Here is a 115,343-nt window from a genome sequence, read left to right as displayed (position 1 = left end):
CAGGCGCTGAGCTGCTGCAGTCGGCTGAGCGGGACGGGGTGCCCGTTCTGATTTTGCTTGATTCGAAATCGTACGAGACGAGAGATGCCGCGGCTCTTGGAGCGGCTGAGCTCCTGGTCTGGCCGGCTAAGCCTGAAGAGGCGCTGCAGGTTATTAACCGCATGCTTCTGAATCGGCCTGCTTCCGCAGGAAGCCCGGCCGCCGATGACATGCGCTCCTTCAAGGATATTCAGATTAATTTGAAAAGGATGACGGTCGACCGCGGCGGCAAGCGCATCGACCTGACGAAAACCGAATACGATTTGCTGCTTCATTTCATCTCGTCGGACGGCTCTGTGCTTACGCGGGAATCGCTTCTCGATTCGGTATGGGGTCTGCAGTTTTACGGAGGGAGCAATCTGGTAGATGCCCATATTAAAAGCTTGCGCAAAAAACTCAAGGACAGCGCCGTTGCGCCCAAATATATAGTTACGGTACGAGGCGCAGGCTACCGACTGGCCGACGATCGGGATACGATGGATGAAAAAGCATCCATACCAGGAAAACGGGGGTAGCGCGCGATGCTGCTGTCTACTGAAATGATTCAGGTGGGTTCGATTATCGTATCGCTGCTAGCCTTTACTGCACTAATCCTACTTCGTCTGCGAGCGGGAAAACAACCGACCAATCTGCGGAAGCTCATCATTCCCCCCCTTGGGATGGCGACAGGCTTCATCATGTTCGCTTTCTCGGCAACGCACATCCCATGGGGATGGGGGCTTTGCGCTTTCGGGACGGGGTTGCTGATCTTCGCATTTCCGCTTATCGTCACGACAAGATTGGAGCGGGTGGCGTCCGAAATTTACGTTAGGCGCTCCAAAGCGTTTATTTTCATCATGATCACTTTGTTCGCGGTACGGCTATCCTTGCATGGGGTCGTCGAGCAATATATGTCGATTCCGCAGACGGGCGCTATCTTTTATCTGATTGCCTTCGGGATGATTATTCCATGGCGGCTTGCGATGGTGAGCGACTATATGAGATTGCAGAAGGAGCTAGGCGGATATCGAACGCTTGTTCCAACTCTTCCTCACTTAAGAAGGAAATAGATGCGGCTTCCGGGTGAAAAAAAGCCCATATAATGGCTATTTCCGTCATTTAGAGGGGAAGCTTGACGCTTTACGGCGGATCTAGACATGGTTTGATAGGGAAGGTTGACGAATGAGGGAGTCGACTTGTGCACTTTGTTGAAGGGGATAGGTGAAAAAGGATAGAAATGGTTTTCCGTTCTGTCCTTTTTTCTGCGTAATATGTAGGTTTTAAGTTGGGGTCCATCGTCCTGATTAGTCTTGAAATTGAAGGGTGATTATATGCATTTTATATTAGAGTATGTGACCGCAATTCGATGGATTATGGTTGTTCGTAATATAATAAACCTTTAATTATTAATACTTTCATCTACATTCGTGAATTATAGAAAATTGAAATTATCTATAAATAGTTAGGTGAAAATATGAAAATTTCGCAAAACGATGTAAGGGGATTCACATAGAAAAGAAGCATGATCAAGACGCTAGTATATGGTTTTTTTGTTTTGTGTGAAATATGCAAAGTTATTTAGGCTGGCTGTTTGGGGGGGGGTTCTTCGTACTGCTTGCATTCGCAGCATTAACGTCCGCCGTTTCCTTGCTTGAGGTGCCAGCGAGCAGAGATTTCTAGAAAGCCGAACGAGAAACGGGATTCCGATCCTCATTCTCCTCGGCTTTTTTTGCTTTTATTAGGATGGAGCATCAACTATTTAATAATGGCGTGAATGGGATCGTGTCAAACTTCTGGATGTATATGTTTACTTTGGAATTTGACGCTGCCTATAATGGCTTCAACGGGATCTGAAATTAACAAATGGCATAAATGCCAGGCGCAAAACTACGGTTGGGGGTTCCCGAAAATAAACAGGAGGTTATCAATGTGAAGAGACAGACCGATTCGCTGCAAGGTCGTAAAGCAATGAACCTGAAGAAATATTTTACTCCGGTGAAGCTTTTATTATTATCATTAATGATAGCGCTTACCGCCTGCGGTTCGCCGGCGAATAATGACGGCAGCAACGCCGCAAGCGGCAATAAAGCATCGGATAATGCTGCAGCGCCGGCAGCTTCGGGCAAGAAGGTTGAATTGACAATTGCAACCGTCAATAACCCGGATATGGTCGTCATGCAAAAGCTGGCCAAAGACTATGAGCAGGAAACAGGCGTCACTGTAAAATTTTCCGTCCTGCCTGAGAACGACCTTCGCAAGCAAGTCACGCTTGATGTGAGTACGGGCGGAGGCAAGTATGATATCGTAACGATCGGTAACTTCGACGCTTCGATCTGGGCGAAGAACGGATGGATCGAGACATTGGCGCCATTCTTCGATGCGATGTCTGCAGACGCCAAAGCGGCGTACGATTTGGATGACATGTTCCCTTCCATCCGCGATGGCGTTTCTTATGAAAATGAATTATATGCTCTTCCTTTTTATGGCGAAAGCAGCATGCTCTATTACAACAAAGAAATGCTGGAGAAGGCTGGCGTGACGATGCCGGATAACCCGACCTGGGAGGAAGTAGCCGATATTGCCAAGAAGCTGAAGGAAGCGAACAACGTGCCGGGCATTATCCTTCGCGGTCTGCCGGGCTGGGGCGAGATGTTCGCGCCGCTCAATACAGTCATTAACGCCTATGGCGGTTCCTGGTATGACATGAACTGGGATGCTCAGCTGAACAGCCCGGAAACGGTGAAAGCCGTTCAATTTTATGCGGATTTGATTAACGAGGCTGGTCAGCCTGGCGCGACAGCGACCGGATTTACGGAGGCCTTGACGCTGTTGTCCACGGGTAAGGCTGCAATGTGGTATGACGCGACAGTAGCCGCAGGCTTCTTGAACAATCCGAATTCCTCTCAAGTAGTAGGCAAAATCGGTTACGCCAAAGCGCCTACGGCTGTCAAGGAAAATACGGGCTGGTTGTGGTCGTGGAACCTTGCGATCGAAGCGGCAAGTAAAAATAAAGAGGAAGCATTCAAATTTATTACATGGGCAACAAGCAAAGAGTACATCGAGAAGGTCGGCGAGACCGAGGGCTGGGTTGTAGCTCCGCCAGGTACGCGCCAATCGACTTATGAGAATCCGAAGTACAAGGAAGCGGCTCCTTTTGCGGATATCGTGCTTGAATCGATGCTTGCCGCTGATTTTAAACAGCCTGCGGTAAATCCGGTTCCTTATCAAGGCATTCAGTTCGTGAACATTCCGGAGTTCCAGCAGCTCGGTACGGAAGTCAGTCAATTCATTGCCGGCGCTATTACGGGAGAAATCACGGTTGAGGAAGCGATGAATAAGGGTCAGGAATTGGCTCAGAAGGTTGCTGTAGATGGCGGCTATAAGAAATAAAACCGAATGGAGAAAAACCGATGAAAACGGATTCGAAATTAGCGCGTGGAGCGCTCGAACCTTCCTCCGGAGCGAGAGGGCTGCTCTGGCCCGGTATTATTATGGTCGGCATTATAACGCAATTGCCTTTTCTGTATACGATTTACCTCAGTCTTCATGATTGGAATCTGATGAGGCCGGACCTTGGCGTAACCTTTGCGGGATTATCTAATTTCGGCCAAATCCTTAGCGAACCCGCCTTCTGGGAAGTGTTGAAAAATACGTTTTTCCTTACCGTCTTTTGCCTGCTGCTTTGTCTTGCGGCCGGCATGGGGCTGGCGCTGCTGCTCAACCGCGATTTTTTCGGAAAAGGCATTATTCGTACGCTATTCGTATCTCCTTTCTTTATTATGCCGGCGGTGTCAGGGATCGTATGGAAAACAGTCATTCTTAATCCAAATTTCGGCTTTAGCGCTTATATTACCGGTAAGCTGGGACTGCCTGCGATCGATTGGCTGGGTAAATATCCGCTCGAAACTATTATTATCGTGGTAGCGTGGCAGTGGATCCCGTTCTTTATGCTGGTTCTGCTCGCTGGCTTGCAGTCGGTATCCCCCGACTTGATGGAGGCATCGATGCTTGACGGAGCAAACCGCTTCCAGCAATTTTTCAATGTGACCATTCCTCACTTGTTGAGATATATAGAGGTGGCTTTGCTGCTTGGGCTCATTTTTATTATGCAAACCTTTGGGGAGATTTACGTGACGACCTCCGGCGGACCGGGCTATTCATCTACGAACCTTCCGTTTTACCTTTACCGGCTGGGCTTCCAAAGCTGGGATGTCGGCGGCGCTTCAGCGCTCGGCGTGCTGATTGTTATTATCATGACGATCTTTATGACGATACTCTTCAAAATCATGCGCAAAACCTTCGGAGGTGAATTGTCATGAAGCGTACACTTCCGCTGCTGATTACTATAGCGACATATGCGCTTGCTTTTCTTTATTTTTCACCTGTGCTTTGGCTGCTCGTAACGGGCTTCAAGACCGAGGGCGAAGCGATCATTGTGCCTCCTTCAATCCTGTTTGAGCCAACGTTGGAAAACTTAAGGCTGGTATGGGATGCCGGCGCCAGTGCGTTTATAGGCCATTCCGCTATCGTGTCAATGACCTCTACGGTGCTTGCTTTGATACTCGGCGTGCCTGCCGCTTACGCGTTGGCGATGCTCAAGGTGAAGAAAGCCGATGACGTGCTGTTCTGGTTTATTTCGACGAAAATGCTTCCGGCTGTAGGAGTCATTATTCCCATCTATTTGGTGCTCAAGGAGCTCGGGCTTCTTGATTCTCTCATCGCTTTAGTCCTGCTTTATACGGCGATGAACGTACCTCTGGTGGTATGGATGATGCGCTCGTTCTTCAAAGACATTCCTTATGAAACGATTGAGGCTGGACGCGTCGATGGAGCAACAGGGCTGCAGGGCTTCTTTAAGATCACGCTGCCGCTCGTGCGGCCGGGTATTATTTCTACAGCTCTGCTTTGCTTCGTCTTCGCATGGAACGAGTTTTTCTTCGGCGTCAGCCTGACGTCGACCAATGCTGCAACCATGCCGGTCTTTATGTCGTCGTACATGACGCAGCAGGGATTGTTCTGGGCGAAAATGTCCTCTGTTGCAACGCTTGCTGTCCTGCCGGCGCTTGTGCTGGGCTGGTTCACGCAGCGTCAGCTGGTGCGCGGTTTGACGATGGGTGCGGTGAAAGGCTGAGTATAACTCATGTAAAACATCATAAGAGATTTTACCTTGATAAGGGAGATGTCGTATGGATAAGAAAACAATGAAAGCGGCCGTACTCGACCGCCCGCTGACGATTGCAGTGAAAGAGGTTCCGGTCCCGCAGCCCCGGCAAGGCGAAGCATTAGTCCAGGTGCATTGCATCGGAATTTGCGGCTCCGACGTGCACTATTATGAGCACGGCCGGATTGGGCGATACGAGGTGAAACAGCCCATCATTCTCGGTCATGAGCTCGCAGGCACGGTCGTACAGGTTGGTACCGATGTGACGAATGTAGCGGCGGGAGACAGAGTTGCGGTGGAGCCTGGCGTTGCTTGCGGACGCTGCGAATATTGCAAAGGGGGGCGTTATAATCTGTGTCCGGACGTCGTATTCATGGCGACGCCCCCGGTGGATGGCGCTTGGGCGGAATACGTTGCCGTTCGCAGCGACTTTCTCTTCAAGCTGCCGGATTCATTAAGTTTTGAAGAAGGTGCTTTGCTGGAGCCGTTGTCGGTAGGCATTCACGCTATGGCGCGGGGGAAAGCAAAGCCCTCCGACCGCGTTCTCGTAACCGGACTTGGCCCGATTGGCTTGCTTGCGATTGAGGCTGCTAAGCTGTATGGCGTAAATGAAATATACGGCAGCGATGTGCTGGCCGGCCGCAGAGACATGGCCGTGGATATGGGGGTTAACGGTGTGCTTGATCCCGCAGCGGACCTTCCGGTGAAGGAACAGCTCCATCAGCTTACGGGCGGAGCGGGCATTGATATCATTATCGAGACGTCCGGCAGCGGACGCGCAATAGCGGATAGCATCGGACTTGTCAAACGAGGCGGCCGCATCGTATTCGTAGGCTTGCCCGCAGCAGATGCCATTCCGATTAATATTTCGGCACTGGTGGATGCGGAGCTTGATGTCTATGGCGTGTTTCGTTACGCGAACACGTATCCGATGGCTATTCAAGCCTTAAGCGGGCGAAAGAATGGCGTGACCAAAGTGATTACGCACGCCTTCTCTCTCGATGAAATTGAACAAGCTGTAGAAACAGCAAGAACGCAAAAGGAAACGAGCACAAAAATCATGATATATCCGAATGGAGAGATAAAGCCGTGAAAGCATTAGTCATTGAAGGACCGCGTAAAGCCGTTATTAAAGAAGTACCGTACCCTGCGCCGAAGCGCGGAGAGGTTACGATCCAAGTGAAAAATGTCGGCATCTGCGGAACCGACTTTCATATTTTTGAAGGCGAATTTATATCCCCTTATCCGATTATTCCAGGCCATGAATTTTCCGGTGTTATTTATGAGGTGGGAGAAGACGTATCGGGCTTTCAAGCAGGCGATCGGGTGAGCGCTGATCCTTCGTTATTTTGCGGGAGCTGTCAATTTTGTCTGACTCACCGCGGCAACCAGTGCGAGAATTGGGGAGCGCTTGGCAATACTGTTAATGGAAGCATGGCGGAGTTCGTATCGGTGCCTGCCGGCAATGTTGTGAAGCTCCCGGATAAGATGTCGTTCGAGGAAGGCGCGTTTATCGAGCCGATGGCATGCGTCGTTCACGGGATGAATCGTTTGCAGTTGCAAGTGGGCAACCGGGTGCTGCTGTTCGGCGCAGGTGCGATGGGCCAGCAGCTGATTCAGTCGATTGCAAGAGCGGGAGCATCCGAGCTCGTAGTCGTTGATGTCGCGCAGGAGAAGCTTGACCTTGCCTTGCAGTATGGCGCGACCAAGGGCGTGCTGAGCCGGAATTTGGAAGCCGAGCTTAGCAAGGACAACTATCCGTACGGCTTTGACGCCGTCGTAGACGTGACCGGCATTCCGGCCGTGATCGAGAGAGCGCTGGACTTTGTCGGACCGGCGGGCAAATATTTGCAATTCGGAGTAACGGCAGATCATGCGAGTATTCGCATCAATCCGTTCAAGCTGTATAACAAGGATTGGACGCTGCTCGGCTCGATGGCTATCAATCATACGTTCATCCCTGCTTTTAACTGGATCAAGGAAGGCCGTATTAACTTGAATCCATTAATCTCCAAGACGATCAGTCTTGAAGAAACGATTGAATTTCTGGAGAAGCCGAAGGCTCCGGATTTGATGAAAGTACAAATTAAGCTGTAAGAAGCGAAGGACAGGCCGGTATCTAATGTAAACAGTAGTCAATAATGATTTGTGGATTTATAATAAAGCTAATTCAAGAAATGGCGGTGGTACGTCGTGGCGGGGCCGAGCTCAGCATTCAATTCCAGGCAGAAGCAAATCTTGGCGCTCCTCCTGCAGTCCGCATATCCGGTCACTTTAAAGGTAATGTCCGAAGAGATCGGGCTCAGTATACGTACCATTCAAAGGGAATTGGAAGGGATAAGCGAACAGCTTGTCCCTTTTGATCTGATTTTTGTCAAAAAAACCGGTGTCGGTTTAAGTATAGAAGGAAGCGAGACGGCGAAAAAACAGCTGCAGCATTTGCTGTCCGTCAGTACGTCTTCAAAAAATTTCTCCCAGGAGGAGCGCAGGCATCTGCTTATTCCCATGCTGCTCTACAAGCGGGAATGGACGAAGCTCTATTATTTCAGCAGCAAGCTGAAAGTGACGGAAGCGACGATCAGCAACGATTTGGACAAGCTGGAGCCTTGGTTCGAGAAGCATCGTATTCAATTGGTGAGAAAGCCGGGCATAGGCGTATGTATCGAAGCCGATGAGAAAAGCATTCGCGGCGCGATTATCGACCATTTGTACCAGCATGTCTCTCAGGAACAGCTGATGGATATTTTATCTTCCTACTCGTTTCGGGGCCAGAGCAAGCTGGAGCTTTCGATTCGCAATCAGCTGCTGCATTTTATCGACCCCGCAATTGTCAATGATATCGAACATATCGTGCAGCGCAGTGAAGCTCAGCGAGGATACGAAATGACTGACAGCGCTTATGTCGGCTTTGTCGTGCATATCGCGTTGGCCGTGCAGCGGATTAAGAGCGGGGAGCGCATCGCGATGGATGCCGAAGCGCTGCATAAGCTGCAGTCGACCCGTGAATTCAAATGGGCTCGGCAAATGGCGGAAGAGCTTAGCATTCAGCTGGATATTACAATTCCTGAGGATGAAATGGGATACATTACGATGCATCTTCTCGGTGCCAAAGGAAAACGGCTGCTTCTATCAGAGGATAAGCAGCGCGAATCGAGCGGGGAATTTTATGTCCATCGTCTCGTCCGCATAATGGAGAATGAGCTCAAGATAACGTTTGATAATGATCATTCCCTGAACGAGGCGCTTCTTGTTCATCTGGAAGCGGCGATTAACCGAATCCGTCTTCACATGGAAATCCGCAATCCGCTGCTGGACCATATCCGCGAGACGTATCCTGATATTTACCGGGCTGCACGCAAGGCGTCGCTTTTCTTGCAGGAAGAGCTTCAGGCAGAAGTGCCTGAAGAGGAAACCGGCTATTTGGCCATGCATTTCGGCGCGGCTATTATGCGTGCCAAAACGAATACGCCGCAGCGCTTTCAAGTGCTGCTGGCGTGCAGCAGCGGCATGGGAACCTCGAAGCTCCTTGCCGCGCAAATCGAACGGAATTTTCCGCATATTCACATTATAGATACGGTTTCCTTGCTTCAATTGGAGTCGGCGCTGCAGAGAGGGGGTCCGATCGATTTAATCATATCGACGGTGCAGTTCGAGCATGAGAAGCACCGCGTCGTGGTCGTCAATTCCTTTTTGAAGCAGGTGGATATTGATCTTATCAACATGCATTTGTATAGTTTGCCGCTTAGTAGCGGCTTGGTTCAGACAGAATACATCGAAATCGAGGACACCGTAATGACCGTGAACCGTTATGGCGAGGGCGTTGTACAGCTGACTAACCATATGTTTTTTGCCGACCGGCTTGAGGCTTCATCGAAGCTTGCGGTCATCAAGAAATCAGCGGCTTTGGCTGCGCTGAAGGTGCCTGCCATTCATGAGGACCAATTGGTACACGATCTGCTTCAAAGGGAAGAGCTTGGCGGTATTGTGCTGGAAGCAAGCGGACTGTCTATGCTGCATTGCAGGAGCGAAGCCGTGCCGGTACTGATGGTAGGGGTGCTGAGGTTTATGAAGGCCGTGCCTTGGAGCAGTGCCGGCAATGACTCTTTGGTGCAAACGGTGCTGCTGCTGCTGGCTCCGCGAACCGCCCCGAAAGAGCATATTGAGACCATTGGGGAGATTAGCGCTATGCTGATCGAGGATGATTTCGTTGATAAGCTAATAAGGCAGGAGTTCCCTTCCCTTCAGAAGGAATTAAAATCGGTCATCAGCAGGGGCTATATTAACAAGACGGGCTCCTTCTTCTGGGGGAAACGATGAATCGGATCAATCGTATCGGCCGATTTATGAGCAATCTCGTGTTTCAAAATATAGCGGGATTAATCGTACTGGGCTTGATACGCGTACTCTTCAGCGAGCGCGGCTGGTTTCCAGTACCTGCTATTGATCAAATTTTAGATCCGACCCTGAAATATTATTTGCCGATTCTGTTCGCCTTTACGGGAGGGCGAATGATCGGCGGGCATCGCGGCGGCGTCATCGCTTCTTTCGTGATGATGGGGATGATCGCGGGAAATACCTCAGATTATAGTATGCTGATGCCGGCCATGGCCATCGGTCCCTTAGCGGGCTTTATTATAGCGCGAACGGACCGGTGGCTTGCAGAACGCATTCCAGTCGGCCTTGAATTGTTATGCTATAACTTTGCTGCAGGCTTAATCGGCGCTTTGTTAGCGTTAACCTGTTTTTTCGTGGTGGCGGATTGGTTCGTAATTGGGATGCACATCATTCAAGTTGGCGCTGAGCTCGTGCTTGCTTCCAATTATTTGGCCTGGGTGGCTTTAGCTATCGAGCCGGGAAAAGTGTTATTCTTAAACAACATTATAAATCATGGAATTCTTGAGCCGCTTGGCATCCATCAAACGAAGGAAATCGGACATTCGATATTTTTCCTGCTGGAATCCAACCCGGGACCCGGTTTCGGTCTCCTGCTTGCCTACTTTTTGTTATTGAAAGGCAAAGAGAAGGATAATGCCCGATCTTCTCTGTTGATTCAAGGCATCGGCGGCATACATGAGGTGTACTTTCCTTATGCGCTGATGAAGCCGGTGCTTATTATGCCATTGATTGCGGCAGGACTGACGGGCAACTGGGTGTTCCAGCTGCTGCAAGCAAGTCTCGTCGCTACGCCTTCTCCAGGAAGCATAATCTTACTCATGATCATGGCGCCGAAGGGGATGCAAATACCGGTGTTAAGCGGCGTGCTGTCATCTGCGGTTATCAGCTTCTTTGGCTGCTATTTTATTTTAAGAAGACAGCAGAAGGCACCAGCGCCGGTCAGTGATGCCATCATTCTCAAAAATACGCCTGAAGGTGATATCCAATTGTCTGAACAGCCCCGATCGCAAACGATTCGAAAAATATATTTTGCCTGCGATGCGGGTATGGGGTCCAGCGCGATGGGCGCCGCTTTACTTCGCAAAAAACTGAAGCAGGCGGGACTTTCCGTCGAGGTTGGCAACTGCTCGGTCGATGAGATTCCGCAGGATTCCGATATGGTCATTTCGCAGGTGCAGCTGACTGATCGAGCAAGAAAGGCGACGCCGGGGCTGCAGCATTTATCGATCAATACCTTCATGGACGCCGGCTTCTATGATGAGCTTATTCTCCAATTGCAAGGGATGGCGCTGAGAAGAGGCCATGCGCCTCAGCCGGAGAGCGGCGGAAGCGGGGAACTGTTCACGGAGAAGCATGTTCTGATTGGAGCGCAAGCTGAGGATAAATGGCAGGCTGTGAGACAGGTTGGGGAATTGATGGTCGGCTTGGGCCTGGTTAAGCATGCTTATATTGCTTCGATGATCGAACGGGAGAAGATGCTGTCGACCTTAATCGGCAATGGAGTAGCCATTCCCCATGGAGTGGATGTCCCGGAGAATGCCATCGTTCGTACAGGCATCGTTATCGTTCAATATCCGGAAGGAGTGGATTTCGATAATGGGCAAAAGGCTTATTTGCTTATCTCGGTGGTAAGTGCCGATCAGCAGGGTGAGCTTATGTCCCGCGTCGCATTTATGATCGAGAATAAGGACATGGTGAAAGCGCTGGTGCAAAGCGAGTCAGAAGAAGAGGCCGTCCGGATCGTTCGTATATATTTACAGTAACAAAGGTAATGGCAGGAGGGATCGGTATGTTCATTTGTGAGGTTATCATAGAATGTCAGTCCGGTCTCCATGCCCGGCCCGCCAAGCTGCTGGCTCTTGCCGCGCAGCAGTTCAGCGCGGAGATCAAGATTCAGTTCGGCGAACGTCAGGCTTTAGGCAAAAGCATTATCAGTCTGCTGCAGCTGGGGGCTCCAAAAGGCGCCCTCCTGCGTATCAGCGCAGAGGGCGAAGATGAGATTGAAGCCGTCAAGTCGCTGGGCGATATGGTTAAAGCGTTCGAATAGAGGAGCAATGGTATAGACAGGATGATCCTAAACAGCAACCACTAGCGGGCTGCTGTGTTTCCGATAGTTAGTATTATATTTTCATGGGATTTTGTGTATTATAAGAGGATAACTATTTTCCGTGGGAAAGGGTGGTCGCAGATGGAGAACGCAGTAGAAAATAAGTCCTCATCCTCGAATTTTATTAAAAACATCGTTGTCGAAGATTTGAAGAGCGGCCATGTGCAGGAGGTTGTCACTCGCTTTCCGCCGGAGCCGAACGGCTATTTGCATATTGGTCACGCGAAGTCGATCTGTTTGAACTTTGAGCTCGCCGATGAGTTCAAGGGCAGAACGAACCTTCGGTTTGACGATACGAATCCGCTGAAAGAAGATACGGAGTACGTGGAATCCATTCAAGAGGATGTCCGCTGGCTCGGCTTCGAGTGGGACGAGCTTCGTTTTGCGTCGGATTACTTCGAAGAGCTCTATAACCGTGCCGTCTTGCTGATTAAGAAAGGCAAAGCCTATGTCTGCGATCTGAATGCCGAGCAAATGCGCGAATATCGCGGCACTCTGACCGAGCCGGGCAAGGAAAGTCCTCACCGCAGCCGCAGTGTGGAGGAAAACCTGGATCTGTTCGCACGCATGCGCGCGGGCGAGTTCAAGGACGGCGAGCGCGTGCTTCGCGCGAAGATCGATATGGCTTCGCCGAACATTACGCTGCGCGACCCTGTCTTATACCGTATCGCACATACGCATCATCACCGCACGGGAGACGCTTGGTGCATCTATCCGATGTATGATTACGCGCATCCGCTGAGCGATGCGATCGAAGGCGTCACGCATTCGATTTGCACGCTGGAATTCGAGGATCATCGTCCTCTATACGACTGGACGATTGCGGAATGCGAGATGGAAGCGACGCCTCGTCAGTACGAATTCGCTCGTCTGAATGTAACGAATACGGTCATGAGCAAACGCAAGCTGAAGCAATTGGTAGACGAAGCTGTCGTAGACGGCTGGGACGATCCGCGCATGCCGACGATCAGCGGACTCCGCCGCAAAGGCTATACGCCTGAGGCGATGCGCGCGTTCTGCCGCGAGATCGGCGTTTCGAAGAGCAACAGCCTCGTGGATGAGCGGAACCTGGAGCATTTTATAAGGGAAGATTTGAAGCTGAAGGCGCTGCGCACGATGGCGGTCATTCGTCCGCTGAAAGTTGTCATTACGAATTATCCGGAGGGTCAAACGGAGCTGCTGGATGCCGAGAATAACGCCGAGAACGAAGCGATGGGTACCCGTCAAATTCCGTTTTCACGCGAGCTTTACATCGAACAGGACGATTTCATGGAGAATCCTCCGAGCAAATACTTCCGCCTATTCCCGGGAAATGAGGTTCGCCTCAAGCATGCTTATTTTATCACTTGCCATGAGGTCATCAAGGATGCGGACGGAAACGTGGTTGAGCTGCATTGTACCTATGATCCGAAGACGAAGAGCGGCTCGGGCTTTAACGAGCGCAAAGTAAAAGGCACGATTCATTGGGTCGAGGCATCGCAAGCGGTTGCCGCGGATTTTCGGTTGTTCGAGCCGCTGATCACGAGTGAGGCGGAAGAGGAAGGCAAGCCGTTCCTTGAGTGCATCAATCCGAACTCGCTGGAGGTGCTGCAAGGTTTTGTCGAGCCTAACATGAAGGATGCCGCGGGCGGAGATAAGTTCCAATTTTTCCGTCACGGATACTTCAATGTCGATCCGAAGGACACGACGGCCGAGAAGCTGGCATTCAACCGGATCGTATCGCTGAAGAGCTCATTCGACCCTTCCAAAGCTTAATCAGCTGCCTGCCGGGCTTCATACACTCGGCAGGCTTTCTTTCTATATAAGAGGAGGCGGGATTACGGTGCAGCATAATGTTCATGGTTTGATTTTGGCTGGCGGCCAAAGCTCGCGGATGGGGTCAGACAAAGCGTTGCTGCCAGTGGGCGGGACAGCACTTCTATACCGGCTTGCTTCGCAGCTCTCTGAGCTGACCGATTCCGTCATCATTTCAGTCGGATCGCGAGAGCGTGAAGTTTTGTATCGTGAGGCATTGGGCAACTTGGCGGAGCAAATAAGCTTCGTTGCCGACCGATATCCCGGCTGCGGACCGCTTTCGGGCTTGCACGCGGGATTATCCGCTGCTCGCAATGGCTATGTTTTCGTCATTGCCTGCGATATGCCACAGCTGTCTGGGGCGCTGTTTGAGCAGCTTACGACGCATATCGAGAGCGGAGCCGATGTCATTCACTATGAGGGGCAGCCCTTTCACGCGCTATATCATAGCCGGACAGCGCCGGTCATTCAAATGTCGCTCGAGGAACAGGATTATCGTGTAATGGGCTTGCTTCGTCGGCTGCATACGGTCGAAGTCGAAGCTTTGGACGACGGCTTGTCCTCCATGTTTACGAACTTAAACACACCTGATGACTACATGAAGTACGTGGCCGAAAAAAAGTAAGCTGCTATATGATTATCGGTTTCCTCATGTATTATCCAGAATGAAAAGCTGCTTTTGCTATTCTTTGCTCCACTATCCCATCGGCTCAGGAACGATCCTAAAGAAAACTGAGCTAAGGGGATAGTGGAGCAAAGCAGAAGGAGCCCTATATGCAGCTTTCTTCGAAGCGATAAATCAGGTCAATGAAACAATCGAAGGCAATTATACGTTCAAGGCACAGAAAAGCAAGAGGTGACAAATATGCACAATAAGCAGCCTTATGATATCATCGACGCACAGCTTAGCGACCTGAATCATATCGTCGACATATACAACTCAACCATCGCGAGCCGGATGGTTACGGCGGACCTGGAGCCTGCGACAACGGAGAGCAAACGAGCGTGGTTCGACGGCCATTCACCGGATTTTCGTCCATTATGGGTGCTTCGAACGGAAGACGAGATTGCGGCTTGGTTTAGCTTTCAATCGTTTTACGGCCGTCCGGCTTATAACGCGACCGCGGAAATCAGCATTTATATAGCGGAGAAATATCGCTCTCGCGGACTCGGCTCCGTGCTGCTCGAGAAAGCGATCGGGGAGTGCCCCCGTCTTAAGCTGAATACGCTGCTCGGGTTTGTATTCGGGCATAACGAGCCTAGCTTGGCGCTGCTCCGCAAATTTGGCTTCGAGCAGTGGGGACATTTGCCGAAGGTAGCGGTGCTTGACGGCGTGGAACGGGATTTGATCATCGCGGGGAGGCGCGTATGAAGCGAACGCAGCTTTAAAACCTATACCGTTCCTTTTGTGTTAAAATAGATGCAATTCGTGCAATGGTGAAAAGGAAAGGAAGATGAATATTGAGTAAGTTTTGGAGTCCGCTGACTGCATCGCTGGTGCCCTATGTGCCTGGCGAGCAGCCGAAGGATAAAACGTATATCAAGCTGAATACGAACGAAAATCCTTATCCGCCTTCCCCGAAGGTTATTGACGCAATTAAAGCCGCTGCAAACGCCGATTTGCGCCTTTATCCCGATCCTACCTGCGAGGGACTTATACAAGCTGCGGCCGCTTATTACGGTTTGCCTGCGCAGCAGGTGTTCGCAGGCAACGGTTCGGACGAAATATTGGCGTTCGCTTTCGCAGCCTTCTTCGACCCGGCCAAGAAGCTGCTGTTCCCGGACATTACATACAGCTTCTACAAAGTGTACGCGAAGCTTTACGGTCTCCAAACGGAGCTCATACCGCTGGACGAGCAGTTCAACGTGCAGGTAGACCGGTTCCATTCCGATAATGGAGGCGTCATTATTCCGAATCCGAATGCGCCGACGGCGCAGTTGCTCCCGCTTGACGAAATTCGCGCTCTGCTCGAAAATAATCCGAATCAAGCGGTCGTTATTGACGAGGCTTATATTGATTTCGGCGGGGAATCCGCGGTGCAGCTCATAAGTGAATATCCGAATCTGCTTGTCGTGCAGACGCTCTCGAAATCGCGTTCCTTGGCCGGTTTGCGCGTCGGATTTGCATTCGGCAGCGAGGAGCTGATCGAGGGGCTCAATCGGATTAAGAATTCATTTAACTCCTATACGCTGGACCGTCTAGCTCTGGCTGGAGCGGTCGCTTCCTTCGAGGATGAGGCTTACTTCCGGGAAACAACCGCGAAGGTAATCGCAACTCGCGAACGTGTCACGGAGCAAGTCATTAGCCTAGGCTTCAAAGCAACGGAGTCGAAAGCGAACTTCGTGTTTATCTCGCATCCGTCCATTGCGGCAAAAGGGATTTTCCAGCAGCTGCGCGACAGAGGGGTGCTCGTTCGCTACTTCGACCAGCCGCGAATCAATGAATATTTGCGCGTCAGCATCGGTACGGATGAGGAAATGGATGCCTTAATCGCGGCGCTGCGAGAAATTGCAGGGTCGTAATGGAGGAATCGGGGACTGTTCTCTTAAGGCTTACGCCATAGAGGATGGTCCTTTTTGGTGTTGACATTTTGGTCGATTCGTCCTAAAATAACGTTTAACTAATGTTCGTTAGTCAAGGGAACGGAACGGATGAAGCTTCACGGAGGTGACGATCATGAATGCAAAAAATTCCACGGCGGATCGGATCAAGCAGGCCGCGCTTAAGATGTTCGCCGAATCGGGCTATGAAGGTGCCTCGCTGTCGGAGATCGCAAAGGAGGTAGGCATTAAGACGCCCTCGATCTACGCTCATTATAAGTCGAAGGAGCAGCTGTTCCTGCAGCTTATCAATGAAGTGATAGCTGAGGAAAGACAACAATATACAGCGATGCTTGAAGCGGTCAGGGAAGAGCCTGCTCACCGCCAGCTCTACCGATTATTTGATTTTTTCACCGATCTTAGTCATTTAACGACGGGACAGGCGTTCTTGAAGCGTACGATTCTTGTGCCTCCGCGGCATTTGCGCGATCGGCTGAGGCAGGATTTTTTGCGGTATGAGCATGAGCTCTCGGACGGTTTGCTGAAAGTATGGCGCAAGGGAGCGGCAGAGGGGATCTTTCATTCGCAGGACGAAGAGCGAATGTTAGCGGCTTTTTACGTGTGCGTGGATGGTTTGCTAGTGGAAAATCAATTATATGAAGAAGAGCTGTACGGCAGCAGAAAGCAAATGGTTTGGTTATCATTATGGCAGCTTTGGACGTTGACAGCGAGAGAGGATTGAATAGCGATGCAGTGGGTATATTTGCTGTTAGCCGGCTTCCTGGAGATCGGCTGGACATTTGGACTGAAATATTCGGAGGGCTTCACGCAGCTGGTGCCAAGTCTTATTACGGTCGTATTGCTAACCGCCAGCTTCATGCTGTTCGCGCGGGCGATACGGACGATCGAGATTGGAGTCGCGTACGCGATGTTCACGGGAATCGGTACGGCAGGTACGGTCATTGCCGGTATATTCGTGCTGAACGAGCCGGCCGATTTTTGGAGGTTATTTTTCATTACGCTGCTAGTAGGCGGTATCGTCGGCCTGAAGCTGGTATCCAAGGAAAAGTCGGCTGACGATAGTATGGGCATTCAAGAAGTCGAAAAGGCAGGTTCTTAATCATGGCGTGGATTTTCTTAATCATATCGGGCTTGGGCGAGGTAGGCGGCATAACGTTTATCAAGCTGTCCGACGGCTTCAAACGGTGGAAGGGGACGGTTGGCGCAATCGTCGCCGGCTTCATAAGCTTCTATTTTTTATCGAAGGCGCTGCAGACGATACCGATAAGCACGGCTTACGGGATATGGACGGGAATCGGTTCAATCGGCAGCGTCGTGCTGGGGATGCTCGTGTTCGGGGAATCGCGGGATTGGCGCAAAATGCTGTTTCTGTCGATGATTATTGCAGGCGTCATCGGACTTAAGGTAGTGAGCGGCGGTCATTAAGGATGATTTAAGCATGCGGACTGAGGGAGAGGGGCGCAAGGCCGTTCGTCTTAATCGTGAAGCCAAAAGCAGCGGCTCCCGCCAAGGGGGCCGCTGCTTTGCATTGCCATGCTCTGGTGAAACCGTTGCGGACTCGCATTAATGCTCCTCGTCGAAAGCGTCCAGCAGCACTTTTGCCTGGTCGGCGTCCTTCTTAAGCACATGAATCCGTTTTAAGGAATTGCCCTCAATGGTAATCTTGGTTTTTAAGCCGTTTGCTTTAAAATGCGCCTCCAGACGGTCTATAAGCTCCAATCTAGAGCCGCCCTCCGTGCGAACAGCAACCCAACGATTCCAAAATAGCGCCATTTTCACTCACCTCCTAAAGTTTTACAAAGTAAAACTCGCTTCGAAAGCAAGAGCTTCCTTTACAAAGTAAAACGGGATTCAGAAGTACGCTATATGTTTATTCAGCAGGTAGGCCCAAACATGACAAACAAAACGAATTCTGTGAATATGACAGGCCATCGCGGTTGAAGCTGCATAGGCAGCGGGAAGGATCGCTAAACCAAAACAACGAACCGGCCAAGGATAGTCCCTTGACCGGTTCATTGTTTTGGTTTGAGATGGCCTCTTCCGTTATTTTACTCGTAAACAGTCATGGCATAATACTCGACTACATCTCTAATCAGCATAAACGATTCGCCATTCGTAATGGCCGACTGGTCTGTAATGGCGTCGATTGTTTCCTGCATGATCCAGCCGCGGCCCAGCATCTCGTCAAGCGTTAGTGCGCCGACGTTCGCGGTATCGATCGCATAGGCGATGGTTAGAATCGCTTGTGACAGTGTTAAAGGCTGATCGATTGCATTTGGGATATTCGTAATAGCTGCGTCAGGATCCCCTGGGAAATAATCCGGATGCAGCTTCATCACATTGAGCAATTTGAAAACGTAGCGCTCTGCGTTCGATGCGGCGTCCAGTTCAAAGTTGCTGTTGTCATAGGCGCCGCTCGTATTCATCATGCTCACAGCGGCAATCAGCGCTTTGTAAGCTTTGTGCTTCGTATAGGCCAGCGGTTCGAAATCATTCATCTTAAGATCCATGCCCTGCTCCTCCAGATGGGAACGAAGGCGGACAATAAGCTCTTCGGATTTTGACAGCTCTCTCACCGTAATGCCGTTATCGATGGCAAGCTTCACGGCTGCTCCTGCCGCTTCTGCGGTTGCCATTCCAAGCGGGATAACCCGCGCGCTGCCGTGCGGCATAGAATCGAAGCTGGCCGCTCTACCGACGATAAGCAAATCATCGACCTTCAGCGGTACGAGCGTCCGGAATGGAACGCCATATTGCAAAGGGGACATCATAATAATGCCCTCGTCCTTATAATGCGCGCTTTGAATGTCGACATCGTAGGAGCCGTAAGCAATCGCATCCCAGTGATCGCGATTATCCATCACGTCGGCCATCGTCAGACGATATTCCCCTTGGAAGTGACGCGATTCCCTGATATACAGCTCATCCGCCGTGCCTGCAAATTCAAGATCCTTGAATTCGGCGAATGTTTTCTTTAAATAATCAACGATTCGCGGGGCTTCAGCGCGTCCAACCTCCAATGCCGCTTCGACTGATTTCGGATCAAGCGGATCGACATTGAAAATATGCATCGCATTAATCAGAATCGTATTGTCGTTTTGCCTGCCGATATTGAGGCCGCGCATCTTGACGCGCTCCGGATCGGACGAGACGTAATCCTTGGCATCCGGGAAGCCCCAGCCGCTCATGGAATCTACGCCGGATAACTTGTGCTGTCCGAAGGAATTCCAAATTTGCTGAGTGACGCCGCTCAGCTTGAAGACGAGCGTTGCAGCCATTTGCGCCTCGGGCCTGTTTAGATCCTCGCGTCCGATCGTGAAAGGCGCTCCGGCAGCAGCGGCAATATCGCCGTCCTGCGTTGCATCGATGACAGCCTGTGCCAGTATGCTTTGCTCCGTTCCGTCTTCCTTCACGATACGAAGACCGTCAATCGACGCGCCTCCGCTGCTGCTTGAACCCATGATCGGCGCCATGCTTTGCACCTTCATGACCAAATCGATATTAGGTTCGTTGGAGACTAATTTATAAAATGCGTTAGCAGCTGTATTCGTATCGAAAGAGGTACCCTCTATATGATCGTACAATTCCTGAAATATGCCTTTGTTCAAAAAAATGTGCTTGCCGGGAATTGCTGATTTTATCGGCGAATTATTATTATCGAGTGTATTGAGTCCGCCGACGGTCATAAGCCCACCGAGTATTTCCCGGTTTTTGCCGTCAACAAGAAGTACCTTTAATCCATTGCGGGCTGCGGATACGGCGGCTGCTATGCCTTCAGGATCCGTTCCTGCAACGATGACATCATAAGTTTCATTAACCGTTTCTTCGGAAACCACCTCGATTAAAGGCTGCCGCTCATGTGTATTTTCCGTTTCGGCCGATTTGATCCATACGCCGATCACGACGGAAGAAGCGAGAATGACGATAGCGGCGCCTGCGGTAATCATTTTCTTTTTGGTGATGTGCAGCTTATTTTTAGCCCCTGGCACATTGCCGAACACGATCCAGGAGAAAGGAATGAATCTCGCCGTTAATGCGACCGCAGCCCATGATGCGATAAGCATAAACAGCCAGCTTCCTAAATAACTGAAATGGGCCACCCACGATATGCCGAATTGCGGCATGTATCGATCGTATATAAAGGACAGGAAAAATAAATGGATGAGATAAATGCCGAATGACAATTGGCCCAGCCGGTATAACGGTTTAGCAACGAAAGACGGAAAGCTGCGGTAGATCAGGAAAGCAGCCTGTATAAGAACCAAAGCGGAAAAGATGGAATGAAAATTCCATAAGAATTCAAATAAAAGCGAATTGTATTTTATTTCAAAGGAACGGTTATTGTAATAAATGGTGACATGAGCCAAAGCGAGTCCCAGCCAAGCCAGCCATACAAAGGTCCAAGCCGTGATGCGGTAGCCGTTGGCGTTTTGCTTATTAATGATCAGCCAGTTTTTAATCTTCGGGTAATAAATGCCTAATGCGGCCCCTAAGAAAAAGAAGGAGAAATAGGACAGCGACCAGCTTCCCTTATTCGCAACCTGCCAATAGTATTTATTCATTAATACGAAGCCCCATTGAAGAGCGAAACCTATCGGAATCAACCAATGAACGAGCGGGCGCCATTTTTTTGCAAGCCAAAGCACGATTGGAAACAATAGATAGAATTGAATGCTAATATAAACAAAATATAGATGCGCGAAAGCTTTGCCTGTGCTCAGCCTCTCCCAATAATTGCTTAAAGAATCGTAGGATAAAAGCGGAAGGTCTGCTAGAAAGCGTCCTAAAACAAAATAAAAGGTTGAGAACACAATATATGGAATAATAATATAAAGAAGCCGTTTCTTATAAAAACCCGTAATCAGCTTGCGGTCAACCGGACGGGAATAGTAGCTGTAAAATAAGACAAAACTGCTTAATAATATAAAGGTAGGCGTTCCGAACTTCATGAAAATATTTACAAAATTATAAAAGAAATAATAGCCTGATTCTTTCATGGAACCAATAGCAGAGGCGCTTGCGTGAACAGAAAGAACGCCAATAATAGCCAAAACTCTAACGAGCTGAAGCTCTGGAATGTGCTCATTTTTTTTAGTCGTGCTCGTATTCATAATCAAACCTTTCCTCAACAGTTATAGTGTTGAACAACATTTCGATGTTAGCATTATAAAGGAGGGTTTGCAACAATTTGAGCGCAATCTATTATGTCCATTTTTAGCGGGTTATATACATGCGCGAACGAAAGACATTGAAAGAAGAAGAAACTATTAATTTCAATAACTTCTTGGTTATACCAATATGAATTTATATATAATAGAATATTTTTGAAAATAAACCGGGATTGATGCAGATGAATAAGGTCATGGGACTTGTCGCAAGCTAGATATGGGATTTGACTGCCTGACTGTTGACAAACGTAACTGTAACTGATAAAATTACAGTACCAGACAGGGAGGCCGTATACAGTGAACAGCGAATTTACAATTGCCGTACACAGTCTCGTTTACTTGGCTTATTTGCCGGAGAGAATGGCGAGCAGCGACATGATTGCCGAGAACGTAGGCACTCACTCCGCACGCGTTCGGAAGGTGATGAGCGGTTTGCGCCGCAGCGGTTTTGTGGATACGCGCGAAGGCTCAGGCGGCGGCTACAGGCTGACAATTGATCCGAGCGTGGTGACGCTGGCCGATATTTACCGCGTAATGGCGCAGGGCTCGCTTATCCCGAGCTGGTGCTCGGGCAATCCGGAGATGGATTGCTTAGTAGGATCGAATATGAATCAGGTGATGTTCGGTATATTCTGCACAGCGGAGAAGCAGCTGGAAAGCCATTTTAGCGCGATAACGATTGAGGATGTATTGCAGCAGATTCACGCATGCGGTTAGCAATTGATGTTTCAACGAACGGTGAGACGGGTATTCCCTTAATCATACACATTGTTTGGAGAGGATGATTGTAATGGCAGTAGCATTGACGAAAGATAACTTTGCACAAAGCGTTGAAAACGGCGTTGCTCTTGTAGACTTCTGGGCACCTTGGTGCGGACCTTGCAAAATGCAGCTTCCAATCGTGGAGGAACTCTCCACTGAGCTTGCAGGCCAAGCGGTAATCGCGAAAATTAACGTCGACGAAGAGCCTGAATTAGCATCTCAGTTCGGCGTTATGAGTATCCCGACGCTAATTTTGTTCAAAGACGGCCAACCCGTTGACAAGATGGTCGGCGTTCAAAGCAAGGATGCTTTGAAATCGAAAATCTCCGGTCAGATGTAAGCTATACCGCTTTTGGCATAATCGTAAAATATCGTCTGCCGCTCAGCAAAGGCTGAGTGGCAGGCGATATTTTTTTTGCTTATTGTGCAACTTCGCAACTTTAATGCGCGTCTAATTCATGTATATATTGGAAAAGCATTGGAGGGTGAAGCGGTGAAGAAGAATAATCGAACGAAGCTTGCGGTTATGCTTTCTGCAGCTATGCTGATGAGTGCCTTGCCGGCTGCGGCATTTGCTGAAAGCGCCAACAAATCTATCAGGACGGGCGATGCGGGACAAACGTTATTTTCATTGGAAGGAGACGCTATGGCAGATCCGTCTGGAGTAATGGCCGATGCGGACGTAACGAAGGAACAGGCAGAGGCGCTCGCAAGAAAGTATGTCAGCATTCCGAAGGAATTTACGCTCCAGGGAGCCAACTTCTCGATGGATGTGCTGGCTGGAGGCAAACGTAACGTTTGGGGCCTTGATTTCGTAAAGAAGGCGAACGGCAAACATGTCGGCAGCATTTACGTGCGCATTCATGCTGACAGCGGGCAGCTTCTTGAATTTAATTCTTACATGGATAACCCTTCGGCAAAGCCTGCATATCCGCTAAAGGTCGAGCGTGAAGCGGCAGGGCAAATCGCTCTGGATTTCATTGGCACGGTGGCAGGCGGCTATAAGAATCAGATTCAATATAATCCGGATTACGGGGTACAGCTGCTCCCGCCGCTGACAGGCGAGGTGCGGCACCTGCTTCGGTACGATCGTTTGGTCCATGAAATTCCGTACGTCGATAATTTCATCGAGCTTGAGGTCGATAGCGAGGGCCATATTACAAGATATTCCTTCCGGTGGGACGATACGGTGAAATTCCCGAAGGTAGATTCGAAGCTGACGCCCGAACAAGCCAATGAGAAGCTGCGCGCGACGGCGTCTCCGGAGCTGTCTTATCTTTTGCCGTACAAAACGCAAGGGAAACGCGAGCCTTTGCTCAGTTACGGCCTGCAGCCGATTGCCATCGATGCGGCTACTGGAGAGGTGAAGGACCAGTCGAAAGAGAGCTATTTCAGAGGCGGAACCGTATCGGAAAAACCGGTTACGGATAAGCCGATAGGTGAAGAGCCGAAAGCGGGCAAAGTAACCGAGAAGCAGGCAGCCGACGCCGTGAAGACTGCGTTCAAGCTGCCTGCAGAAGCGGAGCTGAACAGCTCGAACTACAGCGAGAGCCATAATGAGGGCAGCGGCGGGACGGAAGCCTATTGGTATTTGAATTGGAGCATCAAGAAGGACGGGAAGGATGCAGGAGGTGCTTCCGCTTCCGTTGACGGCCGTACGGGTGCCGTTCGCAGCTTCTATATTTACAATTATAATAACCCGCCGCAGACAAGCGGCCAGAATATGACGCTCGAACAAGCTTCGACGCTCGCCGTCGATGCGGTGAAGAAGCAATTGCCTTGGCTGACGCATGAGCTTTATTTCTTCAAGCCGGATCCGAAGCAATACGAGGATATGAACGGCGGCGAGAGCCGGCAGTACTATTTCAGCTTCGTGCATAAGGTGCATGGCGCTGCGGTACAGTACGACAGCATCAACGTTTCGATAGATTCAAGTACGGGAGATGTGGTCAATTACGACGCTTATATTTCGGATTTTGCCTATCCTGAGAAGGCGCCGAAGCTTATTTCGAAGGACAAAGCGGTGGACAGCTGGTTAACGTATTACCGCACACAGCTAACCTACCGCCTTGTTCAGCAGTTCTCATGGAACGGACAGCCGATCCCGATCGAGAAATATAAGCTTATGGTGGCGTCAGGTGAAATCGAAGCGGACAATGTGAAGACGATTACGGAAGCGGAGCTGGTCTATCGCCTGGTGCCGCGCCTTATCGATGAATCGGTAGTGCTTGACGCGGTGACGGGAGAATGGCGCAATGAACGCACGGGCGAAGTCACGCAGCTGGAGAAGCCGAAGGCGATGGACATCGAGGGACATTGGGCGCAGCGTCAGCTGGAGCTGATGGTCGCTTACAAAGCGCTTGATATCAAGGACGACAAGGTTCGGCCGAATGAAAAGGTAACGCGCGGAGAGCTGATCAAGATGCTCGTTCTTGCGAGAAACAGCGGACAAACGTACGGTCTATTATCCATGGCGGATCAATCGCAAATGAAAGCTTCCTTTAACGATGTCTCTGCGGATTCCAGCTATTTCGTCTATGTGGAAAGCGCCTTGGAGCAGAATCTGATTGATGTAGGCGACGGCTCCTTCAATCCCGAGGGCAAGGTATCCCGTGACGAAATGGCCGAGCTGATCGTGCGGGCGCTTGGGTACAACGCGTTGGCCAATTACGATGATATTTTTAAATCCTCATTTGATGATTCGGCACAAATTACGAACAAAGGACAGGCAGCGATCGTCGTCGGCTTGAAAATCATGACCTTATCGAACGGCAAGTTTCTGCCGGCGAAGGAAGTGACACGCGCCGAAGCGTCCGTCGCGTTCTTCCGCTATCTGCAGTCGCGGGCCGAGCTTCAGGAAGCCCCGATCCGGATGTAGTACTCAGGGACCTTACCGCGCACTCTGCGGAGAGAGCGCATATATATAGTAAGAAGAGTTTGGCAAGAGCGTAAAAGTTGCTGAAATACACGGCAGCGGTCCGGGCAAGCCAGTTCAGAAGCTGGCAGCACCCGGACCGTTTATTTGTTGGTTATAAGGGACAGAGGAGAGTTATTTTATAAAAAGATACTCTCTCGTCCCTTTTAATGCTCGGTTCTTCCGCGCACATGCGGTTTTCTTAGACAGGAAGACTAATCGGTTTTTTTCTTCTTTGTGGAAAAGTTCGTAACGGATTTGGCATCCTCCAAGTTGTCGTTAACGAAGGCCATATCCTGATTCTTTGCTTTCATGTTCGTTGTGCCTTTGTAGTTGCCTTTGTGCGTTTGATTTTCCATGAGGTCACTCCTTAAAAGTTTTGTGAGAAACAAACGTATTTCCAAAGCATTGGCTTAAGCTTTGTGCAGCATGCTTCGGCAGCGTATGCCTCGGTAGTATTTCCCCGTCCGCGCTAACCATTCCGAACCGCGGCACTTTCAATGTGGGGGGCACTGGGGTATAATAGCTGGAGCTATTTATTTTCGGGAAAATAGGGGTGTCTTATAGCATGGCATTGAAAGCTGGTATCGTAGGTTTGCCGAACGTGGGCAAATCTACATTGTTTAACGCAATTACACAAGCAGGCGCGGAATCCGCAAATTATCCATTTTGTACGATAGATCCGAACGTTGGCGTTGTTGAGGTGCCGGACGAGCGTCTGGACAAGCTGGTTGAACTGGTCGTTCCGAAAAGTATCGTTCCGACGGCGTTTGAGTTTGTCGATATTGCCGGTTTGGTAGCTGGCGCGAGCAAGGGCGAAGGACTTGGCAACAAGTTTTTGGCGCATATCCGTGAGGTTGACGCGATCGTGCACGTGGTTCGCTGCTTCAAGGATGACAATATTACGCATGTATCCGGCAAAGTAGATCCGATCAGCGATATCCAAACGATTAATTTGGAACTGATTTTGGCCGATATCGATTCCGTTGACAAGAAGATCGAACGCTCCCGCAAAAACCTGAAGGGCGGCGACAAGAAGGTTGCTCAGGAAATCGAAGTGCTTGAACGTATCAAAGAAACATTGTACAACGATCAGCCTGCCCGCAGCGTGGAACTGAGCGATGACGAGAAGCTGCTCGTTCGCGATCTGCATCTGCTGACGATGAAGCCGGTTCTGTATGCGGCGAACGTGAGCGAGTCGGAGGTGGCAGACACAGACGGCAATGAGTACGTGCAAAAGGTGCGCGAATTCGCCGCTTTGGAAAATGCGGAAGTAGTGCCGATCAGCGCGAAGGTGGAATCCGAAATTGCCGAGCTTGAGGGCGAGGACAAGGATATGTTCCTGGAGGAGCTCGGCATGTCGGAATCAGGCCTTAACCGCTTGATTCGCGCGGCATATAAGCTGCTTGGCTTATATACTTACTTCACGGCCGGCGTACAGGAGGTTCGCGCTTGGACGATTCGTAACGGCACGAAGGCGCCTCAGGCTGCCGGCGTCATTCATACCGATTTCGAGCGCGGCTTCATTCGTGCCGAAGTCGTAGCCTACACCGACCTCTTAGCGGCCGGCTCGATGGTAGCGGCACGCGAGAAGGGGCAGGTTAGGCTTGAGGGCAAGGAATATGTCGTGCGCGACGGCGACGTTATCCATTTCCGTTTTAACGTATAAAATAATTCGAGACAGTTATGGCCCTGTGAACGCAGCTATGCGATTGCGGGGCTTTGTTGCTGAGGCTTCACGAAGGGGGCGGCCTTTCCGCCCCTGGTGTCACCATTCGCGATTGACGGGCATATGAAGTGGATAACGGGTAACGATTGGTTGTCGATACGAAGGCCTTGATATGGTATAATGAGCATTATTCTAATGGAATAGACAGAGGTGAATGATTGTGTTTGACCGTTTACAAGCACTCGCAGACCGGTATGAGAAGCTGAGCGAGCTTTTGTGCGATCCGGATGTATCCAGCGATCCCAAGCGGCTTAGAGAGCTATCCAAGGAGCAGTCGGATTTACAAGAGGCTTATGATGCCTTTACCGAATATAAACAAGTGTCGGAACAGCTCGAGGATGCCAAGCTGATGCAAGGCGAGAAGCTCGACGACGAAATGCGCGAAATGGTGAAGATGGAGATCGACGAATTGAGCGGGCGCAAGGCTCAGCTTGATGAGAAAATCAAAATCGTTCTGCTGCCGAAAGACCCGAATGACGATAAGAATGTCATCGTGGAAATTCGCGGCGCCGCCGGCGGAGACGAAGCGGCATTGTTCGCTTATGAGCTGTACCGCATGTATACGAAGTTCGCGGATACGCAAGGCTGGCGCGTCGAGCTGATGGACTTCAGCGAGAATGACCTCGGGGGCTTTAAAGAGGTTATTTTCATGATTACGGGCAAAGGGGCATACAGCAAGCTGAAGTTTGAGAGCGGCGCACACCGCGTCCAGCGTATTCCGGTAACGGAATCCGGCGGCCGGATCCATACCTCGACTTCGACGGTTGCGGTTATGCCTGAGGTTGAAGACGTAGAGGTTGAAATTTTAGACAAGGATATCCGGATCGACACGTTCTGCTCCAGCGGAGCGGGCGGCCAGTCGGTTAATACGACAAAATCCGCAGTTCGCGTGCTTCATGTACCGACCGGGATCATGGCGACCTGTCAGGATGGCAAATCTCAGAACGAGAACAAGGCGAAAGCTCTGGCCGTGCTTCGCGCCCGCATTTCGGATGTCCGCCGGCAAGAGGAAGAAGCGAAATATGCAGGCGAGCGGAAGAGCAAGGTTGGTACGGGCGACCGCAGCGAACGTATTCGCACATACAATTTTCCGCAAAGCCGCGTAACGGATCATCGGATCGGATTGACGCTGCACAAGCTGGATGCGGTTATGAACGGTGATCTGTCGGAAGTGATTGCATCGCTTACGATTGCGGAGCAAGCCGATTTGATGGAACGTGAAATGGTTTAAGTTTTAAGCTGTGCTGGGCCGCCGAATGCTTGCTGGATGCAAGCGGCGGTCCGGTTTTTTTGTCGTGAGGCGGCGCATGGAAGGAAGGGGCGTTCGGTATGAGTTATATAACAGATGGGCCGCGGTTTTCGGAGCCGATTACGATTCGCGAGGCGCTTATAAGGGCAACTGCCTTGCTAAAGTTGGAGGCAGTGTTGGAGCCGCGCAATAATGCAGAGCTGCTGCTCATGCATTTGCTCGGCATGGATCGCGCGGCGCTGCTGCGGGATAGCGGAGAGCTGTTCCCGGCTTCACGCTTAGCGGAGTGGGAGCAGCTCGTGCGGCGTAAGGCTGGGGGTGAGCCGGTTCAATATATGATCGGCGAGCAATGGTTTTACGGCCGGCCCTTTACTGTAACACCGGCCGTACTGATCCCGCGCCCCGAGACGGAGCTGCTCGTCGAGGCGGTGCTGGAAGCAGGCGACCGCCTATGGCCGCAGGCGGTCGACGGACTGGACGCTGCAAGCGGGGCTGAGCCCGGCAGCAGTGCGAGCGCCGCTGTGCCGACAGTCATCGACGTCGGCACGGGCAGCGGCGCCATCGCCGTGACGCTGGCTTCGCAGCGTCACGCTTGGCGCGTAAGCGCGTCCGATCTTTCGCCGGACGCGCTGGCTGTCGCCCGCACGAACGCGGCCCGCCATGAGGCGGCGGACCGAATGGCGTTCGTGCAGGGCGACCTGCTCGCGCCCTTCATACCTGGGCGCGAGCAGCCCCCGGGCAGCTCCGCTGCCCCGCACGCCGGGCTGCGCATCGACGTGCTCGTATCCAATCCGCCATATATCCCGGCGGCGGATTTGCAAAGCTTGCAGCGCGAGGTGCGCGACTATGAGCCGCACCTCGCGCTGGATGGCGGGGCGGACGGGCTGGACCCTTACCGCCGCATGCTGGAGCAGCTTCCGCTGCTCGCGGCGATGCCTCGCATCGTCGCCTTCGAGCTCGGCCTGGGCCAGCCTCGCATCGTCGCCGACATCATGCGCAGCATGGGCGCATGGGACGAAATCCGCATCATCAGCGACTATGCGGGTATTGAGCGCCATGTCATCGCGATCCAGACGCAGCCGTGCTAATCGGTAGCACACAGCACGGCGCTGCGACAAAATATGCAAAGTTACCGGATAAATCCAACATACAGCGCCACCAGAGTCAGAAAGCGGCAAAGTTACTGGATTTATCCAACATACAGCACCGCCCAAGACCGAAATCCGCGAAGTTACTGGATAAATCCAACATACGCGAGATTGGCCTAGGTCTTATAGCAGAAACGAGCGGCGCGGCTTTGTTCGAATTCACGGGCAGGTCAGCCCGTTCCTTTTTCATTGTGAATTTCCAACGCTTCGAGCCGGATAAAATCCGCAAATACTTCCTGCACCAAATCCTCGGCCTGGCCAAAAGAGCCGGTCATCCGATATCGAATAAAGCAGCGGCTTGTAGGTCTCATAGCTTTGCTGAATCTCCATCGTTCTCACCGTCCTTATTCCCCATTTTATCCATCTGTTTATATCTTCCATCCGGACCCTTAAAAAAGCGGGCATTCCGAACGCACCGCCGGCCGGAACCTGAGCTGAGGGGATAGTGGAGCAAAGCTTCGCCGACCATCCGCGCCATTTTTCCAAAAAGCTAGATTACTAGGTTTATATATTCCTAATCCCGGACATACTGACGGATAGATACGTTCCGGAACGCAAGCAGACGCACCGACGGGGGCGACGAGAGGAGCTTGTGTGTATGTCCAGCCTTCATACCTATAAATCGATTTCCGATTCTGCTCATTCAGCTAGCCCTTATAAATTTCCTTACCGCAAATCCTATGGTTTTATCGTTTTTGTACTTATACTCTTAATGATGAGCTGGGAAGCCCAGCAGATGGATGCGGCGGTCGCAGGCGGCCAAATTCCGCAGGAAGCGATTCGCCTTCGTATTTTAGCAAACTCCGATCGTCCCGAAGACCAAATTGTGAAGCGTCTGGTTCGGGATGAAATCGTTAAAGCGATGAACGGCTGGGTGACGGCCCCTCAAACGATTGAGGAGGCTCGCAGGACGATCATAGCCAATATGCCGGAAATTGAACGAATTACCGCAGAGGTGCTGCAAAGCCGCGGCTTTTCATACAGCTCGTCGGCTGAGCTCAGCACCGTCTCCTTCCCTACGAAAATGTACGGCAATCAGGTATACCCGGCAGGCGAGTACGAAGCGGTCCGGATTACGCTTGGCGAGGGCGGCGGCGAAAATTGGTGGTGCGTGCTGTTTCCGCCGCTATGCTTCATCGACGCTGTGTCCGGCGAGGCATCGGCTGCCTCTGCCGAAACTTCCGCCGCGGCCGAGACGGCTCTTGCGGCGCCGCAGCAAGAAACAGTCCAAACAGCCGCCGCTGCTGAAGCTTCTTCGGAAGGGGAAGCGCCGGAAGCGAAGTTCTTCCTATGGGAGATGATCACATCGTTAATCGACTGGATCAAGTCCTTATTCTCTTAATTCAGCCTAAATCAAACGGCAGTCTCGTCTTTTTTAACAGGACGAAGCTGCCGTTTCCGTTCATACACGGATGCTTATGTTATAATAGTTGAAATGTAAATCACTTCATTTAAGAGCAAGGATTGAAGCATAGACATGACGATAACTAACGTGTGGCACGTCCAACAGGCAGCCGATGACCAGCTCCGCGAGGAGCTGAAGGAAGCGGCCGGATCTCTAAAAGAGGGAGGGCTGGTCGCTTTTCCAACCGAGACTGTATACGGGCTCGGCGCGGACGCGCGCAGCACTGCGGCCGTGGAAAAAATCTTCACCGCAAAAGGGCGGCCTTCAGATAATCCGCTCATCGTGCATATCGCAGACCGTACGCAATTGGACGAGCTGGTTCTGCCGTATCCGCAGCTGGCGAAGGCGCTTATGGACCGCTTTTGGCCGGGTCCGCTGACCATCGTGCTGCCCGTACGAGCGTCGGCGCTGTCCCCGCTTGTTACGGCAGGGCTGGCTACGGTAGGCATTCGTATGCCTGACCACCGAACGGCATTGGCGCTTCTAAGAGAAGCTGGCTGCCCGGTAGCCGCACCGAGTGCCAATCGGTCCGGAAGGCCGAGCCCGACGACGGCCAGGCATGTGCTCGAAGATCTGGAAGGCCGGATCGACGGTATCGTCGACGACGGTGCGACCGGCGTTGGACTCGAATCGACGGTCATTGAGCTGATCGGAGAGCATGCGATCCGGATTCTGCGTCCGGGCGGCGTGACACGAGAAGCTCTACAGCAAGCCGCCCCGCGAGCAAGCATAGACAGCGCGTCGGCAGCGGAGTTGGAAGCGGTCCCGCGCTCTCCGGGCATGAAATATACGCATTATGCGCCGCAAGGGGAGCTTGAGCTCGTTCAAGGCGAGCCTGAAGCCGTCACGGCCTATATCCATAGGCAGACGAGAGCGGCGCGGCAGAGAGGCGAGTTGACGGGCGTTCTGGCCTTCGAGGAGAGGCTCGCCGGCTACGAGGCCGACTGCTTGTTGTCTCTAGGCAGCGAAGACGGGTTGGAAGAAGCAGCCCACCTTTTGTATGCCGCCCTTCGTGATTTCGATGCGGCGGGCGTCCAGCGAATATGGGCGGAATGCTGCAGCGAGCAAGGCATCGGAGCCGCGCTTATGAATCGGATGGCGAAGGCGGCAGGCGACCGCATTGTAAGGTTATAGTTTCGAAGATTAGAAAGACAAAGAACGGCAAATAGTATGTTTGTCCCCATGTCCGCATATGTTTGGTATAGAAAACAAGCGGACATGGGGGAGATAGGCTGTGATCGAAGCACAATTACAGGCTGGGCAGCTTCTGACGCTTCTCATCATAGCGTTGGCGCTTGGGCTGGACGCTTTCTCGCTGGGACTCGGGATCGGCCTCAAAGGAATCCGTCTGCGGGATATTTTGAAGCTGGGCGCCGTAGTTGCTATATTCCATGTTATGATGCCATTAGCGGGCATGTATACCGGACATTACGTTAGCAGCTTGCTGGGAAATGTAGCAACGACGGCGGCTGGTATTTTGCTCGTGCTGCTTGGTGGACATATGATATACAGCTCTCTGCGGGGAGATGAGGTGCAGTCCTTTGATTACCGCTCTTCGTGGGGATTGCTGTTGCTCGCGCTTAGCGTAAGCGTGGACTCCTTCTCGGTCGGCATAACGCTGGGGATGTTTGCGGCGAACATTTTGATTACGGTACTGCTGTTCGGTTTTTTTGGCGGCTTGATGTCTGTGCTTGGCTTAATGCTCGGGCGCAAAGTAAGCGGCAATCTGGGCGAATACGGCGAGGCATGCGGAGGAGCGATCTTGTTTGTATTCGGAATCTTGTTTATATTTTAAGCAGGGGAATACGTTCCAGCACGAGTGGAAGGGGTTGGAAGTGTGAAACGTATATTATTCATTTGTACAGGCAATACATGCCGTTCGCCGATGGCGGAGGCTTTGCTGCGCCGGATGGCTGCTCAGAGAGGCATTACGGTTGCGGTCCGCTCGGCTGGGGTATCAACCGTGGACGGGCTTCCCGTATCCGCTCATGCCGTCGAGACGCTGCGGCGGCGGGATATCGATCATACGGGCTCTTCCCGGGCGATGACGAGCGAAGCGGTGAAGTGGGCCGATATTATTTTGACCATGACCTCAAGCCACAAACGGGGCCTGCTGCAATGGCATCCCGACGCGATCGACAAAACCTATACGCTGAAGGAATATGCGCTTCAGGATGATCGCATGCTGGCGGATATCGAAGAGCTGGAGGCGCTTTATACGGAGCTGCATATGAAGCAGGCGCTCGGTCAGCAGCTGTCGGCATCCGAGAGGAACCGGCTTCTGGAGCTGGAGCGGCGTATTCCAAGCTTCGATATTGTCGATCCCTTTGGCGGATCGCTGTCGAACTACGATAGCTGCGCGATGGAGATCGAAGCGGCGCTTTCGAAGCTGCTGGACAAGCTGACGAAACGATAATTCCGCGTTTAACCCGTTTGGAATAGATTGATTTTTTGAATGGTTTCGGCTATTATAAGAGAACAATATACGGTTTCCGATGTAACTGGCGACGGAAGTGGGCTAACCACGGTGGAGCATCGGAATATACGGCCGGTCGCCTGGGCAAAGAGCAGCATGCTAATAAGCATGTCTTGCTCTTTTTTCGTCTTTTTTCGTAAAAATAGGTATACTAGCACTGTGATGTTCCATTTCGAAGGAGGTCTTTTACGTTGAAAATTGCTATTGGTGCTGATCATGGAGGCTACAGCTTGAAGGAAGTGGTTGTGCCGTTTCTTCAATCTCTTGGACATGAGGTTGTAGACGTCGGCTGCAGCTGCGAGCAATCCGTTGATTATCCGGACTATGCATTGCCCGTATGCGACCTTGTTACGAGCGGCCAAGCAGAACGCGGTATACTGATTTGCGGCACGGGTATCGGCATGTCGATCGCTGCAAACAAGGTACGGGGCATCCGCTGCGCGTTGGTGCATGACCTGTTCTCGGCTCAAGCCACGCGTGACCACAATGACTCGAATGTGCTCGCGATGGGCGAACGCGTTATCGGTCCCGGAGTAGCCCAAGAAATCATTCGCATTTGGATTGAAACGCCGTTCTCGGGCGGCGAGCGTCATGCGGGCCGAATCAATAAAGTGAAACAAATTGAAGAAAAATATGCCGGACAGTCCTCATAAGGGGGCGATGGCGATGACCAAACATAACGATTTACAGCAGAGCGAAACGGCCGTTCAAGTGGAAACCATCATTCGCGAGCTTGCTTTCGCAGGCAAACTTTCCATGGATCAATTACTTGTCATTGGTGTAAGTACTAGTGAAGTGCTGGGCCGGCGCATCGGTACGGCGGGAACAGTGGAAACGGCGGCCCGGATTTATGCGGGAGTCGATAAGGTTCGCGGGGAAATCGGCTTTATTCCGGTATTCCAATGCTGCGAGCATTTGAACCGGGCGCTCGTGATGGAGCGTGCTGCCGCCGAGCGTTACGGACTGGAAATCGTCGGCGCGGTACCCGTTCCGAAAGCAGGCGGCTCGATGGCAGCTTACGCGTATCGTCAGCTCGCGGATCCTTGCCTGGTCGAAGCCGTACAAGCGCATGCCGGAATCGATATCGGCGATACGTTCATCGGCATGCACCTGAAGCGGGTTGCTGTTCCGGTTCGTCCGAGTATTCGCTGCATTGGCGAGGCGCATGTAACGATGGCGGTCACGAGACCGAAGCTTATTGGCGGCGCCCGTGCCGTATATGAGCTCGAGACCGGCATGACGTCTGAACAGTCTGCAGGAACATGTGAATAATATGGCTTGGCCATTATCCTGTTTGGAATTCATGATCTAACAAATATGTGCATAACTACCTTGAGGAGGATTATAATAATGGAAAATTTGCGTAAACAAGATCCGGAAGTTTTGAAGGCATTGGGCCTTGAGCTGCAGCGTCAACGCGACAACATCGAGCTTATCGCTTCGGAAAACATCGTCAGTGAAGCGGTATTGGAAGCAATGGGCAGCGTGCTTACGAACAAATATGCGGAAGGCTACCCGAGCAAACGTTTCTATGGCGGCTGCGAGCATGTCGATATCGTGGAGGACATCGCCCGGAGCCGTGCGAAAGAGCTGTTCGGTGCCGAGCACGCGAACGTTCAACCGCACTCCGGAGCGCAAGCGAACATGGCGGTTTATCTTGCAGCCTTGCAGCCTGGCGACACGGTTTTAGGCATGAACCTGGCGCATGGCGGCCACTTGACGCACGGAAGTCCGGTTAACGCATCCGGCTTGCTTTATAACTTCGTTGCATACGGCGTGCAAGAGGATTCCTTCACGATCGATTATGAAGAGGTTCGCAAGCTTGCATTTAAGCACCGCCCGCGTTTGATCGTGGCTGGCGCGAGCGCGTATCCGCGCACGATCGATTTCGAGAAGCTCGGCAAAATCGCTGTCGACGTAGGCGCGTTGTTTATGGTTGATATGGCGCATATCGCGGGTCTGGTAGCAGCCGGCTTGCACCCGAACCCGGTGCCGCACGCGCATTTCGTAACGACAACAACCCACAAAACGCTTCGCGGTCCTCGCGGCGGTATGATTCTTTGCCGTCAGCCTTGGGCAGCGGCGATTGATAAAGCGGTATTCCCCGGCTCCCAAGGCGGACCGTTGATGCACATTATTGCGGCCAAAGCCGTTGCTTTCGGTGAAGCGCTTCAGCCTGAATTCAAGCAATACGCGACACAGGTCGTCAAAAACGCGAAAGTTCTTTCCGAAGAGCTGCTTGCTAAAGGCTTCAACATCGTATCCGGCGGCACAGACAACCACTTGATGCTGCTTGATACGCGCAGCCTTAACATTACAGGCAAAGCTGCTGAGCATGTGCTTGACGAAGTGGGTATCACGGTTAACAAAAACGCGATTCCGTTCGACCCGACAAGTCCGTTCGTAACCTCCGGCATTCGTATCGGTACGCCTGCTGCGACGGCCCGCGGCATGAAAGAGGAAGCAATGAAGGTTATCGCGGAAGTTATCACGCTTGTGTTGAACAGCCCGCAGGACCAAGAGGTGCTTGCGAAGGCTCGCGGCATGGTGCGTGATCTTACTGCTCAATATCCGCTTTACCCAAGCATGACTTACTAAGAAATAAGGGACGGTTCGAGATGTCCCTGCAATAAAAGAGAAGAGGCAAGTCGGGGTGTTATTCTCGGCTTGTCTATTTTTTTCGAGAAGAGATCGGGATCGCCTGCGCTTCATTAATGAGCATCTACGATAATCTATTACGTAATCTATTACGTAATATTTTACGGAGCATATTGGATAAATGTATGGTATACTTGGATCATAATCCGGAATAATATAACGTAACAAAGGAGAAGATGGAGATGATATTAGCGATGTCTAAACCGACATTTGACGTTGACCAGTTAGTGACCTCTTCCGATGCTTCCAAAAAATTTGGAGAGTTGCGAAGAAAGGCCAAAGAGCTTCCGCAGTATATTACGGATAATGGCACTGTCGATACTGTTCTGATCGGATACGATTTGTTTGAGCAGATCTACGATCGGTTGACTCGGCTCGAGGAAGAAGAAGAGCAGCGTATCCTCTTGCAACGGCTCGAACGAATTGAACGGGACCCGGAATCCGCGAAGTCTTGGAAAAGTGTACGTCGTAACACAGAGGCCTAAATGTTAGAAGAACGATTTGATGTTCGTCTCGATGCGGATGCTGAAAAAGAGTACAGCCGGCTGGACGGTTCTGTTCTAGGCATGGTTAATGCTGCAATCGATGAACTTATTTTTCGAGCGGATGAAGTAGGGAAGCCACTCAGCAATTATTCAGAAACCAAGCTTGCTGGGTGTAAAGAAATAAAGCTTCGTGACGCCGGAATACGAATTGTGTTTCGGGTTACCAATGAAGTGGTAGATATACTGAGGATCGTTTATGTTCTTACCATTGAGCGACGTGCGCGAGATATGGCTTTTAAAATCGCCCATGGAAGATTAAAGGCTTATCGGAAGCTTACTAAGGAGCAAACGCGGCTTCTTCATGAGAAGCAAAAAAAGTGGTCCATCGAATGAACACCTAATTATATGCGTTTAAAAGAAAAAGTCCAAAGTTTGAAAAAAGACGAAGGAGCTGCCTAAACTGCTCCTATCCACATGCTAAATGCAGCTGAATGCGCTTTTTTGTCCAAATAGTCACACAATTATACACGGGTTGTGGATAACATTGTGGATAAGCTGTTTGTCGATTGTGAATTATTAACAATCATGTTGATATCTTGTGTATAAAAGGAGTCGTAATGTGTGCAACTTGTGTATAATCTTCTTAGAAGATAGCCGTTTCCAAGTGCCAGGGCATTAGGATATATGTTAATATATAGGTATCATGAAACACTAGGGAGGGCCCTATGTCTGAATTCGCGGCCGTATCGCTTATAGCTGTTATTGTCGTTATTATTGCAGCTGTCCTATTGAAATCTAAAAATAAGGGAAGTTCTTCTAATTCCGGCGGAAGAGGCGGGGGCTCCATTGGCAGGACAAATGCATTCGCTCCTTGGCCGTCAGCGGAGCTGCCATCAGCACTGGGCGTTCCTTACGGGCACCCGGCCCGAACGGCAGCGGAGCGGCTCGAGTCAACGCTTGGCCTCGATTTCGAGAGCCGGGTGAAGGATCGGGTATTGAAGGAGTTTCCGCGATTGTCAGACCGGGAGTGGGACTGGACCTGGTTCGAGCTGAAAAGGTATTTCCTGATGTGCGGAATACTCCGTAGTGTGCCTATGTACAGCAGGCAGGTGGATGCGGTTTGGCACGAGATGCTGATGTTCACGAGGGAGTATGAGCAATTATGCATACGCTACTGCGGCGAGATGATCCATCATGCTCCGCATGCACCGGGCGTTCAGCCGCCGCCGGATGAGCGGGCATGGTTCGACTGGGTGTACGGCGAGCTGTTCACGGCAGCGCCGGCGAGCGGCAGAGTATGGGGAGCTTTTTATCGCACCCGTTTATCGGAGACGAAGCTGGCGGAGCTTGCCGAACGGAACGGAGCGGATCTGCGGGAGCATTGGTTTAACGTGAAGGCAGCGGCGAAGCATTCGGATTTGAGCGTGACGGCCGAATATTTAATCGACCGCGCCAAATCGCAGCTTGCGGCGGCTCGCCGGAATGATAAGCCTGGCAAGAAGGGGACAGCTCCTGAGTACCATAAAGGCTATGATCCAGCTTTAGGCGGAGTCGGTCTGCTGTCGGGATTGCTCATCTTTCATTCAATTTCCAATCCGGATGCTTTCGCTCAGCAAATGGACCGCGAGCAAATGGAGGAGGAGCGCCAGGCGAACGGAAGCGGCAGCTCAACCTCTGCGTGCAGCGGGTCATCGGACGATGGAAAAGATCATTCAGGCGGCTATGAAGGCGGCTCCGGCGGAGACAGCGGAAGCGGAGGCAGCGATGGCGGAGGCGGGGGTTCCTCCTGCGGCGGTGGATGCAGCAGTTAATGCGGAGTCGGTATAGAAGGGGCAGCGTTATAATGGCGCTGTCCCTATTTTTTATGGTGAGCAAGCGACAGGCGAGAGCAAAGTTACTGTAAAAATCCAACATAGCGGGCCAAAAGCGGTTGAAGGCGTTCGAAATACGGGATGAGGGGGAGGCGATCGATTTTGCATATAGCATCAAATAGTAAGGGGAATTAACATTTACATGATAATGAGTAAAACTCAAGATGCAACGGTCAGTTTACAATGCTATAATATACGGGATTGTGTCTGGGCCTACAACTATATACGGGAGGAATACCGCTCCATGAGCAAATTAGTCATTTGCGATCATCCGTTAATTCAGCATAAGCTGACTTTTATCCGGAATAAAGAGACGAATACGAAAGATTTTCGGGAATTGGTTGATGAAGTCGCTACATTAATGTCATATGAAATTACGAGGGAAATCCCGCTCGACACGATTAAGGTGCAGACGCCGGTCGCTGAGATGGATTCGAAGGTTGTATCCGGAAGAATGCTCGGCCTTGTTCCGATTTTGCGTGCAGGACTTGGCATGGTAGATGGAATTCTGAAGCTGATTCCGTCAGCCAAGGTTGGTCATATCGGACTTGCACGCGACCATGAAACGCTGCAGCCGAAGGAGTATTACATAAATCTTCCAACGGATGCGCCTAATCGGATGCTGATCGTGATCGATCCAATGCTTGCTACGGGCGGCTCGGCCATCGCGGCCATAAATTCTTTAAAAGATCATAAGTGCGATCAAATCAAGCTGATGTGTCTCATCGCGGCTCCGGAAGGCGTGAAAGCGGTGCAGGATGCGCACCCTGACGTCGATATTTATATCGCGGCATTGGATGAGCGCCTGAACGAGAAGGGCTATATCGTGCCTGGTTTGGGCGATGCAGGCGACCGCATGTTCGGAACGAATTAGCACATGGGGCGAGAATTTATAATAGGAGTGGAATGTTTTGTCTAAACTTAAGGTAATGACTATTTTCGGCACGCGGCCTGAAGCGGTAAAAATGGCGCCGCTTGTGCTCGAGCTGCAAAAGCGCGAGGATGAAATCGAGTCGATCGTCTGCGTAACCGCGCAGCATCGCCAAATGCTGGACCAAGTGCTTGATTTTTTCGAGATTCATCCGAATTATGATTTGAACGTAATGAAGGAACGTCAGACATTGACGGAAACGACTGTACGGGTGCTGGAAGGTCTTGATCCGGTGCTTGCGGCGGCGAAGCCGGATATCGTGCTCGTTCACGGGGATACGCAGACGACCTTCCTCGCGAGCTATGCGGCGTTCTTGAAGCAAATCCAAGTCGGCCACGTGGAGGCGGGTCTCCGTACCTGGAATAAGCTCTCCCCGTATCCGGAGGAAATGAACAGGCAGCTTGCCGGCGTGCTCTCTGATGTGCATTTCGCGCCGACGGAATGGTCGGCGAACAATTTACGCAAGGAGAACAAGCCGGATGCTGCCATTTATGTGACCGGGAATACGGCGACTGACGTGTTCCAATATACGGTAGACGAGTCGTTCTCGCATCCGGTGCTCGACTTTGCGAAGGGCAAGCGGATGATTCTCATGACGGCGCATCGCCGCGAAGCGCTTGGCGAGCCGCATCGGAATATTTTCCGCGCGGTGAAGAGGATCGCTGACGAGCATGATGATGTCGTTGTCATTTATGCGGTACATCCGAATCCGGCAGTCAGAGAGCCTGCGAACGAAATATTGGGCAACCATCCGCGCGTACGCTTGATCGATCCGCTCGACGTATTCGAGTTCCACAACTTTTATCCGCATGCTTACATGATTATGACCGATTCCGGCGGCCTGCAGGAGGAGGCTCCTTCCTTCGGAGTGCCAACGCTGGTGCTGCGCGATACGACCGAGCGCCCGGAAGGCATCGAAGCGGGTACGCTTGAGCTGGTCGGGACCGATGAGGAGCGGGTATACAACCGCGCGAAGGCATTACTGAACGATTCTCAGCTGTATGGACGCATGAGCCAGGCGGCAAATCCTTACGGCGACGGACGCGCTTCGGAGCGCATTGTGGATGCGATCTTGCATCATTTTGGGAAAGTGAAGCAGCGGCCAGATTCGTTCACACAACGTTCATAGTTTGGAAGCGGACCACTGCCTGCGCCTCGAATGTACAGCATACAGTAGTACTGTACGGTTTTCGCGGCTCGGAACACCATATAAATCAAGGGTTTTGGTCGATCTGTTCACGGAAAGTTTGCAGGATTATCAATTGACAAACCTTGCTTCGCTTCGATAAAATAAATGAGGATTGACAGGGGTATAAGCCTATGAGCAAAAAGAACAGAAGAGACAATCCGCTGCTCGCTGCCGGCCTTGTCGGCGCACTCGGAATACAAGTCGCAATTTGTATCTTTTTAGGTTATTGGATCGGTTCCTATCTGGATGGCCGCTTAGGCGGCGGGAAGGGCTGGACGGTCGGAGGCATACTGGTCGGTCTGGCTGTCGGTCTGCTCTCAGCCATTCTGCTTGTGAAGAAGGTTATGGAGGATTCCGATGGATAAAATAATGAGGTCGGCCATACGTACAATCATCTACATGATGTCGGCTTGTCTCATTTTGTGGGCTGTTCTTCCGGAATGGAAGACGGTGACACTCGGCCTAATGGTAGGCTTGGCGGCAAGTTCAATGAATGCGTTTTTATTGAAGCGCAGAGTGAATATGCTCGCACAAGCAACATTGGAAGAAGGTTCCCGGAGGCGCGGACTGGGATTTGGCAGCCGCATAGCGACGGTTTTGCTGGTAGCGATGCTTGCTTACCGTTATCCGGAGACTCTAAATATGCCTGCTGCATTAATTGGCAGTATGGTCATGCCGTTTGTGATTTTAGTAGCGGGAATTATTCACAATGTGAAAGAAGATAATAGCGGAAAGGGGTGAAATAGTTATATGCATTTATTTCCCATCGCGGAGTGGAATGGCATGCGTTTCGATATCGCTGCGATTATTGCGATTCTCGTTTCCGTCATTATCACGATCGTAGTGGCACGATTGGCCGTTCGCAACTTGTCGGTGGACAACCCGTCGAAGATGCAAAATTTTATGGAATGGGCTGTCGATTTCATGCACTCGACCATCGCAAGTTCAATGCCGGTCCACAAAGTCAGACCATATCTGGCGCTAGGGATGACACTCATTATGTTCATCTTTATCTCAAACCTGCTGGGCCTGCCTTTGCTGATTATTACTGATGCGCATGAAGCATTTCCGGCTATTGGCATCACGCAGGAATACCTTGACTCTCATGGCGGTGTTGCGCATCTTGCCTGGTGGAAATCCCCTACTGCGGACTTAGCCGTAACAGCGGGTCTTGCACTCGTCGTATTCGTTCTGGTTCATTATCTGGGGATGAAACTGAACAGAAAGCATTACTTAAAGCATTATTTGCATCCGTACCCAGTGTTCTTGCCGGTCAATCTCATCGAGACGGTTGCAAAGCCGGTTACGCTTGCTCTTCGTCTATATGCTAACATTTTTGCAGGTGAGGTTCTAATCAGCACGATTCTAATGTTAAGCTGGGGCGGCATACCGTTCATGATTGCATGGCAAGGCTTCAGTATTTTCATCGGGGCCATACAAGCCTTTTTATTCACAGTACTCACCATGGTATACATCTCGCAGGCAACTGTGCATGATGAGGAGCATTAAAATGAAGGTACGCTTTACCTCCGGCTCGACGGCATGGGCATTATCACGTTGATTTGGAGCTAGAACGAATAGATAACACCAAAAAACAATGAATTCTGAGGAGGATTTTTCAAATGGAAGTATTGGCAGCAGCTATTGCAGTAGGTTTAGGCGCGATTGGCGCAGGTATTGGTAACGGTATGATCGTAAGTAAAACGGTTGAAGGTATCGCTCGTCAGCCGGAACAGAAAGCCGCTCTTCAAACAACAATGTTTATCGGTGCGGGTATCGTCGAGGTTGTGCCTATCATCGGCGTTGTTATCGGTTTCTTGGCGTTCTTCAGCTAATAGGCAATATACACGATTGGCGGGGAAGGCCTAGCCCTCTTCGCCTTTGTTTTGATTAAAAGTCATATTCGGTCAAGAAAGGAGTGGCAGCTATGGATTTTTTGTGGACATCGACCCTGATTACGATCCTTGCATTCCTGCTTTTATACTGGGGTTTGAATAAATGGGCATTCGGACCGCTGTTTGGCGTGATGGAGAAGCGTAGACAACTGGTGCTCGAGCAAATGAATACGGCGGAATCCAGCCGTAAGCAAGCTGAGCAGGCTATGTCGGAGCAGAAGGCTGCACTCGAGCAAGCTCGCAGAGAAGCTTACGAAATCATTGAGCAAGCGAGAACGACAAGCACGAAGCAAGCGGATGACATCGTTCAATCGGCTAAGAGTGAAGCAACGCGTCTGAAGGACGACGCTGTCAAGGACATTGAGACTGAGAAGAACAAAGCAATCTCAGCTCTCCGTACAGAGGTCGGCAATATTTCGGTCCAAATTGCTTCGAAGATTATCGAGAAGCAGGTTGACGAGAAGGCTCAAGAGCAGCTTGTTGATCAATACCTGAAAGAAGTTGGAAGCAAATGAGCCGCGATACGGTCGTAGCGAAGCGCTACGCTAAAGCGTTGTTTGAGCTTGCTTCGCAGGAGCAGGCTGTTGCCGAGGTTGAGGCTCAGCTGAAGCTGATCGCTCAAACACTGGAACGGGACCAAGACATTCAGAAGTTTCTGTCCCTGCCAAGCATCGATCCGAGCAAAAAAGTCGAATTGCTGAAATCGGCATTCGGCGATCAAGTTTCCGTGCTCGTGTTAAATACGGTAGAACTGCTTATTACCCGCAGGCGTCATGGCGTGATCAGCGAAGTTTACGAAGCCTTCACGAGAATAGCGGGAGAAACGCTTGGTCAAGCGCATGCGACGGTTTATTCCGCCAAAGCGCTGTCTGAGGAGGAGCTTGCCGGTGTAGCAGCTCAATTCGGACAAATGATCGGCAAAACGATTATCGCGCAGCAAGTCGTTAACGCTTCATTGCTAGGCGGCGTACAAGTGCGCATCGGCGACCGTCTGTATGACGGAAGCTTGTCCGGCAAGCTGGATCGTTTACAAAAATCGTTTAAAATCTAATGCACTGTAGATAGGGGTGAACGAATTGAGTATCAGACCTGATGAAATCAGCACGCTGATTAAACAACAGATCGAACAATATAAATCCGAAATTCAAGTCGTAGACGTCGGCACTGTAATCAATGTCGGTGACGGTATCGCTCGGGTACACGGCCTTGAGAATGCGATGCAGGGCGAATTGCTCGAATTCGCTAACGGTGTCGTAGGTATGGCTTTGAACCTTGAGGAAAGCAACGTTGGTGTCGTTATCCTTGGACCGTACACGGACATCCGCGAAGGCGACCAAGTGAAACGTACAGGTCGTATTATGGAAGTACCTGTCGGCGAAGAGCTTCTTGGCCGCGTAGTAAACCCGCTTGGTCAGCCGCTTGATGGCAAAGGACCAATCAACACTACTCAAACCCGTGCGATTGAATCCCAGGCACCAGGCGTTATCGACCGTAAATCGGTTCATGAGCCAATGCAAACGGGAATCAAAGCAATCGACGCGATGGTACCGGTAGGCCGCGGACAACGTGAGCTTATCATCGGTGACCGTCAAACCGGTAAAACAGCGATTGCCATCGATGCGATCATTAACCAAAAAGGCAACGGCGTGAAATGTATTTACGTTGCGGTTGGTCAAAAGCAATCCACAGTTGCGAACGTGGTAGAAACGCTTCGCCGCCACGGCGCGCTTGATTACACAATCGTAGTAACGGCTGGCGCATCTGAGCCTGCTCCATTGCTCTTCCTGGCTCCTTACGCTGGCTGCACAATGGGCGAATACTTCATGTATAAAGGGGAGCACGTGCTCGTTATCTATGATGACTTATCGAAACAAGCGGCAGCTTACCGTGAGCTTTCACTCTTGCTTCGCCGTCCACCGGGCCGGGAAGCTTACCCAGGTGACGTATTCTACTTGCACTCCCGTTTGCTTGAGCGTGCTGCGAAGCTTAGCGATGCAAGAGGAGGCGGTTCAATGACGGCATTGCCATTCATTGAGACGCAAGCATCCGACGTATCGGCATACATTCCAACGAATGTTATTTCGATCACAGACGGTCAAATCTTCCTGGAAGCCGATCTTTTCTACTCGGGTCAACGTCCGGCCGTTAACGTCGGTATTTCTGTATCCCGTGTAGGCGGATCCGCACAAATCAAAGCAATGAAGAAGGTAGCCGGTACGCTCCGTCTAGACCTTGCGGCTTACCGCGAGCTTCAAGCGTTCTCGCAATTCGGATCCGACCTTGATAAATCGACGCTAGCCCGCCTAAACCGCGGTGCGCGCACGATGGAAATTCTTAAGCAAGACGTTAACCAGCCGATGCCGGTTGAGAAGCAAGTCATCTCGATCTATTCAGCGGTTAAAGGCCACTTGGATGAGATTCCGGTTTCGGATATTCTTCGCTTTGAGAAAGAGTTCCACGCATACCTGGATTCGAACAGTCCGGAAATCGGCCAATCGATCCGTGATACAAAGGATATCGTAGCGGATAACGAGAAAGCTCTCGTTGATGCAATCAATAAATTCAAGAAAAGCTTCGCCGTATCGGCTTAATTTAATATGCGCCTAAGCGAGTTCAATCAACTCCGAGCTTAGGCACCCTGCTCCTACCAACACCAGGCGTGAACAGCTCTGCACCTAGCTTCCATTGAAGTGTGGACGGAGAGAAAGGCTGTTGCCGGAGAGTTTACGAGCCGCTTTTTGAAGTTGAATATTACCCTTATAATCTAATCGTAAAAAATTCAACTTCAACAGCGGCCGCAGGCAATAGCCATTCTCGCAGTCCATGCCTTAAATTAAGCTACAGCAAGCTGGAACGCAACAAAGGCGGGTGAAACCAAATGGCAAAAGGTATGCGCGATATTAAACGCGAAATCAAGAGTAAACAAAATACGAAGCAGATCACAAAAGCAATGGAGATGGTTGCCGCTTCCCGCTTAAGAAAAGCGCAGGAAGCAGCGCAAGCAGCGCGTCCATACGCAGAGAAGCTGAAGGAAGTTGTAGCAAGCATCGCATCCGGCACAAAGGATGTGAAGCATCCGATGCTGGAGACGCGTCCGGTGAAGAAGACGGGTTATCTCGTTATTACTTCCGATCGCGGTCTTGCAGGCGGCTACAACGCGAACATTCTTCGTAAAGTAACGCAAACGATTCGTGAAAAGCATAAGTCGAGTGATGATTACGTGCTGTTCGTTATCGGACGGAAGGGCCGCGATTATTTCCGCCGCCGCAACATGCCGATCGTTGAGGAAGTGACTGGCTTGCCGGATGCTCCTACATTCGCTGATATTAAATCGGTTGCTTATTCTGCGGTTAAGAAGTTCTCTGAAGGCGCTTATGATGAGCTTTACTTGTACTATAACGAGTTCGTAAATGCAATTACTCAAGTGCCGACAGCACTGCGTTTATTGCCGCTTGAAGAAGTGGGCGGAAAGGCGTCTGTCACATCGTACGAATACGAGCCGTCTCCGGAGGGCGTGCTTGAAGTACTGCTTCCAAAATATGCGGAAACGCTCATTTACAGCGCAGTTCTAGACGGTAAAGCAAGTGAGTTCGGAGCACGTATGACTGCCATGGGAAGCGCAACGAAAAATGCTTCGAAGATCATCAACCAATTGACGCTCACTTACAATAGAGCGCGTCAAGCGGCGATTACACAGGAAATTTCCGAAATCGTTGCAGGGGCAAACGCCCAATCGTAACCTATAAACTGCAAGGGCTAGGCGCTTGTGATAAGCTGACCGGCGTGCAGTAACAAGAAGGAACCAGGAGGGAAAACCATGAAAAAAGGACATGTTGTATCCGTCATGGGTCCGGTCGTAGACTTAGAGTTCGAACGCGGCAATTTGCCGGAAATTTTGAACGCTGTCAAAATCGAGCAAAAGGGCGAAGCAGGCGGCATTGATATTAACTTGACGCTTGAAGTAGCCGTTCACCTCGGTGACAATAAGGTACGTGCCGTAGCTATGAGTACGACAGACGGTCTTGTGCGCGGTATGACCGCTGTAGATACAGGCGCACCAATTACGATTCCGGTTGGAGCTCCAACGCTCGGTCGTGTATTTAACGTACTTGGCCAACCAATCGACGAAGCCGGCGATGCTACATCGGCAATTAACCTTCCGATTCACCGCCAAGCACCTGCTTTCGACGAATTGTCGACGCAAGCGGAAATTCTTGAAACGGGCATTAAAGTAATCGACCTTCTCGCACCATACGCAAAAGGCGGTAAGATCGGCCTTTTCGGCGGCGCGGGCGTAGGTAAAACGGTTACGATTCAAGAGCTTATCAACAACATCGCACAAGAGCACGGCGGTATTTCCGTATTCGCCGGCGTAGGCGAGCGTACTCGTGAAGGTAATGACCTTTACCACGAGATGAAGGATTCCGGCGTACTTAGCAAAACAGCGATGGTATTCGGACAAATGAACGAGCCGCCGGGCGCGCGTCAGCGCGTAGCTTTGACGGGCCTGACTATGGCTGAATATTTCCGTGACGAAGAAGGCAAGGACGTACTATTGTTCGTCGATAACATCTTCCGTTTCACGCAAGCGGGATCCGAGGTTTCGGCCCTTCTAGGCCGTATGCCTTCCGCTGTAGGTTACCAGCCGACGCTGGCAACTGAAATGGGTCAATTGCAAGAGCGTATCACGTCGACGAAAAAAGGCTCGGTTACGTCGATTCAAGCGATCTACGTTCCTGCCGATGACTACACGGATCCGGCTCCTGCAACGACGTTCGCCCACTTGGACGCTACGACGAACCTCGAGCGTAAAATTTCCGAGATGGGTATTTTCCCTGCGGTTGATCCGCTCGCGTCGTCTTCCCGTATCCTAAGCCCTGCCGTTCTGGGCGAAGAGCATTATAACGTAGCTCAAGGCGTTAAGAAAATTCTTCAGCGCTACAAAGAGCTTCAAGATATTATCGCAATCCTTGGTATGGACGAGCTCAGCGAAGAAGATAAATTGACCGTGTCGCGTGCACGTAAAATTCAACTCTTCCTGTCCCAACCGTTCCACGTTGCTGAACCGTTCACAGGCATCAAAGGTAAATATGTGCCTGTTAAAGAATCCGTTCGCAGCTTCAAAGAAATTCTCGAGGGCAAACATGACGACCTTCCGGAAGAAGCTTTCCGGTATGTAGGTGTGATTGAAGAGGCCGTGGAGAAAGCCAAAGCGCTGCAATAGCGAAAGGCGGGAGGAATCCACATGAGTACCTTTTTGGTAGAAATCGTAACTCCTGAGCGTAAAGTATACGCGGAGACTGCGAACATGGTTAGCGTTACAGGCGTTGAAGGTGAGCTCGGCATATTGCCGAACCATATTCCGCTCGTAACTCCGCTGCGCATTGCTCCGGTTACCATCAAACGCAACGGAAAAGTAGATATCGTAGCGGTAAACGGCGGCTTCATCGAAGTACGCAAGGATAAGATCGTTATTCTTGCCGAGAGCGCGGAGCTTGCGACCGACATTAATGTTGAGCGAGCGGAAGCCGCTAAGCAGCGTGCCCAGCAGCGTCTGGCCGCGAAGCGTGACGAGGTTGATTACCGCCGCGCGGAGCTTGCTCTGCAGCGTGCCATGAATCGTCTGAATACGAAACAGAAATAGGGTTTACCTGTAGGCACCATTCTCGCGAATATCGTGAGAATGGTGCTTTTTACATATATTATCCATTGACAATGATAATGATAATTCCTATCATAGAGAAAGATTAAGTGAGAAAGATTATCATATGGGGGTTTGGAGAAATGAAACGTTCGAAATTAATTACCATCTTGCTTGCGGTCATGGTTGTATTCCTGGCTGCATGCGGCGGTACAACAAATGAAGGCAACAACACGAACACAAACAATCAAGGTACAGCGAATGCTGGGCAAACGAATAATGCCGGCGGCGAAAGCAATGGGACTGGCGAGGAAGCGAGCCGCATGATTAAGCATGCCATGGGCGAGGCGGAAATCACGGGTACACCGAAGAAGATCGTCGTTCTGGAGTGGACCTATGCCGAGGATCTGCTTGCACTTGGCGTGCAGCCGGCCGGCGTGACCGATATTGAAAACTACAATGTATGGTACGGCTTTCTGGAAGAAAAGCTTGACGCTGCTGTCGTAGAGCTCGGAACGCGTCAAGAGCCGAGTATCGAAACGATTACGAGCCTTGCTCCGGATCTGATCATCGGCGTTAAGTTCCGTCACGAGGCAATCTATGACCAGCTGAATGCGATCGCGCCAACGTTGATTTTTAATCCGTATCCGGAAGAAGGCGGCCTCGATCAATATTCGGAAATGGAAGAAACGTTCCGTGCGATCGCGGATGCCTTGAATAAGAAAGATGAAGGCGAGAAGGTGCTGGCTGATCTGCAAGCCGTCTACGACGATGCGAAAGGGAAGCTGAGCGCAGCAGGTAAAGAGGGGCATGAGGTTGTTATGACGCAGGCTTGGAGCACGGACGGTGTCGTTGATTTCCGCTTATTCACGGATAACTCGATGGCTATGGCAATTCTAGCTAAAATCGGCTTGAAAAATGCGCACCAAGACTCAGCTTTCCAAATGTATGGCTACACGCAAACGACGCTGGAAGCACTGACGAAAACTCAGCAGGCAAGCCTGCTTTATACGGTGAGTCCGACTGATCCTGTATTCAGCGATATGCTGCCGAAGAACAAGGTGTATAACGAGCTTCAATTCGTCAAAGAAAACCGTCTGTACGATCTAGCAGGCATTTGGCCTTTCGGCGGTCCAAAGTCGGCAGAGCTGCTTGCGAACAAAGTAACTGAACTGCTCGCTAAATGACGGCAGCGAAGCTTCATATCGTGAAAGAAAAACAAACCATGAAGAGCCCTCTGCTGTTATCGGCAGCGGGGCTCCTTCTGCTTATTGTACTTTCAGCGGTTCATCTTACGCAGGGAGAAGCCGATCTTCCGTTAAGCACGGTAATTAATGCTTTGTTTTCCTCCAATCAAGTGATGGAGCATCAAATTTTATACTCGCTCAGGCTGCCGAGAACGGTTATTGGCATCCTGGTCGGCGGCGCTCTAGCCGTAGCGGGGGCGCTCCTGCAGAATGCGACCCGCAATCCGCTTGCTTCTGCCGCCACCTTAGGCATAAATGCCGGCGCTTTTTTTGCATTGACGGTTTGTACGGTCTTCGCACCTGTTCTGGCCAAACAATATCCGCTTATTCTAACATGTCTCGGGGGTGCCTTAGCGGCTATGCTTGCCTTTACGATGGCTGGCGGAGCGAAGGCTTCTCCGGTACGGCTCGCATTATCGGGCATGATCGTGACGATGGCGCTTAGCTCCTTCGTGGCCGCCATTCAATTGTTCTTCGAGCAGGAGACAATGGGATTGTTCGTGTGGGGCTCGGGCTCGCTCGCTCAAAATGGCTGGGACGGCGTCGCCCATGCCTGGCCATGGATTGTTGGCGGCTTGCTCGCTGCTTGCCTGCTGTCCGGCAAGTGGGACCTGATGGAGATGGATGAAGAGACGGTTACCTCGCTCGGTCAGAAAGCATGGCAGCTCAGAATTGCGGGGTTAGCCATCGCGGTGCTTCTGGCGGCGGCAGCGGTCAGCGTAGTCGGGCCTATCGGTTTTGTTGGCCTTATTGCGCCGCATTTGATGCGGATGCTGGGCGCGAAGCGGCATATTGCGCTGCTGCCGACCTCGTTCATATATGGCTCGGTCATCGTTATAGCTGCCGATATCTTGGCGATGCAACTCAAGAGCTCGCTTGGAGCGCTGCCTGCAGGCGCGGTTACGGCATTAATCGGCGGGCCTTGGCTTATCTGGCTTGTGCTGCGAACGGTGAAAGCAAGGCGTGAAGGGACGCCGCAAATGTCCTCCGCCTCCTCAAATACCTTATCTAAGGTTCCTTATCCGGTTTTGGTAACGGGAGCGCTGGTTCTATTGCTCATCGGAATTATTGTCAGCTTAGCCTTCGGCAGCCTTCGGCTTCCGATTGGAGATGTAATGGCGGCCTTATTCGGCGATGGCGAAGCGAATGTCAAACGGATGGTGCTGGACATGCGTTTGCCGCGTACGCTTGTTGCCGCACTAGCCGGTGCTGCGCTTGCGGTGAGCGGCTTGCTGCTGCAAGGCGTCGTCCGCAACCCGCTCGCGGATCCTTCCGTGATCGGTGTAACGGCGGGGGCCAGCGTTGGCGCTATGCTAATTATGGCGGTATTTACCGGCTTATCGGTACAGTGGCTGCCGGCAGGCGCCTTTATCGGAGCGGTGCTGGTGTCGGCCATCGTGTTCTGGCTGGGGAGGAAAAGCGGCTTTCAGCCCGCCGTCGTCGCTCTGCTTGGGCTCGGCGTGTCTGCGGTAGGCGGCGCGATCGTGCAAATACTTGTGATTCGGATGAAAATGACGGTGGCAACGGCGCTTGTTTGGCTCGCAGGCACGACTTACGCGCGGACTTGGGATGATTTCCGGCAGCTGGTTTACTGGCCGATTATATTGCTGCCGATTGCCTGGTATCTAGCGCGGCGGATCGACGTACTGCAGTTTGCGGATGCGACCGTTACGAATCTGGGGCTGAAGGTTGACCGCACAAGGTTATGGATAGGAGGGCTCGGCGTCGCGCTTGCTGCTGCCGCGGTATCCGTTGTCGGGTCGATCGGTTTCGTGGGGCTTATCGCGCCTCATATGACGAGAATGCTCGTAGGTCCGCATTATCGGAAGCTCGTCCCGCTGTCCGCATTGCTGGGAGCGCTGCTGCTCGTACTGGCCGATTTGATCGGACGCTCGTTGTTTGCGCCTAAAGAAATTCCTTCCGGGCTGGTAGCGGCTTTAATAGGAGCGCCGTATTTCATGTGGCTTATGCATCAAGCAAGCAGCAAGAAGAGAGGATAGCTGTCAGCTAAGCGTCTGAACTCCGACATAGACGGCAGTGGTAGCATTTGTTATAATTGTGAGGAAAAAATTGACCAAGCGCCATTGATTCGTACCAATCCAATTGACGGAGGCGATTGTGTGGAAAACTACGCCAATAACTATGTCGTCGTGGCTATTTTTATCGTGCTTGGCATCCTGCTGCCGGTTATTGCATTGACGGTTGGGCGATTGCTCAGGCCGAATAAGCCGACAGAGCTCAAGCAGACCACTTATGAGAGCGGCAATGAGCCGATAGGTGAAGGACAGGTCCGTTTTAATATCCGGTATTATTTGTTTGCGTTAATGTTCGTTATCTTTGATGTAGAAACCGTTTTCTTATATCCGTGGGCCGTTGCGTACAATAAGCTCGGCTTATTTGTGCTCGTTGAGATGCTGATCTTTGCGGGGATGCTGCTTATTGGTCTTCTATATGCCTGGAAGAAGAAGGTGCTCAAATGGAATTCAGTCTAGAGTCGATTTCGATTGAAGAACGCAAAGAACTGGAACGCAACGTATTTATGGGGACGTTGGAGCAATTGAAGGCTTGGGCAAGAAGCAACTCGTTATGGCCGTTAACCTTCGGCCTCGCCTGCTGCGCCATCGAGATGATGGGGACGGGAGCATCGCATTATGATTTGGACCGCTTCGGCGTCATGTTCCGCACCTCGCCGCGTCAGTCCGACGTGATGATCGTGGCCGGTACGGTGACCAAGAAGATGGGGCCGCTTCTGCGCCGGCTGTATGATCAAATGCCGGAGCCGAAATGGGTCATTGCAATGGGGTCTTGCGCCACGGCGGGAGGGCCCTATATTAAATCATACGCGGTTATTAAAGGCGTAGATCAAATTGTGCCTGTAGATGTGTACATTCCAGGCTGTCCCCCTAATCCGGCTGCGCTTATCTACGGTATTAATAAGCTGCAGGAAAAGATCCGCTACGAGGCGAAGACCGGAAAGCGGGTGACCGGCCGATGAGCGAGGAGCGGAAGGAAGAAGGGAAAGCGCTTACGGATGAAGAGGTGGAGGCCGCTCCGCCAGCAGATGCGGAGCGCGAGGCGAAGCTGAAGGCAGCGGCGGAGGCGAGAGCAGCCCGGGCGGCCGCGAAGGAGAAGGCGGATGCTGAGGCGGCGGAAGCTGAACCGCCCAAGCCGAAGCCGCCTTCTCCGAAGCAGCCGGAGCTGGATGCAATCATTGCGCTGCTGAAGCGGGAGGTCGCGGACGAAGCCGTCGAGGATGCGTACGTGAACGAATTGAACGGCGATATGCCGACCGTTATCGTGAATAATACTCATTGGCGCGCCGCTGCTGAGCTGCTGAAGCGGCATAAGCAGCTGCAATTTGATTACTTGCGCAATGTGTCCGGCGTTGATTACGAGACGCATATGGAAGTCGTTTATCATATGGTTTCGCTCAGCAGCAAGCGGGAGGCCGCCGTTAAGGTGAAGACGGAGCGGGAGGACTCCTCGGTCTATTCCGCGACGCCGGTCTGGGCGACCGCCAATTGGAATGAACGCGAAATTTACGACCTGCTGGGTATCGATTTTCCCGGTCATCCCGATTTGCGCCGCATTATGATGCCGGACGATTGGGTCGGCCATCCGCTCCGCAAGGATTATGAACCGTTAGACTCGGAGGTGTAAGCAGCACTTGATCCGTACAGAAGAGCTTCTCTTAAACGTTGGTCCCCAGCATCCGAGCACGCACGGCGTATTTCGAATCGTAGTCAAGCTCGATGGGGAAGTCATCACCGAGGCGACGCCGGTCATGGGTTATTTGCACCGGGGCACCGAGAAGATTGCAGAAAATTTGAATTTTACGCAAATCATTCCTTATACGGACCGTATGGATTATGTCTCGGCCATGACGAACAATTACGTGCTCGTGCATGCGGTTGAAACGATGATGGGACTTGAAGTGCCGCTTAGGGCGGAGTTTCTAAGGCTGATCGTCATGGAGCTTCAGCGTGTTGCCAGCCATCTCGTCTGGTGGGGGACGTATCTGCTCGATATCGGGGCGATGAGCCCGTTTCTGTATGCATTCCGAGACCGGGAGATCATTATCGATTTGTTCAACGAGCTGTGCGGCGCCCGGTTGACCTATAACTACATGCGGGTTGGCGGCGTGAAGTGGGACGCACCCCCGGGCTGGATGGATAAGGTGCGCGATTTCATTCCGTATATGGAGAACAAGCTGCAGGAATACGATAATTTGGTCAGCGGAAACGAGATTTTTCTGGCCCGGATCAAAGGAATCGGTCAGTACGATGCGGCAACGGCGATCGATTACGGCTTGTCGGGTGCGAACCTGCGCTGTACGGGCGTGGATTGGGATTTACGAAAGGCGGAGCCTTACAGCTTATACAACCAATTTGAGTTTGACGTTCCGCTCGGTAAGAAGGGCGATTGCTATGACAGGTATCGAATTCGGATGGAGGAGATTCGCCAAAGCTTGCGAATTTTGAAGCAAGCGTTGCAGCAGTTCCCGGAAGGCGGGGAAACGATGGGCAAGGTGCCAAGAGTTATCCGTCCCCCGGCGGGCGAAGTCTATGTGAGGATCGAGTCGCCGCGCGGCGAGATCGGCTGCCATATCGTGTCCAAGGGGAAGGCGGAGCCGTACCGGCTCAAGTTCCGCAGGCCGTCCTTCGTCAACCTGCAAATTTTGCCGAAGCTGCTGGTCGGCGAAACGATGACGAACCTCATTACGATACTGGGCGGCATCGATATTGTCGTCGGGGAGGTCGATTGCTAATGCCTCCATGGCTCAATGAATCGCTCACATGGGGCAATGCGCTTGTCCTGTTCCTATGGGCGGTCGTCTTTTTGTTCATCGTGCTCGGCTTCGTTACCTATGCGATTTATTTCGAGCGGAAGGTGATCGGCTGGATGCAGCTGCGTATCGGTCCGAACAGGGTCGGTCCGCTGGGACTTTTTCAGACGGTGGCGGATATCCTCAAACTGCTCCTCAAGGAGGATACGATCCCGCGCAAGGCGGATCGGCTGTTGTTTGTGCTGGCTCCAGTGCTCGCCTACATACCGGCCTTCTCCGTGCTGGCGGTGCTTCCTTACACGCAAAAGCTGTATTTTGCCGATTTGAACGTCGGTTTGCTCTATTATGTAGCTCTGTCAGGCATCTCGACACTTGCGATCGTGCTCGGGGGATGGGCGTCCAATAACAAGTACGCGCTTCTTGGCGGTATGCGCTCGGCTGCGCAGATGATCAGCTATGAGGTGCCGCTTGTCATTTCGGTCGTTGGCGTTATTTTGCTGAGCGGCAGCTTGAATTTGAGAGATATCGTTATGGCCCAGGACGGCGGCTGGTTCTGGAACTGGAACTTCCTGCCGCAGATTGTCGGCTTCGCGGTATTCGTCATTGCGGCAGTGTCGGAGCTTAACCGTACGCCCTTCGATCTTCCCGAGGCGGAATCCGAGCTGGTCGCCGGTTATCATGTCGAGTACAGCGGCTTCCGCTTCGCCTTCTTCATGCTGTCGGAATACGTGTACGTGTATGCCATTGCGGCGCTAACGACCGTGCTGTTCCTTGGAGGCTGGCATGCGCCGGCTCCGTTTCTCGATTTTGTGCCGGGGATCATCTGGTTTCTGCTGAAGTTTGCGTTTATCGTATTTTTCTTGTTCTGGATTCGGGCAACCTTTCCGCGCATACGGGTGGACCAGCTCATGAGTCTTGGCTGGAAGGTGCTGCTTCCGGTATCGCTGCTTAACGTATTTTTGACCGCTGCCTATTTGGAGCTGTTTATCAAAAGATAGCAAAGGGGCGAGCTACATGAACGGATTGATAAAAGGACTAGGCGTTACGCTCAAATCGATGATAGAACCTAAAGTGACGACCTCCTATCCCGACGTGCCGTTTGTTATGCCGGACCGGTTCAGGGGCATTCAGCACTTTATTCCGGATTTGTGCATCGTCTGCAACCAATGCGCGCGCATTTGTCCGACCGATTGCATCACGCTGACAGGCAAGCCGAACCCCGACCCGGAGAAAAAAGGGAAGGTTATCGATACATTTGATATTAATTTCGAAATATGTATTTTGTGCGACCTGTGCACCGAGGTGTGTCCGACCGAAGCGATTGTCATGACGAACCATTTTGAGCTGTCGACATTCAGCCGGGATGATTTGTTCAAGGACGCAGAGTGGCTGACGGACAACAATACTCTCGTTCGCGAGGACAATAACAACATCGGGGCGCCGGTCAAAGGGGGCGGCAAGTAGTTGTTCAATATTGATTTTACGGGCGAGTTCGCTGCCTTCTTCGTTTTCTCGGCCATTATGATCAGCGGCGCCGTACTGATGATCAGCTTGGATAAGGTTGTCCATATGGTCATTTCAATGGCGGCCGTGTTTCTTGGCCTGGCGGGGATGTTCGTGCTGCTGGAGGCGGAGTTTGTTGCCTTCGTGCAGGTGCTCATTTATGCGGGAGCGGTATCGATTCTGATGATTTTCGGCATTATGATGACGAAGCATCATGGCGGGGGGCGCGAGCGTGCGAAGCCGCTGCATGAGACGCTCGCCGCCGTTTCGGCGCTAAGCTTGTTCGGCATATTATTTTATGCGATTCGTACGACTGCGTTTCCCGAGCCGCAGCCCTTTCAGGCCGGCGAGGATAATACGATGGCAATCGGAGAGCTGCTGTATACGGGCTATGTCATTCCGTTTGAGCTGCTTTCGGTTCTTTTGACCGTAGCCTTCATAGGGGCAATCGTGCTGGCGAAGAAGGAGGCGGATTAGCGGATGCTTCCATCCTATTTGACTGTGGCGGCCATTTTATTTTGTATCGGGCTATATGGAGCGCTCGTGAAGCGAAACGCGATTATCGTACTGCTGTCGCTTGAGCTGATGCTGAATGCGGTCAATTTGAATTTGGTCGCTTTCTCGAAATACGGCGTTGTCCCGTCGCTGACCGGACAAATTTTCTCGTTATTCACGATAACGGTCGCCGCTGCCGAAGCGGCGATCGGGGTAGCGATTTTGTTTGCGTTGTTCCGCTTGCGCGGGACGGTTAATGTCGACGAATTTGACAAAATGAGGAGGTAGCGCGGCATATGGAAATGTACTCACAGGCGGCTTGGCTCATCCCGCTGTTCCCGCTGGCGGCATTCCTCGTTTTGACTGCGCTTGGCCGCAGCTTCCGCAGAGCGGGCGTCCTGATCGGAACGCTAGGCTCGCTCGCGGCCTTCGTGCTGTCGCTGTTCATTGTCATTGATCGGCTTGATGCCAATACCGTCGATTACAATTATGCCTTCGACTGGATGAAGATCGGCGATTATACGCTGCGGATCGGGTTTGAGGTTACGAATTTGACGGCTATGATGCTGGTCGTCGTAACGCTGGTCAGCTTTCTTGTCAACGTGTACTCTGCCGGCTACATGAAAAACGATGAACGCATTACCGTTTTCTACGGCTATGTATCCTTGTTTACATTCTCGATGCTCGGTCTCGTGCTCTCCGACAATTTATTGTCACTGTATATATTCTGGGAGCTTGTCGGCGTTTGCTCGTTCCTGCTCGTAGGGTTCTGGTACGCGAAGCCGAAGGCGAGGGCAGCCGCAAAAAAAGCGTTTATCGTCACACGCATCGGCGATGCCGGCTTGCTGCTCGGCATTCTGCTGCTGTTCTGGTATATGCCGGGACACGCGCTTGATTTCACGACGATTCAAAGTGTGTTCGACGGGCAATCGGGAGCGATTACGACCGGTATTACAACCTTGATCGCGCTGCTTATTTTTCTAGGCGCAGTCGGCAAATCGGGGCAGTTTCCGCTGCACGTCTGGCTGCCGGACGCGATGGAGGGCCCAACGCCGATAAGCGCGCTCATTCACGCGGCCACGATGGTCGCGGCAGGCGTGTTCCTGATAGCGAGGACGTATGATATTTTTCAAGATTCCGCGGCAGCGATGGAAACCGTCGCGTATATAGGCGGGTTTACGGCTATATTTGCGGCCACGATCGCGCTTGCGCAAAATGATATTAAACGCATTCTGGCCTATTCCACGGTCAGCCAGCTTGGGTATATGATGATGGCGCTTGGCCTCGGCTCGTTGACAGGCGGCGTTTTCCATCTGTTCACGCATGCTTTCTTCAAAGCGCTGCTGTTCCTAGGGGCAGGCAGCATCATCCATGCGGTACATACGCAAAACATTCATGAAATGGGCGGGCTCGGCGCGAAAATGAAGGTGACCGCCTGGACGTTCGCGATTGGCGCGCTTGCCTTGTCGGGCATTCCGCCGTTATCCGGCTTCTGGTCGAAGGATATGATTCTGACGGCCGCGTTTGAGACGAATCCGCTGTTGTTTTTCGTAGGCTTGGCGGCGGCCTTCTGCACGGCGCTGTATATGTCGAGGCTGTTCTTCCTCGTCTTTACGGGCAAGCCCGGCGCAGCCTCTTCCGGCGCGCAAGAGTCGCCGGTGACGATGACGCTGCCGCTGGTTGTGCTTGCGGTGCCGGCCGTTGCGGCGGGCTTCGTCGAGACGCCGTGGAACGGTTGGTTCGGCTCCTGGCTGAGCGGAGAAGCCGAAGCCGCTCACGGCAGCGGCGTCGCCATCGTCGCTTCGATTGCGGTCGGCCTGCTCGGCATCTATGTCGGCTGGCTTGTTTATGGAAAAGGGAGCGTTAGCCGAACGGCGCTTGCTGATCGGGTCCCATGGCTGGTGAAGCTGCTGGAGCGAAGCTATTATGTTGATGAGCTGTATGCTGTGTTCGTCGTGAAGCCGCTTAAGCTGCTGGGCGCTATATTAATCGTTATAGACGAGTACGTCATTGGCGGTCTCGTTAGGTTAACGGGGATTGCGACGGTGTCTGCCGGAAGGCTGGCGGCCAGACTGCAGAACGGTCAGGTGCAAACGTATAGTTTAGCAGCCGTTATCGGCTTTGTCATTATTGTAATCGCCCTTGTCGGAAGGAGGTTCCTGCCATGAGCATCCTGAATGGCCTCCCGATTTTGTCGTTTATTTTGTTATCGCCGCTGGTCGGCCTTCTCGTCATCCTCTTGCTCCCGAAGGAACGGAGCAGCTGGATGAAGACGGCTGCCATCCTAACGACGCTCGTACCGCTGGCCCTATCCTTATGGCTTTACGCCGGCTATGACAAGCAGCAGGGAGGAGCCGGCTACGAGGAGCAGCTTAGCTGGGTGGAAGTGCCGCTTAACAAGGAGTTCCAAAACGGCGTTGCCGAATTTGTATTCAAGTTCCAATACTCGCTTGGAATAGACGGAATTTCGCTGCCGCTCGTACTGCTGACGGCGCTTGTGACAGCGATGGCGGCGCTCGCCGCGTTCCATATCAAGAAACGCTGGAAGTCGTTTTTTGTTTGGTTTTTGTTATTAGAAGCGGGCATGCTTGGTGTATTTCTTGCCCAGGACGTGTTCCTGTTCTTTGTCTTCTTCGAAGTGACGCTGGTTGCGATGTATTTCCTGATTGGCATTTGGGGCTACTTCCATCGCGAGCGCGCGGCCAATCAGTTTTTGCTGTATAACGGGATAGGCTCGGCGATCATGCTGCTTGCCTTCGTCCTGCTGGTCAATACGGCAGGCTTCCGAATCGAGCAGGCCGGGGAGCAGGCCAGCTTTATTTACAGCGGGAGCTATGCGGATATTTTACGCAATATGACCGATCCTGCCGCATGGGTGAATATGTCACCCGAGCAGCTAGGGGGGATTAACCCGTTTCAAATGACGGAAACGATGCAATGGGTGCTCTTTATTATGCTGCTCGTTGCGTTCGGAATTAAACTGCCGATATTTCCCTTCCACACTTGGATGCTGAAGGTGCATACGGAAGCGCCGCCGGCAGTCGTGATGATCCATTCCGGCGTGCTGCTCAAGATGGGCGCTTACGGCTTGCTGCGGTTTGGCGTCCTGCTCTTTCCGGAGCAGGCGCGCGAATGGGCAGTCGTGCTGGCGGCGCTCGGCGTCATCAATATTTTGTACGGGGCGCTGCTTGCCTTCAGGCAGCAAGAGTTTAAGCTGGTGCTCGCGTACTCCTCAATAAGTCATATGGGCATCGTGCTGCTCGGTCTGGCTGCTTTTAACGAGCTTGGCATGCAGGGCGCGCTGTTCCAGCTCGTATCGCATGGTTTAATTTCCGCGCTCCTATTTTTAATCGTGGGCAGCATACACGAGCGGACGGGAACTACGGAGTTGTCCGAGCTCGGAGGCTTGGCTCGATCGATGCCGTTCATAAGCGGCGTGCTGCTGACCGCGGGCCTAGCTTCGTTAGGCCTGCCGGGCTTGTCCGGCTTCATCGGGGAGTTTCTCGCGTTTCTCGGTTTATTTGAATCCATGCGCTGGCTGACGGCGGCGGGCGTGCTCGGCATTATTTTGACGGCGGTCTATGTGCTGCGTGCGGTACTGAAGATTACATTCGGCACACAGCCGGAGAAGTACGGTGCGCTGAAGGATGCGAGACTCATCGAAGCAATTCCGATGATCGTGCTGCTGGCATTCATCCTGCTGCTCGGCTGTTACCCGTCGTTGCTGACGGATACGGTGCAAAATAGTGTCGGCACCCTATTCGAACCATTATTTGCAACAAGGGCGGGGGGATAGACCATGTACGAAGGCGTTTCGTTTATACCCATGACATGGACGGATATGCTTTACCTGGCCCCGGAGCTGTCACTTGCCGTTATTTTTCTGCTGCTGATCGTGCTGGATTTGTTTTTGCCCAAGCGTGTCAGCAGACTATCGATCGGTTGGTTGACGTTCGCAGGTCTGCTCGTATCGTTAGGGCTGGTCATATGGCGTATAGCGGATATGAATCAGGCCGGGGCTGAGGCGGAAGCGATTCATCTGCTCAGTAACAGCTATCGAATCGATGATTTTGGCAGCCTGCTGAAAATCGTATTTTTAACGGGTACGGCGCTGATCGTGCTGCTCGGACTTGGCTCGGTGCGTGAGGATGAGGCTATAACGGATAAGGGCGAGTTTTTTTACTTGCTGCTGCCTGCCGTTATTGGGGCGATGATCCTGTCCTCCTCCGGCAATTTGATTACATTGTACATCGGGCTCGAGCTGCTCAGCCTGACCAGCTATGTGCTCGTTGGCATGAGGCGCAAATCATCCTTATCCGCCGAAGCGGCATTTAAATATTTGGTGACAGGCGGCATATCCTCGGCATTTGTGCTGTTCGGAATGTCATATATCTACGGCGTGACGGGCTCGGTGGACCTTGCCGTTATTGCCGCGGCGCTCCCGGGAGCTATCGTAAATTTCAAAGCGCTGGTGTATGTCGGATACTTCTTCATGCTGGCAGGTTTCGGTATTAAAATCGCCGCGGCACCTTTTCACGCATGGGCGCCGGATGTGTATCAGGGAGCCCCTTCGCCAGTGTCCGCATTCCTCGCGGTCATCGCCAAGGGAGCTGCGCTTGCGGTCTTGTTCAGAGTCACTTTCAATACTTTGCTTATCGCCGCAAATGGCGGAGACGCAACCGTTTCGGACGATATCTTCTTTGCCTTGCTGGTGCTGGCTGCCGCAGCTATGCTAGCAGGTACGGCAACGGCGTTAAGACAGAAGAACGCTAAGCGCTTGCTTGCCTTGTCGGGCGTGGCGAACGCGGGTTATATGCTCGTACCGATCGGGATTTCCATAACGGTCGTCCATAGCAGCAACTTTTCGGAATTTGTTTATTATTTGGTCGCTTACTTATTCATGACGGTTGGGGCGTTCGCGGTGCTTACGGTTGTTAGCCGAGCAGCGGGGCATGAAGAGCTGAAGGCTTTCTCCGGCATGTATTACCGGGCGCCATGGACGGCCGCTGCGATGGTCGTGTTCGTCTTATCACTGGCGGGCTTGCCGGTTTCCGGCGGATTTTTCGGAAAGCTGTTTATATTGCTGGGAGCAGCGAACGCGAAGGCTTATTGGCTGGTCGCAATCATAGTCGTGAGCAGCGTCATCTCTTATTACTTCTACTTTGGCCTTGTGCGTCAAATGTTTATGCGAAGCGGAAGCGATGATCGCGAGCTTCGGGTATCCGGCGCTGCCGGGGTCGTCATCTGGTTATGCGCTATTGTAACCATTGCTCTCGGTCTATTCCCTGGCCCGCTCATGAGCGGGATCGATGCGGTCTTCTCGATACGTTACGATTTGCTGTTCGGGTAGAGTAAAGCTGAATTATAGTCATATAGATCAGAGCCGTTTTTTAAAAGAGAGTGCTGTTACTCTTGCTCCCGAAGCTCTTTTTTTCGGAGGTGAGAGTTTACGGCACTTTTTTGCGCGATTAGGGAATTCGTTGTTTCGTAATCGGTTTTTTTGGGTAAAAGTGCAGGGGGAGATAGGTCTTTCGTCCTTTTATGCTTGTAAAACAAGGGAATTGCTAGCTGCGGATCGAACATTACTAGATGATATTTTATGGTCTGCTGCTAGTTTTGTTGTTCTTTGCTTCACTATCCCTTTAGCTCAGGCGACGACACTTTACTCCATCTGAGCTTAGGGGATAGCGAATCAAAGGGGACTAGGGACCAAGAGAAGATTTATTTCGGAGTATACGCATGGGCATGGGTAATGAAAGTATAACCAATATGATATATAAAGGCAGAATGCGATGATAAATCGAAATGCGATGATAAATCGAAATGCGATGATAAATCGAATGCGAGTAAAAATGAATCAGCAGACGCAGGGGGATCGCCGGCAGACATCGCCGGCGAAAACGAGCAAGCGTATAACTGCCGCGCTGCTCGATAAAGCGAAGCGCCTGCTCGAGCAAGCTAGCGCGCCGATCCGCGCGCTTGCCGGCCGTCAGCAGCATCACCGCGCGCTGCTCGTGCTGCTGCTGGGGTGCGTCGCCCTGGCGGGCGTTAATCCCGCCGGGCTCGCGCCGGCAGCATCGCCTTCGGCGCCCGCGGCTGCGGCCGCCGCTGGCGAAGGGGTGGAGCAGCCGCAGAGCTGGCTGCTCAAGTGGCGTGACCCCGCGCTGGCAAGCGAGCTGCGCGGGACGGAAGTGCTCCGCCGCCAGGATGAGGCGGCGGTGCTGCTCGTGCGTCCGGCCGCTGCTGGCGCGGACGTGCAAGAGTGGCTGCGCCGGCTGCGAAGCATGCCGGGCGTGGAATATGTGCACCCGAATTACGGGGTGCACATCTTGGCTATGCCTGCCGGCGCGGACGAGACCGCTCCGGCAGGCGCAAAGCAGGGCGCTGCCGCGAACGGTACGCCGCAGCAAGCCCCATTCTCAGCCGAAGCTTCGCCTCTTCGGCAGGAAGCGGCTGTCGCAGCGGCAGCCGCGCCGGCGAAAGCCAATGATCCTGAGCTGCCGAAGCAGACGTACCTCAGCCAGATCGGCGCGCCCAAAGCATGGGAGACCGTCCGTGATCAAACGAAGCTTACGATCGCGATCGTAGATACGGGCGTCGACCTCGATCATCCGGATCTAAAGGCCAATCTCGTTCCCGGTATCAATCTGGTTAATCCGAATGAACCGCCCGATGATGACAACGGACATGGAACGAGCGTTGCGGGGGTTATAGGTGCGGTCGGCAACAACGGGTTAGGCGTATCGGGTATCGTATGGAATGCGAAAATCATGCCGATCAAAGCGCTTGATCATCGAGGGGACGGGACGGAGCAGGAACTTGGCGAAGCGATATTATACGCGGTTCGCAGCGGTGCAAACATTGTCGTGCTGTCCGTTGGCCTGCATCGTTATTCGCCCTATATGCTGGATATCGTCAAGTATGCAGAAAACAAGGGAGTGCTGCTCGTAGCTGCGGCTGGTAATGATGGCCTGACCTTAGGAGCGAAGGCGGCGGTGAAATATCCGGCTGCTTATCCGACCGTTCTTGCCGTCGGAGGCGTCAAGCCTAATAATACGGTTGATCCGCGCTCGAACCCGGGCAGCGAGCTTGATCTCATTGCCCCTTGGCATGTGTTTACAACGGCGATCGGCGGTTTATATAAGAAAGAAGAAGGAACCTCCATGGCTGCTCCTCAGGCAGCCGCGGCTGCGGCATTGGTATGGGCGCGGTACCCTGCGTTGAAGCCCTTTCAAATCCGTGAGCTGCTGCGTCAAACGGCCAAGGATATCGGCACAGCCGGAGCCGACAGCGACTCTGGCTATGGGGTGCTCCAGATTGATCAAGCTGTGAACACCAGCCTGAAGGCGGATGGCTTCGAGCCGAACAACAGCATGAAGACAGCGGTGCGCTTCCCTCTGAATACTCAGCTGTCAGCCATGCTGGATGGCACATCGGATCAGGATTGGTACCGAATTGATGTGCCGTATGATGGAACGCTTACGATTCACTATGAGGGACTTATAGCAAGCGGAAAGGTCGTTCCCCCAGTGAGGACGACGCTTTATACGAACGGCACTCGAAAAAGCTCAATCGACACGAAGCTCGCCAGCAGGTCTATCGATTTTAGCGTCAATAAGGGCCTGCATCTCATTAGACTGGAGCTCATCAACCAGAGCGGCGACGAACAACTTCCTTACAAGCTTACGTCGACTTTTACCATGAATGCGGATGAATACGAAAAAAACGATAAGTCCTACGAAGCGTTTACGCTCCAGCCCCGTTCACAGTCGATTACCGGGAACTTTCACCAAACGGCCGATCGGGATTGGTTCGCCGTTACGTTTAAGCAAAGCGGGAAGCTTAGTCTGTCTTTGAGCACGGATACGGCCCGCATCGATCCTGGTCTTGCCCTGCAAAAAGCAGGTCAGCAGCTTCTGGTGTATGATGACGAAGGAGAAGGGGAGACTGAGCAATCTCCAGTCATAACTGTGACTCCGGGGAAATATTATATTCGTGTTCATAATGCAATCTCCTCGGATGCTAGTCCGACAGCCGGCACCTATGTGCTTAAGATGGATTACACGCCAAAATATGATGACCCAAATGAACCGAACGATAAATCGTATGAGGCGTTCATGGTCAATCCGGGAACAGAGTATCTTGGCGTCATTGGAAGCTACAGCGACATCGATTGGTTTCAGTTTCGGCTCACGAGCCCGAGCATCGTCAGCGTAGCCGTGAACGGCGTTCCAACGGATCGTGATCTGAATTTAGCGGTGTATGATAAACGCATGAAACAGCTGACCAAATCGAATACAGGCTCCAGCGGAAAGCTGCAGTCGAAAGAGCAGCTGCTGCAGCCTGACGTGTATTACGTAAAACTGACGGCTGACGCTCCTTTCGACAAGCAATACTATCGTCTGAAAATAAAATCTGAGGAACTGGTAGCCGGCTTTCGTGATATTAAAAGCCATTGGGCAGAGCGTGAAATTGTAGATTTAAACAAAAGGGGCATTGTTAATGGAGCCGGCAGTTATCGTTTTGAGCCAAAGCGTGCCATTACACGAGCAGAAGCGGTTGCTATGGTCGTAAAAGCATTCAAGCCAATTTCTGAAAAGGGCCAAACGAAGAGCTTCAAGGATGTGCCGTCGACCCATTGGGCTTCTGATGCGGTCAAGAAGGCTGTCCGGCAAGGCTGGATCAAAGGGTTCCCGGACGGCACCTTCAAGCCGGATCAGCCGATTACGCGCACGGAGATGGCATTCATCATCGGCTATGCCGATGGCGTACAACCCAGAATGCCGGCTGTGGACCCGTTTGATGACGTATCTCGAGGGGACTGGTCTGCACCAATGCTGTTTGCGATGAAGCTAAGCGGTAAAATCGAAGGCGTACAATCCAACCTGTATATGCCGAAGCAGCCGGCAAGCCGAGCGGACTTCACTGTACTGCTGCATCGTATTCGTATTTGATAATGTTTTTGTAAAGAGTATGCGGAGGAGAATTCATGAGCATCGAAAATGAGTTATACAACAATCTTCAAAATTATACCGGAATGACCGGTCTGTTCTCCATTGTCATTGTCATTCTATGCATTATATTCGTCTGGGTAGTTTTGCAAGAGGTGAAATGGGATGCTTTTTTCCGTTTTCCGCGAAGCCCGAAGGCCCGTTTTTTTCAAGTTATTATCGCCATCATTTTAGGTCATTTGCTGGCCAAGTTTATGTTGGAATATTGGGGTTATACTTTACTTCTCAGAGGCTTTGTCGAATAACAAAAGCGAAATATGTCAACAATGGGTAATACATGACGGTACGAAAATGCAATAGGCTTACGAATAGGTATGTATTAGTGCCTATATTGAATTGGAAACGCAGTTTTATCCCGGAAAATTCTGTATTTTAGATGAAAAAGCATGAAAATGACGAATAAAGCGCATGCAAAAAGTGGAAACAATTTAACGCTTGTCGATTTGTGTAATTGAGTGATAAGATGAGTTTTGGGTAAAATGTTTGATTCCAGATTATTCACGAATAGGAAATAGAAATTGCAGTTCGCGGAGGGACCAAAAGATGACCAAAATTATCGTCCGCGGAGGCCAGCGTCTGAAGGGAACGGTCCGTGTCAGCGGAGCAAAAAATGCAGTACTCCCCATTCTAGCGGCCTCATTATTGGCGACAGAAGGAGACAGCGTCATCTGTGACGTACCCCTCCTCGACGACGTTATGACGATCCAGAAGGTGCTTGCCTCATTAGGCGCACAATTAACTTATAACAATGAAACGATGCGTATATCCGCTCCGGTTATTTCGTCTTACGAAGCACCTTACGAGCTCATTCGTAAAATGCGGGCATCCTTCCTCGTGATGGGACCGCTTCTGGCGCGCGTGGGCAGGGTCCGGATTTCATTACCGGGCGGCTGCGCAATCGGCACCAGGCCAATTGATCAGCATTTGAAGGGGTTCGAGGCGATGGGAGCGGAAATTACGCTTGGCCACGGATTCATCGAAGCAAGCGTAAAAACGCGTCTCAAGGGTGCAAAAATTTATTTGGATGTAGCGAGCGTCGGCGCGACGGAAAATATTATGATGGCAGCCGCTTTGGCGGATGGCACGACAATACTCGAGAATGCGGCTAAAGAGCCTGAAATTGTTGATTTAGCGAACTACATCAACGCAATGGGCGGCAAAGTTCGCGGCGCGGGTACGGGCGTCATTCGCATTGAAGGGGTTGACCGGATGCATGGTGCGGGGCATAATGTCATCCCGGATCGTGTTGAAGCCGGTACATATATGATTGCTGCTGCTATTACGGGCGGAGATGTATTTGTAGAAGGCGCCATTGCCGATCATTTGACCCCGGTAATTTCGAAGCTCCAAGAAATGGGCGTCGAGATTACGGAGAGCGACAACGGTCTTCGCGTACGCTCAAGCAGCGTTTTGAAATCGGTCGATGTCAAAACGCTTCCGCACCCAGGCTTTCCAACGGATATGCAGTCTCAAATGATGGCGCTGCTGCTCGTATCCGAGGGAACGAGCGTCGTTACCGAAACGGTGTTCGAGAACCGTTTCATGCATGTCGAAGAGTTTCAGAAAATGAATGCGCAAATCAAGGTCGATGGACGTACGGCGATTGTAAACGGTGGAATGCCGTTAACTGGAGCCAAAGTGTGCGCAACCGATTTGCGTGCAGGCGCGGCGCTTATTTGTGCGGCATTGCGTGCCGATGGCGAGACAGAAGTAACTGGCCTTCACCATGTTGATCGCGGCTACGTCGATATAACAGGAAAGTTGGCCTCGCTTGGCGCAATTATTCGTCGCGTCGAGACGGAAAGCGAGAATGCCCCTGCATTTCCTGCAGCTACGTCCGCAGTTATGCCGGCCGCAGCAACAGGCTTCGCGTCGCTTCCAGCACGTGAGATCACTCCTGTGGCAGCCATATCGGCAGCATCCTCTGAAGGTGAAGCGGCAGCATCCTTCAAGCGTGAGAAAGAGATAGCCGTATTAACGGTGCAGCCGACCTGGGCTTAATCGCCATACAATAGGATGAAGAAGCTGTTTCAAATAAGTCAAACTTGGCTTATCTGAAACAGCTTTTTTGGTTGCTCCTTGTTTATCTTGTGTTATGATGATAGGGATTTAGCTATAATAGATTGCAATACTGAATGAAAGCAAAGGGGCGGCCATGGCAACGATTCATGATGTGGCAAAAAAAGCGAAGGTTTCCGTAACGACGGTTTCCCGCGTTCTGAATAATAGGGGTTATATTAGCGAGGCGACTAGAACGAAGGTTTTTAAAGCGATGGAGCAGCTTCATTATCAGCCTAATGAAATTGCGCGATCGCTCCTTAGAAAACAGTCTAACGTCATTGGGCTTATTATTCCTAACGTTTCTCATCCCTTTTTTAGCGAGCTGGCAAACTATGTGGAAAACTATGCCTATGAGAAGGGCTTCAAAATGCTGCTGTGCAATTCACAGCTCGATCCGGTCAAGGAAAAGGATTATATCGAAATGCTGAAGCGCAATCGTGTCGACGGTATCATTATGGGCAGTCATACCCTCCAGGTCGAGGAGTATATAAACTTAAGCTCGCCTATCGTGACGATTGACCGCCAAATCAGCACGGAAATTCCTTATATTTCATCTGATAATTATATGGGCGGGAGCTTGGCGGCCAAGCTTTTGTTAGCTAAAGGCTGCATGAAAACCGCTCATATTTGCGGTAACCTGGAGCTTCAATTACTCGCGAACCAGCGAACAACAGCTTTTAAATCGGTCATGAATGAGAATGGCGTAGAGCCTATCATCGTTCAAACGGATATGGATGTCTTCAATCAAATCCAATATGCGCAAATGATACGACAGCTGTTCGAGGATCATCCCGATATTGACGGCGTATTTGCGACCAGCGATATTATTGCCGCATTTGCAGTTAAGGAATGCGCAGCTGTAGGCAAACGAATACCGGATGATGTAAAGATCATCGGCTATGACGATATCAATGCCGCAAGCTGGATGATGCCGGCGATTACAACGATCAAGCAGCCTATTTCACAAATGGCGCTAACGGCTGTCGACCTTATCCTCAAACAAATGAATGAAGAGGAGTTTCATCTCGAAAACATTCATCCGGTATCATTGGTCGAACGTGCTACAACCTGATATTGCAGATCGAAAAACCCTTGCTGCGCAAGGGTTTTTTTAATTTAGAATAATATGTCAATCGTTTGACATGTCAAACGATTGACATATGACATAAGCGACGATATAATACGATGTGAAAGCGGTTTATACGATCGATAAGCCGTATACATTATAGAGAATCGGGGGCAATTATATGAAAACGTTGAAGTGGATGCAGGTACTGGCATTGTCGCTTATAGTCGTTCTGTTTGTTGCAGCTTGCGGGAAGTCCGGCGAGTCGGAAAGTGAATCCGAAGTAAAAATAACGCTGCTTAATTCGAAGGGTGAAATCCAATCGCAGCTTGAAGCGGCAGCGAAAGCATTCAAGGAAGATAACCCGGGCATCACGCTCGAAATTATTCCGGTTCCTGCTGGTCAATCTCCATTTGAGAAAGCGTCAGCGCTTTACGCATCCGGTAATCCGGCAACGATTACGATGCTGGACACTGGCGACGTAGAGAAATTTAAGGATCGTGTCCTTGACCTGAGCGGCGAGAAATGGATGGCTGATGCGGTTGAGCGCAGTACTTCGCTGACGACGTTTGACAGTAAGAACTATGCATTCCCGCTAGCGATTGAAGGCTACGGCTTCATTTATAACAAAGCTGTCGTTGATCAGGCGGTAGGAGGAGCATTTGATCCGGCCGCGATTAATACGACTGAGGCGCTGGAAGAGCTTTTTCAAAAGATTGAAGCTTCCGGCAAAGCGCCGCTAATCGTTTCGCCGATGGACTGGTCGCTGGGCGCTCACTACTTGCCGCTGGCCTATGCGGGCCAATCTAGCGATCCGGCTGTGGTTGCGCAATTTGTAACCGATTTGAAGGCGGGTAAAGTCGATCTTGCTAGCAATAGCGTCTATAACGGCTTGCTCGATACATTTGACCTGATGGCGAAGTACAACATCGACAAAGCATCGCCGCTATCCGGCACCTATGAGAGAGGACCAGAGGTGCTTGGCAAAGGCGAAGTCGGCATCTGGTTCCAAGGCAACTGGGCTTGGCCGCAAATTAGCAGCTTTGATACCGCAAGCGGACAATACGGCTTCCTTCCTGTCCCAATCAGCAACAATGCCGATGACTTCGGCAATACGCAAATATCGTCCGCCGTATCGAAGCGCTTGGTGCTTGATAAAGAGAAGAACACAGCGGAGCAGCAAGCGGCTGCAAAAAAATGGCTGGAGTGGATGGTCTACAGTGAGAAAGGTCAGGATTTCCTAGTTAATCAAGCGAATATTATTCCAGCGTTTAACAATATCACGCTTGAAGCGAAGGATCCGCTTGCGAAGTCCATTTCCGACTACATCGCAAAAGGAAAGACACAGGATTCCATGAGCACGCTGCCGGCTGATCACTGGGCGAAGATCGGCGCTTCTATGCAAAAATATTTTGCAGGCGCCGCTGACCGTGCAACGCTGACGAAGGAAATTCAAGAATATTGGAAAACAGTAAAGTAATTTATAACGGATAGAGTTGGCTTACCCCGTCGCAGGATGGGGTAGGCCGTTTACGCTTCATTGCTGCCAAATTGGCAAAACTTACATGAATGAGAGGGATCTTGATGATAACGGAAAAAGGGCTGTGGAATCGTTTGCGATTGCGGCTGCTGTTTACCGGACCTACCTTGTTTGCTTTTCTTGCTGTAATGATAGTTCCATTCCTATACGGCATTTATTTAACCTTTACGAATTGGGACGGCATTTCGACGACGAGCAGCCTTGTCGGGTTTCAAAATTATGTATCCGTTTTTCAGGATACTGTATTTTGGCACTCCTTTTTATTGACTTTAGAATATGTATTTATCACAGTCATTCTTATTAATATCGTTGCGTTTTTGCTTGCCTTCGTATTAACGAGCGGACTCAAGGGGCAGAGCCTGTTTCGGGCAGGTTTTTTTGTTCCGAATCTTGTGGGCGGAATCGTACTCGGGTTCGTATGGCAATTTATATTTTCGAACGTTCTAGTTTACTTGGGAAAGGAAATGAGCCTTCCTTTATTCGACGCATCTTGGCTGGCCGATCCGAATAAAGCGTTTTGGGCGATGATTATCGTCACCGTATGGCAATATGCGGGCTACATGATGGTTATTTATGTGGCAGGACTGATGAACGTGCCGAAGGATATTTTGGAAGCAGCGAGCATCGACGGAGCAAATCTTCTGACTAAATTGCGCAAAATGGTGCTGCCGCTAATGGTTCCATCCTTTATTGTTTGTATTTTCTTGTCGCTGCAAAGAGGCTTCATGGTTTATGACTTGAACATTTCCTTAACGAAGGGCGGACCATACAAAAGCACGGAGATGGTATCCATGCATGTATATGAGAAAGCCTTTCTTTCGAGGGATTACGGAGTAGGCCAAGCGGAGGCGTTCGTACTGTTTTTGCTCGTGGCCATCATTACGATCGCACAGGTGTATTTCAGCAAGAAAATGGAGGTGGAGGCGTAATGAAAAATACGAATGCGACGCTCGACTGGACCAAATTCGGAGCCCTCTTTATTTGCTTGATGCTGTTCATATTTCCGTTTCTGCTCTTGCTAGTCAATTCGTTCAAAGAGAATAAGGAGATTACGTCAAGCCCGCTTTCGCTCCCTGAGGGCTTTAGCTTCTCCAACTACACGGATGCATTCGGCAAAATGGACTACGTCTCAGCGTTTTCGAATTCAATCATTGTAACGGTGTTCAGTGTATTGCTAATTTCACTTTTGGCCGCGATGACGGCTCATTATTTTGTCAGGCATCAAACGAAGTTAAATCAATATACATTTTTCTTAATGATAGCGGCGATGATTATTCCGTTCCAGGCCATTATGATACCTCTTGTCAAAATCTATGGCTCCATTGGTTTTCTGGACAGTAAATGGGCATTGATCTATATGTACATTGGTTTTGGCAGCCCTTTAGCCGTTTTTATTTATCACGGCTTTGTGAAGAGCGTCCCGGCGGAGCTTGAGGAAGCAGCGCTAATAGACGGATGCACAAGAACGCAAACCTTTTTCCGCATCGTACTTCCGGTACTGGTCCCGACTACGGTTACCATTGCCATTTTAAATGTCCTGTGGATATGGAATGACTTCCTTCTGCCATCCTTGGTGCTCATTGCGCCGGAAGAAAGAACGTTGCCGTTGTCAACCTTCTACTTTTTCGGTACGTATACGATCGACTATGGTCCATTAATGGCTGGGCTCATGCTTACTATATTGCCTGTGTTAATCGTATATTTGTTCGCGCAGAAATACATTATTCAAGGAGTTATGCAAGGCTCCATCAAATAAAGAGTAAAGGTAGGATGCTTTATTTTATACACACGAGAGAACGCCGACAAGTTTATTTCCGACAGAAAGTATTTGCTGAAAGAAGAGTACCGGCTTGCGTATCATTTGATGAGCGAATTTGGGTGGATGAACGATCCGAATGGATTTGTGTATTACAATGGACAGTATCATATGTTTTATCAGTACTACCCGTATCAGCCGGTATGGGGACCGATGCATTGGGGGCACGCGGTTAGTCATGATTTGATGGAGTGGAAGTATCTGCCGGTAGCGCTGGCGCCGGACCAAGGCTATGACCGCGACGGGTGTTTCTCTGGCAGTGCAATCGAACAAGACGGTAAGCTTTATTTAATGTATACAGGGCATTTGGTGACAGGACCTGATAAGGATCACGATTATACTCAAAATCAGAATATCGCCGTATCCAAGGACGGCATTCACTTTGAAAAGCTGGATTGCAACCCTGTGCTTGGCCCTGAGCAAATTCCAGCGGGCGTAAGTCAAAGGGACTTCCGCGATCCCAAGGTGTTCGTGCGAGACGGCATTTATTATGTAGTGCTAGGCTCTAATGATGGCCAAGGCAAAGGCTTAATATTATTGTACCGCTCTATTGACCTCGTAGAATGGGACTTCGTGGGTGAAATTGCGCGAAGTGATGGCGAGATGGGTGACAATTGGGAATGTCCGGATCTCTTCGAGCTGGAGGGACGCGATGTCCTTATACTGTCGCCGCAGCGAATGCCTGCTCAAGGCGATGACTATCAAAACCTTCATTCGACGGCGTATATGATTGGACGTCTGGATACGGAGCTAGGACGCTTTCACTATGATCATTACGAACAGGTCGATTGCGGCTTTGATTTTTATGCTCCCCAGACAGCTTTAGATGCTAAAGGAAGACGAATCGTCATAGGCTGGATGGAGACATGGGAGACGGAAATTCCAACACAGCTCGGACATTATTGGGCCGGTGCCATGACGCTGCCGCGCGAGATTGTTTTGCAAGGGGATAAATTGTTGTTTAAACCGCTGGAGGAAACCAAGTCCTATCGCCATAATGGCTATGAGGCTTCTAATATCAGGCTGGAAGGTATTCAAGATATGGAGGTTCACGGCGATTGTTATGAGCTTGAGGTCACATTCCGTGCAGAAGAAGCTAAAGAGTTCGGCTTGAAGCTTCGTGTCCATGACGAGGAAGCTACCGTTTTGTCCTATCGTCCAACGGACGGTCTATTGCGATTCAATCGAGACCATTCGGGAATCGGCTTGGGAGGCGAACGCCGAACGAAGGTCGAGCTGAAAGAAGGTCTCCTGAAGCTGCGAATATTCGTCGATAGATCATCAGTTGAAGTATTCATTCAGGATGGCGAGAAGGTCATGACCGGCCGCATCTACCCGGGCTCACAATCGCAAGGCATACAAGCCTATGCGCAAGGCAACTGCTCGGTAGTATCCTTCAAGAAATGGGACATTAGAACTTGACCATAATCTCTATTAATCACGCTACCCAAGCAAGCTAGCTTGCTTGCTATCCCTACAAGACTGTTGCAACCAACCCTAACCAAAAGAACGGCCACCCTACCACTTGAGCAGTGGCCACGCCGTTACTTGAAATGACGAGCCCATCACTTGGGATCGATGACTAAATCGTCACTTGTATCGGCAAAACCACTTTTTTTTTTCATTCCAAAGTGAAACCGTTCTTTTGGATTTTCCAGCCTGTCCTTGCTTTTTCCAGAGAGCTATATTCCTTTTCTTTTTTCTTTGCTCCACTATCCCCCCAGCTCAGGAAAATCTCATACCCAACCCAACCCAACCAAACCCAACCCAACCCAACCCAACCCAAATAGTAACTGTTTAATTTTGACCTGCCTGGAGACTGACCCTATTCAGCTCAAGCGATAAATGTGTTCTGGCAACCTGGCCGAGCGCTCTGATCCCGCGAGCAATGCTTCTCCTACATTGGAAGCGTATGAATCAGTATGTAAAAGCTAACTTGCTATATGTAGAGTCCTGAAATTAATACTACATCTGCGAAAGGATGTGCCTGACAAACATAGCTGAAGTAAAAATTCGAATGGGCAATGATTATGGTTGATGGCTTGGTTATAGCGGAAGCAGAATTCATCTAAATAGGACTGTGCATAAGCAAGGCCGAGTCCGTGAAAAGTATCGTTCATCCAATGAAAGGCTGACTTGGCTATGCCGGGCAATAGTGCTTGGCTTCCTGGAGGATTAATGTGTCTTCTGTTTATTTCGATATGAGACAAATCAGAACCAACATGAAGCTCCAAAAATTCGCGTTCTGCCTGCTTGGTCAAGAAGCCGCGAGGACTTTGTTCGCATGAAATGAGTTTTATTTTTAAATAGGGACTGTCAGTCGATGTAGTGGAACGCGCAATTATAGCGCCATGCTCTTTCTGGAGGGCTTCATAGGTAGGTATAGGCTGTTTCATATAGATTTCGAGTTTGGCTTCCACCACCCCGGATAAAAGGATGCTGCGGTCAGAATCCGAAATGACCAGTCTAATTTTTTTGAGCATTGTCCAGGCTGTTTTGTAGGTGACTTTAATGAGTTCGGCAAGCTGAACCGCGTTCGTGCCATTCTCGCAGGCGGCTACGATAAACAGGGTAAGCAACCACTTATGCAGAGGAGTTCTGCTTTTGTCCATGGCGGTGCCCGAGGTTAATGAAGCTTGGTGTTTGCAACTGCGACATTCATAGATAGGGAGTCTCCTCGTGGTGATGGTATATGCGGACCTATGCTGGCATCTTGGACAGCAGAACCCGGAGGGCCATTTAAGCTTATGAATGAGGGGAATACAGTCATTATCATTAGAATAGCTCTTTTGAAATTGTTGAATGATATCCATGACAGTACCTCCCTATTAAAAATCCTCCATAAAAAGAACGTATGTTCGTATAACTAGTGTATCAATTATTGGAGCGGAAATCAATTGTTAATTTGAAGTTAGCAAATTTTTGTGTGGATAGGGCCTGCTAAGCTCTATAAATATAGGTGAGGAAGAATGTATGGAATTCGGACTCCTGAGCCGAGGGGATAGTGGAACAAAGAATAGAGGAGGAGCAGCGAAACGTTTCCTGGAACTGAGCCGTGGGGATAGTGGAACAAAGAATAGAAGAGGAGCAGCGAAACGTTTCCTGGAACTGAGCCGAGGGGATAGTGGAACAAAGAATAGAAGAGGAGCAGCGAAACGTTTCCTGGAACTGAGCCGAGGGGATAGTGGAACAAAGAATAGAAGAGGAGGAACGAAACGTTTCCTGGAACTGAGCCGAGGGGATAGTGGAACAAAGAATAGAAGAGGAGGAACGAAACGTTTCCTGGAACTGAGCCGTGGGGATAGTGGAGCAAAGAGGAGAGAGGGGAAGTAACACGATTATCGGATGGGGGGATAAGATGGGCGGAGTGATCGAAAGAGGAGATCCGTATTCTAAAGTTGCTGGCACAGAGCGTTGTGGTTGCGGGCAAGGAGGATTACTAGGATACTGCTTGGTTATGCCGCTTCTATATTTTATTGAAAGATTGATGGATGCCCAAGCATCCGTATCGACGGAGGTGGTGCTTGCGGCGTTGTAATCGGTCATTTTCGAGTAAAGTAAGCGGCGGGATTGAAGTTGGCGGAGGCGCTTCGACACGATTGTTAAAGGTGCCGGTATCGTAAGCCGAGTTCTACCCTACTATTTTTGTTCATAGAATAAATCATCGAGCCGGATTAAGAGAGAGGCTTCGCACGCTCTGCGATTTGTGCTTACAGCTATCCGGTCAAGATGGGAAGGGGGAGGCATGAGGCGAAAAATAGGAAGGTTGGCAAGGCGCTGGGGGCCGTCGCGTACAAGCCGCACATGGCCTTTGTTCGGGATAGGTATTATGTTGGGAGCCGCTATCGTTTTTGTACGGTTGTCTGTTACCGAAATTGAGGCAAGCAGAGACGCGGCGGGACAAGCAGCGCTTGGAGCGAACACCATTGCAGTAACACGGAATGATGGCGATGAAGGTCGGTTGGCGGGTCAAGCAGAATCAGGATTGGAACAGGAAGCGGCTGCCTCTGACCCCGTCCAGTCATCCCCCGTTAAGAAGCCGGCGGCGGTGCCGAAGCCTGAGAAAGAGCAAACCGCAGCCGTGTCCCCGGGAGCTCTCGATAGACTCAGCATTCGCGTTTATTTAACAAAGGAAGAACGCATCGAAACGGTTCCGCTGGAAACGTATGTGCAGGGCGTCCTTGCAGGCGAAATGCCGATAGATTTCGAGCTGGAGGCGCTCAAGGCGCAGGCGATCGCGGCACGCACCTATATTGTTCGCAGAATCGGGCTGAAGGATAAAAGCGGGATGAAGGTGCAGCAGGCCGATGTGACGGATACGGTCGAGCACCAGGTGTATGTTCCGGTGACAGCTCTTTCGCGTAAGTGGACGGGTGACGTAAAGAAGACAAATCTAGCTAAGCTGAAGCAGGCAGTGGAGGAAACGAGAGGACTTGTCATTACATATGAGGGTGAACCGATACAAGCGACGTTCTTCTCTACCAGCAACGGATATACGGAAAATTCAGAAGATTACTGGGAACAGTCTCTTCCCTATTTGAGAAGCGTAGCAAGTCCGTGGGATGCAGATATCTCGCCCCGCTATAAAGAAACGACTACGTTGACGAAAACGGAATTTTACTTGAAGATGGGACTATCCGGGAAAAAAGCATCTGCGAAGCCATCTATTAAAGTAACCGGGAAAACGGACGGCAATCGCATCAAAACAGTTAAGATCAACGGAGCGTCCTTCAGCGGACGAGAGGTTCGCGAACGGCTGGGGCTCGCTTCATCGCAATTCTCTTGGACGATTAAGAAGGATAGCATTACGATAACGACGTTCGGATTCGGGCATGGCGTAGGCATGAGTCAATGGGGGGCCAACGGAATGGCCAAAGACGGCAGGCTGGCGGAGGATATTATCCGTCACTACTATACCGGCACGAAGGTGGAGCAAGCTTCAAAACTTCCAATCTAATCAGACTCTTAAAAATTACTATTCACCTCACGTATAAACCTAGCAGATCTGGCAACAATGGCTAGTGAGGTGATAGAAAATGAATGATCAAAACAAACCTAAGCAAAGACCAGAAGAAACTCCCAAAACCGTACTGGGAGGAACGTCTGCCGCAAAATCTAGCAGTGGATGGAAGAACCTTTTTGCAAAGCGATGGGTTTCTCCAGCAATCTTTATGGCCGCGGCAGCAATTATCGTAACCTTAATGTGGATCTATCAGGGAGCGGATCAAGCGAGTCCTACAACAGGAAAAACCGGCTCTAATGAAGTTTCACAAGGGGATGAAACGATTCCGCAAGGTCAGAACGATGAGACGATGGAAGTCGCAATAGGTGACGAGCTTATGCAGTGGCCGGTCGTTGACAAAACTTCGCTTAAAATTGAGCGTCCGTTCTTCGATGAAAATGCAAGCGAGGCCGAGCAAGAAGCGGCAGTGGTGCAGGTGGGTAATACATTCACGACAAACACAGGCATCGACTTTGTAAATCCGAATGGAGACACATTCGACGTGCTGGCCGCATTGTCCGGTAAAGTAACGCATGTGTCAAAGCATGCGACCAACGGCAACGTTATTGAGATCACGCATGCAGATGGTCTTGTGACCGTGTACCAAAGCGTAGCGGAAATTCAAGTGGCTGAAGGCGATGACGTTCGCCAGGGCACCAAAATCGCTATTGCGGGCCGCAGCGACGTTGGCCGTGATCTAGGTATCCACCTTCATTTTGAAACGATCAAAGACGGCAAGCCAGTAAATCCAAACTCGCTCATTACGGAGTAATGTCCGAAAGCAAATGCGGAAACGAAGTGGAAATAGGACTAAAGTCATACAGGCAGGGGTCATTCCCCTGCCTGTTTTACGTTTTTATGAAAATTTTTTCACATTCCGGCTTGTCAGGCTTGGCTATAACGAATATATACCCACTCCACTCATATAATGTACCAAACTATCTCGAGTAGGGAGGCGGGAACGTGCACGATTACATTAAGGAGCGAACCATTAAAATAGGCCGCTGCATCGTTGAAACGAAGCATACGGTGCGCACGATTGCCAAGGAGTTCGGTGTATCCAAAAGTACGGTGCACAAGGACCTCACTGAGCGGCTTCCTGAAATAAACCCCGATCTGGCCGATCAGGTTAAGCACATTCTCGAATACCACAAATCGATCAGGCACCTGAGGGGAGGAGAAGCGACCAAGATTAAATATAAGAAAACGAGTTCTAAGAAGCGGGAAGTGCTTGCAGCGGGGAAAGTATGAAGTTTTTTCTCGAATTATAGAGGAATTTTGTCCTTTTTGGCGAATAATGTACGTTAGCGGTTTCCGTGTCAAGGGAGCCAAATGTACGTTATGTAAACATTATTCGTTGGGGGACTTAAACCTTATGCTGAGCAAGGATATTGGAATCGATCTTGGTACAGCCAATGTATCCATTCATGTGAAAGGAAGAGGCGTCGTGCTCGATGAGCCTTCAGTCGTCGCGATTGAAAGCGATTCGAAGAAAGTGCTGGCCGTGGGCGAGGAAGCGCATAGAATGGTTGGACGTACGCCGGGTAATATTGTGGCGATCCGGCCGCTTCGGGATGGCGTCATTGCAGATTTTGAAATCACGGAAATTATGCTTAAGGCTTTCATTGATCGCGTTGAAGGAAGAAAATGGTTTAGTCAACCCCGTATTTTGATTTGCGCTCCAACGAATATTACGTCAGTTGAGCAGAAAGCGATTCGCGAAGCCGCGGAACGAAGCGGCGCGAAGAAAGTATTTCTTGAAGACGAGCCGAAGGCTGCCGCGATCGGGGCTGGAATGGACATTTTCCAGCCTAGCGGCAATATGGTCGTAGACATTGGCGGGGGCACAACGGATGTAGCCGTTCTTTCCATGGGCGACGTTGTGACCTCCTCTTCCATTAAGGTCGCCGGGGACAAGTTCGACGACGCGATCATGAAGTTTATCAAAAATAAGTACAAGCTTATGATCGGCGAAAGAACAAGCGAGGACATTAAAATCAAGATAGGTACCGTGGTAGAGTTCGGACGTCAGGAAGAGATCGATATTCGCGGACGGGATATGGTTTCGGGACTGCCGCTTACGATTACGATTCGATCGGGCGAAGTTCGCGAAGCGCTTTGGGATCCGGTTATGTCGATTGTATCGGCTGCCAAAGCGGTTCTTGAACGAACGCCGCCGGAGCTGTCCGCGGACATTATTGACCGCGGCGTTATTTTGACGGGCGGAGGGGCGCTGCTCGGAGGACTTGATGCCCTTCTGGCGGAGGAGCTGAAGGTGCCGGTATTGATTGCGGAGGATCCTATGCACTGCGTGGTAAAAGGAACCGGTATTCTGCTCGATAACTTGGACAAGCTCGGGAAGAAGTAAAGACGGCAGCGGCCTAGGAGGTAACAGCTATGTTAAGAGGATTATATACCGCAGCATCAGGTATGGTTGCCCAGCAGCGCAGGCATGATACGGTTACGAACAATATCTCTAATATAAATACGCCCGGATATAAACAAACCAACGCGGTGACGCGTTCTTTTCCTGAGATGCTTCTGTCCTTGACCGGAGCGGGACCGGAGCATACAACCACGGTTGGAAGGCTGACGAGCGGCGTGTTTGCCGAAGAAAGCTTGTCTATCCACCTGCAAGGGGATTTGATGCAGACGAATAACTCGTCTGACTTCGCGCTTATTTCTAACATTGATTTGGACGGGATTGCGTTCGATGCATCGGGCAAATTTATCGGTACCGACGGCGAGGTTACGTTCCAGCCTCAAGCATTCTTCACCCTACAGGATCAGAATGGCGAGGTTCGCTATACAAGAGGCGGTAAATTTTCGTTAACGGAGCAAGGTTTTCTTATGTCCAGCGACGGATCGAGCGTGCTTGGAACAGACGGGCAGCCTATTCAAATGCCGGCGGGGATCGGTCTTGACCGTCTTCTGCTTACGGGCGATCAACGTTTTGTTGACGTAGACGGTGAGGATATCGGCGTTCAGCTGCTTATTAGCCGCTTGGACAATCCGAACCTGCTCGTAAGGGAAGGAAATGGTAACTTCCGCTTTGCAACCGAGGCCGGAGAAGCGGAAGCTATTGCTCCCGATGAGCGGGTCGAAGTAAGACAGGGCTACGTGGAGCGTTCCAATGTGGATGCCGCTCAAGCCGCTGTCGACCTTATGTCAGCGCTCCGCGCTTATGAAGCGAACCAGAAAGTCATCCAATTCTATGATCAAAGCTTGAACAAAGCTGTAAACGACGTGGGGCGCGTATAATATATAGGAATGAGTAGAGGAGGTGCTGCGTAAGCATGAACAGTTCGATGATTAACGCGATGGTATCAATGAACGGGCTTCAGCAGAAGCTTGATTTACTTGCAGATAACATTGCAAACGTGAACACCGTAGGCTACAAGCGCAAGGAAGCGACCTTCGAGGATTTGCTCAACAATGTAAGAAGCCAGCCGGATGAGTTCGGTCGGCCTGGCCGGCGTACGCCGATGGACTTTATGCAGGGCTGGGGCGCCAAGATGACGATGGTGCAGCCGAATTTGTCTCAAGGTCCTTTGCAGGGCACGGATAAAGCGACCGATATTGCCATCGAAGGCAATGCCTTGTTCGAGGTTGAAGTGGATACGGCCGGCAATCGCGGTTACACGCGCAACGGGGCGTTCCAGTTGACGGTGGGGGAAAACGGTGATACGATTTTGGCAACAGAGGACGGTTATCCGATCGTTGCCAATGTGACGGATGTCACGACCGGTAATATCGTGGAGGGAAACATTGTCGTACCGCATGGCTATGACCTTCGCGTTAATCCGGATGGAACCGTGCTTGGTGTATCCTCTGAACGAACAATTGAGCTTGGCAGCATAAAGCTCCTGCAAGCTTCACGTCCAGCTGCCTTAACGGCAGTTTCCGATAATTTGTTTGTTATTGCGAATGGGATCAATGTTGGCGATGTCGTTCAACAAATCGTACCGGATTCGGAAAATCTTATTTCGCTGCGTCAAGGATACTTGGAGCAATCGAACGTCGTTCTGACGGATGAGATGACCGAGCTTATTAATGTGCAGCGCGCTTATCAATTGGCAGCAAGAGCATTATCTTCTAGCGACACGATGATGAGCCTGGCAAACGGATTGCGCGCGTAAGGATAGGATGATGTAGATGAGTATGGCCGATGAACGAATCGACCGCGAAGCAAGCGGAATCGGTAGTCAAGCTGAAGAGGGCGGTACCGAGGGGAAGAAGCGCGGCAAACGCGTGAAAGCTAACGGGAGCCCGAAGAAGAAGCAACGGCCCGAAGGGGTAAAGATGCTGCTGTGGTTTTTACGCAAAAGCATCGTGCCGCTCATAATGTTAATTATGCTTATAACGGGATTATACGTTGGTTATGTCGTTGTGGGGAAGGGACCGGAGGATGATGTGTTCAGCTGGTCAACCTGGCAGCATCTCTATGACTTAGTTTTCGCGGAATCCTGATAGGCTCATCAATAATTTTGAATTTAAAATAAGCAGAACCAAGGGCGGTTCTGCTTATTTGTGCATAACCGTTACGGTGCCATACGAGAGTTTTATTTTTGAGGGAGGTAGTTGTATAATAGTTGGGAACCATGATGGACAGTCAGCAATAGGTAGAGGAGCGTGAAAGGTTGAATCTGCCGAATCTCTTAACAACATTGCGTTTTGTACTGATTCCTGTCTACATAACGGTTTTCGTAAAGGGACACATGATTCCGGCCTTCTTGATTATGGTTGCCGCCGGCATAACCGATGTACTCGATGGCTATATCGCACGCCGGAACGGCCAAGTTACGACGATAGGCATGATGCTCGATCCGTTGGCTGACAAGCTTATGCTTATTACGGTAATTGTTTCGTTGCTCATATCCGGTCATATATCCTGGGCGGCTGCGGCAGTGATGTTTTTACGCGATCTCAGCATGATAGCTGGAGGGCTGTATTTCCACTTCCGTGGGAAAAAGACGGTGCCTGCAAACTGGATGGGGAAGCTGACAACGGTTCTGTTTTATGCGGCGATTATGCTTATTTTTTTCGAGGCTCCGCATGCTCATTCGTATTTGTGGGCGGCTATTGCGTTTTCGTTTGTTACTTTCATTATGTATATCGCCATGTTTAAGGCGATCAATAAGCCTCTGACGGAAACGCCGCCAGGTCCCTTATAACCGAAGTCTCAGTTGAGATGAACAAAGAGGCTTGGCATAGGACGCTTCGGGTCCGAGCTGCCAAGCCCCTTATCTTAACCTCCACAAACTGCAGTTTCATGAAGGATAAATATAGTTTCGTACATATGAACGCTTTTTATACCATTAAACTTTGGAAAAGGAGTTTTTTTCTCATGTTGGATATTAATCAAATTCAAGAGATCATTCCGCACCGTCCGCCGTTTCTGCTCATCGATCGTATTTTGGAGGTAGAACCGGGTGTAAAGGCCGTCGGCCTCAAAAATGTAACGATGAATGAGCCCTTCTTCGTCGGTCACTTTCCCGGCTATCCGGTCATGCCCGGCGTGCTTATCGTAGAAGCGCTGGCGCAGGTTGGATCGGTGGCGATGCTTATGCTCGAGGCGAACCGCGGCAAGCTGGGCTTCTTTGCCGGCATTGACGGCTTCCGCTTCCGCGGACAAGTAAAGCCGGGCGATGCACTGACGCTGGAGGTCCAAATCACCCGGCTGAAAGGATCTATCGGCAAGGGGCAAGCAACCGCGAAGGTTGGTGATCAAGTCGTTGCCGAAGGCGAGCTCATGTTTGCATTGTCTGACCCTTCATAAAATTTATAATTATCATAAATAATGAAAGAGGCTGATGAATATGACGAATCTAATGAATGATACGGTTTTTGCAAAATACGAGGCATGGCTAAATGATCCGCTGATCGATGCCTCAACGAAGGAAGAGCTTCGCGACATTGCGGGGCAGGAGAAGGAAATTACCGATCGCTTCTATCGAGATCTTGAATTCGGTACGGGCGGCCTCCGCGGCGTGATGGGCGCAGGCACAAATCGCTTGAACGCCTATACGGTAGGCAAAGCGACGCAAGGGCTTGCTAATTGGATTCTAGCCGGGGCTGAAGAGGGGGACAAGCCTTCTGTTGTCATTGCTCATGATTCGCGTAACTACTCGCCTGAATTTGCGCTTGACGCAGCGCTTGTGCTTGCGGGCAACGGCATAACGACTTATTTATTCGAAGGTTTGCGTGCAACGCCGCAGCTTTCTTTTGCGGTACGCGAGCTGAAGGCTTCAAGCGGCATTGTCATAACGGCTAGCCATAACCCGCCGGAGTACAACGGCTACAAGGCATATGGCGCAGACGGCTGCCAACTGATCCCGGAGGATGCGGAGCAGGTTATCGCAGCGATTGGCCGAATCAGCGGCTTCGCTGAAGTGAAAAGACTTAGCCGCGAGGAAGCGGAGTCGCAGGGGCTGTTGGTTTGGCTGGGCGAGGAAGCGGATCAGCAATACATCGATACGGTAGTCGAGCAGAGCTTGAATTCGGAGCTGATCAAGGGCGGCATCGGCGAGAAATTCAGCGTTGTCTACACGCCGCTTCACGGTACGGGCAACATGCCGGTGCGCGAGGTGCTGAAGAAGGTTGGCTTCAGCAACGTTCATATCGTTCCGGAGCAGGAAAAGCCGGACGGCTATTTTAGTACGGTAAAGTCTCCTAACCCGGAAGAGCGCGAAGCGTTCACGCTCGCAATCAATCTGGCGCAGCAGGTAGGCGCCGACATTATTATCGGTACGGACCCGGATGCCGACCGAATGGGTGCCGTCGTGAAGAACAATGATGGTGAGTATGTCGTTCTTTCAGGGAATCAGTCCGGTGCCTTGATGGTACATTACGTGCTTAGCCAATTGAAGGAGCGCGGCGAGCTGCCATCTAACGGCGTGGTCATTAAGACGATCGTGACGAGCGAGCTAGGCGCGGTTATTGCCCATTCGTTTGGCGCTGAAGTGGAAAATACGCTGACAGGCTTTAAATATATCGGGGAGAAAATGACTCAATACGAACAAACGGGCGAGCGCTCCTTCCTATTCGGTTATGAAGAGAGCTACGGTTATTTGACGGGAACCTATGCCCGCGATAAGGATGCAATCGTTGCTTCGCTATTGATTTGCGAGGCTGCGGCATACTACAGCAGTCAAGGAAAGACATTGTATGACGTGTTGCTGGAGCTTTATGCGCAGTTCGGCTTCTATTTGGAAGGCCTCGAATCGCGTACGCTTAAAGGCTTCGACGGCGTGCAGAAGATCGGCGCGATCATGGACGACTGGCGTCAAAATCCGCCAGCGGAGATCGGCGGCATTAAAGTAGAAAACGTGCTTGATTATGCCGGCGGCCATGATGGCCTGCGCCCGGAAAATGTGCTGAAGTATTTGCGCGCGGACGGCTCTTGGTTCTGCTTGCGTCCTTCGGGCACGGAGCCGAAGATCAAGGTTTATTTTGCGGTTAAGGGTGAGAACAAAGAGGCTGCCGCTTCGGCGCTGCAAACGTTAATAACGGCCGTTATGGAACGGGTAGACCGCAGCGAGTAAAGGAAAACGAACCTGTTTGGAACGGAGGAATGACGTGTTTTTACGTTGGCAGCAATGGAATCGGCGAGCAAGATTTGCCCTTTGGGTCATCGCCTTAATGGGCGTCGCGGCGGCATTGCCGCTTGGAGCCGTTCGAATGGATATAGAAAAAACCTCGAAGCAGGTTGAATATGTTTTTGATTACCGCGACATTGTCGAGGTATCCGAGCTCCAAGCGAAGCCGCAGCAATTTCTGGCGGAGCGCCTTGCGAAGATGAAGGAGTCCGGCATCACGACAATGGCGGTTTACGAGAGCACGCTCAAAGAGCTTGTACAGGCGGGCAGACTGACCTATTACAGCTCGAAAGATGCATCGCTCCTGCAGGGGAAGCTGGAGCCGGCCGGCCAAAACTTTACTTATATTTTATTTAATGGCCCTCAAGAGGAAGAGCAGGTTGGAGCCATCGTGCGAGCGGCGCTTGACCGCGCAGAAGCTGTATATCGGGAATGGTCATTTGACGGCCGTAACGGAATCGTCGCAGAGATGACGACGGCTGAAGCGGTTGTCCTAACGATGGATTTTGATCCGATGTCGTTGCAGACGATTAAGGACGCCGGCTTCGGCATATTGGCCAGATTCTCTGACCGCGTGCAGCCCTTCGACCGGGAAGCAACGGATGCGCAGCTTGCGGGCTTGAAGAAGCTTGGCGTTAACCGTGTGCTGTTTGAAGGCGATAAGGTTAAGGGTGCTTCTGATAAAGATAGCTTGGATGAGTTTGGAAAATTGCTCGATCAGCATCAAATCGGAATTGCAGCGATAGAAAATTTGAAAAAACCTCAACAAGGTATAAATAATTTAGCATATTCTACAAATTATAATGTTGTAAGGCTTTATTCTTTGTCTGAGGCTGACGGAATTGAAATGACACCCGGAGGCATTACGGATCGTTTTCTTTTAGCGGCGAAAGACCGGAATATTCGCATGTTCTTCTTGAACGGAACGATTCAAATGAATCCGGATAAGGTAAAGCTTGAACATTCTTTGGACAAGCTTAGTGAAACGATGGCTGGCGAGAATGGCGTTGCCGCCAAGCTTGCGGATGCTGGCTATGAGCCGGGCACGGCGCAGCCGCTGAAATATGAGCAGCTGTCATGGTCAAAGCCGCTGCGCGGCGTCGTGGCCGTAGGCGCGGTTGCTTTGATTACTCTGCTCGCAGGCGCATACATTCCGGGCGTTTACATTCCTGTATTTCTCTTGGGAATTGTGGGTAGCGCCGGATTATATGTACTCAACAGCTCGATCATGGAGCAGGCGCTTGCGCTTGGAGCCGCGATTAGCGCTCCAACGCTTGGACTAGTTTGGGTCATGAACCGTATTTACTCCCGAACCATTGGCGATCGCCGCATTATCGGCGGTACCGATTGGTCGGTTGCCCGCAGCCAATCGAATCAGCCGCAGCGTCAGCCGGGAGTCGTAATGAATAATGATGACCAAGTGAAATGGGTTTTCCCGTCTTTGTCGATGGGACGCCGCTTGGGCATTGCGCTTAACTGGTTTTTAGTCGCAACGCTAATATCGCTTACGGCCGTTCCTATCGTGTTCGGGCTTCTGAACAACATCACTTATTATTATGTGTTGGAGCAGTTCCGTGGTGTGAGTCTGCTCCATCTGGCTCCGATCGCACTCGTTGCGATTTATGTATTTTTGTATAGCAGTCCGTTGACCGCCCGCAAGGTGCGCGCCATTCTTGCTCAGCCAATCACAGTTATGTGGATTATTTTGGCTGCGGTCATCGGAGCTGTTGGTTTCTATTACTTGTCGCGGACAGGCAATGAGGGACAGGTATCCTCCATTGAATTAATCATCCGCCGCTTTCTGGAATCTACCTTCGGCGTGCGGCCGCGCTTTAAAGAGTTTATGCTTGGTCATCCGCTGCTGCTGCTTGGATTGTTCTTGGCGCTTCGCTACCGTGCAGCATGGCTGCTTGTGATCATCGGATCAATCGGACAGTTAACGATGGTCGATACTTTCGCCCATCTTCATACGCCGCTGTACATTTCGGTGATTCGAGTACTGCTGGGATTGGGTACAGGTATTATGATAGGCTGTATTTTGATTCTGGTTTGGCAGCTTGTGGAAGGAGCATTACGTAAATGGGCACCGGCAATCAAACGCAAATTCGTCGAATCGTAATTTCCGGCTACTACGGCTTTCGCAACAGCGGCGACGAGGCGGTGCTAAGATCGATCCTGCTTGCGCTTGATGAGCAGGGCAAAGCGCAGGGCGTGCAGGTCCAGCCGATCGTGCTTTCGGCTGATCCCGCTTGGACAAGCCGCATGTACGGCGTTGAGTCGGTCCGGCGAATGCACCCCGGCGACTTATGGAACGCGCTGCGCCGCAGCGACGGACTTATCAGCGGAGGCGGCAGCCTGCTGCAGGACGCAACGAGCGCGAAGACGATCCCGTATTACACGGGCGTCATGAAGCTCGCCCAACTGCTCGGCAAGCCAACCTTCGCCTATTCGCAGGGTATTGGCCCCGTGAATAGGCGCTGGATGGATCCGCTGATCCGCGGCGTTATGAAGCGCAGCGCCTATGTGTCGGTGCGCGATGCCGAATCCGCCGCTTTGCTCGCGCGGATCGGAGTGCCTTCGGACCGGATCGAGGTTGTACCCGATCCGGTCATGGGCCTGCCGCTGCCGGCTGGCGCAGCAGCCGCTGCAAGCGTGTCCGCGCTCCGCGCGGACGAGCCGCCGCTGGTCGGCGTCTCGCTGCGCCGCTGGCGCAGCGACGGCGCCGACCTCGCCCGCGCCGCCGAAGCGCTGGTCGCGCTGTCGAAGCGCATGCCTGTCCGGCTGCGCTTCCTGCCGTTCCACACGCCCTCCGATCGCGGGGCGTCGGAGCAGGTGCTGGAACGGCTGAGCGGCCGGCTCGGCGTCGGTTCCTCCGCCGAGCTGGCCGCCCCCGGCGACGACCCCCAGCAAATGCTGCTGGAGGTCAGCCGGTGCGACGCTTTGTTCGGCATGCGCCTCCATGCGCTCATTTATGCTGCGGGCCAAATGGTGCCCATGCTTGGCTTGTCCTACGACCCGAAGATCGATCAGTTTCTCCATCGGCTGGGCATACAAGCGATCGGCACGACGGATCGTCTCGATGCCGAAGCCTTCGCGGACGCAGCGTCCGCGCTGCTCGTTAATCGGGCGGGCTGGCAGGCTGAGCATAAGCCGGCAATCGACCTTTTAAAACAACAATCGCAAAAACCGGCGCAACAAATCGTTCAATTGCTGCGTCATACATTATCGAGGTGACTTCCTCATGTCGAAGCTAATACCAACAGTGCCGATATACGGCATACCGTTCTCCAAATTGAACATGGAGGAAACGGTACAGCATTTAACAACAGCCATTGAAGAAAGAAGGCCGACGCATGTCATTACCGCTAATCCGATCATGATCATGTCCGCGGTTGACGATGCGAAATACAAGGCGATGATCAAGCGGGCGGATCTCATTGTCCCGGACGGCGCGGGAGTCGTGTGGGCGGCCAAGTACGTCGGGCAGCCGGTTGCGGAGCGCGTGACGGGGTTTGACCTCATGCACCGCCTGCTCCAGGAAGGCGAGAAGCGCAGGTGGAAGGCCTATCTGCTCGGCACCTCGCAGGAGGTCATTGAAGCGGCGGCCGAGAAGCTGCAGCTGCAATATCCTCAGGTGCGAATCGTCGGCTTTCGCAACGGATTTTTTGGACCGGAGCAGGACGGGGAAGTGGTTGAAGCGATCCGGCAGGCTGCGCCCGATTTGTTGTTCGTGGCGCGCGGCGCGGATACGCAGGAGCCGTGGATCGTCAAGTTCAAGCAGAAGCTCGGGGTGCCGCTTATTATGGGCGTAGGCGGCAGCTTTGACGTCGTCTCGGGCAAGCTGAAGCGGGCTCCTGTTATTTTCCAAAAACTGCGGCTTGAATGGTTTTACCGGCTTCTTCAGGAGCCGAAACGGTACAAAAGAATGCTTGTTTTGCCGAAATTCGTCGTGAAAGTGGTTCGCGACAAAGAAAACGTAACAAAACCTCGGGCTACACCGTAAAAATCTCGCGAAAATCGTGAAAATCGGTTGAAAACGGGATTGGAGTTTCTTTTTCAATCGGAGTATAATTCACTTCGGTAGAAAGAAAAGGGGAGTTGCACACATGCCTGTTGGCTTGCTGTATACTATTGGATTTATTATCGCTCTTATATTAGCGCTGGCAATGACGCCGCTTGTTAAGAAGTTTGCATTTAAGGTCGGCGCCATAGACAAACCAAATCACCGCAAGGTACACACGCGCATTATGCCGCGTCTTGGCGGTCTCGCTATTTATATTGCATTCGTAGGAGCGTTCTTCCTCCTGTCGCCGTTTATTCCGGACGGCCTGCTCCGCGCCCGGGATACGAACATGATCAACGCGCTGCTTGTCGGCGGAACGATGATCATCATATTGGGCGCTTTGGACGACCGCTTCGAGCTGTCGGCCAAGGTGAAGCTGCTCGGTCAAATCGCGGCGGCATGCGTGGTCGTATTCGGCTTTGACGTGAAGATCGACCTGCTGAACATCCCGTTCGGCGAAACGATGCAGCCCATCGCCGGCTGGATCAGCATTCCGCTCACGATTCTATGGATCGTAGGCGTGACGAACGCGATTAACTTGATCGACGGGCTGGACGGGCTGGCTGCCGGCGTATCCGGCATCGCGATCGCGACGATTGTCGTGATGGCTTCGCTGATGGGCTTCCAGCCGGTAATTCTGCTTAGCACCCTGCTGCTGGGCGGAATCGTCGGGTTTCTCGTCTTCAATTTCCATCCGGCAAAAATTTTCATGGGCGACTCCGGCTCGCTGTTCCTGGGCTTCAGCCTGGCGACGCTGTCGATGCTTGGCTTCAAGCAAGTAACGATCGTCTCGTTCGTGACGCCGCTGCTCATTATCGGCGTACCGCTGTCGGACACGTTCTTTGCAATCGTTCGCCGCTGGGTGAACAAGCGGCCGATCTTCGCACCGGACAAAGGCCATTTGCATCACCGCCTGCGCGATCTTGGCTTCAGCCATCGCCGCACCGTCCTCATCATTTGGGGCGTTGCAGCCATATTCGGCGCGCTGGCGATCATTCAATCGGCTGTCGTGCAGTCGAGCGCAGCCAACTGGATTACCTTTGCCGTAATTTGCATGCTCATGTTCTTCCTGCAGATCGGCGCCGAGATTACGGGCATCGTAGACAAAACCCGCAGACCGCTCATTAACTTCTTAAGCCGCATGAGACTTCGACTCAAGGTAGATGCGGAAACGCGATCCAAATAAGGAAAAGCTCCTTTTCCCGCGCAGGCGGGAGGAGGAGCTTTTTTGTACGCTTTTAAATAGCGGTCTAGTTCAATATTGCTGGATATGCGGCGGTTCCGGTTTTTTGCTTACCCCCTCTGTGCCTCGCTCTTACCGCTCTTTGCTCCACTATCCCCCCAGCTCAGGAACAAATCGAATTTCAACTCTTCATCCGAATAAATGTCCGTTTCACTAAAAAATGGGGAGCTCCCAGCCGATAAAACAAGTACAGAACTTTTCTGCGGCAAGCTCGTCTAATAAATGGGCGCCCATGCTGGCTAAAGATGATAAGGGAGGAAGGTTTATACAACATTTTGCCGCACTGTCGCCGGATCATCTCTCATTCAAATACCCATGCTCGTTATATACATAAAGGAGGAACATCGTTTTGAAAAAAATGGTTTCATTCGTTCTAACGCTGGCCCTGTTGATTACATTGCTGTCTCCGTTCGGTTCTTCGCAGGTCGCAACAGCCGCAACCGGAAGCTTCAGCTTTCCAACAGAGCAGGATCTAGCCACCAAAGCAAGAGTAACGACGGACCCGCGCCTGACGCTGACGGGCTCGATTACGGGCGTAGACCCGGCATCGGTTTCCTATAGTGTCGTACAGGTTATCAATCACAAGGGCACTGACGATCCATCCGACGACCAGCTCGGCTCCAAGCGGGAGAACATTACGAGCAATATTTTTATCAATGGCTTTAACATGCAAGTATTTAACGTTGAACTATTCCCCGGGTTGAACCGCATTACGTTCAGAGGCATTCAGGGCGGCGGCGAAGTGACAAACTCGATCTATATCGAATATCATAACGGACCTGTTTTCTATGATTTGGTCGCCCAGCTGGATGGGAATACCTTTGCTATTGAAGAAGCAGGCACAACCGTCGTCTATTCTAACGCAACTGCAGGCAGGCAGTCCGCTGATATCAGCATTACGGGCTTCGCGCCCAATGCCCAGCAGGTTACGATAGACGTGAACGGCAGCAGCAGGACCTATTCCGTAAACAGCTCGAACAATTATCAGTTTGCGGCTGCTCCGATCACATTGAATAAAGGTAAAAACCTGGTCACGATAAAGGTGAAAAATGCCAACCAAACGGTGGAAACGACCCGCGAGGTCGCCTTCTATAATGGAGAGGTTACGTTCTACGATGTGAATTTAAATGGAACAGCCGGAGCGGCTCCAACGAGCGAAGCTCTGGAGTACAATCCGAACCTGCTCGTTTCAAACCCGAATTCAACGACGGTAACGGGTAAAATCATCGTTCCTAACTTCTTGAAGGACGACAGCAATCCATTGGACGGCATTCTTGAGCCGCATCCCGATCCAACGCGAAGCATTCCCATTAAATATAAAATTACGGGAAGCGGCGTTAATCTAGAGCAGCCGGCTGGCGCGGGCGCATCCGTTGCTGCTCCGGTAGGAACCTATACGGGCCAGGAAGCCTTCTTCATCTATGAATTCACAAGTCCTATCGGAACCAATCATCTAAATGTACTTCAATTCGATCGGGCCTATAACATTCAGCTGACCGCTGCCAATGCGAGAAAAGCATCATTAGGCCAACCCTCGGATGAGGGTACCGGCTTGATGGGCTTCTCCCTGCGGGACGCCGACGCCCGTTATATCGATACGATTAATTACTTGAACGGCTACCGTTCCGGAACAGGCGAAGCCTTAACCGGCACGGCGCTTGAGGGCGCAAACATGTACAGCGTTCCATTCGCCATGGAAGTGCTGGTCGGCAACCCGGATTTAAGCAATCTTTCACCTAATGTAGTCAAGGTAACAGCTATAAAAAATGTATCGAATACAAACGCGCCGGCGAGCTATAATTTTAATTCGGAAGCTAATATCGAGAACAAATCGGATGAACTGGTGAATAAGCTGGTTACGGTCAACGGCAAACTTTATAAACGCGAAATATTAATTTTCAAAAAGCTTCCTTTCGAGGGCACCCAGAAGATTACACTGGATGTTGGCGGCTCGGCCAAGGATGTCAAATTCACGATGCTGTTTGGTCCTTATGTAGGTTATACGAGCATTTTTGACAATATGACTGTCTATGACGATACGAATAAGCTGAAAAGCGATCGGATCGCCGATGTTATAACGACAGCTCTAAGCAATTTCAAAGGTACCGTTAACAACATCAACAACACGTCGGAAATTCGTTATGATTTCGACAGTAATACGAAATCGGCGCAAACCGTATTTTTCTATATCAATAATACGCCAATCAAGCTGCAGAAGCAGAACACCGCGGCGGCAGGTGCGGTAACCGATTTTATGGTTCTTGACACGGTTGCGGAACGCACGAAGGCATTTGACGCTTTGTTCAGTGGAGAGAATGAAATCAAGTTCGTCTTCCAAGGCAGCAAAAACTCTTACGAGAAAGCAGTCAAGCTGTTTCTGGTGCCTACGAATTTACCTGTTATACCGGTAGACGGCACAACGATTTATCCTTACGGCAGCAAATATACGGAGCCGCTTCCGAATGATCCGAATTTCGTGAATCGCGGCGGCATTTATACGACCAATGAAGCGAATATGAATGTATTCGGAACGTTTGATTTTATTGATTTTGTTGCTGCGGGTCTCACGGATGCGGACATCGTCAACAATATTCAAGCGAAAATCACTCAAATGGGAGTGCCGGCCAACAACTTAACGGCGCCGAATAAATATATTCTCAAAATCGAAAGCAGCATGCTCGCGAACCCGATCGTCTGGGATTTAACGAAGCAGCTCATCATTATGAGAGGCCCTGCCGTACTCGGGACCGTCAATAATACGGCAAATAATAATGTAGCTAATCTCGCCGTAAGATACGATATCGTTACGAAAACCTTCTCCTTTATTTTGGGGGCGCAATCATTAAACCCGGACGGCAGCTCGAGCGTATACTCGTTCACCGTATTCAACAACGGGGAGAATGGACCTAAAGGATCTTATCGTCTGGAGGTTGATCCAACGTCGTTGCCGTACACGCTCCTTCGTCCGATTTTGCCGAACAAATCGATCGTGAATCAAAACTTCATTGAGGTCATCATTGACGCTCCCGGAGCGAATGCCATTACGATCAACGATCAGGTCGCCGAAAAAATCGACTATGATTCGGATAACAATCCGGCCACGATCGAACAATTATACAAAAACACTTATCGCGTATTCGTGGATAAGCTAAAGGTCGGCAGAAATGAAATCGAATTCGTAATCTCAAGCGCGAACGACAAGGTGGAAAGCAGCTTTGAAATCACGTATGCGCCAACGAACATTCCAGGCGCGCAATACTTGGAACCGATGGCGAGCAATCATAAAGTATTCGAAAATGCGCTCAATTTGAAATTCGAGAAAGGTACGACGCTTATCCGAACGGACTTCAACGTACCAGCGAATTTGAAAAATCAAGTATTCAGCGGTCACAATGTGTTGTTCTCGATCGCCAACCCGGAGGACGGCGTCGTTGACCGCCGCGAGCTGGAAGCATGGCCGCCGAATTTCAACATCGTCATGGAGAGCTTTGGAACGAGATTCAGATTGTCCTATCCGACACGTTTCACCAAAGCCAGCCCCGTATACTGGATTGATGCCGGCATGGCGGATGATCCGGGGACGACGGCGTACGATCCGTTAACGAGGGGTGTGGATCCTTATCAGTTCCCGAATGCGACTGGGACAGGCGGCACGAAAATTCCGACCTACGACGAACGCCCGGATAACCGCGAGCTGATTACGTCGAAGACGGGGGAATTGACGCTTTCCTTCGACCCGAATATGAGGGACAGCGTAGGAACCGTTATTACGGTTTACCGCTATGACGTGAAAGCGAAGTATTGGGAAAATCTCGGCGGAGAAGTGGATGTGAAGAAGAACACGATCACGGTTCCGTTCAATAAGTTCGGTTACTATGTAGTCGGCAAAATGGTCTACTCGTTCACGGACATGACTACGCATCCTTATGCGAGAAACTTCCTCGAGGCGATTTATGCGAAAGGAATCATGAACGCCGCAGGCTTTGATGATTTTGGCTCCAACATGTTCGTTTCACGGGGCGAATTTGCGAAAATGATGGTTAAAGCGCTGGATATCCCGCTCAATTACGAGCTTAGCAAACCTCATTTCGACGATGTGCCGGCCATTATCAACCCCGATGCTCTATGGGATTATCGGTATGTTGAGACAGCGGCGCGCGAGGGCATTATTCGCGGCACCGGCCCGCGTACGTTCCAGCCAAGCTCGAATCTTACGCGTGAAGAAGCGTCCGTTATTATCTCAAGAGCGCTGGACTTGAAGCTGGCTACGGATGCCGACAAAATCAACAAGGATCTCGAGAAGACGTTTAAAGATGCAGGCAGCGTACATTTCTACGCGAAAAGCTCGGTATTGGCGATTGCGAAGAAAAAATATATTTTAGGCTCTTTCGTGGATCCAAGCAATCCGAAAGCAGGCTCCGTGTTCGAGCCGCGTTCTAACCTGCTTCGTTCCGACGCGGCGATCATCGTCGCCCGTATATTAGCCGATTTGAAGAAGCTGCCTGACATCGGCTGACAGCCGTACATGCAGCATAGGAACGGACCGCAGAGCGATTCTGTGGTCCGTTTTTTGGGGCTCACAGAGCCATGTATCGCGGTCATGTGAAACATTATCCATGGAAAATGTTACGCATATACGTAATCTATGAAAACGAGCTATACTAAACCACGTAGGAAGCGATACATAACGCGAGCGACAAGCTAGCAATGAATTTAAAATGAGAATTTTAAAAAGTTTTTTTGAAACATCGCAACTTTTTGAAATGGCGTGCGTTTAAATACATGACGTCGTTGCAAACGGGCGCGAAGATGTAAGAGACCTCCTTTCGTTGGAAGGAAATTGGAATGAATTCTCAACTTCCTCTTTACGGTAGGGAATGCCCATTGTATAATGTTAAAGTGGTGCAGGCACTCTATCATTTTTCACAGTTTGTTTACAAGTTTCTACCGCATGATCTGACAAAGGGTTTATCATGTATGTAGACACTATTTATATTACTTTATGCTCAAACTCTGGAAAGGGGGTGAATCGGCTATGAGGGAAAAGAGCAATTCATTTTTAACTAAAGAGATTAAACAAAACTCTCAACAACCGAAGGAAATTAGAGGAGGAGTAACAAAGGTTATGAAGAAAAAATTAGCAGCATTCGTATTGTCATCATCCATGGTACTTTCACTTACAGTTCCAGCATTCGCAGCAGCGACTGAAACTGATCCAGGTAAATACTTACAAGATTTGAACATCATCGCAGGCGACCAAAACGGCGACTTGATGGAAGATTCCACTTGGAAACGCCAAGACGTTGCAGTATTGGTTTCCCGTTTGCTTGATGCAGAAGCAGAAGCAAAAGCAACTGCAAAATCCCATACTTACGCAGATGTACGCGGTACTTACTATGACGGCTTCTTGTCATGGGCTAAAGCTGAAGGCCTTCTTGAAGGTCACTCCGCTACTGATTTTGGTTTTGACGAAGAGTTGACATACCAACAATTCGCAGCTGTAGTACTTCGCGCTCTTGGCGTTGACACAACTGGCGCAAACTACGCTAACGTTCCTGCGCTTGCTGTAGAAGCTGGAATCGTACCTGCAGGTACTGACTTCACTGCTAAAGCAACTCGCGGTGAAACTTATGCAGTTCTCGTTACAGCATTGAACACTGAAGTTCCTGGCACAGGCAAAACTTTGGGTCAAATTCTTGAGCTTGAAGGTTTTGACGTGGAATTTGCTGTTTCCAAAGCTGAACAAACTGGCGCTAAAACGCTTAGCGTAGAGTTTGCTACTGCAGCTGCTGCTGATGCAACTGTTGTTGTGAAAAATGGTTTCTTGACTGTTGACGGCGAAGTCAAATTTGCTGAGAACCGTAAATCCGCAACATTCGTAGGCGCTCTTGATTTCGTTGCAGGAACTTACACAATAGAAGTAACTGGCACTAACAAGAAAGAAGTTAAAGTTGAAGCGGCAGCAGTGTCTTCCGTAGAACTTCTGAACACGAATTTGCAAGCTAAAGCTACAACTCAAGATGTTCTTTACAAAGCAGTTAACCAGTTCGGAGAAGTAATGACAGTTAGCCCGACCGCATTTACTGCTACTGCTTTCAACATCACTAAAAATCGTTCTTATGCTTTGACTCCAGATGCAGTTAACAATAAATTCACTATTACTGCTGGTGCTACTGGTGAAGCAGCAAACATTGCAAAAGATGATAGCGTGTTGATCAACTTGATTCACAACACATCTACAAAATCCGCTCAAAAAACAGTAACAGTTGTGCCTCAATCTTCTGTTGCTAAAGTTGAACTTGGTGCGGTTGCAGCATTGAAAGACACTGCACGTATTACTGTTGGTGACAAAGGTCTTGTTCTTCCAATTAAACTTTATGACCAATACAATCAAGAGTTGCCTCTGAGCGCTGAAAACTTGGCGAACGTTGTATTTGTAACAAACAACCCTGCAGTTGTTCGTGTAAGTGACGATGCTGCTACTGCCACTGTGAACGAGTGGGGCTTGGTCACTGTAGACGGCAAACAGCAATTGCAATTTGCTGCACTTAACACTGCTGGTACAGTTACAGTTACTGCATTTATTCCGGCATCTGCTTCGCAATCATCGACTTCGGTTACAGTTAATGCTGCTGCAGCACTGAAAACAGTGACAATTCAGCAACCAGCTGGTTTGATCGTTGCAGGTGAGAAAGTTGAAGTTGCATACCAAGCAATCGATCAATACGATGCAAGTGTTAAATTGACAAATGCAAACCAACTAGTTTGGTTCTCCAACAATACAACTGCTGTTCCAGTAGCTAACATTGTAGTTGATGGAGACAAGAAGCTTCAAATCACTCCTGCTGCTGAAGGTGTAACAACAATCAACGGTTACCTTAACGGCCAGCTTCAAGGTACTATCGTACTTGATGTTAAAGCAACTGCAGTACCATCCAAAATCACTGGCTTGAAGGCAACTACTGTTGCTCAGTTCGTAAACACAGGTGCTCACACTTATGCTGCAACTGACTTCGCAATCGTTGACCAATACAACCGTGTGATTAAAGATGAAGCATTGACTGGCGCTTTGACAATTGCGAAAAAAGACGCTGCAGCTAACAAAGTAACAGTTGATGGTACAAAAGTTACTGGTTCTGTTAACCTTGGCGAAGAAACATTGACTGCAACTTACGCTGGTAAAACGCTTGACTTTAAAGTTAACGTTGTTGCTGAAAGCGCAGTTGTTGATTATGATGTAACAAAACCTGTTAACACTACATTGTACAGCGGTACTGTATTTACTACTGGTAAAACTGCAGCTGACTATGTTGGTACATTCGTACTGAAAAGTGGTTTGGATGTAAACGGCAAGAAAGTAGCTGTTGCTGCAGGATTCGATCAAATCATATCTTCTAATGCAGATGTTGTTGTTGTTGATACTGCTACTTACAAAGTAAATGCATTTGCAGGCAGCAATGATAAAGAAGCTGTTGTAACAGTTGTTAAAAAAGGTAAGATTGTTGCCCAAGTAACTTTCAAAACATCTAATGTTGCTCCTGCTGCTACAACTGTTAGCTTCAAAAACGACGTAGCAAAAGAAATTACTGCTGCATACAACTTTGCTGCTCAAGTAAAAGTAGTAGACCAATACGGTGTTGACATTACTGCTGGAACTACTGGTGCTTGGTACTCCTCTGATAGCTCGATTCTTGCTATCGTTGATGGTGCTGCAACAATCCCAGCTGCATTCACTGGCGAAAAAGAAGTAACAGTAACTTATGTAACTAGCAATGCTAAAGTTGCAGCTGTAACTGTTAAAGTTAAGAAATAATTATAGTTTTTACGAAAGAAGCCGAGATAATATCTCGGCTTCTTTTTTTTGAACTGTTGCATCTGGAATCGCAACAAAAGAATCTCCTATAACGTCTAATTATTATACATAATTACAGGGGGGGATCACTTTGAAAGCTTACATATTTTCAGTGCGTCGATTATTGTTATCTATTATAGCGGTATTGCTATGCTGTTCGATGATACTGCAAACGAACATAATGATGCCTGCCGCAGCTTCAAGTCAGAAGAAACATGCAGTAAAGCTAAATTCAAATGCTTATGTAACGATGCGAGATGTTCAATTTCTTGTTCAAGAAAAAGGAAAGGTTGCTTCTTTAACGATTGCAATTACGAATAATGCTTCTAATGAGATCCGTTTGTTTGATTATTGGGTGAAGATCAAAAACAAATCAGGTAAAACATTTAAAACAAATTTGAAAGAAACGGATAAGGCGAAAGTTAAAGTACAACCAAATAGCTCGATTTATTTAACATATTACGCTTTTGTTGACGATCAGACCAAACTGTCAGATTTGATATTTGATATTATTCAATGGGATTTATCAACTGCAAACTATGAAAGAAAATTAGGTAGTTTAAGCACATCTGTTGTTTCCTTTGAAGAGACTGCAGCTTTCAAGGCAAAAGTAATGCTGTTTGGAAGTACAAAAATTCGCGGCGCATTGAAGCAGTATACGCTTTATAAAGATCAAAACTATGGATATTTAACGCTGAACTTCCTCCTGGAAAATGTGGGATCTTATACAACTGATTTAACGAATCTCCACTTTGTTGTTCAATCGGAGGGATCAAGTGTCTATAACTTGGATTCAGGTACTATCACACAACAAAAATTGCAGCCTAAGGAAAGGAAAATCATATCGCTTCAAGCGGCTATTCCTTTGTCACTTTTAGGAAAAAAGCTTTCACTGGCCGTGGCAACAACGGAAGATGTAAATAAAATTAGTCTGCCCATTGGTGTTTTCGCACTTCCACAATTAAAGCCAAGCGTTGCTGCTATGCCAAGGAAACCGAGATTCATGTATCTTAACGGACAGCCGGTAAATGCAGTCATTGGCGATGGCTATGTGCCTTTTAATAAGGATAAAGAAGAGATTTCAATACCAATTACATTCGAGAATACAAGTCAATCTATGATTGCAATGCCGAGTATGGAGTATTATGTGAAGACGAAAGACGGATTATTATATCCATTAATTGCTGAAGCGGAAACAGAGCTGAAACTGTTACCTAAAATTAAACAAACGATTCATGTTTCAGGACAAATTCCGAATCAAAATATTTTAAAAAATAGTGAAATTATAGTACTAACGAAGACAGCCGAAAGCAATAAAAGTCATTTCCTAGGCAACTTCTCGATAGTAATTAATAATCAAGAAGATCTTGGGGGTACCATTGGTAAGTATGAAGGATTTGAGATCAAATTAAATTCAATTCAAAGAACACCTTTTGATAAATCAGATTTAATTGTGGCTCAATTTAATATTATGAATAAGAGTGAACAGTCTAAATCAAAGCCAGATATATCTGGATACTTTGTCATTAATGGCGTAAAGATCGATCCATCTAAATCAAGTACTGTAATATTAGATGATTTAATCACTGTAGGACCTAATCAAACTTATAGTTTACTAACCTATACTGAAGTCCCTTTTACTGCAAACATAAGTCGAATTGATTATGTGATGGCTGAAGAGGAAAATCAAAAAATCGGAAGTCCTATAAATAAATTTTCTCAAGATAAACTGTCAGTAGTACCGATGTTAGCACCTAAAGAAACCTATGACATTACTAATATAGGATATAAGTCTGGGGTTCGTTTTTTGAAATCCGGTATTTATGAAGGCCTCACTAATGATTTCTTTTACGCTGAGTTAGAATATACAAATAAAGAGTTGAGAGCGATGGATCCTTCACAGCTCGCTGGATATATTCAGAATCAATCGGGATCGGTAATTGGAGTCACCTTCTCGGAGTACAAACAGAGAGTGATGCCGAATGGTAAAGTCGTTCTATCTGCCTGGACCCAAATACCTCAAGATTTTGAGAAAGAAAAGATTTCTTTTTATTTTGGTCGAGCATTTAACGTTTTTCAGGATCAAGGAATGTCAGTTGTGAAGCCTGTATTCACAACAATTAATGTTAAGGATGTTGGAACTAAACAAGATCTAATCAACTTATCGTTTATGAATTATTCTCTTAATATGCGAAAATTATATGCGACTCTAAGCGTATCTGATGGATTTAATGTTGATGGAATTAATCTTTCTTTTCAGTATGATTTAATAAAAGATCTACAATATCAAGAAAATGCCGAAAGTCATAAGTTGTTAATCGAATTTATTGATCAAGGTGCGAATAAAGTAACATATTCCAAAGAATTTACGGTTGGGAACGATGTAGGTAAAGACGATTCACTCATAGAAGGAAAAGATATAACAAAAATGATAAAGTTCAACGATTCCGATGTTCACTTCAAGGTTGAGTATAAACAGTATAAAATTAATATTTATGATGTATTTCACGAAAATAAAATGCTTATAGCAACTAAAGAATTTAATTGGTTCAGACAAGAATGAACTTAGAATACGAACCAATTATAAAGTAAAACTGGTTTCTCCTACTTAAATCTAGTATCTTTATAGGAGATGCGAGAGTGAGAGGAGACTAACCAGTGAAACAAAATGTAGTACGCGGATTGGTAGCTGCTGTATTAATAGGTGCAGGTGTGTGGGTTGGCGTTAACTTTGCTTCGCCTATAGAGGCGGAATCGAATACGCTCACCCCAGGCTCCATTGAGGACCCGGTCGTGACTAAGAGCTATGTGGATGAGCAGTTTGCGAAGCTGTCAGGGGGCTCTGACGGCGGCGGTACGGGGACCGGACAGGATGTTGCCTTAGAGGTTGTTTCCGTTCCAGCCGGCAAGACGTTAATGGCTGGTCAAGGTACGGAAGTTATTGTGCGTGTAGGACAGGCAATAGCGTATAGCTCAGATTCAAACGGTATATCGGATCTGACGGCAGGCGCGGATTTAAAGAGCGGCACGGTCGTGCCGAAAAATCATTTGATGTTGTTCCCGCGTGAAGGCCGGGGTGTTTTGCCGGATCCAGCGCAACCGAACGGCTTGACGGTACTGGTAAGAGGCAGCTATTCCATCCAGTAATATCGATTGTTTAGAACATTTTACCCGAACTGACAATAGATTATACGCTTCAAAAAGAATGTAAGGATGCACAATACAAATGTGTTCCTATATTCTTTGGAGGTGTCATTCAATGAGTCGTTCGAATAAGGTGGTAGTGCCGACATGTAAAGCGGCTTTAAATCAAATGAAGTATGAAATCGCTGCAGAATTTGGATTAATGTCAGGCGGCTATGCCGGCGGCGTTCAGGATACGGAATTTGCGGGTGAGCTCGGAGCAACGGCAGGCGCTGCAGGCGGACAAAGCGTACACTGGTCTTCCCTGTCGACACGTCAAGCGGGATCGGTCGGCGGAGAGATCACGAGAAGGCTTGTTTCGCAAGCGGAGAGTGTGCTGGGCGGATACCAATTATAGCCTAAAAAACCCGGCGTCCATTGACACAAAGCGACATTTTCGGTATCATACTGTTTTAGAAGAGTTGTCTAACAACCTTTTCCTTCGGGGAAAGGTTCATTTTTTGTGTAGAATGTTTGCACTTATATCATACTAAGGTTGTAGGAGGTTGATACGGATGTCGGTCAAAGGACGCCACTTGTTCACATCGGAATCAGTTACAGAAGGCCATCCCGATAAAATTTGCGATCAAATTTCAGATGCTGTCCTGGATGCATTCCTTGAAGCAGATCCATATGCGCGTGTCGCTTGTGAAGTTTCTGTAGCAACAGGTCTTGTTTTGGTTATTGGTGAAATTAGCAGCAGCGCGGATTATGTGGATATTTCCGCAATTGCTCGTCGTACGATCAAGGAAATTGGTTATACGCGTGCAAAATACGGCTTTGACTCCAGCACATGCGCAGTACTTACGTCGCTAAATGAGCAGTCGGCAGACATCGCGCAAGGCGTTAACGCTGCGCTTGAAACTCGCGATGGCAAAGATATGAAGCAAGAGAACGAAGATATCGGTGCAGGCGACCAAGGATTGATGTTCGGTTTTGCAACGAACGAGACGCCTGAGCTTATGCCGCTTCCAATCGCATTGTCGCACCGCATCGCGCGCCGCTTGTCGGAAGTGCGTAAGAACGAAACTTTGGGTTACCTTCGTCCGGACGGCAAGACGCAAGTTACGGTCGAATATGTTGACGGCAAGCCCGTTCGCGTAGACACTATCGTTGTATCGACGCAGCACGCTGAGGAAATTTCGCTGGAGCAAATACAAGCGGATATCCTTGAGCAAGTCATTAAACCAGCGGTTCCTGCGGAATGGCTCGATGCGGAAACGAAATATTTCATTAATCCGACAGGCCGTTTCGTTATTGGCGGACCTCAAGGCGATGCCGGCTTGACTGGCCGCAAAATCATCGTTGACACGTATGGCGGCTACGCTCGTCATGGCGGCGGCGCATTTTCCGGCAAGGATCCTACAAAGGTTGACCGTTCGGCGGCGTATGCCGCTCGTTATGTAGCGAAGAATATCGTCGCAGCAGGACTTGCGGACAAATGCGAAATCCAATTGGCATACGCAATCGGCGTAGCTAAACCGGTATCGATCAGCGTCGACACATACGATACAGGCAAAATCGACGAAGATAAGCTCGTTGAGCTGATTACAAGCAACTTTGACCTTCGTCCGGCAGGCATTATCAAAATGCTTGACCTTCGCCGTCCGATCTACGCGCAAACAGCTGCATACGGACACTTCGGCCGTACGGATGTTGATCTTCCTTGGGAGCGCGTCGACAAAGCAGAAAAGCTTAAAGCAGACGCTGGCGTTAAAAGCGGCGTTTAATCGATGAGATCGCAATTTGTTTAAGAACAAGTTGCTTTTAGAATAAATTTCAAAAAAATAAGCATATTGACATATCCCTTTGCATAAAATAAAATGATCTTAAGTGATCAGGCCCATGTTCCTTACGAGGACTGGGCTATTTTTATTTTAGGAAGGTTATTATGAAACCATTCAAAACGTTTAGACAACAATTAAAAATATTAAGGGCAAGAGGACTAGTCATTAACAACGGAGCCAGAGCAATAAGAATACTGGAAACCGAAAATTACTATTCCTTGATCAACGGGTATAAGGACATATTTCTCCAATTGGACAATACCAAGAAATTGGTTTCTCCGGAACATTTCAAAATCGGTGTTACATTTGAGGAGATTCATCACTTATTCTGTTTTGATCGTGAGTTGCGAAACATACTCATTGAATATTTATTAAAATTTGAGAGTAGTGTGAAGTCAAAGATATCCTATCGCTTTTCAGAAAAATATGAAGATCCTAATGCCTATTTGCAAATGGCCAGCTACTCAAGGAATTCTGATAAACTAAAGAAGATACTACAACTAATTGCTACCATCTCGAACCTTATTTCAAAAAATGCTGATCGAAATGGTCCGATTAAGCACTATTTGGACTGTCATAAGGGAGTACCAATCTGGGTTTTGGTAAACTATTTAACAGTTGGGAATATTCAATATTTTTATGATTGTTTAGACCCTTCTTTACAAAACAGTATTGCTAAGGATTTCGCAGTGCCATTTAATAGAACTTATAAACTCAGAGTCCAATTCACTGCTGATGATTTGATGAATGTATTAAAAACAGTCACATATTTCAGAAATGTTTGTGCGCATGAGGAACGCTTATATAGCTACAACATTCATAAGCCAGCAAAAAGTGCACAATTATCGAACCATTTAAACATAAATAATTCATATTTGCTCAAAGGCAATGTATTCACAGTGGTTTCTTTTCTAAAGCTAGTAATTAGTAAAGAAGATCATAAGTCGCTCGTAAGACGTCTAAGAAAATTGTTCGAAACTTATAAGTCTAGAATCACATCGGTAAATGTGACAGATGTGTTGAATAAAATGGGGTTTCCAAGTAACTGGGATAGTTACTATTAAATATGGCAATGACTGAGTCTGATTGTTATATTTATATTAGGAGGTTGAAAGATGCGCGAGGAGAAGATAGATTTACTACTACAAAAATTCGAAGGCTTTGAATTAGGTTTAAAGGAAATAGCAGCTAATATTGGTGGGCTAGAATCAGGATTGAGTGAGATCAAACAGATTGCTACGGCAATTCGAGATCGACAGGAAGAAACGATCACACAGCCGGAGGTTTTAGACCATGATTTTCATAGGATTATAGAAGAAATCTCAGAATTGAAGAGAGGCCTAGCACGCCAAGAAAAGATAGTAGGAGCTCTAGCGGTTCGTTCATTGGAGCAAGAGAGTCATATTCGTGAATTAAGAGGATTAACTAGTAGTCTCTCAAAACTAATAGTAGAGAATGGCTAGATATGGTATGATAATGCCAAAAAGAGGAATATAACGATGCGTCCTATAAAATACCCAGTCCGTTTGTCGATTGAAGAACAAACGAGCTTACAAGCCGTTATTTCGAAAGGAAAATCATCAGCCCGCGCCATCCGACGCGCTCATATCCTGCTAGCTGCCGACGAAAACCGTCCGGGCGGCACACTTAAAGAACAAGAAATCGCTGAACGAATGCAGGTCCATGTCAACACAGTTCATACCACTCGAAAAGCCTATGTGAAGCAAGGGTGGGAGGCAGCGATCGGGCGAAAACAACGAGTAACGCCGCCCGTTGCTCCCAAAGTAACGGGCGAAGTGGAGGCCAAGATCATTGCACTCAGTTGTAGTACGCCTCCGACAGGCAGAAGCAGATGGACGCTGGATTTACTGGCAGATCGGGCGGTAGAACTTAAATACATTGATAGTATCTCGCATGAGTCGGTAAGGCAAGTTTTAAAAAAACGAACTTAAACCCCACCTTCGTAAATGCTGGTGTATTCCACCTGAACAGAATGCTGCGTTTGTCGCAGCCATGGAAGATGTACTGGATGTGTATCAACAGCCTTATGATCCCGACTGTCCCGTCATTTGCATGGACGAAAAACCCTATCAATTACTGGATGAAGCCAGACAACCTATTCCAATGAAACCAGCCAAGCCTCTGCGCGAGGACAGCGAGTACGTCCGCAACGGGACGTGCAGCATCTTCATCTTCACGGAACCTTTAGCGGGTTGGCGCCATGTAGCGGTAAGTGAACGGCGGACCCGGATCGATTGGGCGGAGCAAGTTCGAGAATTACTGGAGGTACATTATCCGCAAGCTCCAAAAATCAAGCTCGTTATGGACAATTTGAACACGCATTCTATAGCCTCTCTCTATCAGGCTTTTGAACCTGAAACGGCCCGCCGCTTAGCCAAACGCTTGGAGATTCATTACACGCCTAAACATGGCAGTTGGCTTAATATTGCTGAGATTGAACTTAGCGTGATGACGAGCCAATGTTTGGGCCGTCGAATTCCTTCTCTTGCAGAATTAGCTGACGAGTTGTCCGCATGGGAGCATTCCCGCAACCAGTCCCAGAAGGGTGTTGACTGGCAGTTTACCACCAATGAAGCAAGAATCAAACTAAAACGCCTCTACCCACAGTTTAAGGATTGATTAGGTACTAGATCGATCAAATAGGAAAACTTAAGCCCGCTCCCCGCAGGAGGCAGGGCTTTTATTGTTAGTAAGCTTCAAACAACCTGCAGATCGTATTCCCTCACCGCCATTTCCGCCATCCTACTCCAGCACTCTGAAGCAAATTACGAAGCAACCTCACTGATTAATGAAGCTAACCTCACTTCAGACGCTACCTCGGACAAGCTCGCACCAAATAGTGAGTTAAACCTCATACGCCGTGAAGCTGCCTTCATGGGGAATGAGGTTTAACTCATTAATCCCGCTAAGCAGCAATAAACCCCTATTAGCAGTGAGATTGCCCTCACTAATTAGTATAGTTACCTCACTCCACCACACCAGCATGTAAATAGCAAGCAGCAGTAAACGTTCTTCCATCCACCAGCAACCAGCAATCCAATCATTCGACACAAAAAAGAGGTTTAACCTAAATTTTTCATGCACGGAAGCCGACAAATAAAGTACAGGTGTAATTTTTTGAGGAGTGAAATGAAATGAATCGTACCAGCAAGCTGTCCTTGTTCATCGCCGTCATGCTGTTGCTTCAAACTAGCTTGTCTGGATGGTCTGCTGGACTTCAGGATGCAGCAGCTGCTCCGGCAGGTCCGGTAAAGCTTAGCCTAAGTCCAGCCGATGATTTGATTAATGTGCCCATAAATACGGATTTGAAAATAACTTTTGATGAAAGCATTAGAAAAGGCACCGGCTCGGCCTTCGTGTCCATTGTTGAATACGGATCGAACAGGGTGCTTGAAAGCATCGATGTATCAACCAGCCGGGTCATTCTTGAGGATAATGAGCGCGCGGCTAGAATTGTCCTTGATAAGACAACTGCGGCGAGAAGATTGGAACTGAATACGAACTATTACATCTTGGTTGATGAGGGAGCTTTCGTCAATGTGTCCAACGGTGCAAGCTATGCCGGAATAGACAATGCAAGCGAATGGAATTTCCGTACAGTGACTCAGGTGGACACAACAAGACCATTCCATACGAACAGACAGCCTGCAGGCGGTAATATATCGATTACGGCGCCGATTGAAATGACGTTCGATGAACCGGTGTATGTCGCGGGCGGTATTATTCAAATAACCTCCTTGGAGGATAATCGGTCGATAGCCGTTACGTCGAGCGCAGTGACAGGCAGCGGCACTTCAACCATTGTCATAACGCCGCCGGCAGTGCTTCAGCCGGAAACGGATTATACGGTGACAATTCCGGGTACCGCATTTCAGGATGCGGCTGGCAATCTGTATCAGGGTTCTTCTTGGACCTTTACGACCGCGAGAGCGCCCGTGAATGTGAATGCACCGTTCTCGCCGGCGGATAATGCGACTTCCGTGCCGATAAGCTCGCCGCTTACGATTACGTTCGACCAGAACGTACAGGCGCGTCCGGGCAAAAATATCGAAATAAGAAGAGTCGGCAATAATACGCTTTTTGAAAGCTTTCTTGCAACATCGCCGCGCGTTGCCGTAACGAATAGTCAGGCGGTCGTTTCGCCGTCCGTTCCTTTTGAGGCGAATACGGCTTATTATGTTTTAATCGATGCGGGAGCTTTTACGCAGTCTACTGATACGAATCTATGGTATCACGGCATATCGAGCGCGACGGTTTGGAATTTCACTACCGGTTATGGAAATGATAGTTCCGCGCCGTACGCGACGGCTTATTCTCCTGCGAATAACGCAGTCGTCGCAAGTAAAAACGCTTTGCTGCAAATCACATTTAGTGAGCCGGTGTTCCCGAGCAGCGGTGAGATTGAAATTAGGGAAGTCTCCACGAATGCGCTATTCCGATCGATACCGGTCATATCGGAGCGAGTGGCGGGCGGGGGTACGAATCAGCTTACGATTGATGCGAACAAAGCGGTTAGCGGCGAGGCAGCGAAAGCTTTCGTCAATAATACGAAATATTATGTAAAGATAGGAAACCGTGTCATTCGGGATGCCGTTGGCAATTACTACGGAGGCATGTCATCCACCGGTACATGGTCATTTACTGTGACGCAGGATACGATCAGTCCAACGCTTACCTTATTGAATCCTTTGAATAATGCGACATTAGTCGGGCTGAGCAGTACCTTCTCCGCTACGTTCAGCGAGCCGGTTAAGATTGGGGCAGGCTCGACCGTCAACTCGATCAGGTTCATCCCGGCCAGCGGAGGTTCCGCAGGCATTGTAGCCGGCAGCTATTCGGTAGACAGCTCCGATAACAGGAAGATAAACATTACGCCAAATATGCCTTTAATCTCTAATACGGCCTACTACGTATATATGGACGCGAACGCGGTCACAGATATGGCCGATAACGCATTCGCGGGCATATTGAATGAATACCAATGGACGTTCCGGACGTTTGGCTCCGACACGGCTGCGCCGGTGCTCAGCAAGCTTCAATGGAGCGGTTCGACGATTACGATGTTCTATAACGAGGCTTTGAATGCTGACGTGATCCCTTCAACGGGAAGCTTCTATGTGACGGTTAACGGAGCGCCGCGTGCCGTAAGCGGCATCCAGATTCGAGGCGAGTCCGTCCTGCTTACGCTTATGAGCCCGATTGTTGCGGGGCAGCAGGTTGAGCTGTCCTATTCCAAAACGACGCCCGGACTTATTCAGGACCTTTCCGCGAATGAAGCGGCGAGCGTCAGTCTTCAGGAAGTGACGGGCGCGCAGGATAATACGCTGCCCATATTAGTTAGCGGGACCGCTTCGGGCAGCGCGATTACGTTAGTTTTCAGCAAGGATCTGGCTCCTGTCAGCAGCAATGCGTATTTGCAATTTACGGTTAATATCGGCGGGGTTAACTATAGCGCAACGTCGATCTCGAGCACAGGCAATAGCGTGCTGCTTACGGTAAGCGGCACGATCCAAAATTATCAGAACATCAAGGTGTCCTATTCGCCAGGCTCTTACGCGCTGCGGGATATGGCGGGCAATTATTTGAACGCGATTACGAACTACAACCTGTACAGCGTACCGGACACCAGTGCGCCTAGCCTGCAATCGGTAACCGCGAGCGGTTCTGTCGTTACGCTGACGTATAATAAGATTTTAAATACGGCAAGCGTGCCTTCAGTCGGACAATACAGCGTATTGATCAATAATATTGCGCGCTCTGTCGTGCAGGTCCAGGTGTCAGGCAACGGGGTATTCCTGACATTGTCGTCAGCCGTCGCATCAGGAGAGGTTGTCACGGTATCCTACTTGGCCTCGACCACGCTGGTGATTGACCTGTCAGGAAATCCGGCTCCTTCCTTTAACCATGTCTCCTCGGGCGGAAGCACCGGCGGAAGCGGCGGCGGACAGACGGGCACGATATACGGAGCGATTGTAAAAGGAAGCGTATTGACCCTTAACTTTGGCGAAAGTCTGAATAGCGGTTATGTGCCTTCGACCGTGCAGTTTTTCGTCAAGGTGAATGAAACGATGAGAACGGTATCCAGCGTTTCCATCAGCGGGAATTCTGTCGCGATGACGCTTGCGTCTCCTGTATCCATAGGCGATATGGTTTATGTCACCTACTATTCCACGTCTTCCGGCTTGCGCACAAATAATGGAGCGACCGTTAATAGCTTCGCCAATATTGGCGTCGCGAATCAAACGACGATTCTGGACGGGTTGTCCGGCGATTATGAAGCAGGCGACGGCGGCGGCATCGGCTTGAAGACGACAACGGCGACGACGTCCACCGACGTATCCCCGGCGGGCGTTCAGGCCAACCGTTACACGGTGATGAGCGATAGGGTGCTTACGGCATACCAGACGGCCCGTACAGCGGGCTTGCCGAATCCGCGCGTAGTCTTTAAAGTGCCGTCAACCGAACGCGCAGCTATCGTAGCGATTTCAATCGGCACGCTCGATAACGCGTACCGCTTGAATGCGAATTCGGTCTTTGCGGTTCAGTATGGGGATTCCACTTACGAGCTGCAGCTGAATGCGAAGGATTTCACGGATATTCAAACTCTGCTGAACGGGTACAGCGATTCGGGCCAGCTGCTTATACGGATTGATCAAGGCCTGTCTGCGCTGACGAACAATCTCAACGCGAAAATTAGCAGCTCGAACTCTCAGCTTCTGGCAGGACCTTATCATTTCGATGTAACAGCCGTTAATGGCACAGTACAGAAGCCGTATAACGAATTTAACGGTTATGTGTCGCGTACGATCCAAAATTATCAGACGATAGATGCCAGCCAGTCGGCCGTCGTATGGTTTGATCCGCAGACAGGCGGTTTGTCCTATGTGCCGACCGAATTCACGACCAGCGCAGGCAAGACGGTCGCGACCTTTAAGCGCCAAGGAAACAGCTCGTACGCGCTGATCAGGAATACGTCAAGCTTTGCGGACGTATCCTCACACTGGGCGGCAAGCACGATCCATACGCTGGCGCGCAAATTTATTGTCGAAGGCCGAACGGCGTCGAGGTTTGAGCCGCAGAAGGCGATTACGCGCGGCGAGTTTGCGGCATATATAGCAAAAGGGCTGGGTCTTGGCGGCAATAAGACGGCCGCAGCCAAGTTCAAGGACGTGAACGCAAACACGGCGATGGGGGTATACATCGGATCGGCATCATCAGCCGGAATTGTGATGGGCAATACCGACGGCACCTTTAAACCAAACAGCCTGATTACCCGTCAGGAAATGGCTGTCATGTTGATGAGAGCCGCCGCGGCGGCGGGTCTAAACGTCCAGCTTCCGCAATCGGCCGCCTCTTATTTGCAAACATTTAAGGATCGGGGCAAAATCGGCTCCTATGCACAGACGGATGTCGCGAAAGCGGTATATCTCGGCATCATCAATGGCAAGACCTCGGCGACGGTCAGTCCGCTGACGAATGCGACGAGGGCGGAGGGCGCGGTCATGCTCATGCGTTTGCTGCAGAAGGCGAAGTTCATGTCTCCATAACGTCCAATTAAAAATCTCTATTCAAGCCGTATCGGCGCGAATAGAGATTATTTTGTAGGTAAATGGACATAGGTAAAAGTGATTAGCTGGGCAATATTGATCATTCTCTTTTATTGGCCGTAACTTTTCCAGCCATTTGGTAGTCTATAACTAATAGATTAGAGGATGGGAGAGTTACTACAATAATGGGTAAGGTTGAAAGCAGCATCGGACGGAAGACGGAAAGTATCGGAAAAAGGGTTATTGTCGTATTGTTAGGAGGTGCTTTGCTGGCACAGCCAATCGCTTCCATCATGCCAAGCGGCTGGCAAACGGCAGTCATTGAGGCTGCGGATGCGGCCGCGGCGAGTGCATCTGCGCTAAAGCTTAAGGAGCAGGCATTCGTCACGGCAGGAGCAAAGCGGCTCGATTATGTCTGGCACACGACGCGGGGCAGCTCCAAGGTCCAGACCGATGTTCATGTCATAGAAGTGGATTTAACAAATCCGTACGTATCCTTAAACGTGATCAGCGGTAAAAATAATAGTATCGGGCAAGTGAACAGCATTCTGAACATGAGCAAGGAAAACGGAGCGGTAGCGGCGATCAATGCCGACGTGTTCGTTATGGGCACCGAAGGGGCGCCTCTGGGCGCACAGGTTTCGGGAAGCATGATCATGTCCAGTCCGGCAAGCCTCACGGGCATGTATGCCTTCTCCGTGTCGAAGGACCGCAAGCCGTCAATCGACCATTATACGTTCGAAGGCCTGGTCACGGCAGCGGACGGTTCGACATTCCCGCTGGAGGGCGTTAATCAATCGGCCTACTATCCGGAAACGAACGGCGCCCAATATAGCCATGTGAATGTGATGTACATTTACACAAGCGCTTGGGGAGGTGCGGAAAGACCGAAAAATTCCTTCACCAAGCCGACAGAGGTATTCGTTCGAAACGGCGTGATCGAGGCCATCTCGATCAATGAGGCGATTCCCGGCCAAGTGCCGGCCGACGGCTACATTCTGCGTACGCATGGAACAGCGGCTGCTTATGTGAAGGAGCATTTGAAGGTCGGAGAGCCCCTTGTCGCCGACTATTCCCTCGTTTCGCAAACGACGAAAGTGAAGGTAGACCCCGCTTCCCTGGAAATGCTGGCGGGCGGCCATACGCTGCTCGTAAATAACGGGGCGGCAAGCGCATACTCTCGCGATGTTGCGGGTGTTAGCGGCTCTTCGTACACGTCGCGTTCAGGAGTCGGATATTCGAAGGACGGCACGAAGGTATATTTGATCACGAGCGAGCGGAACGGCGGCAATACGGGTTTGAATCTGAAGGAGCTGCAGCAGATTATGGTTCAGCTTGGCGTCGACAAGGGCGTAAACCTCGACGGCGGAGGCTCCACGACGATGGTTGAGCGTCCTCTCGGAACGACCTGGCTCCAGCTTGCGCATCCGACGCAATACGGGACGACGCAGCGCAGCGTAGCGAACGGCATCGGCGTATTCACGTCCGCGCCGGAAGGCCAGCTGAAGGGCATTTCGGTGAGCGGCTCCAAAGTGCTTTTCATCGGGCAGCAAGCGTCCTACTCCTTGCGTAGCTACGACACCTACTACAATCCAATCGCCGTGGACAATACATCCGCGGTATGGAGCAGCACGAAGGCTGTCGGTACCTTCGAGGGCAATACGTTTACGGCGGCCAAAGCCGGCAAAACGTCGCTCAGCGTTAAATCGGGCGCGATCTCGACGCAGTACGAGGTAGAGGTAGTCGGGAAGGATCAGATCGCTTCGCTAACCATTGATAACGCAGTTGGCTCGCTGTCCAAAGGCGCTACAACAGCCGTACCGCTTACAGTCAAGCTTAAGAATGGCAATTCGTATAAGCTTAGCGGCGACTCCGTCGAGTGGCAGTTCATCGGATTTACGGCCGTTCAAGAGGGCGACAGCCTGACGGTGGAATCGGTTGACGCCGGCGTAAGCACGGGCTACGCGATTGCCCGTTACGACGGTTATGCGGCGATGATTCCGTTCACGCAGGGCGAAACGGTCATGACGTTCGAGGATTTCGAGAAATCGACCTACGCGATCACCTCGGAGGTGACGCCTGCCGAAACGAAAGGCAGAGTGAAGCTGGTATCGGATCTCCCGGAGCAACCATCTCCGCGGGCATTGCAGCTTGATTACGATTTCACGAACGGCACGGGCACGAAAGCGTCCTATGCTGCATTTGGTTCAAACGGCCGTACCTTGCCGGGAGCGCCCATCTCCATGACGGTCGATCTGTATAGCGACAACAGCTTGAATTGGGTTCGGGCAGAGTTTCTGGATGCGAACGGAAAAGCTTATTTACTGAACCTTGCCAAACAGCTGGATTGGGACGGTTGGAAGACGGTCAAGGTGAATTTATCTTCAGACGGCATGAAATTTCCGGTGAAGCTGAAGCGGGTTTACGTCGTTACGCTTCCTGAAGTCCAGGATGAACGGGCGGCAGCGGGCGCGATCGCACTCGATAATATGAAGCTGCAGTATTCGCCGACAGCTGCTACCGATACGAATGCCAAGATCGAAATGAACGTTGGCAATACGACGGCCACGCTTAACGGCAAGTCGTTTAAGCTGGATTCCGCACCGATTCTATTAAACGGAGTGACCTACGTACCGATTCGATTCGTTTCGGATGCGATGGGAGGAAGGCTGCTCTATGACGGGAAGAAGGGTCAGGTGACTGTGCTCCGCGGCAATATCATGATGGAAATGACGATTGGCCAAAAGGATCTCAACCTGAACGGCACCCTTCATACGTCTGAAGTAGCGCCGATTATTCGAAATAGCCGAACGTTAATCCCAATCCGCTTGTTCTCTGAGAAGCTTGGACTCAAAGTTGGGTACGACGGCAAAACGAAAAAGATTACCATCGATTAACGATGGACGAATCCTGACCAAAGTGTGGTATGATATAATAGATTAACCTTTAAATAGAGAAAGGTTGCCGATCTGTTGTGGACCACCTTACAGTCGATATTAATCGAATAATTAAAAATGCCATCGCCGTCATGGAAGACAGTAAATATCAAATATATGAGATATGCGAATCTGCGCGCACGGAGCTGGATTCGCTTGAGCAGGAGCTGGAGAACGTCCTTCAGGAAACGATGAAGACGATCGATAAAGTGGATCAGCTTGAGCAGGACTATCGCCGCGCGCGCATTCGCTTAACGGAAGTAAGCCGGGATTTCGTGAAGTACAAGGAAGAGGATATCAAGACGGCGTATGAGAAAGCAACGCAAATCCAGCTCGATCTCATGGTTTACCGCGAGAAGGAATCTTACCTGAAAGCGCGTCGGGACGATTTGCAGAAGCGCGTCCGCAATGTCGAGAATTCCATTGAACGGGCTGAAACGATTGCTTCGCAAATCAATGTCGTGCTTGAATATTTGGCAGGGGATCTGAACCAGGTTACCCGCATTTTGGAATCGGCCAAGACAAGACACCTGCTAGGCCTGAAGATTATTTTGGCTCAAGAGGAAGAGCGTAAACGGATCGCCAGAGAAATTCACGATGGTCCCGCGCAGTCGCTTGCCAATATCGTCCTGCGCACAGAAATTGCGGAACGTATGCTGATCAAGCAGGAATTTGTGATGGTACAGGAAGAATTAGTAGATTTGAAGGGACAGGTTCGTTCCGGGCTGGAGGAAATACGCAAAATTATATTTAATTTGCGTCCGATGGCGTTGGATGATCTGGGGCTTGTGCCGACGCTTCGCAAATTTACGCAGGATTTCGAAGAGAAAACAAAAATACATACCGTATTCGAACTTACCGGTAGGGAAGCCCGAATGCCGTCTGCGATGGAAGCGGCGATTTTCCGCCTGGTACAGGAAGCTTTCACCAATGCATATAAGCATGCGAGCGCTTCCCACATCATTCTCGAAATCAACTTTCGGCCCGAGCATATCTCTCTCGTCATACAGGACAACGGCGTTGGCTTTCGCAGCGATTGGATTGAGCAGGACGCGGGAAACAACACGCATTTTGGACTGGTGGGGATGAGAGAACGTATCGAGCTGATCGAAGGAAGGATGGATATAGACTCAAATCCCGGACAAGGGACGAAGATTATGATAGATATTCCAACAACTTCCGAATCTAGAAAGGAGTAAGATAATGATAATCCAGAAACCTGCAAGCAGTACGCAAACCATTAAAATTTTACTGGCGGATGACCATCAGCTGTTTCGTGAAGGACTCAAGCGTATTCTGAATATGGAAGACGATCTGGAAGTCATTGGCGAATGCGGAGACGGCATTCAAGTATTAGAATTTTGCAATCATATTATTCCGGAAATCGTATTGATGGACATCAATATGCCGATCGAGAACGGCGTAGCCACGACCGAGCGTTTGAAGAACATGTTTCCGGACGTGAAGGTTATTATTTTGTCGATTCATGACGATGAGAGCTATGTGTTCGAAACACTGCGCAAGGGTGCGACAGGCTACCTGCTGAAGGACATGGAGGCGGAATCGCTTATTAATGCTATTCGCTCCGTCGTTCAAGGCCATGCCTACATTCATCCGAAGGTAACGGGCAAGCTGATTAATCAGCTTCGCCGTATGACATATTTGGATGAGATGGGCATCGTATCGGGTGCGGCTGCGGCTCAAGAGCCGGGCGTGAAGTTCGTTGCGGGCGATGAGAGTCCGTTGACGCGCCGGGAGGCAGAGGTTTTGCGGCTTATGGCAGAGGGCAAGAGCAATAAGCTTATCGGAGAGTTCCTGTTCATCAGCGAGAAAACCGTTAAGAACCATGTCAGCAGCATTTTGCAAAAAATGGAGGTCGACGACCGCACGCAGGCCGTCATTCAATCGATCAAATATGGCTGGGTTACGCTGTAACGGCCTTGCAGATTTGCTGCGTTTTACATATAACGAAAAATCCCGTATCGGTTGATGCGGGATTTTTTTTTGGACTGTGGGAGGGCGTTCATTTATTGCGGTTTGTGGCTGATTATGGATTTTTTTAAGGCGGGAAAGTGCTTTTTAATTTCTTTGCTCCACTATCCCCTTAACTCAGGAAGGAAAAAATGGCGGTTCGAAGAGGATAGAATGTTGAGTGGACGGGATAAACGATTGCAGGCTATCGTTACTGAGCAGAAGGGATAGTGGAGCAAGGATGAAAAAGTCTCCGGGGCTGCCTTTGAGGCGGCGCCGGAGACGCCGGGTTAAGCTAAGGATGGCGGTTGGCGGAGAACGTACAATTCGTCTTCTTGTCCTATTTTGACGGAACCAGTGGGCGCTTCGCGGCATATAGTGTCACAAAGAGGAGGTGACCGCCATGTTAGAGATTCTATTTCTAATTATTGGCTGTTATGCTTTGGCAGCATTGTCGGTGCATCTGGCTTACCGGGCACGCAAGGGAAAGAAGGAGTCCGGCAAGCATTATGTGCTGGTCGCTGATGATAAGCAGAACAACATAGAATGGTATGTTCGTTCGATGTTTTCATTTTCGCGGCGGATGGGGACGGATGTTAGGCTGACGATCGTAGATCAAGGGGTAAACGAAGAAACGAAGACGATTGTTGACCGATTGGCCAAGGACGGCAGCGGGGTGAAGGTGCATCCAAAGGATGGCGTTTCTGTATCGGGCAAGAAGGGCGGTAAACGGTCTCATTCAAAAGAACTGGACGGTACACAGCTGCTATGGCTGCTGGAGGCGGAGGGCGTCGTCTCGCAAGCTGACCATGCGGTGCTTATTGATTTGCAAAATCCGGCGGATTTGTCGAAGATGCCGTTCTAGTATATACTTTAGGCTAGTTCAATATTCCGAGTGAAGCACACTCCATGGCGCTTGATGCGTTTAGGGGTGTGCTTTTTTTTATGCGTTTAAAAGGACAAGGAGCCATTCCTGTAATGAAGTAATTTGAGCTTTGAGCAAAAAAGCGCCACTTGCTATACTAGGAAGCGTTCCGGACAAGAACAAATCCCGTAT

101 protein-coding genes and 1 riboswitch (1 of these 102 running past the window's edge) are annotated in these 115,343 nt (G+C 50.3%); of the genes, 96 read left to right on the top strand and 5 right to left on the bottom strand.

The window, feature by feature from the left end; all coding sequences use genetic code 11:
* The 18 genes from L1N85_RS08345 to L1N85_RS27105 form a co-directional block, all read left to right on the top strand.
* Positions 1–554, top strand: partial view of a winged helix-turn-helix transcriptional regulator gene (locus L1N85_RS08345; RefSeq protein ID WP_235237087.1) — the 3' portion only. 316 nt of this gene lie to the left of the window's left edge; the window shows 554 of its 870 coding nt (coding positions 317–870); its start codon lies beyond the left edge, outside the window; it ends in the stop codon at positions 552–554.
* 6 nt (positions 555–560) lie between these two features.
* Positions 561–1,088 carry a CcdC family protein gene (locus tag L1N85_RS08340; RefSeq protein ID WP_235237085.1) on the top strand — a complete coding sequence of 176 codons (528 nt, stop codon included), beginning with the start codon at positions 561–563 and terminating at the stop codon, positions 1,086–1,088.
* A gap of 859 nt (positions 1,089–1,947) precedes the next feature.
* The gene (locus L1N85_RS08335; protein ID WP_235237083.1) at positions 1,948–3,408 is read left to right on the top strand and encodes an ABC transporter substrate-binding protein; all 1,461 of its coding nucleotides are present in this window, start codon (positions 1,948–1,950) and stop codon (positions 3,406–3,408) included.
* 20 nt (positions 3,409–3,428) lie between these two features.
* Complete coding sequence (locus tag L1N85_RS08330; RefSeq protein WP_235237081.1) at positions 3,429–4,337, top strand: carbohydrate ABC transporter permease; 909 nt, start codon at positions 3,429–3,431, stop codon at positions 4,335–4,337.
* Positions 4,334–5,149 (top strand): carbohydrate ABC transporter permease, encoded by an 816-nt coding sequence (locus tag L1N85_RS08325; RefSeq protein ID WP_235237079.1) that lies wholly within the window; start codon positions 4,334–4,336, stop codon positions 5,147–5,149. The genes L1N85_RS08330 and L1N85_RS08325 overlap by 4 nt, the downstream gene beginning before the upstream one ends.
* A 55-nt stretch (positions 5,150–5,204) precedes the next feature.
* The gene (locus L1N85_RS08320; protein WP_235237077.1) at positions 5,205–6,272 is read left to right on the top strand and encodes an NAD(P)-dependent alcohol dehydrogenase; all 1,068 of its coding nucleotides are present in this window, start codon (positions 5,205–5,207) and stop codon (positions 6,270–6,272) included.
* Positions 6,269–7,276 carry a zinc-dependent alcohol dehydrogenase family protein gene (locus L1N85_RS08315; RefSeq protein ID WP_235237075.1) on the top strand — a complete coding sequence of 336 codons (1,008 nt, stop codon included), beginning with the start codon at positions 6,269–6,271 and terminating at the stop codon, positions 7,274–7,276. Before L1N85_RS08320 ends, L1N85_RS08315 begins: the two co-directional genes overlap by 4 nt.
* Before the next feature lie 96 nt (positions 7,277–7,372).
* Entirely contained in the window at positions 7,373–9,496 is a 2,124-nt protein-coding gene (locus L1N85_RS08310; protein ID WP_235237073.1) for a BglG family transcription antiterminator, read from the top strand.
* A complete protein-coding gene (locus L1N85_RS08305; protein ID WP_235237071.1) occupies positions 9,493–11,337 on the top strand; it encodes a PTS sugar transporter subunit IIA in 1,845 nt (614 codons plus the stop codon). Before L1N85_RS08310 ends, L1N85_RS08305 begins: the two co-directional genes overlap by 4 nt.
* Before the next feature lie 26 nt (positions 11,338–11,363).
* Positions 11,364–11,621 (top strand): HPr family phosphocarrier protein, encoded by a 258-nt coding sequence (locus L1N85_RS08300; RefSeq protein ID WP_235237069.1) that lies wholly within the window; start codon positions 11,364–11,366, stop codon positions 11,619–11,621.
* 141 nt (positions 11,622–11,762) lie between these two features.
* Positions 11,763–13,436 carry a glutamine--tRNA ligase/YqeY domain fusion protein gene (locus L1N85_RS08295; protein ID WP_235237067.1) on the top strand — a complete coding sequence of 558 codons (1,674 nt, stop codon included), beginning with the start codon at positions 11,763–11,765 and terminating at the stop codon, positions 13,434–13,436.
* Between the two features lie 67 nt (positions 13,437–13,503).
* Positions 13,504–14,100: a molybdenum cofactor guanylyltransferase gene (gene mobA / locus L1N85_RS08290; protein WP_235237065.1), complete on the top strand. Its 597-nt coding sequence runs from the start codon at positions 13,504–13,506 to the stop codon at positions 14,098–14,100.
* Positions 14,101–14,340: 240 nt separating this feature from the next.
* Positions 14,341–14,847, top strand: a complete 507-nt coding sequence (locus L1N85_RS08285) for a GNAT family N-acetyltransferase (protein ID WP_235237058.1) — start codon at positions 14,341–14,343, stop codon at positions 14,845–14,847.
* An 89-nt stretch (positions 14,848–14,936) separates the two neighbouring features.
* Positions 14,937–15,998, top strand: coding sequence for a histidinol-phosphate transaminase (hisC, locus tag L1N85_RS08280; RefSeq protein WP_235237051.1), 1,062 nt, complete (start codon positions 14,937–14,939; stop codon positions 15,996–15,998).
* Between the two features lie 154 nt (positions 15,999–16,152).
* Positions 16,153–16,758: a TetR/AcrR family transcriptional regulator gene (locus L1N85_RS08275; RefSeq protein ID WP_235237049.1), complete on the top strand. Its 606-nt coding sequence runs from the start codon at positions 16,153–16,155 to the stop codon at positions 16,756–16,758.
* A gap of 6 nt (positions 16,759–16,764) precedes the next feature.
* Positions 16,765–17,136 carry a DMT family transporter gene (locus L1N85_RS08270; protein ID WP_235237047.1) on the top strand — a complete coding sequence of 124 codons (372 nt, stop codon included), beginning with the start codon at positions 16,765–16,767 and terminating at the stop codon, positions 17,134–17,136.
* Between the two features lie 2 nt (positions 17,137–17,138).
* On the top strand, positions 17,139–17,462 hold the full coding sequence (locus L1N85_RS08265; RefSeq protein ID WP_235237045.1) for a DMT family transporter: 324 nt from the start codon (positions 17,139–17,141) through the stop codon (positions 17,460–17,462).
* Positions 17,463–17,475: 13 nt separating this feature from the next.
* On the top strand, positions 17,476–17,604 hold the full coding sequence (locus L1N85_RS27105) for a hypothetical protein (protein WP_268818197.1): 129 nt from the start codon (positions 17,476–17,478) through the stop codon (positions 17,602–17,604).
* On the opposite strand, the gene L1N85_RS08260 is transcribed toward L1N85_RS27105, so the two are convergent.
* Positions 17,601–17,810 carry a hypothetical protein gene (locus tag L1N85_RS08260; RefSeq protein WP_235237044.1) on the bottom strand — a complete coding sequence of 70 codons (210 nt, stop codon included), beginning with the start codon at positions 17,808–17,810 and terminating at the stop codon, positions 17,601–17,603. The two genes, L1N85_RS27105 and L1N85_RS08260, sit on opposite strands and share 4 nt — an antisense overlap.
* A gap of 275 nt (positions 17,811–18,085) precedes the next feature.
* Positions 18,086–21,148: an FAD-dependent oxidoreductase gene (locus L1N85_RS27550; protein ID WP_328285188.1), complete on the bottom strand. Its 3,063-nt coding sequence runs from the start codon at positions 21,146–21,148 to the stop codon at positions 18,086–18,088.
* A 354-nt stretch (positions 21,149–21,502) separates the two neighbouring features.
* Between L1N85_RS27550 and L1N85_RS08245 the strand changes: the two genes are divergently transcribed.
* The 3 genes from L1N85_RS08245 to L1N85_RS27545 all read left to right on the top strand — a co-directional run bounded on the left by L1N85_RS08245 (position 21,503) and on the right by L1N85_RS27545 (position 24,845).
* A complete protein-coding gene (locus tag L1N85_RS08245; protein ID WP_235237042.1) occupies positions 21,503–21,922 on the top strand; it encodes an RrF2 family transcriptional regulator in 420 nt (139 codons plus the stop codon).
* 73 nt (positions 21,923–21,995) lie between these two features.
* Positions 21,996–22,307 carry a thioredoxin gene (trxA, locus tag L1N85_RS08240; RefSeq protein ID WP_235237040.1) on the top strand — a complete coding sequence of 104 codons (312 nt, stop codon included), beginning with the start codon at positions 21,996–21,998 and terminating at the stop codon, positions 22,305–22,307.
* 153 nt (positions 22,308–22,460) lie between these two features.
* Entirely contained in the window at positions 22,461–24,845 is a 2,385-nt protein-coding gene (locus L1N85_RS27545; protein ID WP_235237038.1) for a YcdB/YcdC domain-containing protein, read from the top strand.
* A 251-nt stretch (positions 24,846–25,096) separates the two neighbouring features.
* Here the strand turns inward: L1N85_RS27545 and L1N85_RS08230 are convergent, their stop codons facing one another.
* Positions 25,097–25,240, bottom strand: a complete 144-nt coding sequence (locus L1N85_RS08230) for a hypothetical protein (protein WP_235237036.1) — start codon at positions 25,238–25,240, stop codon at positions 25,097–25,099.
* Between the two features lie 209 nt (positions 25,241–25,449).
* Between L1N85_RS08230 and ychF the strand changes: the two genes are divergently transcribed.
* From ychF to prmC, 3 genes are all read left to right on the top strand, one after another.
* Positions 25,450–26,550 (top strand): redox-regulated ATPase YchF, encoded by a 1,101-nt coding sequence (gene ychF, locus L1N85_RS08225; protein ID WP_235237034.1) that lies wholly within the window; start codon positions 25,450–25,452, stop codon positions 26,548–26,550.
* A 220-nt stretch (positions 26,551–26,770) separates the two neighbouring features.
* Positions 26,771–27,841 (top strand): peptide chain release factor 1, encoded by a 1,071-nt coding sequence (prfA, locus tag L1N85_RS08220; RefSeq protein WP_235237026.1) that lies wholly within the window; start codon positions 26,771–26,773, stop codon positions 27,839–27,841.
* A 98-nt stretch (positions 27,842–27,939) separates the two neighbouring features.
* Entirely contained in the window at positions 27,940–28,947 is a 1,008-nt protein-coding gene (gene prmC / locus L1N85_RS08215) for a peptide chain release factor N(5)-glutamine methyltransferase (RefSeq protein ID WP_235237024.1), read from the top strand.
* 230 nt (positions 28,948–29,177) lie between these two features.
* On the opposite strand, the gene L1N85_RS08210 is transcribed toward prmC, so the two are convergent.
* Complete coding sequence (locus L1N85_RS08210; RefSeq protein ID WP_235237022.1) at positions 29,178–29,318, bottom strand: hypothetical protein; 141 nt, start codon at positions 29,316–29,318, stop codon at positions 29,178–29,180.
* A gap of 287 nt (positions 29,319–29,605) precedes the next feature.
* Between L1N85_RS08210 and spoIIR the strand changes: the two genes are divergently transcribed.
* From spoIIR to L1N85_RS07995, 43 genes are all read left to right on the top strand, one after another.
* Positions 29,606–30,349: a stage II sporulation protein R gene (spoIIR, locus tag L1N85_RS08205; protein ID WP_268818195.1), complete on the top strand. Its 744-nt coding sequence runs from the start codon at positions 29,606–29,608 to the stop codon at positions 30,347–30,349.
* A gap of 135 nt (positions 30,350–30,484) precedes the next feature.
* Positions 30,485–31,546: an L-threonylcarbamoyladenylate synthase gene (locus L1N85_RS08200; RefSeq protein ID WP_235237019.1), complete on the top strand. Its 1,062-nt coding sequence runs from the start codon at positions 30,485–30,487 to the stop codon at positions 31,544–31,546.
* 100 nt (positions 31,547–31,646) lie between these two features.
* The gene (locus tag L1N85_RS08195; RefSeq protein WP_235237010.1) at positions 31,647–32,207 is read left to right on the top strand and encodes a manganese efflux pump MntP; all 561 of its coding nucleotides are present in this window, start codon (positions 31,647–31,649) and stop codon (positions 32,205–32,207) included.
* Positions 32,208–32,249: 42 nt separating this feature from the next.
* The gene (locus L1N85_RS08190; RefSeq protein ID WP_235237008.1) at positions 32,250–32,828 is read left to right on the top strand and encodes a low molecular weight protein arginine phosphatase; all 579 of its coding nucleotides are present in this window, start codon (positions 32,250–32,252) and stop codon (positions 32,826–32,828) included.
* Positions 32,829–32,899: 71 nt separating this feature from the next.
* A riboswitch (ZMP/ZTP riboswitch) is annotated at positions 32,900–32,981 on the top strand.
* Between the two features lie 98 nt (positions 32,982–33,079).
* A complete protein-coding gene (gene rpiB, locus L1N85_RS08185; RefSeq protein ID WP_235237006.1) occupies positions 33,080–33,541 on the top strand; it encodes a ribose 5-phosphate isomerase B in 462 nt (153 codons plus the stop codon).
* A 7-nt stretch (positions 33,542–33,548) separates the two neighbouring features.
* Complete coding sequence (locus L1N85_RS08180) at positions 33,549–34,160, top strand: TIGR01440 family protein (protein WP_407946347.1); 612 nt, start codon at positions 33,549–33,551, stop codon at positions 34,158–34,160.
* Between the two features lie 78 nt (positions 34,161–34,238).
* Positions 34,239–35,486 carry a serine hydroxymethyltransferase gene (locus L1N85_RS08175; RefSeq protein ID WP_235237002.1) on the top strand — a complete coding sequence of 416 codons (1,248 nt, stop codon included), beginning with the start codon at positions 34,239–34,241 and terminating at the stop codon, positions 35,484–35,486.
* Positions 35,487–35,728: 242 nt separating this feature from the next.
* The gene (locus L1N85_RS08170) at positions 35,729–36,031 is read left to right on the top strand and encodes a type II toxin-antitoxin system Phd/YefM family antitoxin (RefSeq protein ID WP_235237000.1); all 303 of its coding nucleotides are present in this window, start codon (positions 35,729–35,731) and stop codon (positions 36,029–36,031) included.
* Positions 36,032–36,424, top strand: coding sequence for a type II toxin-antitoxin system RelE family toxin (locus L1N85_RS08165; protein ID WP_235236999.1), 393 nt, complete (start codon positions 36,032–36,034; stop codon positions 36,422–36,424).
* 332 nt (positions 36,425–36,756) lie between these two features.
* Positions 36,757–37,842 carry a glycine-rich domain-containing protein gene (locus tag L1N85_RS08160; RefSeq protein WP_235236997.1) on the top strand — a complete coding sequence of 362 codons (1,086 nt, stop codon included), beginning with the start codon at positions 36,757–36,759 and terminating at the stop codon, positions 37,840–37,842.
* A 304-nt stretch (positions 37,843–38,146) separates the two neighbouring features.
* Positions 38,147–38,776 carry a uracil phosphoribosyltransferase gene (gene upp, locus L1N85_RS08155; RefSeq protein ID WP_235236995.1) on the top strand — a complete coding sequence of 210 codons (630 nt, stop codon included), beginning with the start codon at positions 38,147–38,149 and terminating at the stop codon, positions 38,774–38,776.
* A gap of 37 nt (positions 38,777–38,813) precedes the next feature.
* Positions 38,814–39,962: a non-hydrolyzing UDP-N-acetylglucosamine 2-epimerase gene (gene wecB, locus L1N85_RS08150; RefSeq protein WP_328285186.1), complete on the top strand. Its 1,149-nt coding sequence runs from the start codon at positions 38,814–38,816 to the stop codon at positions 39,960–39,962.
* Positions 39,963–40,153: 191 nt separating this feature from the next.
* Positions 40,154–40,387, top strand: coding sequence for an AtpZ/AtpI family protein (locus L1N85_RS08145; RefSeq protein ID WP_235236993.1), 234 nt, complete (start codon positions 40,154–40,156; stop codon positions 40,385–40,387).
* Positions 40,380–40,763, top strand: a complete 384-nt coding sequence (locus L1N85_RS08140) for an ATP synthase subunit I (RefSeq protein WP_235236990.1) — start codon at positions 40,380–40,382, stop codon at positions 40,761–40,763. Before L1N85_RS08145 ends, L1N85_RS08140 begins: the two co-directional genes overlap by 8 nt.
* A 9-nt stretch (positions 40,764–40,772) precedes the next feature.
* Positions 40,773–41,531 carry a F0F1 ATP synthase subunit A gene (atpB, locus tag L1N85_RS08135; RefSeq protein ID WP_235236988.1) on the top strand — a complete coding sequence of 253 codons (759 nt, stop codon included), beginning with the start codon at positions 40,773–40,775 and terminating at the stop codon, positions 41,529–41,531.
* 113 nt (positions 41,532–41,644) lie between these two features.
* Positions 41,645–41,857 (top strand): F0F1 ATP synthase subunit C, encoded by a 213-nt coding sequence (atpE, locus tag L1N85_RS08130; RefSeq protein ID WP_028608302.1) that lies wholly within the window; start codon positions 41,645–41,647, stop codon positions 41,855–41,857.
* Positions 41,858–41,949: 92 nt separating this feature from the next.
* Positions 41,950–42,432, top strand: a complete 483-nt coding sequence (gene atpF, locus L1N85_RS08125; protein ID WP_235236987.1) for a F0F1 ATP synthase subunit B — start codon at positions 41,950–41,952, stop codon at positions 42,430–42,432.
* Positions 42,429–42,968, top strand: coding sequence for a F0F1 ATP synthase subunit delta (locus L1N85_RS08120; protein ID WP_235236984.1), 540 nt, complete (start codon positions 42,429–42,431; stop codon positions 42,966–42,968). The genes atpF and L1N85_RS08120 overlap by 4 nt, the downstream gene beginning before the upstream one ends.
* Positions 42,969–42,993: 25 nt before the next feature.
* Positions 42,994–44,508: a F0F1 ATP synthase subunit alpha gene (gene atpA, locus L1N85_RS08115; protein WP_235236982.1), complete on the top strand. Its 1,515-nt coding sequence runs from the start codon at positions 42,994–42,996 to the stop codon at positions 44,506–44,508.
* Positions 44,509–44,795: 287 nt separating this feature from the next.
* On the top strand, positions 44,796–45,656 hold the full coding sequence (gene atpG, locus L1N85_RS08110) for an ATP synthase F1 subunit gamma (protein ID WP_235236980.1): 861 nt from the start codon (positions 44,796–44,798) through the stop codon (positions 45,654–45,656).
* Positions 45,657–45,734: 78 nt separating this feature from the next.
* Entirely contained in the window at positions 45,735–47,141 is a 1,407-nt protein-coding gene (gene atpD / locus L1N85_RS08105) for a F0F1 ATP synthase subunit beta (protein ID WP_235236978.1), read from the top strand.
* A 21-nt stretch (positions 47,142–47,162) separates the two neighbouring features.
* Positions 47,163–47,561 (top strand): F0F1 ATP synthase subunit epsilon, encoded by a 399-nt coding sequence (locus L1N85_RS08100; RefSeq protein ID WP_235236976.1) that lies wholly within the window; start codon positions 47,163–47,165, stop codon positions 47,559–47,561.
* 140 nt (positions 47,562–47,701) lie between these two features.
* Positions 47,702–48,745: an ABC transporter substrate-binding protein gene (locus tag L1N85_RS08095; RefSeq protein WP_235236974.1), complete on the top strand. Its 1,044-nt coding sequence runs from the start codon at positions 47,702–47,704 to the stop codon at positions 48,743–48,745.
* A gap of 20 nt (positions 48,746–48,765) precedes the next feature.
* Positions 48,766–50,805: a Fe(3+)-hydroxamate ABC transporter permease FhuB gene (gene fhuB / locus L1N85_RS08090; protein WP_235236972.1), complete on the top strand. Its 2,040-nt coding sequence runs from the start codon at positions 48,766–48,768 to the stop codon at positions 50,803–50,805.
* Between the two features lie 120 nt (positions 50,806–50,925).
* Positions 50,926–51,297, top strand: coding sequence for an NADH-quinone oxidoreductase subunit A (locus tag L1N85_RS08085; protein WP_235236970.1), 372 nt, complete (start codon positions 50,926–50,928; stop codon positions 51,295–51,297).
* On the top strand, positions 51,282–51,800 hold the full coding sequence (locus L1N85_RS08080) for a NuoB/complex I 20 kDa subunit family protein (protein ID WP_056630949.1): 519 nt from the start codon (positions 51,282–51,284) through the stop codon (positions 51,798–51,800). The genes L1N85_RS08085 and L1N85_RS08080 overlap by 16 nt, the downstream gene beginning before the upstream one ends.
* A complete protein-coding gene (locus L1N85_RS08075) occupies positions 51,797–52,465 on the top strand; it encodes an NADH-quinone oxidoreductase subunit C (protein ID WP_328285184.1) in 669 nt (222 codons plus the stop codon). Before L1N85_RS08080 ends, L1N85_RS08075 begins: the two co-directional genes overlap by 4 nt.
* Before the next feature lie 7 nt (positions 52,466–52,472).
* Positions 52,473–53,573: an NADH-quinone oxidoreductase subunit D gene (locus L1N85_RS08070; RefSeq protein WP_235236968.1), complete on the top strand. Its 1,101-nt coding sequence runs from the start codon at positions 52,473–52,475 to the stop codon at positions 53,571–53,573.
* Positions 53,573–54,589 (top strand): NADH-quinone oxidoreductase subunit NuoH, encoded by a 1,017-nt coding sequence (nuoH, locus tag L1N85_RS08065; RefSeq protein WP_235236966.1) that lies wholly within the window; start codon positions 53,573–53,575, stop codon positions 54,587–54,589. The genes L1N85_RS08070 and nuoH overlap by 1 nt, the downstream gene beginning before the upstream one ends.
* A 16-nt stretch (positions 54,590–54,605) precedes the next feature.
* The gene (nuoI, locus tag L1N85_RS08060; RefSeq protein WP_235236964.1) at positions 54,606–55,055 is read left to right on the top strand and encodes an NADH-quinone oxidoreductase subunit NuoI; all 450 of its coding nucleotides are present in this window, start codon (positions 54,606–54,608) and stop codon (positions 55,053–55,055) included.
* Complete coding sequence (locus L1N85_RS08055) at positions 55,056–55,571, top strand: NADH-quinone oxidoreductase subunit J (RefSeq protein WP_235236962.1); 516 nt, start codon at positions 55,056–55,058, stop codon at positions 55,569–55,571. It abuts the gene before it with no gap.
* Between the two features lie 3 nt (positions 55,572–55,574).
* Positions 55,575–55,877, top strand: a complete 303-nt coding sequence (nuoK, locus tag L1N85_RS08050) for an NADH-quinone oxidoreductase subunit NuoK (RefSeq protein ID WP_235236960.1) — start codon at positions 55,575–55,577, stop codon at positions 55,875–55,877.
* Between the two features lie 8 nt (positions 55,878–55,885).
* Positions 55,886–57,757, top strand: a complete 1,872-nt coding sequence (gene nuoL / locus L1N85_RS08045) for an NADH-quinone oxidoreductase subunit L (RefSeq protein WP_235236958.1) — start codon at positions 55,886–55,888, stop codon at positions 57,755–57,757.
* Positions 57,754–59,385 carry a complex I subunit 4 family protein gene (locus tag L1N85_RS08040; protein WP_235236957.1) on the top strand — a complete coding sequence of 544 codons (1,632 nt, stop codon included), beginning with the start codon at positions 57,754–57,756 and terminating at the stop codon, positions 59,383–59,385. The genes nuoL and L1N85_RS08040 overlap by 4 nt, the downstream gene beginning before the upstream one ends.
* A 3-nt stretch (positions 59,386–59,388) precedes the next feature.
* Positions 59,389–60,939: an NADH-quinone oxidoreductase subunit N gene (locus L1N85_RS08035; protein WP_235236955.1), complete on the top strand. Its 1,551-nt coding sequence runs from the start codon at positions 59,389–59,391 to the stop codon at positions 60,937–60,939.
* Positions 60,940–61,429: 490 nt separating this feature from the next.
* Positions 61,430–64,543, top strand: coding sequence for a S8 family peptidase (locus tag L1N85_RS08030; RefSeq protein ID WP_235236953.1), 3,114 nt, complete (start codon positions 61,430–61,432; stop codon positions 64,541–64,543).
* Between the two features lie 35 nt (positions 64,544–64,578).
* Positions 64,579–64,845, top strand: a complete 267-nt coding sequence (locus tag L1N85_RS08025) for a DUF1146 domain-containing protein (RefSeq protein ID WP_235236951.1) — start codon at positions 64,579–64,581, stop codon at positions 64,843–64,845.
* Positions 64,846–65,143: 298 nt separating this feature from the next.
* Entirely contained in the window at positions 65,144–66,601 is a 1,458-nt protein-coding gene (gene murA, locus L1N85_RS08020) for a UDP-N-acetylglucosamine 1-carboxyvinyltransferase (protein ID WP_235236949.1), read from the top strand.
* A 154-nt stretch (positions 66,602–66,755) separates the two neighbouring features.
* Entirely contained in the window at positions 66,756–67,733 is a 978-nt protein-coding gene (locus L1N85_RS08015; RefSeq protein WP_235236939.1) for a LacI family DNA-binding transcriptional regulator, read from the top strand.
* A gap of 175 nt (positions 67,734–67,908) precedes the next feature.
* Positions 67,909–69,207: an ABC transporter substrate-binding protein gene (locus tag L1N85_RS08010; protein ID WP_235236937.1), complete on the top strand. Its 1,299-nt coding sequence runs from the start codon at positions 67,909–67,911 to the stop codon at positions 69,205–69,207.
* A gap of 104 nt (positions 69,208–69,311) precedes the next feature.
* Complete coding sequence (locus L1N85_RS08005; RefSeq protein ID WP_235236936.1) at positions 69,312–70,196, top strand: carbohydrate ABC transporter permease; 885 nt, start codon at positions 69,312–69,314, stop codon at positions 70,194–70,196.
* On the top strand, positions 70,196–71,023 hold the full coding sequence (locus L1N85_RS08000; RefSeq protein WP_235236933.1) for a carbohydrate ABC transporter permease: 828 nt from the start codon (positions 70,196–70,198) through the stop codon (positions 71,021–71,023). Before L1N85_RS08005 ends, L1N85_RS08000 begins: the two co-directional genes overlap by 1 nt.
* A 72-nt stretch (positions 71,024–71,095) precedes the next feature.
* Entirely contained in the window at positions 71,096–72,505 is a 1,410-nt protein-coding gene (locus L1N85_RS07995; protein ID WP_268818193.1) for a glycoside hydrolase family 32 protein, read from the top strand.
* 509 nt (positions 72,506–73,014) lie between these two features.
* On the opposite strand, the gene L1N85_RS07990 is transcribed toward L1N85_RS07995, so the two are convergent.
* The gene (locus tag L1N85_RS07990) at positions 73,015–73,896 is read right to left on the bottom strand and encodes a transposase (RefSeq protein ID WP_235236929.1); all 882 of its coding nucleotides are present in this window, start codon (positions 73,894–73,896) and stop codon (positions 73,015–73,017) included.
* A 491-nt stretch (positions 73,897–74,387) separates the two neighbouring features.
* Between L1N85_RS07990 and L1N85_RS07985 the strand changes: the two genes are divergently transcribed.
* The 29 genes from L1N85_RS07985 (at position 74,388) to L1N85_RS07845 (ending at position 115,151) form a co-directional block, all read left to right on the top strand.
* Positions 74,388–74,621 carry a hypothetical protein gene (locus L1N85_RS07985; protein ID WP_235236927.1) on the top strand — a complete coding sequence of 78 codons (234 nt, stop codon included), beginning with the start codon at positions 74,388–74,390 and terminating at the stop codon, positions 74,619–74,621.
* A 207-nt stretch (positions 74,622–74,828) separates the two neighbouring features.
* Positions 74,829–76,040 (top strand): stage II sporulation protein D, encoded by a 1,212-nt coding sequence (gene spoIID, locus L1N85_RS07980; protein ID WP_235236925.1) that lies wholly within the window; start codon positions 74,829–74,831, stop codon positions 76,038–76,040.
* Between the two features lie 79 nt (positions 76,041–76,119).
* Positions 76,120–76,857, top strand: a complete 738-nt coding sequence (locus L1N85_RS07975; protein WP_235236923.1) for a M23 family metallopeptidase — start codon at positions 76,120–76,122, stop codon at positions 76,855–76,857.
* A 191-nt stretch (positions 76,858–77,048) separates the two neighbouring features.
* Entirely contained in the window at positions 77,049–77,336 is a 288-nt protein-coding gene (spoIIID, locus tag L1N85_RS07970; RefSeq protein ID WP_087569465.1) for a sporulation transcriptional regulator SpoIIID, read from the top strand.
* Positions 77,337–77,460: 124 nt separating this feature from the next.
* Positions 77,461–78,453 carry a rod shape-determining protein MreB gene (gene mreB, locus L1N85_RS07965; RefSeq protein ID WP_235236921.1) on the top strand — a complete coding sequence of 331 codons (993 nt, stop codon included), beginning with the start codon at positions 77,461–77,463 and terminating at the stop codon, positions 78,451–78,453.
* 29 nt (positions 78,454–78,482) lie between these two features.
* Positions 78,483–79,346 (top strand): flagellar hook-basal body protein, encoded by an 864-nt coding sequence (locus L1N85_RS07960; RefSeq protein WP_235236919.1) that lies wholly within the window; start codon positions 78,483–78,485, stop codon positions 79,344–79,346.
* Between the two features lie 35 nt (positions 79,347–79,381).
* The gene (locus L1N85_RS07955; RefSeq protein ID WP_235236917.1) at positions 79,382–80,224 is read left to right on the top strand and encodes a flagellar hook-basal body protein; all 843 of its coding nucleotides are present in this window, start codon (positions 79,382–79,384) and stop codon (positions 80,222–80,224) included.
* 16 nt (positions 80,225–80,240) lie between these two features.
* Entirely contained in the window at positions 80,241–80,555 is a 315-nt protein-coding gene (locus L1N85_RS07950; protein WP_235236915.1) for a DNA-directed RNA polymerase subunit beta, read from the top strand.
* Between the two features lie 170 nt (positions 80,556–80,725).
* Positions 80,726–81,259, top strand: coding sequence for a CDP-alcohol phosphatidyltransferase family protein (locus L1N85_RS07945; protein ID WP_235236913.1), 534 nt, complete (start codon positions 80,726–80,728; stop codon positions 81,257–81,259).
* A gap of 173 nt (positions 81,260–81,432) precedes the next feature.
* Positions 81,433–81,864 (top strand): 3-hydroxyacyl-ACP dehydratase FabZ, encoded by a 432-nt coding sequence (gene fabZ / locus L1N85_RS07940; protein ID WP_235236911.1) that lies wholly within the window; start codon positions 81,433–81,435, stop codon positions 81,862–81,864.
* Between the two features lie 40 nt (positions 81,865–81,904).
* Positions 81,905–83,629: a phospho-sugar mutase gene (locus L1N85_RS07935; RefSeq protein WP_235236909.1), complete on the top strand. Its 1,725-nt coding sequence runs from the start codon at positions 81,905–81,907 to the stop codon at positions 83,627–83,629.
* A 34-nt stretch (positions 83,630–83,663) separates the two neighbouring features.
* On the top strand, positions 83,664–85,802 hold the full coding sequence (locus L1N85_RS07930) for a DUF5693 family protein (RefSeq protein ID WP_235236907.1): 2,139 nt from the start codon (positions 83,664–83,666) through the stop codon (positions 85,800–85,802).
* Positions 85,763–86,917 carry a polysaccharide pyruvyl transferase CsaB gene (gene csaB / locus L1N85_RS07925; protein WP_235236905.1) on the top strand — a complete coding sequence of 385 codons (1,155 nt, stop codon included), beginning with the start codon at positions 85,763–85,765 and terminating at the stop codon, positions 86,915–86,917. Before L1N85_RS07930 ends, csaB begins: the two co-directional genes overlap by 40 nt.
* Positions 86,918–86,924: 7 nt before the next feature.
* Positions 86,925–87,686: a WecB/TagA/CpsF family glycosyltransferase gene (locus tag L1N85_RS07920; protein ID WP_235236898.1), complete on the top strand. Its 762-nt coding sequence runs from the start codon at positions 86,925–86,927 to the stop codon at positions 87,684–87,686.
* A gap of 103 nt (positions 87,687–87,789) precedes the next feature.
* Positions 87,790–88,932, top strand: a complete 1,143-nt coding sequence (locus tag L1N85_RS07915) for a glycosyltransferase family 4 protein (protein WP_235236896.1) — start codon at positions 87,790–87,792, stop codon at positions 88,930–88,932.
* A 415-nt stretch (positions 88,933–89,347) separates the two neighbouring features.
* Entirely contained in the window at positions 89,348–93,505 is a 4,158-nt protein-coding gene (locus L1N85_RS07910; RefSeq protein ID WP_235237109.1) for an S-layer homology domain-containing protein, read from the top strand.
* A gap of 519 nt (positions 93,506–94,024) precedes the next feature.
* Positions 94,025–96,802, top strand: coding sequence for a hypothetical protein (locus tag L1N85_RS07905; RefSeq protein ID WP_235236888.1), 2,778 nt, complete (start codon positions 94,025–94,027; stop codon positions 96,800–96,802).
* Between the two features lie 130 nt (positions 96,803–96,932).
* On the top strand, positions 96,933–99,404 hold the full coding sequence (locus L1N85_RS07900) for a hypothetical protein (protein ID WP_235236886.1): 2,472 nt from the start codon (positions 96,933–96,935) through the stop codon (positions 99,402–99,404).
* A gap of 95 nt (positions 99,405–99,499) precedes the next feature.
* The gene (locus L1N85_RS07895) at positions 99,500–99,988 is read left to right on the top strand and encodes a hypothetical protein (RefSeq protein ID WP_235236884.1); all 489 of its coding nucleotides are present in this window, start codon (positions 99,500–99,502) and stop codon (positions 99,986–99,988) included.
* Between the two features lie 112 nt (positions 99,989–100,100).
* A complete protein-coding gene (locus L1N85_RS07890; RefSeq protein WP_235236876.1) occupies positions 100,101–100,382 on the top strand; it encodes an alpha/beta-type small acid-soluble spore protein in 282 nt (93 codons plus the stop codon).
* Positions 100,383–100,539: 157 nt separating this feature from the next.
* Positions 100,540–101,754, top strand: a complete 1,215-nt coding sequence (gene metK, locus L1N85_RS07885) for a methionine adenosyltransferase (RefSeq protein ID WP_235236874.1) — start codon at positions 100,540–100,542, stop codon at positions 101,752–101,754.
* Between the two features lie 161 nt (positions 101,755–101,915).
* Positions 101,916–102,875, top strand: coding sequence for an Abi family protein (locus tag L1N85_RS07880; protein WP_235236872.1), 960 nt, complete (start codon positions 101,916–101,918; stop codon positions 102,873–102,875).
* 51 nt (positions 102,876–102,926) lie between these two features.
* A complete protein-coding gene (locus L1N85_RS07875; RefSeq protein WP_235236870.1) occupies positions 102,927–103,274 on the top strand; it encodes a hypothetical protein in 348 nt (115 codons plus the stop codon).
* Positions 103,275–103,310: 36 nt separating this feature from the next.
* Positions 103,311–104,451, top strand: a protein-coding gene (locus L1N85_RS07870) for an IS630 family transposase (RefSeq protein WP_235236868.1) whose coding sequence is annotated in 2 segments (ribosomal slippage) — positions 103,311–103,750 and positions 103,749–104,451 — 1,143 coding nt in all. Because the reading frame shifts where the segments join, the coding sequence is not laid out codon by codon here.
* 515 nt (positions 104,452–104,966) lie between these two features.
* Positions 104,967–109,379 carry an Ig-like domain-containing protein gene (locus L1N85_RS07865; RefSeq protein WP_235236866.1) on the top strand — a complete coding sequence of 1,471 codons (4,413 nt, stop codon included), beginning with the start codon at positions 104,967–104,969 and terminating at the stop codon, positions 109,377–109,379.
* 185 nt (positions 109,380–109,564) lie between these two features.
* Complete coding sequence (locus L1N85_RS07860) at positions 109,565–112,276, top strand: stalk domain-containing protein (protein WP_235236864.1); 2,712 nt, start codon at positions 109,565–109,567, stop codon at positions 112,274–112,276.
* 77 nt (positions 112,277–112,353) lie between these two features.
* On the top strand, positions 112,354–113,514 hold the full coding sequence (locus L1N85_RS07855; protein ID WP_328285181.1) for a sensor histidine kinase: 1,161 nt from the start codon (positions 112,354–112,356) through the stop codon (positions 113,512–113,514).
* Positions 113,515–113,518: 4 nt separating this feature from the next.
* Entirely contained in the window at positions 113,519–114,250 is a 732-nt protein-coding gene (locus L1N85_RS07850) for a response regulator (protein ID WP_235236863.1), read from the top strand.
* Between the two features lie 439 nt (positions 114,251–114,689).
* Positions 114,690–115,151: a hypothetical protein gene (locus L1N85_RS07845; RefSeq protein WP_235236861.1), complete on the top strand. Its 462-nt coding sequence runs from the start codon at positions 114,690–114,692 to the stop codon at positions 115,149–115,151.
* The last annotated feature ends 192 nt before the right edge of the window (positions 115,152–115,343 follow it).

This window comes from Paenibacillus alkaliterrae (assembly GCF_021532375.1).
GTDB lineage: Bacteria > Bacillota > Bacilli > Paenibacillales > Paenibacillaceae > Pristimantibacillus > Pristimantibacillus alkaliterrae.
Note: the sequence above shows the minus strand (reverse complement) of the source record. Positions and strands in the feature narration are given on the sequence as shown.

What these genes read in the sequence shown, in the direction of transcription:
- L1N85_RS08340 (WP_235237085.1), top strand. Translation starts at nt 561, where the DNA reads ATGCTGCTGTCTACTGAAATGATTCAGGTGGGTTCGATTATCGTATCG.
- L1N85_RS08330 (WP_235237081.1), top strand. Translation starts at nt 3,429, where the DNA reads ATGAAAACGGATTCGAAATTAGCGCGTGGAGCGCTCGAACCTTCCTCC.
- L1N85_RS08325 (WP_235237079.1), top strand. Translation starts at nt 4,334, where the DNA reads ATGAAGCGTACACTTCCGCTGCTGATTACTATAGCGACATATGCGCTT.
- L1N85_RS08320 (WP_235237077.1), top strand. Translation starts at nt 5,205, where the DNA reads ATGGATAAGAAAACAATGAAAGCGGCCGTACTCGACCGCCCGCTGACG.
- L1N85_RS08305 (WP_235237071.1), top strand. Translation starts at nt 9,493, where the DNA reads ATGAATCGGATCAATCGTATCGGCCGATTTATGAGCAATCTCGTGTTT.
- L1N85_RS08300 (WP_235237069.1), top strand. Translation starts at nt 11,364, where the DNA reads ATGTTCATTTGTGAGGTTATCATAGAATGTCAGTCCGGTCTCCATGCC.
- L1N85_RS08295 (WP_235237067.1), top strand. Translation starts at nt 11,763, where the DNA reads ATGGAGAACGCAGTAGAAAATAAGTCCTCATCCTCGAATTTTATTAAA.
- L1N85_RS08285 (WP_235237058.1), top strand. Translation starts at nt 14,341, where the DNA reads ATGCACAATAAGCAGCCTTATGATATCATCGACGCACAGCTTAGCGAC.
- L1N85_RS08275 (WP_235237049.1), top strand. Translation starts at nt 16,153, where the DNA reads ATGAATGCAAAAAATTCCACGGCGGATCGGATCAAGCAGGCCGCGCTT.
- L1N85_RS08270 (WP_235237047.1), top strand. Translation starts at nt 16,765, where the DNA reads ATGCAGTGGGTATATTTGCTGTTAGCCGGCTTCCTGGAGATCGGCTGG.
- L1N85_RS08265 (WP_235237045.1), top strand. Translation starts at nt 17,139, where the DNA reads ATGGCGTGGATTTTCTTAATCATATCGGGCTTGGGCGAGGTAGGCGGC.
- L1N85_RS27105 (WP_268818197.1), top strand. Translation starts at nt 17,476, where the DNA reads ATGCGGACTGAGGGAGAGGGGCGCAAGGCCGTTCGTCTTAATCGTGAA.
- L1N85_RS08260 (WP_235237044.1), bottom strand. Translation starts at nt 17,810, where the DNA reads ATGGCGCTATTTTGGAATCGTTGGGTTGCTGTTCGCACGGAGGGCGGC.
- L1N85_RS27550 (WP_328285188.1), bottom strand. Translation starts at nt 21,148, where the DNA reads ATGAATACGAGCACGACTAAAAAAAATGAGCACATTCCAGAGCTTCAG.
- trxA (WP_235237040.1), top strand. Translation starts at nt 21,996, where the DNA reads ATGGCAGTAGCATTGACGAAAGATAACTTTGCACAAAGCGTTGAAAAC.
- L1N85_RS08230 (WP_235237036.1), bottom strand. Translation starts at nt 25,240, where the DNA reads ATGGAAAATCAAACGCACAAAGGCAACTACAAAGGCACAACGAACATG.
- ychF (WP_235237034.1), top strand. Translation starts at nt 25,450, where the DNA reads ATGGCATTGAAAGCTGGTATCGTAGGTTTGCCGAACGTGGGCAAATCT.
- prmC (WP_235237024.1), top strand. Translation starts at nt 27,940, where the DNA reads ATGAGTTATATAACAGATGGGCCGCGGTTTTCGGAGCCGATTACGATT.
- L1N85_RS08210 (WP_235237022.1), bottom strand. Translation starts at nt 29,318, where the DNA reads ATGAGACCTACAAGCCGCTGCTTTATTCGATATCGGATGACCGGCTCT.
- spoIIR (WP_268818195.1), top strand. Translation starts at nt 29,606, where the DNA reads ATGTCCAGCCTTCATACCTATAAATCGATTTCCGATTCTGCTCATTCA.
- L1N85_RS08200 (WP_235237019.1), top strand. Translation starts at nt 30,485, where the DNA reads ATGACGATAACTAACGTGTGGCACGTCCAACAGGCAGCCGATGACCAG.
- L1N85_RS08180 (WP_407946347.1), top strand. Translation starts at nt 33,549, where the DNA reads ATGGCGATGACCAAACATAACGATTTACAGCAGAGCGAAACGGCCGTT.
- L1N85_RS08175 (WP_235237002.1), top strand. Translation starts at nt 34,239, where the DNA reads ATGGAAAATTTGCGTAAACAAGATCCGGAAGTTTTGAAGGCATTGGGC.
- L1N85_RS08170 (WP_235237000.1), top strand. Translation starts at nt 35,729, where the DNA reads ATGATATTAGCGATGTCTAAACCGACATTTGACGTTGACCAGTTAGTG.
- L1N85_RS08165 (WP_235236999.1), top strand. Translation starts at nt 36,032, where the DNA reads ATGTTAGAAGAACGATTTGATGTTCGTCTCGATGCGGATGCTGAAAAA.
- L1N85_RS08160 (WP_235236997.1), top strand. Translation starts at nt 36,757, where the DNA reads ATGTCTGAATTCGCGGCCGTATCGCTTATAGCTGTTATTGTCGTTATT.
- upp (WP_235236995.1), top strand. Translation starts at nt 38,147, where the DNA reads ATGAGCAAATTAGTCATTTGCGATCATCCGTTAATTCAGCATAAGCTG.
- L1N85_RS08145 (WP_235236993.1), top strand. Translation starts at nt 40,154, where the DNA reads ATGAGCAAAAAGAACAGAAGAGACAATCCGCTGCTCGCTGCCGGCCTT.
- L1N85_RS08140 (WP_235236990.1), top strand. Translation starts at nt 40,380, where the DNA reads ATGGATAAAATAATGAGGTCGGCCATACGTACAATCATCTACATGATG.
- atpB (WP_235236988.1), top strand. Translation starts at nt 40,773, where the DNA reads ATGCATTTATTTCCCATCGCGGAGTGGAATGGCATGCGTTTCGATATC.
- atpE (WP_028608302.1), top strand. Translation starts at nt 41,645, where the DNA reads ATGGAAGTATTGGCAGCAGCTATTGCAGTAGGTTTAGGCGCGATTGGC.
- atpF (WP_235236987.1), top strand. Translation starts at nt 41,950, where the DNA reads ATGGATTTTTTGTGGACATCGACCCTGATTACGATCCTTGCATTCCTG.
- L1N85_RS08120 (WP_235236984.1), top strand. Translation starts at nt 42,429, where the DNA reads ATGAGCCGCGATACGGTCGTAGCGAAGCGCTACGCTAAAGCGTTGTTT.
- atpG (WP_235236980.1), top strand. Translation starts at nt 44,796, where the DNA reads ATGGCAAAAGGTATGCGCGATATTAAACGCGAAATCAAGAGTAAACAA.
- atpD (WP_235236978.1), top strand. Translation starts at nt 45,735, where the DNA reads ATGAAAAAAGGACATGTTGTATCCGTCATGGGTCCGGTCGTAGACTTA.
- L1N85_RS08100 (WP_235236976.1), top strand. Translation starts at nt 47,163, where the DNA reads ATGAGTACCTTTTTGGTAGAAATCGTAACTCCTGAGCGTAAAGTATAC.
- L1N85_RS08095 (WP_235236974.1), top strand. Translation starts at nt 47,702, where the DNA reads ATGAAACGTTCGAAATTAATTACCATCTTGCTTGCGGTCATGGTTGTA.
- L1N85_RS08080 (WP_056630949.1), top strand. Translation starts at nt 51,282, where the DNA reads ATGGAATTCAGTCTAGAGTCGATTTCGATTGAAGAACGCAAAGAACTG.
- L1N85_RS08075 (WP_328285184.1), top strand. Translation starts at nt 51,797, where the DNA reads ATGAGCGAGGAGCGGAAGGAAGAAGGGAAAGCGCTTACGGATGAAGAG.
- nuoH (WP_235236966.1), top strand. Translation starts at nt 53,573, where the DNA reads ATGCCTCCATGGCTCAATGAATCGCTCACATGGGGCAATGCGCTTGTC.
- nuoI (WP_235236964.1), top strand. Translation starts at nt 54,606, where the DNA reads ATGAACGGATTGATAAAAGGACTAGGCGTTACGCTCAAATCGATGATA.
- nuoK (WP_235236960.1), top strand. Translation starts at nt 55,575, where the DNA reads ATGCTTCCATCCTATTTGACTGTGGCGGCCATTTTATTTTGTATCGGG.
- nuoL (WP_235236958.1), top strand. Translation starts at nt 55,886, where the DNA reads ATGGAAATGTACTCACAGGCGGCTTGGCTCATCCCGCTGTTCCCGCTG.
- L1N85_RS08040 (WP_235236957.1), top strand. Translation starts at nt 57,754, where the DNA reads ATGAGCATCCTGAATGGCCTCCCGATTTTGTCGTTTATTTTGTTATCG.
- L1N85_RS08035 (WP_235236955.1), top strand. Translation starts at nt 59,389, where the DNA reads ATGTACGAAGGCGTTTCGTTTATACCCATGACATGGACGGATATGCTT.
- L1N85_RS08030 (WP_235236953.1), top strand. Translation starts at nt 61,430, where the DNA reads ATGCGAGTAAAAATGAATCAGCAGACGCAGGGGGATCGCCGGCAGACA.
- L1N85_RS08025 (WP_235236951.1), top strand. Translation starts at nt 64,579, where the DNA reads ATGAGCATCGAAAATGAGTTATACAACAATCTTCAAAATTATACCGGA.
- murA (WP_235236949.1), top strand. Translation starts at nt 65,144, where the DNA reads ATGACCAAAATTATCGTCCGCGGAGGCCAGCGTCTGAAGGGAACGGTC.
- L1N85_RS08015 (WP_235236939.1), top strand. Translation starts at nt 66,756, where the DNA reads ATGGCAACGATTCATGATGTGGCAAAAAAAGCGAAGGTTTCCGTAACG.
- L1N85_RS08010 (WP_235236937.1), top strand. Translation starts at nt 67,909, where the DNA reads ATGAAAACGTTGAAGTGGATGCAGGTACTGGCATTGTCGCTTATAGTC.
- L1N85_RS08005 (WP_235236936.1), top strand. Translation starts at nt 69,312, where the DNA reads ATGATAACGGAAAAAGGGCTGTGGAATCGTTTGCGATTGCGGCTGCTG.
- L1N85_RS08000 (WP_235236933.1), top strand. Translation starts at nt 70,196, where the DNA reads ATGAAAAATACGAATGCGACGCTCGACTGGACCAAATTCGGAGCCCTC.
- L1N85_RS07990 (WP_235236929.1), bottom strand. Translation starts at nt 73,896, where the DNA reads ATGGATATCATTCAACAATTTCAAAAGAGCTATTCTAATGATAATGAC.
- spoIID (WP_235236925.1), top strand. Translation starts at nt 74,829, where the DNA reads ATGAGGCGAAAAATAGGAAGGTTGGCAAGGCGCTGGGGGCCGTCGCGT.
- L1N85_RS07975 (WP_235236923.1), top strand. Translation starts at nt 76,120, where the DNA reads ATGAATGATCAAAACAAACCTAAGCAAAGACCAGAAGAAACTCCCAAA.
- mreB (WP_235236921.1), top strand. Translation starts at nt 77,461, where the DNA reads ATGCTGAGCAAGGATATTGGAATCGATCTTGGTACAGCCAATGTATCC.
- L1N85_RS07960 (WP_235236919.1), top strand. Translation starts at nt 78,483, where the DNA reads ATGTTAAGAGGATTATATACCGCAGCATCAGGTATGGTTGCCCAGCAG.
- L1N85_RS07955 (WP_235236917.1), top strand. Translation starts at nt 79,382, where the DNA reads ATGAACAGTTCGATGATTAACGCGATGGTATCAATGAACGGGCTTCAG.
- L1N85_RS07950 (WP_235236915.1), top strand. Translation starts at nt 80,241, where the DNA reads ATGAGTATGGCCGATGAACGAATCGACCGCGAAGCAAGCGGAATCGGT.
- fabZ (WP_235236911.1), top strand. Translation starts at nt 81,433, where the DNA reads ATGTTGGATATTAATCAAATTCAAGAGATCATTCCGCACCGTCCGCCG.
- L1N85_RS07935 (WP_235236909.1), top strand. Translation starts at nt 81,905, where the DNA reads ATGACGAATCTAATGAATGATACGGTTTTTGCAAAATACGAGGCATGG.
- csaB (WP_235236905.1), top strand. Translation starts at nt 85,763, where the DNA reads ATGGGCACCGGCAATCAAACGCAAATTCGTCGAATCGTAATTTCCGGC.
- L1N85_RS07920 (WP_235236898.1), top strand. Translation starts at nt 86,925, where the DNA reads ATGTCGAAGCTAATACCAACAGTGCCGATATACGGCATACCGTTCTCC.
- L1N85_RS07915 (WP_235236896.1), top strand. Translation starts at nt 87,790, where the DNA reads ATGCCTGTTGGCTTGCTGTATACTATTGGATTTATTATCGCTCTTATA.
- L1N85_RS07910 (WP_235237109.1), top strand. Translation starts at nt 89,348, where the DNA reads ATGGTTTCATTCGTTCTAACGCTGGCCCTGTTGATTACATTGCTGTCT.
- L1N85_RS07905 (WP_235236888.1), top strand. Translation starts at nt 94,025, where the DNA reads ATGAGGGAAAAGAGCAATTCATTTTTAACTAAAGAGATTAAACAAAAC.
- L1N85_RS07890 (WP_235236876.1), top strand. Translation starts at nt 100,101, where the DNA reads ATGAGTCGTTCGAATAAGGTGGTAGTGCCGACATGTAAAGCGGCTTTA.
- metK (WP_235236874.1), top strand. Translation starts at nt 100,540, where the DNA reads ATGTCGGTCAAAGGACGCCACTTGTTCACATCGGAATCAGTTACAGAA.
- L1N85_RS07880 (WP_235236872.1), top strand. Translation starts at nt 101,916, where the DNA reads ATGAAACCATTCAAAACGTTTAGACAACAATTAAAAATATTAAGGGCA.
- L1N85_RS07875 (WP_235236870.1), top strand. Translation starts at nt 102,927, where the DNA reads ATGCGCGAGGAGAAGATAGATTTACTACTACAAAAATTCGAAGGCTTT.
- L1N85_RS07865 (WP_235236866.1), top strand. Translation starts at nt 104,967, where the DNA reads ATGAATCGTACCAGCAAGCTGTCCTTGTTCATCGCCGTCATGCTGTTG.
- L1N85_RS07860 (WP_235236864.1), top strand. Translation starts at nt 109,565, where the DNA reads ATGGGTAAGGTTGAAAGCAGCATCGGACGGAAGACGGAAAGTATCGGA.
- L1N85_RS07850 (WP_235236863.1), top strand. Translation starts at nt 113,519, where the DNA reads ATGATAATCCAGAAACCTGCAAGCAGTACGCAAACCATTAAAATTTTA.
- L1N85_RS07845 (WP_235236861.1), top strand. Translation starts at nt 114,690, where the DNA reads ATGTTAGAGATTCTATTTCTAATTATTGGCTGTTATGCTTTGGCAGCA.